Below are 115,343 nucleotides of genomic sequence, written 5' to 3'. Positions count from 1 at the left end.
CGCACCATGTCCCTCACTGAGTCGAAGCATCCTGAATCCGAGACCATGCGCTTCCACCCCGCCGGCGGCGTCGTCACGCCCGAGCAGTGGTTAGCACTGGGCCAGGCCGCCCGTGAACATGGCGATGGCTATGTGTACCTAGAGCAGCACAGTGTTATCAGTGTGCGCGGCGTGAGTAACGAGCAGGCGCTTGGCGACGTCCCCCTCCCCACCGCCGCTGCCCACGTCTTGGCCTCTCCCCTCTCTCTTCAGGCGCGCCGGGTAGCGCAGCGCGTTGCTGATGCCTTATCTGAAGAGGAAGGAACCTCCCCGGCTATCACCCGCGCTGCGGTCTTCGGCGTCGATGGTGGTGCTGGCGATCTCCTCGCACACGGCGTGGCGGCGGGACTCCAACTATCCGGCGGCAGTGCAGGGCAGGTCGAGGAAGCCGACTCCGCACGCCTCATCCGTGAGGGGGCAGCAACTGGACCGGCGCTGGGATTATGCGACGCGATTTCGCAGCTCGTGGACTACGTGGACGAGGTCTCCGCTGAGAATCCAGAGGCCATTGACCGGTTGTCCTCGGCTACACCTGCCGGACTCGCGCAATCGGATGTGCCCATTGGTTGGTTAACCGAACACACTGCGCCCGGCCGCGTCGATCTCGGCGCGGGCCTCCAAGATGGCGTGTTGCCCGCAGAGTACGCAGGGCTCATTGCTCAGCTGGGAGCAGCGATCACCGTTACTCCGTGGCAGGGCTTGGTCATCCACGATTTGGCGGAGGGCGATGCGGACGTCGTGCTCCGAGTCCTTGCTCCGCGCGGCTTCATCTTCGATGCCAATTCCCCCGCGCTCGGACATCGCTAGCGCGGCATGTGCCGCCAGATGGGGCGCGGGACAAGCTTCATGACCCAGGCCAACAGCTGAAGCGTCCGTGGGATCCACAGCGTGCGGGACACCGGCCGCGAACCCGACGAGGATTCGACGGCCTTGACCACAGCTTGTGCGACTACGTCAGGTGTCACCGACAGGGGCGCGGGTTTCATCCCTTGCGTCATGGACCCGATAACGAAACCGGGGCGCGCGGTGATCAGCGCTAGGTCGCTGCCCTGCAGGCGATCCGCCAGACCTTGGCAGAAGGCATCGAGGCCAGCCTTGGTTGAGCCATAGACATAGTTGGCCCGCCGTGCACGCCAGCCCGCAATGGAGGAAAAGGCCACGATGTGGCCTCTTTTCATGACGTCGGCCAGCACGGTGAGCATAGATACCTGCGCGGCATAATCAACCAGAGCGATGTCGAAGGCATGGGCTTCGTCGTGCTCAGCTTGCTCCTGGTCACCCAAGATTCCGAAGGCGACAACCGCCGTCGTGATGTCCTCACCCGCGAGCGCTGCAGCTTGCTCGATAACTGCGCGGTGGGAGGACACATCCGCGGCATCGAAGGAAAGCGTGTGAACGGACGTTGCTCCGTTGCGCAGAAGCTCTGAGGTGAGCTCATCCATGCCGTGCTCACCCCGCGCGGCAAGTACTACCGGGCGGCCTGCGCACAACCGGCGTGCAAGCTCGCCGCCAATATCGCTGCGCCCACCAAGAATTAACAGCGCGCCCATTAACGCAACCCCCTCGGAGCTTGGTTCAAAGACTCGTAGCCGGACTCGGTGGTCACCACGATGTCCTCGAGGCGCATGCCCCACTTTCCGGGTACATAGATACCGGGTTCGATTGAGAAGGCCATGGACTCTGCAAGCTCCAGCTCGTTTCCTTCCATGATGAAGGGCTCCTCGTGCGTCGACAAGCCGATGCCATGTCCGGTGCGGTGCGTGAAGTACTCACCCCAGCCGGCGCTTTCGATCACACTGCGTGTCGCACGGTCGATCTCCTGGGCAGTCGCCCCGGGCCGTGCAGCAGCTCGCCCGGCAGCTTGGGCCTCTTCCAACACCGCATAGGCTTCCTGGAAATCAGCAGGCGCCGCAGAAGGATCCGCGCCTACCACGTAGGTGCGTGTGCAATCAGAGTGATAGCCGGAGGGCAACGTGCCCCCGATATCCACCACCACGGGATCACCAGCGCTGAGTTCGCGCTCCCCATAGTCATAGTGCGGGTTCGCACCATTCGGGCCGGAACCAACGATGATGAAGTCCACCTCTTTGTGCTCGCGCAAGATGAGCTCGCGCAAATCTGCCGCTACGTCGGCCTCAGTGCGGCCAGGCTGCAGGAGACGTGGCACCTCTGCATGGACGGCATCGATAGCCATTGCCGCAGCGCGCAGCTCCGCTACTTCATCTGGGTCCTTGCGGCTAAAGAGCTCAGCCAGCGCCTCGGTAGCAAGCACATACTCCACATGCGGAGCATCCGTTGAAGATAGCGAAGACGGCTCTACGTGGCGGCGAATCGTGGACTGGAAACGCAATACGTGGTCCGCAGTTAGCGAAGAGCCCACAGCCACGGTGGTCGGATGCGTACCGTCTAAGGCCAGTGCATAAGGGTCCTGCCCATCGCTCCATCCCACCAGCTGGGCAGCAACGCCTTGAAGCGATTCGATGTCGGTGCTGGGTGCGACGATGATCGGTTCGGCATCGGGACGGATGACCAGACAGGTCAAACGCTCATGGGAAGAGACCCAGGAGCCCGTAAGATAGGCGAACTCTGCGCCGGTACCCACGAGCAACACATCGATATTCTTGGCAGCGGCAATCGCGCGGGCGCGGCTCAAGCGGGAAGCATAATCAGTCATGGCAGTTAGCCTACCGCTCGCCTTCGTCCAGTTAAGCTGGGCGCCGTGAATTCCTATCCCGCAGCCGTCAAGATACGCACCCGCGGTAGCTATTGCTCGGGTGTGCTCATCGATGCATCCTTAAACCCCCGCACCCAGCAGCGAACCCGGCTGGTTCTGACCTGTGCGCACTTCTTTCGCAATGGCGTGGGCGATGGAGAACACTACAAAGTCAGTGGCGGGTTCAACCGGCGGATCACCGCCGTGCGCACGATTGACGGGACCGATATAGCTGTGTGCCTGCTTGATAAACCAGCACCGCCCCGGGACCTTCCGGGGCTCGCTAAAAGCGCACAGCATTTTCGCGCGCCAGTCAGCACCTGGGGATATGGCGGAAAGTCCCGCCGCGCACAGAAGCGAACGGGGTTGTTTCTACTGCCCTTCTTTCGCACGTGGTCGGTCGATTTCCTCACCACCGTCTCCCCCGCCGGATTCGTCTTCAACACGATTCCGGCAGTCAAGGGTGACTCGGGAGGGCCAGCACTTGTCGACGACTCCGTCATCGGAACCCAAGCCCTCATCCTCAACCCATTGGGGAGAAACCTGAAGCTAGCCACGGTGGCGCTGGTCGCTTCCTACCGCAAGGCCATCGCGGCGGCAGCCACCGCGATGCTGGACTTGGTCGAAGGAAATTAAGCGCCGATGGCGACAACGCCTCGTTGAATCGCGTCAATGGCGCGCCGGGCATTGCGGCGAATCTCTTCTTCGTAGCCTGTCTTGGCTACCTGCTGGAGCAGGTCGATGACCTGGCGGCACCAACGGACGAAGTCACCCGGAGTCAGCTCTGCGCCGGACTCGTTAGCCGCGGCCATGCAATAGGCCAAGGGTGCGCCCGCCGTCCACTGGTGGATGGCTAGCGCGAAGGCAGGCTCCGGTTCACGGGTCTGTGGCAGATTATGGCGCTTCTCATCGCTGACAAGCTCCGCGTAGATGCGCCACGTTGCGTTCATGGCGTCCGCCATTTCGTCGCTAGCCGCACCTGGTTCGCCGCGGGTGGCCTTGCGGTTTTCGAAGACGCACAGGGAGGCAACGCCGGCCAGCTCTGCCGGGTCAAGGTCATTCCAGATACCCCGCTTGAGGCATTGTGCCACCAGTAGGTCGGATTCGGAATGGATCTTGGCCAAGCGCTCGCCTTCGTCCGTGATGACCGGCTCGCGGTCCTCGCCATAGCCTTCAAACTCCACGTAATCCATCTCTGCCAGCAGGTCCACGATGCGCTCGAAAGTGCGGCCGAGGGTATCCGTGGCGCGCTCCACCTTGGCTTCCAACTTGTGGAGCTCGCGCTCGCGTCGGGCGAGCTTTTGGGCCACACCGGCCAGCTGCTCGCGGTCGGTCGCCGGCCAATTGTGCACCGGGTGCTCGCGGAGGGCATCGCGCAGCTGCGAGATCTTCTTGTTGGGACGATTGCGCGGCTCAGTGCGCATCTTCTTAGGCCGCTTGTAGTAGTCGCGCTTGAAGGCATCCTGAACATACTTGGTATGCCGACGCGGATTCTTCTGGGCCGCTCGCGGCAGCTTCATGTGGCCGACCACAATTGGCGGATTATCTATACCGGCTGCATCGATGCGGCCTGACCATCCGGTCTCCGTGGTGACCCAGGGGCGTGGATCGGCGGTCTGGTTTGCCGGGGTGATGACAACTGCCAGGGTTGGTCGCTTCTTCGTTGCGATAGCGATGACCTCACCCACCTGCAAGCGGGCAAGAACCGCCGCGACCTCCTTGCTCCTCTCTTCCCTCTTGGAGGCACGCGCTGACTTTTCTTCCTCAGTCAGCGCGCGGCGCAGCCTCATATAGTCCATGAGGATCTCCGCCGGGTCTTCACCATCAATTGTCGGCGGAGCCAAGTTATCTACGGCCTGATCCAACTGTGCCCGAAGCTCACGGACCCGGTGCTCAGCGCGCTCAATTTCGCGCGTTTCTTCCACGACAGAGCCATCCGCCTGGAACTGCGCAAAGGACTTCTCCAGCAGACGCAGAGAGTCATCGAAGCCGAGCATGCCCAGCAGGTTGATGGCCATGTTGTAGCCGGGTTCGAAGGTAGAGATGAGCGGATAAGTGCGGGTCGATGCGAGCCCCGCCACCGCGGTGGGATCCATGGCGGGTGCCCACTGCACGACGGCATTGCCCAAGGTATCGATGCCACGCCTGCCCGCGCGGCCGGTGAGCTGCGTGTACTGACCCGGTGTCAGGTCCACGTGTGCCTCGCCGTTAAACTTCACGAGCTTCTCAAGGACCACCGTGCGCGCGGGCATATTGATGCCCAGGGCAAGGGTTTCGGTGGCAAAGACCGCACGAACCAGGCCTTTGACGAAGAGCTCCTCCACGATGTGCCTAAAAGCTGGCAGCATACCCGCATGGTGGGCGGCGAAGCCACGCGAAAGCGCCTCGCGCCAGCGCTTGAAATCTAGGACCTTGAGGTCTTCTTCCGGAATGCCTTCCACGCCCTTATCGACGATGGCCTTAATCTCAGATGCCTCCTCTTGGGAGGTCAACACCATGCGGGAGCGCAGGCACTGATACAAAGCGCCATCGCAGCCCGCTCGGGAAAAGATGAAGGTAATCGCCGGCAGCATCTCCATTGCCTGCAGTTCTTTGAGTACCTCTGGACGGCCCAGCGGTCGGTAGCGGTCCTGCGCACGGGGTGCACCGCTGCGCCGATCCTTGTTTCGGTCGTTGCGTCCTCCGCCTTTATGTCGGGCACGTGCACGGAAGCTCGCACGGTTTTGTGCATAGTCTGCGCGACCGTTATCGCTGTCTCCTGCTTCTAGGCGCTGGATACGCCGCGCCAACTCAGTATTGACCTGGCCGCCTGAATCAGGCTCGAAAAGTGGGTAGATCTTGCGCCCCACCATCATCCACTGGTCCAGCGGTACGGGGCGCTTGTCGGTGACGATGACCTTGGTATCTCCGCGCACGGTGGTTAGCCACCGGCCGAACTCCTCGGAATTGGACACCGTTGCCGACAAACCGATGATGGAGACATGTTCCTCGAGGTTGAGGATGACCTCTTCCCATACCGCGCCGCGCGAGGCATCCGCCAGGAAGTGGATCTCATCCATCACCACGTGGGTCAAGCGGTCCAATGCGCCTGAGCCCGCATAAATCATGTTGCGCAGGACCTCGGTGGTCATCACGAGGATGTCCGCGGAAGAATTGATGGAGACATCACCCGTCAGCAGCCCCACGGCATCCTCGCCGTGTGCCTCAACCAGGTCGTGGTACTTCTGGTTACTCAGCGCTTTGATAGGGGTGGTGTAGAAACAGCGGGTCCCCTGGCGCAGCGCCAGGGACACGGCGAACTCACCAACGACCGTTTTGCCCGCGCCGGTGGGAGCACAGACCAAGACTCCGTGGCCCGCTTCAACTGCTTGGCATCCTTCAATCTGGAAATCATCCAGTGAGTACGGCAGTGCTTGAGTGAACTCGTCCAGATGCGTCAGTGTCATAAGTCCCCAGGGTACCTGTCAGGCACCGCGAACTAGCGCGCCGGTCCCCAGCGCCAAGGAAACGTTTGAACAAGTTCCCTAAAAGGCTGACCAGTTTACAGAACGTCGTCGAAAAAGCCGCTCTGCGGGGGCTGAGTATTCCTCTGTTGAGGCTGCGGTGCCGGAGCTTCACCCGTTGAGGCCGGGGGAACAGGCCTGGAAGATACCGGCCGCGAAGACGCAGAAACGCTCATGGATGCGGACACCGGAGTCGGTGCGCCAATGGCACCCGGACCTTCGTCCAAGGACGAGGCTGTTTCATCATCCAGATCCATCCAGTCTGGGCGCTGACGCTTCTGGCGCTTGTCGTTGATTCGACAGAACTGGAAGGCCAATTCCACGAGGAGTACGAGGGCACCGGCCAAGACCAACATCGAAAAAGGTTCTTGGCCGGGTGTAACCACCGCAGCGAAGATCATGATGGCGACAATGATGATGCGGCGCTTGTCCTTGACGTCATCGTATTCCAAGATACCTATCACATTGAGACATACCACGAGTAGTGGGATCTCAAAGCTCACGCCGAAGATGAGGAGCAACGTCAGCAGGAAGTAGAAATAGCGCTCACCGGTTAGTGCCGCGGTCTGGTACTCGGAGCCCATCCCCATGAGGAACTCCAAACCCACGGAAAGGATGAAGTAGGCAAGAAGCGCGCCAAGCACGAAGAGAACTACCGCCGTGGAGACAAAAAAGAAGGTGAAACGGCGCTCGTTCTTATGCAGACCGGGCACAATGAATGCCCATATTTGATAGAGCCACACCGGTGAGGACATTACTGCGCCAGCCAACGCGCCCACTTTGAGGCGCAGCAGCAGCATTTCGAAGGGGCTGGTGGCGAGCAAGCGGCATTCGCCATCCGCGGTGAAAGAGATGCGCTTTTCCTCAGGCAGCGAACAATAGGGCCCACGCAAGATCTCGCCCAGCGGCGCCATATTAAACGGAGCGTTTTGATACCAAATGAATCCGATGATGGTGCCTACCACGAGAGCAAGCAAGGAAATCACGATGCGCCGACGCAGTTCTTGGAGATGTTGGACTAGGGTCATCTCCCCCGTAGGATTCTTGGGCTTGCGGCGCAGCTTTGAGGTCCACTTTTGCTTGCGTGCGCTAGACGCGGGATTCGGCGGTGTACTCGCGGTACTCAATGCAATGCCTCCCTAGAAAGCCCACAGCGGCACACACGCCCTTGGAGTTCCAAGTCCCTTGAGCGTGGTGTGCCTACCGAGAAAGATGATTAGTTCTGATTTCCGTCAACCGGCTTGGATGCGCGCGGCTGCATTTCCGGGCTGTTCCAGAAGTCCTCATCGTTCTTCTTCGATGCAGCAATTTGGGCCTGCTGCTCGGGAGTGTTGTTCTCCTCCTTCATCTCCTTGACTTCGGACTTAAAAATGCGCATGGAGCGGCCCATCGAACGAGCTAGCTCCGGCAGCTTCTTGGCGCCGAACAACAGCACGATGACGAGAACGACAAGGCCGATTTCCAAAGGTCCCACGGTCATTGAGGGTGCCCCTTCTTTCTAGGTTGATGAAGCGTACGGTTCCATGCAGCAGCGCTGTACGGGACGCACGCAGGAGAGCTCTTAGTCTGGCAGTTGAGTATAACGCTCCAGCGCCCGATTTCTATGCTCCGAAATGGCGTCGACAAGCTTTTGCGGCCCCACGACCCGCATTCGGTCGGCTTGGCCGAGGGCGAAGCGGCTAAACCATGCTTCAGAGCCGACGGGCATTGTTGCAGCTATGAGGCCATTTTCCAGTGTTTCTCCGAGGGTGATGTCGTAGTGCTCTGCCAGCCAGGTGAATTCTTGGTTAATCTCCAGCTGTGCAACGAGAGTGTGATCTAGACCAAAGGGGGAATCGGGGTTGAAATCCAGCTTGCGCACGTGCGGGGTGGCACTGGCGTCGAGTACCTCAACATCACTCATGCGGTCCAAGCGGAACGTGCGGTGCTCCCCCACCGAATCATCCCAGGCCACCAAATAGGGTTCGCCATCCACGATGAAGATTCGTGCCGGGTGCACGGTGCGCTCGCTGGTGCGGTTGGAGGACATGCTCCAATAGGTGAAACGGACCTGCCGCCGCTTGTCGACGGCCCCCGCCAACGCCGCTTGCACCTGAGATTCCTCCGGATCCGTTGTGGCCAGGGAATCGTAGATGGCGGCGGTCTTTTCATCCATAATCGCGCGCAGTTTCGCGGCGGCAGAGTGGACCGCGGAGACGTCGACAAGCCCCGGCATTGCCTCAAGAGACTCGAGCGTCAGCAACAATGCGCCGGCCTCCGTTGGGGTCAGACGCAGGGCCTGGGTTAAGCCTTGGTCGTTGTAGATCTCGATGCCGTCGCGGTAGCTGAAGCTTAAGTCAATGAGGTCTTCAGTATTGCGGCCCACCCCGGAGCAGAAGAGCCTATCGACGGCATCCTTAAGCTCAGCGGGGGTCATTCCCAAATCCTCGGCCGCCTCCATCGGGGTCAACCCTGGGTGGTTGCGCAGGTATGGGATGAGGTTGAGGGAGCGAACAAGAGACTGCAGTTTGCGTGGCTGATCAGCCATGGTGTGATTCCTCCCCACTCAAGAGCGCGACGATGTCTGAACGAACTTCTGTCGGTTCAATCACCACGACATCTGGTGCATATCCCGCGGCGGTGCGCACTAGCCAATCGCGGCGCACGCCCGTCAGCGCAAGGAGGCCATCCGCGCGTCTGCGTCCGGCATCGACAAGCTCCGCGGCCTGGCCATCTGGTACCTCAAGGAGGGCATCGACGGTGTCTCCCCGGTCAAGCGCTTCCACGACGAGATCTTGCAGCGGCGCGGTGGGCTCGAGGTGGGTGGCCGCAGCGCGCGAGCGCCTGACGTTGTCCACGCGGGTGGCGCGGAAGGTCCGGGGTGCCTCCCGGTCCACATCCCACCCGACGAGGTAGACGCGATCACGGTGATTGACCAGCCCCCACGGGTCCATGTGGCGGCGAACCGGCTCGGCTGAGGGCGTGGCAAAGTAATCAAAGGAGATGCGCAGCCCCGCACGCACGGCGGTAATCACCCCGGTGACGAGCTCTGGGCTCAGCCTGGTCATGTCGTTGACCGCGGTATATACCGGCGCGCCGCGCAGGTCGCGGGAGGCTCCCGAGGCCGCTAGCTTTGTCCACGCGGACAAGCTGAAATCACTCAAACCGCCCGGGGTGCCAATCCCGCCGGCAACGCCCAACACCATGGCTTCCTCGGGTGTGAAGTCCACGGGAGGCAGCTGGTAGCTCTCAGGATCAAGGCGATACAGCGAGCCTTCCACACCACTGCTGTGCACCACCGGCACTCCGGCGCGTTGCAGCGTCACAATGTCGCGGGAAAGCTGCTTCTGAAAGGCCTCGTCGCTGCGGGATTGATAACCCTCGACGTTGGTGCGAATCCAGGCAGCGCTGCGGTCGGGAACGCCGCCTTGGTGCGCTGCGCCGTGGAGGGCAAAGGTGAGGTTGGTGAGCCTTTCGATGGCTCGATCTCGGACTGGTGTCCGAGCCGCAGTGCGATCTGCTGACGGCATGATGGCAGGTTCCTTGTTGAGGTTCGGGGCCTTAAGCACCTTGGTGCGAACGCATGTAGTCTAACAACCCGTCTAAGCGCGGGTCCTCGGATACGAAGGGGTCGGAGAACTCTTCGGTCATGGGTTCTGGGCGGTTGACTTTCATCCGCGTCCAATCCACCGTCACAGCGGCATTGAGCTCGCGGGCAACGGCGAGGAACTCGCCGCGCAGCTTGGCACGGGTGGTCTGCGGTGCGGTATCGACGGCGGCATTGATTGCTGCATCATCGATCCACTGTTCCACCATGCCGCGCTGCTCCAGCACGCTGTAGAGACCGCGCCCAGGGCGAATGTCGTGGTAGGTCAGGTCAATCTGGGCCAGCTTGGGGTGCGCCCAATCTCCGCCCAGGCGCTCGCGGTAGCGGTTCAGCAGGCCGCGCTTAATCACCCAATCGATCTCGCGGTCGACCGCGGAAAAGTCTTGTGTGTCAATGGCCTGGAGGGTGCGCTTCCAGAGATCGACGACGCGTGCGAGCTCAGCCGTTGGTGTCCCGGTGTCCTCGCGGTGCTCCAGCCAACGCTCTGCGGCGGCACACAGTTCTTGCTGGATTGCGAGCGCGGTGGTGTTGCCGCCTCCCTCGAGCGGAAGCTCGGTGCGGCCGGTGGAATCGAGCGCGATGGTGCGGATGTGCTGAATTGGATCAAGCACCGAAAGCTCCGGTACCTCAAAGCCAGCCTCTAGCATCTCCAGCATGAGCAGCGTGGAGCCTACTTTGAGCGCCATCGTGGGCTCCGCCATGTTGGAGTCGCCGACGATAACGTGCATGCGGCGGAAACGCTTCGAATCACCATGCGGTTCATCGCGGGTGTTGATGATGGGGCGTGAGCGAGTCGTCGCAGAAGACACGCCCTCCCACACTTGGTCGGCGCGCTGTGAAAGCACGAAACGCGCAGGCTCGTCGCCCTTGGCAGGTTTAATCATCCCGGCGCCGCAAATGAGCTGGCGGGTGATCATGAACGGCAGGAGGGCCTTGCCGAGGTCTTTGAGCACCACGTGGCGGCCAATGAGGTAGTTCTCGTGGCAGCCGTAGGAATTGCCCGCAGAATCGACGTTATTCTTGAACAAGTAGACGGCGCGCTTCTCCCCCTCCGCAGCCAAGGCTTCCTCCGCCTGTACGGCCATGCGGTTGACCATGGCATCGCCAGCGCGCTCGTACGCGATGAGCTGGCTCAGGCTATCGCATTCAGCGGTGGCGACCTCCGGGTGGGAGCCGACATCGAGGTAGAGGCGCGAGGCGTTGGGGCTAAAGATGTTCGAGGAGGAGTACTTCGACACGATGGGCCGGAAAAGCACGCGAGCTATCTCATCCGGGGACATGACTCGCTGGCCATGGGAAGCACTCGCCGTGATTCCGTACTCGGTTTCGATGCCCATGATCCGCCGTGCGTAGACAGGGGCGCTACCGGAGCGCTGTTCCACCTTTATTCGCCGCCCTTTTGGACGTAGGAGCGCACGAACTCCTCGGCATTGGATTCCAGGAGCCCATCGATCTCATCGAGGAGATCATCGGTTCCGGCGCTGTTGATGCTGACTTGTCCAGCGTCGAACTCTTGTGAGTCTCCTCCCTCACCGTTGCCGCCGCCGGCATTGATCTGAGACTGCTGTCCGCTCATTGTCAGAGCTCCTTTCGCGAGTGGAGGTTTGCTGCGCTAATACAGTGTAGGGTACTCGATTCGCACCCCGAGCTGGCGCAAACCGTCGACGAAATCGGCGGCGCTGTCTGCAGATTCCAGCAAGGTTCCCACTTCGTCCTGTCCGAGCCGCGTGGTGTCATCGAGCGCCACGCAGGCGGCTCCCGAGTTGGCGCCCTCGGCTTCACCAATTCGGAAGGTTAGTGACTGCCACGATGCGGCCAGGACGTCTTCGCCGAACATGCGGGTGGCGTGTCCGCGCAGATAAGCGCGGGTATCCGTGGGCGGGGTGTCGCCGGCCGCAGCAATCTCCTCCTCACTGACCAAGGTGCGCATCTGGCCCTTGCGCACGAGCGCGTGGTAGAGGGACTTGGCCGGGTCAATATCGGTGTACTGCAGATCGATGAGCGCCAGCTTCGGGTCATCTGCAGCCACGCCACGGTCGAGGTATCCCTTAATCAAGCGGTACTTGGCTACCCAATCCAGCAGATGGGCCGCCTTCAACGGGTTGTCCGCCAAGAGCGACACGACCTCGTCCCAGGCGGCAAGAACCTTCTCATCTGACTCTGAGGTCGCAGTGACCCGCTCCCGGTAGACGGCGAGGATCTCGAGGGCGGTGAGGCGGCGGCCGTCGTGAAGCTCCAGCTGATGAGTCAGGGTGAGGTCGCGGCTAACTCGCTGGACCTCTGCCACGGGGTCCTTCAGGCGCAGGTCACTAAAGTCAACGCCCTCCTCAATGGCGTCCAACACCAGTGACGTCATACCCAGCTTGAGCAGCGTCGAGGTATGGGCCATCGTGGCATCACCGATGATGACGTGCAGGCGGCCAAAGTCCTCTGCCACCGCATGCGGTTCATCACGGGTGTTAATGATGCCGCGGTTGAGCGTGGTCTCCAGGGAAATCTCCTGCTCGATATAGTCCGCGCGCTGCGAGATCTGGAAGCCTGGTTCCTCACCATCAGCGCCCAGGCCCATGCGGCCAGCACCGGTGACCACTTGACGGGTGACGAAGAACGGGATCAGACCTTGGGCGATGTCGTCGAAATCAGTCTCCCGGGAGTACTGGTAGTTTTCGTGGCTGCCATAGGAAGCTCCCTTGCCGTCCACGTTGTTCTTGTAAAACTTCAGCGGCGGGCAGGGATCGTGCGTGGCCAGTACTGACGTGCCCTGGGCAGTCAGAGATGCTACGGCATCTGCAGCGCGGCGCAGGATGAGGTCGCCGGCGGCGTCATAAAGCATCGCATCCCAGGCATTGGTGCACTCCGGAGAGGAATACTCAGGGTGGGCGTGATCGACGTAGAAGCGGGCTCCGTTGGCCGTGACCACGTTGGCCACGCCCAGCGCGTTTGGGTCCACCACGGGCACGGTGTGGTAGCGCTTGAGATCGAAGCCGCGGCTATCGCGCAGCGGGTGCTCCTCCCGAAAGTCCCAGCGGGAGCGCGCACCGGTATGCAGGGCGGCATAGGCCACTACCGCGTGCGTGGACGTCACGATTGGTGACAACGCCGGGTTCGACGGCGTGGAGATTCCGTACTCGGTTTCGGTTCCTAGGACACGGCTCAAGGTTTTACTCCCATCAATTCGACCCCGGTGACATGCGCGCCGGCGGAGGTCCCGGCGACGATCTTGGCCCACTCCTCCGGGTTGGCGGATGTCGGTACGTATTCCGATTCAGCCTGCTCGGCAGCAATGGCCTGGTGCAGGTGCGCGGCGGTGATGCCTGCGGGTTGTTTACCCTCCGCAGCGTTGGTTTCGTCCAAAGCCTCCTTGATAGCCAACTTCTTTGCGCGGGAGACGATGTTGGCGATCATCGCGCCGGAGACGAAGTCCCGGTAGTGCAGCACGCGAGGATCCGCGTTGGAGAAGTGCAGCGTGACGAAGGGGCGCTCCGCGTAGAGATCCTCCACTGCGGTATCGATGAGCTGGGAAAGCTCGCCCTCGTGCGGGACTGATTCCGGGAAGTGGCGCGCAAAGATTTCCCGCGCGCCCTGCTTGGTGGGCCGGTTGACGCGGATCTTGATGTCGAGGCGCCCCGGGCGCATGATGGCGGGGTCGATGAGCTCCTCGCGGTTGGTGGCACCGATGACGATGACATTGCTGAGCTTCTCGACGCCATCCAATTCCGTCAGCAGCTGCGGGACGACGGTGGTTTCCATATCGGAGGACACACCGGAGCCGCGCGTGCGGAAGATGGATTCCATCTCATCGAAGAAGATGATGACCGGCCGCTGGCTACCATCAGCAGTGGGCTCGGAGGCAAGCTCGCGGGCGCGTTCAAAGATGAGGCGGATACGGCGCTCAGTCTCACCCACGAACTTGTTGAGCAGTTCTGGGCCCTTCACGTTGAGGAAGTAGCTGGGGGCAGTAGCGCCCAGGGACGCCGACAGAGAATGCGCGACCGCCTTGGCGATGAGCGTCTTGCCACAGCCAGGTGGGCCATAGAGCAGCACGCCCTTCGGCGGCTGGAGATCGTATTGGCGGTAGAGCTCTGGGTGGAGGAAAGGCAACTCGACCGAATCGCGGATGAGCGAAATCTGCTCGTCCAAACCACCGATGTCCTCGTAGGATACGTCCGGGACTTCCTCCAGCGTGAGCTGCGCTACTTCAGTCTTGTGCACGCGCTCGGTGGCCACGCCTGATTTCGGCTCGACCAGGAGGGTATCGCCGGCACGGACGGTATCGCGCAGCATCGTGCCGAGCAGCACCACCTGCTCTTCGCCCGCGGAATTGATAACCACCGCGCGGTCGGTGCCTAGGCGCTCCTGGAGCGTCGCCAGCGCGCCGGTATTCACCGGGGCACAGCCCTCCACCACCACGAATCCTTCGCCCAAGCGGACCTGCTGCCCGACTTCTAACGAGCCTGGCTCCAGGTTCGGAGAAATCTTCACCCGCATGGCGCGGCCATTGGTGTATACCTCAGCATCGCGGCGCGAATCGTGTGCGCGCCCGGAATAGCCAAGAAAGACGCCGTACGTGGAGGCAGGCTCTGCAAGAGCGTCCACCTCCGCGAGCATCTGCTGAAGCTTCGTGCGCGCATCCTTCAACAGGGCAGCAAGCTTGGCATTGCGCTCAGCCAGTTGCTCTATCTGGCGGCGGTGCTGGCCAAGTTCCTGGGAATGAGTGGCATCGTTCATAGAATCCACCCTAGCGCGCGGTGCGCCACGTTAAGCCTCGGGGCTTATTTTCGGGCGCGGCGCTGCGGGCGGGGCGGGGTGACGCCGTCGGCAAGCCGACGCGTCCAGATCAGGAACGCGGTGTGCGCGTTCATGCGGTGCTCCGGGCGGGTGGCCAAGCCCTCCACCTTCCATTCACGCACGAGGGACTCCCAGGCGCGCGGCTCCGTAAAGCACTTCAGCTCGCGGATTCCCTCCATCACCTTCATCAGCTGCGGCACGGTGGCCACATAAGTCATGAAGACGCCGCCCGGGATGAGGATATCGCGCACCTTCTCGAGGTGCTCCCAGGGTTCGAGCATGTCCAAGATGACGCGATCCACGGGGCCGCCGAGCTCCTCGACGGTCACATCGGCCAAATCGCCAAGCCGCGGGCTCCACCACTCGGGCTGCTCACCGAAGTATTCGGCGACGTTGTTCACGGCGTATTCCAAGTGATCATCGCGCACCTCATAGGAGAAAACGTGGCCTTCTGGCCCCACGGCGCGCAAGAGGGTCATTGAGAGTGCTCCGGAACCGGCGCCGGCTTCCAGCACGCGCGCACCCATGAAGATATCGCCCTCGACCAGGATCTGCGCGGAGTCCTTGGGGTAAATCACCGCGGCGCCGCGCGGCATCGACAAGACGTGATCCACCATGAGGTGGCGGAACAAGAGGAAGGAGCTGCCCAGCGTCGAATCGATGACGGAGCCCTCATCCATGCCGACGATGTCATCGTGGTTGATGATGCCCTTGTGCGAATGGAACTGGCCTCCCTCCTCGAGGACGATGGTGTAATGACGCCGCTTGGCATCCGTGAGCTGCACGCGGTCGCCGTAGCGGAAGGGGCCAGAATAAGCCATAGCGTGAAAAACCTTTCACAAAGTTAGGGGCAAGGATTAACCAACCAAGTATGCCTCAAGGGCGTCACCAAGCCATAGTTGGTCGCGCTCGCCTACCAGCTCACGGATCGAGTGCATCGAGAGCATCGGCACTCCCACATCAACGGTGGGGATGCCCAGACGGGTGGCAGAAATCGGCCCGATGGTGGAGCCACACGGGACATCGTTATTTCCCACGAAGCGCTGGACCGGAACACCCGCACGGCGGCAGGCAGATTCCCACAGGGCCACGGTATTAGCGTCGGAAGCATAGCGCTGGTTGCCGTTAATCTTGGTCACCGGGCCTTGGCCGATGATCGGATGATGCGTGGGATCGTGCTTTTCGGCGTAGTTGGGGTGCACGGAGTGCGCGGCGTCGGCCGAGACACAACTGGAGCGCGCAAACATCTGGAAACGCTGCTCCTCGTTCGCGCCGAGGGCACGGGCGGTGCGGGTCAGGATATCCCCCAGGATCGGGCCACCTGCGCCGTAGCGCGAAGAGGAGCCCACCTCTTCGTGATCAAAGGCCGCCATGACGAGGACGTCCTTGTGCTCGATGGAGTCGGCGTTCTTTGCAGCAGCGAGCAGGGCACGCAGCGAAGCATGAACGGAAGAAAGGTTGTCCATGCGCCCGGCAGCGATGAGCTTTTCGCCGGCGCCAAAGACCTCACCGCGCTGGGCATCCGCGGTAATCAGGTTGAAGGAAGCGATATCCTCTGGGTCTACGCCAAGCTGCTTGCCGACGACCCCCATCACCGACGTCTCCGGAGTACCCACGGAGAGCACCGGCTGCATGTGGCGCTGGCGATCCGGCTTGAACTCATCTTTGCGGTAGAGGTGGATCGCCAAGGAAGGCAAGCGCAGCAAGGGGCCGGTATTGACCAAGTGGCGGCTGCCATCCTTCGTGATGACCTGGCCGCCGACGGTGAGCTCGCGGTCGAACCAGCTGTGGAGAAGCACCCCGCCATAGACCTCGACGGCTACCTGCTGCCACCCTGCGGAATCGAAGTCCGGGGTGGGCTTGAGAGCCAGGCCGGGCGAATCGGTGTGAGAGCCGATAATGCGGAAGCCGGAATCCGGGCCGGCGCCTTCGGGGACGTACCATGCCATGACCGCTCCGCCGCGCACCATGACATGACCGCCTGGTGCAGCTGACCATTCGGCAGACTCATCTTGGCGGCTAAAACCGGCGGCGACGAGCGTGCGCGCCACCTCTTCAGCTGCGTGATAGGACGAGGGGCTGGCTGCGATGAAATCAAGAAAATTTTGCGTAGTGCTCATGCCATCTAGCTTGCCACGGACGGTCGGGAGATGCGGGAAGGTTCGCGGTGGGCTATGCGCTAGGCTGAGGAGCACTATGCCGAAACGACTAGCCCTCTCCCCTTCCCGTGCCTCCGACTACAAACAATGCCCGCTGCTCTATCGCTTCCGGGCTATTGACAAGTTGCCCGAGCCCAAGACGAAGGCCCAGGTGAAGGGAACGCTGGTCCACGCAGTCCTAGAAAAGATGCACCAGCTGCCCCGCGAGCAACGTGAGTACCCGGCCGCGGTGAAAATGATCAAGCCCGAATGGGCGGTGATGCTGGACAAAGACCCCGAGCTGCGTGATTTGGTGCCGGAGCCCGAAGAACTGGACTTCTTCGTCGAGGCGCGCGAGCTGGTTAAGGGCTACTTCCAGATGGAAAACCCCCAAGGCTTCGACGCCCACAAGTGCGAGATGTACGTCGATACAGTTCTGCCCAACGGCGTGCCCGTCCGTGGGTTCATCGACCGCGTTGATGTTGCTCCCACCGGCGAGGTACGCGTGGTGGACTATAAAACCGGTAAGAAGCCGCTCCCCCGCTACTCCCAGGACGCGCAGTTCCAGATGAACTTCTACGCGCTGGTGTACTGGCGGCTGCTCGGCACCATCCCCACGCAGTTGCGGCTGATGTACCTCAAGGTCCTGGATTCGATGTTCCTCACGCCGGGGCCGGAGGAGCTCGAGTACTTCGAGCGCGACCTGGGTGAGCTCTGGGCCAAGATCGAAGGCGATGGCAAGTCCGGTGACTTCAGGCCCAAGACCTCGAAGCTCTGTGGCTGGTGTTCTTTCCAAGACCTATGCCCCGCCTTCGGCGGCACGCCACCCGAGTACCCCGGGTGGCCGGACCGGGCCTCGTAGACGGCGCCCCGAAGAGCGAGCCGCGGCTTAGAACAGGCCAGAGATGGAACCATCCGCAGCAACATCGATGTTGTTGGACGCGGGCTTCTTCGGTAGACCCGGCATGGTCATGACGTCGCCGGTCAGCGCCACAATGAAGCCAGCGCCTGTGCGGGGCTGCAGCTCGCGGACATGAAGGACGTGGCCTTCCGGGGCGCCGAGCTGGCTCGGATCATCCGAGAAGGAATATTGAGTCTTCGAGATCACGACTGGGAACTCCTCCCAACCGTTGTCCTTGATGTACTTCAAATCCTTCAGCGCCTTAGACGAGTACTCCACCCGCTCGGCGCGGTAGATTTCCCTAGCAATGGTGTCGATGGAGGCCTCGATGCCCTCAGCGGGATCATAGAGCTGGTGGGAGTTACCCTCGGAAAGATTCTCCAGAAGGCGCTCAGCCAGCGCTGTTGCTCCCGCTCCGCCCTTGGCCCACACTTCTGCTTCCTCGAGCGCGACGTCGAAATCGGCGGCCCACTGGCGCATGAACTCGCGCTCGGCCTCGGTATCGCTCCAGAAGAGGTTGAGAGCGACCACTGGCTTGAGTCCAAACTTGCGCACGTTCTCAACGTGGCGCTCGAGGTTCACCACGCCCTTCTTTAGCGCCTCCAGGTTCTCGGTAGTGAGCTCCTCGCGCGGCTGTCCGCCGTTATACTTCTGGGAGCGGATAGTCGCAACAACGACGGCGCCGGCGACGTCAAGGTCACCGAAGCGGGACTTGACGTCCATGAATTTCTCGCCGCCGAGATCCGCGCCGAAGCCTGCCTCCGTGAGGACAATGTCACCGAAGCGCATCGCAGTCTGGGTTGCCAGCAGCGTGTTGCAGCCGTGAGCGATATTGGCGAAGGGGCCGCCATGGACGAAGGCAGGGGTGCCGCCCAGGGTCTGGACCAGGTTAGGGTTCAGGGCATCACGCATGAGCGCTGTTAGTGCGCCTTCTGCTCCCAACTCGCGGGCGGTTACTGGCTTTTGGTCGTAGGTGTAGCCCACAGTGATGTCACCGAGACGCTTCTTTAGGTCTGCCAAGTCGGTTGCGAGGCCGAGGATGGCCATGATTTCCGACGCCGCCGTAATGGTGAACCCAGTCTCCCCCGGCACGCCGTGGGCGGGGCCACCGAGCCCGGTAACAACGTGGCGCAGGGCACGGTCATTGACGTCAACGCAGCGCTGCCAGGTAATGCGGCGCGGATCGATGTTGAGCGCATTGCCCTGGTGGATGTGGTTATCGATGATGGCGGCCAAGGTGTTGGTGGCCGCGGCGATAGCGTGGAAGTCACCGGTGAAGTGGAGATTGATGTCCTCCATTGGGACAACCTGAGAGTAGCCGCCACCCGCGGCGCCTCCCTTGATGCCCATGACAGGGCCCTGGGAAGGCTCGCGAAGGGCGACGATAGCCTTCTTGCCCAGCTGCGTGAGGGCGTCGGTCAAGCCGATAAGAACAGTAGATTTACCCTCGCCAGCTGGCGTCGGTGAGACGCCGGTGACGAGGACCAACTTGCCATCTGCGGGAGTATCCCCAACTCGAGTGATATCCACTTTGGCTTTGCTTTGCCCATAAGGAATAAGAGCCGTCTCCGGAATGCCTGCGCGTGCAGCAATATCCGTAATCGGTTCGAGCTGGTGAGCTTGAGCAATATCAACATCAGAAGGTTGCGTAGTCATGCTCTCCAGCTTAGCGCGCTAAAGAAGCGCGCTAAGCAACATCAAATTATTTCTAAATGATGCTAGGTGATGCTAGATAAGGACTGCGCCAAAGGCGTAGCACAGGAGGACCGACAAGACGATGCTCACAGTGCCTGGAATGATGAACGGGTGGTTGAAGACAGCCTTGCCAATGCGAGTCGAGCCAGTGTCATCCATTTCGACGGCCGCCAACAAGGTCGGGTACGTCGGCAGGATGAACAGCGCGGACACTGCTGGGAAGGCAGCCACTGCGGTAAGCGGGTTGACGCCGAGGGCCAGGGCTGCCGGCATGAGAGCCTTAGTGGTTGCGGCCTGCGAGTACAGGAGCGCCGCAGCGAAGAAGAGCACGATGGCCAGCAGCCACGGGGCGGACTCAATGATGGACCCGGAGATGGCCTGGATGTCCTCCATGTAGTGGTTGATCAGCGTGGTACCCAACCATGCGACACCGAGCACGCAGATACAGGCGGACATACCCGACTTGAAGACAGGCGTGTTGAGAACGTCGCCGGCGGGGACCTTGGTGACCATGACGATGAGTGTTGCGGCGGTGAGCATCACTGTCATGATGGCCTCGTTACGCGGCAGCGTCGGTTCCTCGATAAGACCCACCTGGGATGAGGTAAGGGTGGCCCACAGCATCACGATGACGATGGCGACTAGGAAGATGATGACCGAGGTCTTTGCACCTTGTGCCGGAGCGTAGTTCTGGCAACCCTGCGGCAGCTTCACCAAGCCCTGGGCCTTGCGCTCTTGGTAAACGGGGTCATCTTCGAGTTCTGCGCCCGAGCGGTTTGCTACCCAAGCGGCAGGGAAAATGGAGAGGAACGTAGCCGGAATAAGGACCGCGAGGATCTGCAAATAGCCCACGCCCATCGGCTCCAGCAGCGAAGCCAACAGAACAACGGCTGCGGAAATAGGTGAGGCACAGATTGCCATCTGCGAGGCTACGACGGAAATCGAAAGCGGGCGGGAAGGACGAACCTTGCCTTCCTTCGCTACCTCAACGATAACCGGGAGCGTGGAGAACGCCGTGTGGCCGGTGCCTGCCAGAACGGTCATCAACCACGTAACGATAGGTGCGTAGAACGTGATCCTCTTTGGGTTCTTGCGAAGAAACTTTTCGGCAAGGTAGACCAGATAGTCCATACCGCCAGCACGCTGCATGGCAGCAATGGCGGCGATCACGGTCATGATGATGCCAATGACATCAAAGGGGATGTCTTCACGCGTTACGGGGACACCGGTGAGGCCGAGTAGTAGAACGCCCAAGCCGCCGGCCATACCAATACCGATCGAACCAATTCGGGCACCGAGATAAATCGCCGCAAGGACGATAATGATGTGCACAACAACCATTATGTAACTCCAATATGTGCAGGTGAACTGCAGTATGGGTGGTAATTCGCGCTGTGGTCAGTACACGACCTGGGCGCGACAACTGACAGTTCTAATTCTGCCCTATTTATGTGGCTTTGGCGAGAATCCAGGCCCGATTGTGTCCGTTTACACACCGATGCCAACCACTGCACCCCCATCGGGGTATCCAGGGTGTCGGCAGCATCAGTCGGATTGAAAACAGCCAAACGCCCGTACCACCTTCAGCGAGGCAGTACGGGCGTGGACGAAACAGCAGAGCGTATTTACAACACTGGTGCTGACGAAGGTTTATTCATCGATGTAGAGCTGACCGCGGAACTCCGGGTGCATGAGGTTCTCAACGGACAGAACCTTGTTAAGGGTCTCCTCATCGAGCAGGCCCTTCTCCAGAACGAGCTCCTTGACGCCCTTGCCGGTCTTGAGGGACTCCTTAGCAATCATGTCACCGTTGTGGTGACCAATGAACGGGTTCAGGTAGGTGACGATACCGATGGAGTTCTCAACGTACGCGCGGCAAACATCAGCGTTAGCCGTGATGTCCACGACGCACTTCTCACGCAGGGTGTCGACGGCGTTGCCCATGATGCGGATGGACTGGAACAGTGCCTCACCGATAACCGGTTCCATGACGTTGAGCTGCAGCTGACCAGCCTCGGCAGCCATGGTGACTACGTGGTCATTACCGAAGATCTTGAAGCAAACCTGGTTGACAACCTCCGGGATAACCGGGTTGACCTTACCCGGCATGATGGAGGAACCGGCCTGACGCGGTGGCAGGTTGATCTCTGCCAGGCCGGCGCGCGGGCCAGAGGCCAGCAGGCGCAGGTCGTTACAGATCTTGGCCAGCTTCATCGCTGCGCGCTTAATGGTGGAGTGCAGAAGCACGTAGGCGCCACAGTCGGAGGTTGCTTCAATGAGGTCGCGGGCGGTCTTGATCTCAAGGCCCGTCACCTCAGACAGTGCTGCGGTGACCTGGTGGCGGTAGCCAGCCGGGGTGTTCACGCCGGTACCGATGGCGGTTGCGCCGAGGTTGATCTCCAGCAGGCGCTTCTGGGCGTCACGCAGGATGGCCTGCTCTTCGGCCAAGTTGTGAGCGAAGGCCTTGAATTCATCACCCAGGGTCATCGGCACTGCGTCCTGCAGCTGGGTGCGGCCCATCTTCAGGATGTCAACGAACTCATTGCCCTTGGCGTGGAATGCAGCCTGCAGCGCGTCGATACGCTCAATGAGGTCCTCCATCGCGTAGTAGATGCCGAGACGGAAGCCGGTCGGGTACGCGTCGTTGGTGGACTGGGACATGTTGACATCATCGTTCGGGTTGATGATGTCGTAGGCACCCTTTTCCTCACCGAGGTGCTCGAGCGCCAGGTTGGCCACAACCTCGTTGGTGTTCATGTTGAGCGAGGTGCCAGCGCCACCCTGGAAGACATCCAGCGGGAACTGGTCCATGCAGCGGCCTTCTTCCAGAATCTGGTCACAAGCCCAGATAATTGCTTCTGCCTTCTTCTTCGGAAGAACGTGCAGGCGGCGGTTGGCCATAGCGGTGGCCTTCTTGACCTGGACCATGCCGCGGATGAAGTCCGGGATGGTGTTGATGGTCACGTAGGAAATCTGGAAGTTTTCGATAGCGCGGAGCGTGTGAACGCCGTAGTACGCATCGTTCGGAACTTCCAGGGAGCCGAGAAGGTCAGTCTCAGTACGCGTCTTCTTGCTAGAGGCGGACTTCGAAGACTTGTTGGTGGCCTTTTCTTCGACCTGGGACTTTACATCCTTGGTCTCTTTGGCCTCTGCTTGTGCATCCTTCTTAGTTGTCTTTGCCATCGGGGCTGACTCCTTGCATAAAAATCGAAGAACGATGATGGTCAGTCCCCATCGTAGCTAGGAGCCCGAATAAAATGTTTGGAATCTCCCCCTAAAAGCGGGCAATCCGAAGATCCGAGGCAAGAATTGCCTCTGCCCCGAGCTCTTCGAGGCTGTCCATAACTTGGTTGGCCAGTTTGCGGGGAACCATGACGCGCACGGCAACCCACCCTTCACGGGCCAAGGGAGAGATGGTCGGTCCTGTAAGCCCAGGGGTCACTGCCTCGACGTCTGGCAGCTTTTCTTCTGCCACGTTGTAGTCGAGCATGACGTAGTGGCGCGCATTGAGGATTCCTCGAATGCGGCTAAGCACAACGTTTTCATCAGCGGTGACGTCTTCTCCCTCACGCTTTATCACCACGGCCTCCGAGGAGACGATGGGGTCGCCGAAGGGTTCAAGCCCCTGCTGGCGGAGGGTGGCTCCTGTGGAGACAACGTCGGCAATGACGTCCGCGACTCCAAGGTGAATCGAAATCTCTACTGCACCGTCAAGGCGGATAACCTCTGCATCGATTCCATTGGCAGCGAGGTGATCGCGCACCACGTTGGGATAGGACGTGGCGATGCGCTTGCCTTGCAGCTTGGCGACGTCCCACTGCTCCCCTGCTGGTGCGGCGTAACGGAAGGTCGAGCCGCCAAAATTGAGTGCTAGAACTTCATTGAATTTCGCGCGGGAATCGAGCGCTAAGTCTCGACCAGTAATTCCCAGATCCAAGACGCCTTGTGCCACGTAGATAGCGATATCCTTTGGGCGCAGAAAGAAGAACTCGACTCCGTTCTCCTCGTCCACGACGTTGAGCGATTTACTGTGTCCGCGGCCCTTGTAGCCGGCTTCCTTGAGGATTTCAAGGGCTGCCTCGGACAGCGATCCCTTGTTGGGGACGGCGATTTTGATCATCAGTGTGTGGTGCTTTCTACGCTGAATACGGTGAATGGTGGGACGGCTTTATGGCCGATTAAAGGTAGGTGTAAATGTCTTCGAGCTTCAGGCCACGCTTATGGGCCATAACCTGGAGCCAATACAGCAGCTGTGACATCTCCTCAGCGAGCTCTTCATCAGACTGGTATTCCGCGGCGATCCACACTTCGCCAGCCTCTTCGATGATCTTCTTGCCCAGATGGTGGATGCCTTTGTCAAAAGACTCCACGGTGCCGGAGCCCTCAGGGCGTTCGGCGATCTTCTGGGACAGTTCCTCAAATAGGCTCTCAAAATTCTTCACGGTGGTTTATTCTTCCACACCGCTGCATAAAATTCTGCTAGTCGGCCGAAATTCTCAGTTACGCAAAGCCGGCTGACATGATGCGCAACTGAAATCGGTACGTCTAGTCGGCGCGCAACCGGCTAAACCACTCGTGAACATTGGCCGCCGTCGCCCCCTTCAGATGACGGTGAGCAGAGCCCCGGAGGTCAGTAATTTCGGTGGCTTGCTCGGGCACCGCGACGTGGTCTCCCTCCGGCAGTCCGATGACGGTGCACCCGGCGTCGACAGCCGCGCGCATACCTGCCGCAGAGTCTTCAAATACAAGGCAGTCCCGTGGATCGGCACCCACTCGACGCGCCGCCTCGATATACATATCGGGGGCAGGTTTGCCTTGGGGTACTTCGTCACCGCAAATCGTGTCGACGAAGTACTCGCGGCCTAAGGCCGCAATCGCGGAATCAGCCACATATCGTTCCGTGTTTGTGGTCACGATCATCGGCATTCCCAGGCCCTTGAGTTCGTCGAGCAGCTCGGGAATCCCCGGGAAAATCTCCAGGTGTTGGGCAAAAAGGGACCTGACGTAATCGAACATGAGCGCACGATAGCGTTCGTTATCTCCTGGCTGAAGCGTAACGCCTGCTTTGTGCGCACAGATGCTGAGTGTGTCTTCGAAGGTAGCGCCAACCGTGGCCAAGCGCTCCGTGGGTGTTAAGCGGCGCCCCAGTGTTTCAGAGAGATAAAAAGTGGCCTCTTCCCACAGGGGCTCGGAGTTGGTCAGTGTGCCGTCCATATCCCAAAAGATTGCTGCTGGACGGGTAGTGAAAGCGGAAGTTGCGTGGTCAGTCACTTAGAAGTCCAGCTCCGGAAGCTGCGCGAGTGCCTCATCGTCCGCACCGGTTGCCGCAGAGGCGGAGTGAATAAGCTCCGTGAGCTCTTCCTTCTCCTCCGGTTCCAGCACTGCATCTGCGTTTTCTTGGTTGAAGGCCGCGAGCTTGTCCACGGTGGGGCGTACCGCGGCGCTCAGGAGTGACCCTTCAGGGTCATCCGGCAGCTTATCCATATCGTCGAGGAAGGACTCCAAGATAGTGCGAAGGCGTGGGAGTACCGCGGCATCAAACGGGGCTTCCCAGAATTCCTTTTCTTCTTCCTTGAGGTAATCCCCGGTAGCGAAGGACTGTAGGTTGGACATGAACTCATCAACGGTGGGCTGGAATTCTGCACGAATCGTCATGAGCTAAATCATGCCTGAAGTTACCTAGAGGCGCACGCCCAGCAAGGAATTAACTGCGGAGCGCAGCAAATCGGATGCCTCTTCTGTTGCTTCCCCGGATTCTGGAGCCTTCTTCGCCCATTCATCGAGAACCGCAATGGCGCGCGGAGTATCGAGATCATCAGCCAACGCCAACCGCAGGTGCTGAATCACCTCCTTGACTTCCTCCACCGTGCCCGGATGGCTTAAAGCTTCGCGCCATCGCTGGAGTCGCTCCTGCGCAGTGCGCAAAACGTCATCTGACCAGTCACGGTCGGCACGGTAGTGGCCAGCGAAGACGCCCAAGCGAATCGCCGAGGGATCGACGCCCGCCTCCACGAGCTTGTGGACGAACACGAGGTTGCCCAAAGACTTGGACATCTTGGTTCCGTCCAAGCCGATCATGCCGGTGTGTACGTAGGACTGCGCCATGCGCTCCACGCCGAGCGCTGCTTCTGCGTGCGCTGCGGAGAATTCGTGGTGCGGGAACTTCAGGTCCGAACCGCCGCCTTGAATATCGAAGCTGGAGCCAAGCCGGTTGGTTGCGATGGCGGAGCACTCAATATGCCATCCAGGGCGGCCCGGACCAAAAGGCGAATCCCAGGCCGGTTCGCCTTCACGGTGCGCGCGCCAAATCAGAGCGTCAAGAGGATCGCGCTTGCCGGGGCGATCAGGGTCGCCACCGCGCTCGGCAAAGAAGGTCTCCATTTGCTCGCGGGAGTAATTCGACTCGTAGCCGAAGTTCTTCGAGGCCTCAATGGAGGCATAAATATCCGGGTACTCCGGATCGTCGACGACGTAGGCCGCATTGGCGTCGAGAAGCGCCTGCACCATCTCCGTAATCTCGTCGATGGCCTCCATCGCCCCCACAAAGTGATCCGGGGGGAACACGGAGAGCAGCTCCATGTCTGAGCGGAAAAGGTTGATTTGGGAGGTGCCCAACTCGCGCCAATCCACGCCATCGCGCTCCGCGCGCTCGAAGAGCGGATCATCCACATCGGTGATGTTTTGGGCGTAATTCACCTTGTAGCCGTTATCCAGCAGCTGGCGGTAAATCAGATCAAAGGTCAGATAGGTCGCGGCGTGGCCCAGGTGGGTCGAATCATATGGGGTGATGCCACAGACGTACATGGTGGCAGTCTCCCCACTGATGTCGAGCTTCTTTACCGCTTCATCAGCGGAGTCATAGAGGTGAAGCGGCGACGGAGCGCCAGGGACGGAATCGATGTGCGGGACAGGCCAAGATTGCATGCCCACAATCCTAACGTGTGCTGCCTCCGACGCGGGCGCATGGCCGGGCACAGGGCTGTGTATCGCAGGATGCTGCGGGGCTGGGCCTCTTCACCTCCTACGCGGCCAGCACGCCAAGGCCCAGCAAGAGCATGACGATCAGGCCGACGGGGATGCGGTAAGCGGCGAACCACTCGAAGGAGTGGCTGCCCACGAACTTCAGCAGCCAGGCGATAGATGCATAGCCCACAACGAAGGCGATGAGCGTGCCAACGAGTAATTGGGCGCCGGTGGCGGATTGTCCCACGGTGGGACCGAAAGCGTCGCCGAGCGAAAACAGCCCCGAGACCATCACCGCCGGAATAGCCAAAAGAAAGCTAAAGCGCGTGGCCACCTCACGGTCGAGGCCGAGGAAGAGGCCACCGGAGATGGTGCCGCCGGAGCGTGAGACGCCAGGGATGAGTGCTAGGCATTGGCATAGTCCCATAACGATGGCATCGCGCATCGTGAGCTCGTCGAAGCTGCGGGTTTTCTTACCCACGCGCTCTGCCAGGATGAACACAAAGGAAAACAGGACGAGCATGGAAGCAGTAATCCATAGGTTGCGCAGATTATCCCTAATCAGGTCTTTCCCCAGCACTCCCAGGATGCCAATCGGAATTGAGCCAACGATGACCATCCAACCCATTCGATAATCCTGACCACGCTGGTCCTTGTGCACGAGGCCCACGCACCAGCCTTTCAGGATCTGCCAAATCATCCCGGCGAAGTAGACGATCACCGCCAGCTCGGTGCCTAGCTGGATGACAGCGGTGAAGGAAGCACCGGCATCCTGTCCCCAGAAAAGAGTGGAGACGATACGCAAGTGCCCAGACGAGCTCACGGGCAGGAATTCGGTGAGGCCTTGGACAAGAGACAGGACGATGACCTGCAGCCATGTCATGGCTTCAGTTGTAGCTGTTGTAGTCACCCGCGATAGCCTACTCGGGAGTCCCATCGCTTCCTGTTTCCACCACGCTGGCTGCTAGGATGAGGGATCGTGAAAACGCGTCGAGTCCTGCTTTCTTTTGCCCTCCTTTCCAGCGCATGCGCGCTTGCCGCCTGTAATCCCACGGTCGGGGTTGGCGGGGACCCCGACTCGGCGGTCTATGGCAAGGCCGAGCCCGCGTCCTCCCCGGCATCCGAGAAGCCGGTGGGTAACGTCGTGCCATTCGATGCAGCGACAGACCTCGCAGCCGTCGGCGACATCCTCGCCGTGCGCACCGAGGACTCGCTCGCGGTAGGTTCAGCTGCGGACTTTGAAGGCAAAAAGTCCGCGCAGGTTACCGTGGGCGAGAAATGTGGTGACCTCACCGCTTCTGAGAAGCACTTCCTTCTAGCGTGCGGGGATAGCGTTATGCTCATTGATCCGCTCAAGCCGGATTCCCCGCAGGAATTGGCTGTGGAAGAGGAGCAACCGGTGACGGTGGCTGCGGAAGCCTCCAGTGGCGAAGTCTTCGTTGGCTCGAAGGACTCCACCACCATCGGCGTGTACCTAGACGGCGAACGCACTACCGGCATCACTGTGGAAGCAGGCTCGGATCAGCTCATCTCCGTGCCTAATCCGGATGGCGCCGACGGCATCGTCCGTGTCTTGAGGGAAGACTCCACGATTCAATCGCTGGACTGGGAGAAGGAGCGTGCAGGCGGACGCCTTCGCGTGGGCCAAGGTGTAGGTCAGATCGCAGGCGGCGAGGGCGCCGTGGTTGTGGCTTCGGATACCGTCGGCAAGCGCATCGCCATTTACACCGCCAGCGACGTCATCCGCTTGCACCAGTACGGCAATACCGATGGCACGCCGTGGGGTGTGGCTTGGGACGCCGGGCGCAAGCTAGCGTGGGCGACGACTACAGACAACAACCTCCTCCACGCCTACACCATCGCTGCGGGTGTCCCGGAGAACGTCGGCACCATGGATACGGTGGCGGATGCGCGCAATGTTGCCGTGCTTGGCGACGGCACCCTTGTCGCCGCCTCCGCTTCTGGCGACGGGCTCCAATTCATTTCTGATCCACAGCTCGAGAAATCCCCGCGTTAGTATTTCAGTCCCCCCCTTCAGCCTCAACTTTCCAAAGGACAATGCATGCAGTACTCCGCTCTTGACCGCGCCCGCCACGTGGCTTACCAGGCCGCCTTGAAGGGGATGTTTAAGCTCAGCCCGGAAAGAATTCACGGGATCATCAACGGCGGGTTGGCTGTGTTCCAATCGGCCGGCCCCTTCAACCGAGCTCTGGGCAAAGCTTTGCCGGTTACCGATCCCGTCCTTGAACAAGACGTGTTTGGGGTGCACTTTCCGCGCCCGCTGGGTTTAGCAGCAGGCTTTGACAAGAACGCGGCGGCAGCCGACGTCTGGTCCCCCATCGGCTTTGGGTACGCGGAGCTGGGCACCATCACCCCGAAGGCGCAGCCGGGAAACCCGGCTCCCCGGTTGTTCCGGCTCAAAGCAGACAAGGCCATCCTCAACCGCATGGGCTTCAATAACGAAGGGGCGCTGGCGGCCGCACGAAACCTGCGGAAGCGCCGCTACAACGATGTCATCGGCATCAATATCGGAAAGAACAAGGTCACCGAGGCTGAGCACGCGGTGGATGACTACCGTCAGTGCGCATCAGTTCTCGGGGATTTGGCCGACTACGTTGTGGTCAACGTGTCCTCCCCTAATACCCCGGGGCTGCGTGACTTGCAGGCAGTGGAATCGCTGCGCCCCATCATGGAGGCCGTGGTGGAATCGACGTCCTCGCCGGTCTTGGTCAAGATTGCCCCAGACCTCAGCGATGAGGACATTGATGCCGTGGCGGATATGGCCGTTGAAGTGGGGCTGGCGGGAATCGTGGCTACCAACACCACCATTTCTCGCGAGGGTTTGAAGACCCCCTCCGCTGAGGTTGCCGCCATGGGCGCAGGCGGCGTGTCGGGTCCCCCAGTGGCTGCGCGTTCCTTAGAGGTTCTCAAGCGCCTCCATGCCCGCGTAGGAGACGACCTGGTGCTCATTTCCGCGGGCGGAATCTCCACTCCGGAGCAAGCATGGGAGCGCATCACGGCCGGCGCTTCGCTGTTGCAGGGCTACACCGGCTTGATTTACGGCGGCCCGGATTGGATCCGTGACATCCACCGCGGCATTGCCCAGCAGATCCACGCTCACCGCCTCAGCAATATCTCGGAGGCCATTGGTTCTGGTCTGGAATGGATTGACTAGCCCGGCGAAGAGCTTTCGGGCCAGCCGCACGGGGCGCTTCAGCGTTTAGCGCAACGTGCGGCGGATGATAACCGCGCACAGCCCTGCCGCCACTGCGTAGAGGAAGACGACGTACTGGCCCATCGTTGTGAGGACCGTACTAGGCAGCGCGCGGCTGGCGATGATAAGCACTAGCGCGAGAATCAGCGCAAGGATTTGTTCGCGGCTACCACGCTGATCGCGGCGTTGGGTACTGAATGCGCCGACGAGGAGGGCCGCACCAACGATGGCGAGGCGGCGCCACGTCCATTCGAAGGTGGCGCCCCATCCGTCGGTGAAAATGGACACGAGCCCGAATAGTGCTAACACGGCAGCCAACAACATGAAAGCGCCGCCCACTCGCAGGGCGGCGGGGATTTCTACTCCGTCGGATGTGGGAGGGATGTCCGGGTTCTTACTCATTGTGATGAGTGTAATTGGGCCGCTTAGTGGGCCTCGTACCAGCCCCAGGTAATCGCGCGCCCGAGGGCGTGGAAATAAAGGTTGAAGCCGAGGACCGTAGGTGTTGCCTCCGGGTCGATTTCGAGGCGTTCGACGTCGACGGCGTGTACGGCGAAGAGGTAGCGGTGCGGGGCGTGACCTGCAGGCGGCTGGGGGCCATAATAGACGCGCTGGCCGGAGTCACCCCGCAGGCTGATAACGCCTTCGAGTCCGAGATCCTCAGCGGCCCCTGCACCTGTGGGGAGCTCGCGTACGTCGGCCGGGATGTTGAAGGCAGCCCAGTGCCAGAAGCCGGACCCCGTCGGCGCGTCAGGGTCAAAGCACGTGACGGCAAAGGACTTGGTCCCTTCGGGCACGTCCGACCAGGACAGCTGGGGCGAGACATTTTCAGGTGCGCGGAAACGCGCTGCGATCTCTGCTCCCTCCTCGATATCGGACGAGGTCACGGTAAAAGCTGGGACATCCCCCAACGGTGCATAGGGGTCTGGGCCGGGGAAACGGGAGTCGGTGGCGTAGTTCGCAGTGGAATGTGAAGTGTTACTAGTCATAAATCCATTTCTACCGGAAAGCTATCTGCCGCGTTGTCGCTTACTACCCGGCTGTCTCAGGAGGTGGCAGTGGATACGCAACTTTCATCGTTGTGTTTTCCTCGTTTAAGAACCCAGTGAAAACCCGTTCTGAAGTGGCGATTTGTGAAGTTATGCCGGTTCGGGATACAGTATGCGAGTGCCCAGCCGAGAGGCTGAACAAACACCCCAGCCCGGGTGGCGGAATGGCAGACGCGCTAGCTTGAGGTGCTAGTGTCCTATTAACGGACGTGGGGGTTCAAGTCCCCCCTCGGGCACAGACCGAAGCCCCGTGCTTCACACCGTCAGAGATGATGATGTGAGGCGCGGGGCCTTCTTCATGCGTCGAAGGTCTATGCGTGCGATTCCGCAGTAGGTGCCGTCTCCTCTACTACCGTAGCCTTCTTCTTCGACGTGATGTAGCTATGCAGGCCCTTGATGACGATAGGCGCCACCGACAACGCGATGATAAGCAGCATAATCTTCTCAATCGAGTCAGCAATACCCGGAATGTTTCCGAGAAAGACACCAACGAGATTCATGGAGAGCACCCAAGCGACTGCGCCGCTGACATTCCATCCAATGAACTTCTTGTACCGCATTCCCGCCGTGCCGGCGGCTACCGGAATGAAGGTGCGCACGATTGGGACGAATCTTCCGAGCACTAGTGCAAGCGGGCCGTGCTTGTGGAAGAAGTCCTCGGCGGTGTTGAGATACTCCAGTTTGAGAAGCCGAGCGTCCTTCTTAAACAGGCCACGGCCAAAACGGTGCCCAATCCAGTACCCCACCTGGTCACCAGCTATCGCGGCGATCATGCCTACAGCAATGAGTACCCACAGGGAGACCTGGAGCTCATGGCGCAGAATCGCGGCAGTTACGAGTAGTGAATCACCTGGAAGAAATGGGAAGAGCACACCGGACTCGATGAAGACGACAAGGGCTATACCACCGATGACCCAGGGCCCAAAGGCTTCGAGCAAGGTGGCTGCGTCCATATAAGACGTGAGGTTGTGGATAAAGTCCATAATGCTCTCCAAAGAAAAATGCAGGCGCCAGGGCGGGCGCCAAAAGTAGGTAGTGAATCAAGAATTCGCTCCGCAGCTAGGGCGTAGAGACAATAAAGGTGAAACTAGCTAAGACGGTCACAATAGAAGTGGCCCTAGAGATGCTTGCGGATGCGCAGTGCTGTTCAGTATCCCGCGTGCAAGGCAATACTCATGCATCGAATCGCGGCTTAACAGTAAGTTGAGGTGCAGCTCTCAGCTGCTCCCCAGCCAGCCAAGCCGTCTCCTGCCTCCGTCTTTAGCCGTTCTCCCATGCTTTGGACTCAATGCGGGGTTTGGCGTCTTCGGCACTAGACTTCTATCTCTATGAACACAGGTTGGGTGCACAGCGTCGGGGACTTCTTCGCGTCTCTGGGCCGCGCTGCGTGGCAAAGCTGCAAGCGTTGGACGTGGAAACGTTGGACGGCAGTAGTCGCTGCCGGTGCGGCATTGATGCTACTCGCCGTGCTTGTCGACGTCCCCTCACTCGCCGCCCTCCGCACGTGGTCAGACCAACTCGGGCCGTGGTTTGTCGTTGCTTTTACGGGCGCCTACATCTTCTTCACCCAGTTCCCTATTCCCCGGACCGTGTGGACTTTGGCGGCAGGCCTTCTTTTCGGCCCGTGGCTTGGGCTTTCTGTTTCCCTTGTCGCGCTGACTATCTCCGCCACCATTTCTCTCCTCATCGTCCGCGGCTTACTTGGTGAGTGGATTCGCCCGCATCTCACGCACAAAGCGGTATATGCAATCAATGCCCGGCTTGAGCGCCGGGGTTGGCTAGCGGTGGCGTCATTGAGAATGGTCGCCGGAGTTCCGTTTTCCTTACTAAACTATGTTGCAGCGCTCACTCCGATTTCGGTGACTCACTTCGCCATCGCTACACTCATCGGTTCGATTCCCACCACCGCCATCGGGGTCTTCTTTGGGGATGCGCTCACCGGAGCGATGAGCCCCTACACGATCGCCGGCTTCCTTATCGCTGCGGCAGTGGGAATCGCTGGTCTCATCCTAGACACGCGGTTGCCGCTCGGGCCAGGAATGCGTGGTCCAGTCAAGCGCAAAGAGTAGACTGAGCGTTGTTTCTTGCTGGAAGGAGTCTCTCACTGTGCTAGCTGTCCATGCCCGCTACCGCGGACGCTCGGTACGCCGCGCCGATTTGGTCCAACGATCCGCCGCTGCGCTTTCCACCCTGGAGGGAATCGGCGAGTTTGAGGTCCTTGGTGTTGAGGATATTTGCGCTGTGGCCTATTCTTCTCCGGCGGTCTGTGATGTCGTTATGGCGCTTCTTGCGGATGGTGACTGGGCCATTGGCATTGGAATTATCCCTGGCGACGGTGCCGGTGATGCCGAAACACGCGCAGTGGCAACCGCCGCGGTAAAGGGCTCGGCGCGGGCCGGACACGTCTACGCCAAAATTGATCGGCGCGGGCGCGCGGCGGAGGCGCAGGATATTGCAGCGGCATTCGCCCTACTCGGCTTTGTGCTGCACAAGCGCACAATGGAAGGCCGTGAGGCGACATCTCTTGTGCGCGGCGGGTTGAATCAGAACGAAGCTGCGGAAGAGCTGGGCATTTCCAAACAAGCGATGTCCCAGCGCCTCCAAGCGGCGGGGTGGGCGGCAGAGACGGCCGGTTGCCAGCTCGCCATCAACCTCATTGACCGAGCGAATTCGAATTAGAGCAAATCTTCTTTGCTCAATTCCGGTGTTGTGACAAAGTCGACGAGCCGCTCGACGGCGCCGATGAGCGTGGAATCGAGATCCCGGAAAGAATTCACGGCGTTGTACACGCGGCTCCACCCTTCCTTTGGATCAGACCACCCCGCGCGCTTGCAGATGCCCGTCTTCCAGTCTTCCCCATAGGGAACCTCGGGCCAGGCGCGCAGCCCTAGGCGCTCAGGCTTTACAGCCGCCCAGATATCGATGAAGGGGTGACCGGTGACAAGCACGTGCTCGCCCACCGTTTGCGTCAACCGCGTTTCCTTTGATCCTTCGACTAGGTGATCCGCGAGGACGCCCACACGGCGCCCCGGACCGGGCTGAAACTCAACCAGGCGTTCCTCAAGGTTATCGAGTCCTTCGAGGTATTCGACGACCACACCTTCCACCCGCAAATCGTGACCCCAGACCTTTTCAACGATGGCCGCGTCGTGAATGCCTTCAACCCAAATGCGCGAAGGTGCGGCAACTTTCGCCTCAAGATTCTCCACACGGCGCGACCCGGAGTTTGACTTTCGCGGCGCCTGCTTTTCGACGTATCGCGTTAACGTCACTGGCTGCCCCTCCAACAAGAACCCCCCCTTCACGAGTTTGAATACTCGCTCATTTCCATGTCGGTCCTCGAGGCGCACGACTGGGCCCCATACGGTTTTGTCGACGCCCAACACTGCCCCTACGAAGTCATCACCTCGAACCTCGACGACCAAGCCTGGTTCAGCGGGTACCTCGGGGTACTCCGGCTTCTTGTTCCGCGCATGTCCTGCAAAAATATCGCCGCCATAGGGATCTCGGGAATTCAAGCTCATAGGGGTCTACCCTATCGTCTACACTGTCCAGCCATGGATATGCGCGCCGAAGTCTGGTCCCCTGTACAAAACGTTTCTGTTTGGCTTGGTGCATGGCTATGGGGTCACGAATCCACCGATGGCTTTCTTGATGCCCTCAGCGAGCTGGGTGGTGAGCAACAAGGGGTCGACGGAGAGCCGTTTGTTGATGTTATGTCACTCCTCCGGCGTGAAACGGCCTCCGTCATCGAGCGTGGAGAGCGCGAACCGCTGCTTCGGCTAGTTCTCTCCGGCCCTGGCGACGCGCCAGCACTTCCAGCCGGCACGGAATCGGCGCGAGCGGCGGCAGAAAACCCGGCAGGCGCAATCGTGGTGCGTACCAATAATCGGGATCGAAACCTGGTGTTGGTGCCCACCTATGCCGTGGGCGCGACACGGTGGACGGTGATTGAAGAGACTGCCCCGTTACCCTCGCCCGCTTGGCTTAGCCCGGGCGAGGCCGATGAGCTCTTGAGCACTGCGACGAATGAGTCAGCAAACCTCATCGAGGCATTGGGCTATCGCAGCGATGCCCTCCCCAATCCCCGGCTAACAGTAGGCACACTAAGCGATTTCTACGACACCCCCGGATTACCCGCTGCAGTGCCGGGGCGAGCAGCGAAGCTCTTCGCCCGCGCCGACCGCGTGGCGGCCATCATCGAGACGGTGACTGACCGCATTCAAGATCACAGTCTCGATCCGCAGCTTCTGCGCCTGTGGCGCCATATCCGCCAAGCACGCATGGCCGGCGTGGCTTATGCGCTCACCGATTTCGCGCGTTAATGCGGCTTGCGCAGAGACCAGATGTCACAGCAACCTTCAGCGCAGGGTGCGCCATTGACCGTACAGCCCTGAACGGTGACCTCACCGAGTGAAGCAGGTTCAGCGTCATGTTCTAGCTCCTCGATGAGGTCCACGATGAGCGAGGCAAAACGTGCAGATGGGCCGGCGGTTCGGGTGCGATAGACGCTGACGCCCATTTCCTCAGCGGCTTGCTTCAGTTCAGTATCGAGATCCCAGATGACCTCCATGTGATCGGAGATAAATCCAATTGGGCACACGACAACGCTATCGACACCATCTTCCTCGTGGATTCGCGTGGTGTGGTCGACAATGTCCGGTTCCAACCACGGGGTGGCTGGGTTTCCTGAACGGGATTGCCACACTAGGTCATAATTCTGGACCCCGGCAGCCTTGGCTACGAGCCGTGCAGCCTCCGCTACCTGGCGGGAATAGATATGTTTATCGCCTTCTGCTCCCCCAACAGCATCGTGTGCCGATGGCACTGAATGCGCAGTAAAAAGCATGCGGGTGCTAGCCATCTTGTCTTCCGACACCTCCGCATAAGCCTCGCGGACGGCTGCGGCCATCTCCTCAATGAACTTGGGGTGATCGAAGAATTGGCGCAGTTTGGTGAAGTTCATGTCGGGCAGTTGCTCGTCCTCGAGGTGCTTGCGCAATGCAACGATGTCCTCGTTGTACTGGCGGCAAGCACTGTAGCCACCCCAGGCGGAGGTAGCGAATACGGCGACGTTGCGCACACCATCGGCGGCCATCTGCTCGACGGCTTTTGTCCCAAACGGGTACCAGTTACGGTTACCGAAATAAACCGGTAGATTATGTCCGCGTTCCTTCAGCTCTGCGGAAACATTAGAAATAATCTCTCGATTTAGCGCATTAAGCGGACTAATGCCGCCTAGGCGGAAATAGTGTTCTCCGACGACTTCGAGCCGCTCGCGCGGGATGCCTCGTCCACGGGTAACGTTCTCCAAAAATGGGACGACCTCCTCGTTTCCTTCCGGGCCACCGAAGGAAAGAACGAGGAGGGCGTCAAATGAGGAGGGCACCGAATCGGTGCCGCGGGTGTTGCCCTGGGCAGTACGCAGTGTGTCAGTCATGCAGCCCAGTTTAGCAACGGGCTGAACTAGATCAGTCGCACGGCATAGGGTGCCATGCCGGCTTGACGTACTGGGGAGATGCTGACGCTTTGACCGGACTGCGGAGCTTCGACCATGGTGCCGTCACCAAGATAGATTGCCACGTGCTGATTTCCGCTCGGGCCGTAGAAGACAAGGTCGCCTCGCTGCATCTCGCTCGGGGAAATCTTGGTTCCCTTCTGATACTGGTAGCCGGTGTAATGCGGCAGGGAAATGCCGACGCCAGCAAAGGCATAGAGCACCAGCCCAGAACAGTCGAAGCCGACCTTGTTGTAGTCGCCATAAGAGTCAGCGACGCCGCCGTCGCGAATGCCCTGCGTAGGACCGTTGGCATCGCCACCGCCCCAGGCATAAGGAACTCCTACTTGAGACGTCGCACGCTCGATCACGGTCTCGATCTTCGCTTCGCGGGAGGCATCGCCCAGTGAAGCGGATGCCTTCTTCGTCACGCTATCGGTGGTGTCAAGTTCCTCCAGGACACCGGAAACATCGGACTCAAGGGAATCCTCGTCATCAGTTGCGTTCGCTGCATCGCTATCGGACGTCTCCGTGGAATCCGTCGCTTCCCCAGCGCTGTCTTGCCCACCCTGGAGGGCAAAGAGCTTGGAAGAGCCTTCCGCCAGAGCATCGATTTCCTCTTGGCTCAAGCTGTTATTGTGGTCCGGCTGAGATGCGGCCACCATCGAGGCCACTGTTCCCACCGCTTCAATGCCAAGCGCTACGGTTTCCGCATCGATTCCGTTCGGATCGAACGAGCTGGAGCTACCGCCCTGGGAGTTCTCGGCGTGGCCTTCAGAGGAGTTGGCCGTGCTTGTCGACGACAACTCTTGCACGTTCGGATCGGAAGCCACAGTGCTTGCGGCGCTAGAGAGCTCTTCCAATTCGTCTGCAGAGGCAGAAGCCGTCGACGGCTGCGATTGAAGCGTGGGGTTCTGTGCCTCAGAGCCGGAGGGGCCGGCCACGGTGGACGCTGTGGACTCGGCGGTCGGCTCCGTGCTGGCTGGTGTCGAGTGCCCCGCAGCGGGCGGTGAGGATACCGTCGATGGGCCGTCGGCAGGAGTTGCGGCACTAGACTCAGAACGACCCTGTGCAGAATTAGTCCCGGCCCGCTCCTTGACCTTAGATCCAGCTGTTGGGCTTGACACACCTTCTCCGTCCAGACCCTTGGCTTGATTTAGCGCCTTGTGAAGAGATGAGAGTTGGGAAAGCAGATCCTCGCGTTCGGACGTAGATTCCTCAATAGAAGCCTCGGACGCGGAGAGTTGCTCGCGCGCGGCAGCCTCGACATCGGCCGCCCGGTCCGCACGTTCCTCGGCCAGTTGTTGGGTCTTCCGCAGCTGGGATTCCTTGTTCGCCTTTTCCGTGCGCTGCTTCTCCAAGTCGCTAACGACGGCCTGCTGCTTCTCAGACTGCGAGCGAAGGTAGGACTGGCGCTCCAGCATGTCCGAACGCGCGTCTTTTCCTGCCGCATGGGAGACGGCATCGGAAGTATTGGCTCGGCGGTAGGCGGAACGGGAGACCTCATCCAGCTTGGCCTGGGCATCGGCGACATCCGCTTGTGCGGCGTCAAGCTGCTCGCGCGCCGTCGTTGTTCCTTGGCGCGCTTGGTTTGCCTTAGTGCGGGCGTCGTTGAGATCGACCAGCGCACGGTTGACGGTTTCGCGCTGCGCACCTATGGAGGCTTCCGCTTGTGCGATGCGCTCCTCAATCTGGGCGATTGCGCCCGCGAGGTCTGCGATGGATGGGTTGTCGGAGGATAGCAGGGATTTGATGTTGATCTGCTCAGGTTCCGCAGCCACTGCAGGAGTGAGCGCGGAGACAGTAGACAAGGCGGCGGTGGTCGCTATGGCAGCGCACGCTGCCTTAAAGCGCCGAAAACCGAAAGATGATGTGGTGGCCACGAGGGTTATCTCCTAGACACCTACCCCGGAGATGTCACGCATGTTGCGTAGACGAGCTTGCCGGACATTGAGACCTGGAGGTGACGAGTTGGACTAGCAAAAGAAACAGCGGTGTGTACGTAGCTAGTCTCGCCTTCAAGCAGGATGAGGCGGCAATCGATTTCCCAATGGGAATAGTGGGCTTAATAAGGCTTGCACCCGGAATTAACCGGGATACGCGAACGCGGCTTGCCCCTGAAGAGCTTTTTGCTCTCTACGCCACTAAATGCCGAATTGACGGGGCGGCATTTTCTCTCATGGAGGCGGCAGGGAAACCTGCGGGGCGTCTGGCGTGTGCACCAACATCACGTCGAACCGTGCGTCATAGCTATCCACACTGCACTCTCATGGTGCTCGCTGGGCTCACGGTGAGCGGAGCCGAGTGTGGCTGCACGATCCGACGACGAAGGGACACACACCCATATTCAGGCTCGAGGTCCTGCGTCGGTTCCTCCTCGCTCGGCGCCGCGCTCGTGGAGGGCACTTCCGCGGTCCTTAGTGGCGCACGCGTAAGCACTCACAGCTGGCACCCAACCGGAAACCGATGGAACTCATGGCCATCACAGCCCTCGATGAGGGCGTGCGAATGAAGTGTATGAAGCCTCTTCCACTCGGGAGGTAGGTGTTTCGATATCTAAAAGGTTGAACACTGGTACCGACTGCGTCGAGAAAACTGCATTGCTACGCGCATCGCTAGCGCGGTGCGACGGTCATCCACCAGGCGGTGAACCCCAACGGTCCTCTTCGCTCGCGGCGTGCTTCCCCACATACCCGTGCGACAAATCAGTTGAGAGTCAAGGCTTGGTCCATGAACGTATGGAGCAATAGTCAACCCGTGAGTCGATACGTGAACCATACGTCACCGACACGCCATCTCGCACACTTTTCCCATCTTTCACATCAGCCACGGAAAACCACAAGGCGTTACAGGCGCACCTAACCTGCAATGACTTTGTTATCAATGCGTGACTGTGACGTTGCTCACTCTCCCCCGGAGTGCAAACCTCTTCCCCTTGACTATCGCTGTGGATTGCGGCCCTGGGGCTGCCGCAGAAGCTCCGATTGCTCCCAGCGGAACCTGTCTTCTGGGGTGCAGGAAACGCTCCATTTCGGGACTGGAGAGAACCGAAGTATTCGTCGACTTAAGGTGCCTGTGCGGCATCCGATGTGGTCGCTGTGCGAGCCGTATCCCTAGGCCCCTTGCGTACCTCTCAACCACTCCCCCGTTGCAAAAGTCAAGGCTTAGTGGTTGATACTAGCCACTTCCCTACCCCTGCGGTAGGTACGGCGCATGTTTAGTGGAATGCTCGCGGCGGCCTCGATTGCTTAGTTTCTGACCGTGTCAGCCTTCCGTGTGGCGGCTCGAAATCCCGCCCAGCCCGCAACTGCCGCTACGCAGAAAAACAGCGTCAAGATTGTCAGCCATGGCGCTGAAAAATGATCTGCAGTTGCATAGAAATCATTCAGCAAAGTTACCTGATCGAGTCCAGTTGGCAGCGAATCCTCGGCTGCCTCAATGGATGCCCGATCATAAGAATTACTGACTGCGGACACTCGCATTGGCGCCTGGAGAATCACGGTATCGAGTCCCGTTTGTTCTTGAAGGGTTGTCGCCAGGTCGCGCAGATCTGGAATCTTGTCGGGGAAGACATCTACCACTGCGATGCCATGGTTGGGCTGGAGGGAGTCTGCGATGTGGACCTGGAGGTCGTCGTCTAGCGCCAGCTCTGGGTTGGAGAACGCTACACCGTCGGCCGAGAGCTGATCTGCAATGTCGTCTACATCTACGCCCGCCGGGATCATCTGCCACTCCTTAATCTCTATGGCCGTTAATGCTTGGTGGCACAGTCTTCTGCCCAAACACGATTCGGAGGTTCATCCCCCGGATTCCGGATCGAGCCTAAACCTCGGAATGTGGGCAAGGCCGGCGACTCGCCGCTACCCCCGAAATGTAGGAAACAGAACGCTCGTACTGTTATGCTGGTGTCGACCGAGGGTTCTTGCATCTACAATAGATACGGAACATTCGCGTTCTGAGACCGCCGATACACCTGGCTCCATCTGGTCGCTAGGGCATATCGGCAAGTTCGATGAACCTTCGACCAGTGTTCGATAACCCACAAGCGAAAAGCAAGGAATGGAGCTCCTTATGACTGAAAGCCTGAACTCCTTCGGCGCCAAGAAGACTCTTGAGGTCAACGGTAAGTCTTATGACTACTTTGACATCAATGCAGTCGAGGGCCTGGAGAAGCTTCCTTACTCCCTCAAGGTCCTGGCTGAGAACCAGCTGCGCTACGAGGACGGGAAGAACGTAACCAAGGATCACATTAACGCTTTGGCCAACTGGGATCCGTCCGCTGAGCCGGATACCGAGATCCAGTTCACCCCGGCCCGCGTTCTGATGCAGGACTTCACCGGCGTCCCCTGCGTGGTCGACTTGGCAACCATGCGTGAGGCTATCGCCACCCTCGGCGGCAAGCCGGACCAGGTGAACCCGCTCAACCCGGCCGAGATGGTTATTGACCACTCCGTCATCGTCGAGGCTTTCGGCTCCACCGAGGCCCTGGAGAAGAATGTTGAGATCGAGTACGAGCGCAACCAGGAGCGCTACCAGTTCCTGCGCTGGGGTGCCGAGAACTTCTCCAACTTCCGCGTTGTTCCTCCGGGAACCGGAATTGTCCACCAGGTCAACATTGAGTACCTCTCCCGCGTGGTCTTCGACAACGATGGTGTTGCCTACCCGGATACCTGTATTGGTACCGACTCCCACACCACCATGGAAAACGGCCTGGGCATCCTGGGCTGGGGCGTTGGCGGCATCGAGGCCGAGGCTGCAATGCTGGGCCAGCCGGTGTCCATGCTGATCCCGCGCGTCGTGGGCTTCAAGCTCACCGGCGAGATTCCGACCGGTGTGACCGCTACCGACGTGGTGCTGACCATCACCGAGATGCTGCGCCAGCACGGTGTGGTTCAGAAGTTCGTTGAGTTCTACGGCAACGGTGTCAAGTCCGTGCCGCTGGCCAACCGCGCCACCATCGGTAACATGTCCCCCGAGTTCGGTTCCACCGCTGCGATCTTCCCGATCGACGAGGAGACCATCAAGTACCTCGAGCTCACCGGCCGTCCGCAGGAGCAGATCGATCGCGTCGAGGCTTATGCCAAGGCTCAGGGCATGTGGCTCGAGCAGGACGCTCCGGAGGCACAGTACTCCGAGTACCTCGAGCTGGATCTGTCCACTGTTAAGCCGTCCATCGCCGGCCCGAAGCGCCCGCAGGACCGCATTCTCCTCTCCGAGGCAAAGGAGCAGTTCCGTAAGGATCTGCCGACCTACGCTTCCGGCGAGGTTGTTGCAGACGAGTCCACCATCGAGGCAAAGCGCATGACCTCCGAGGGTGGCGACGAGAATGCTCTCGTCGACGTTACCGGTGGCCTGAACAAGTCTCGCGCAGGCGAAGGCGAGTCCGCAGCCAAGGGCGGCTCCGGCCGCCAGTCCAACCCGGTTACCGTCACCTCCCCGAACGGTGGTGAGTACACCCTGGACCACGGCATGGTTGCTATCGCTTCCATTACCTCCTGCACCAACACCTCTAACCCGTCCGTCATGGTTGGCGCTGGCCTCATCGCACGTAAGGCTGCTGAAAAGGGCCTGAAGTCCAAGCCGTGGGTCAAGACCATTTGTGCCCCGGGTTCCCAGGTTGTTGACGGCTACTTCCAGCGCGCAGACCTCTGGAAGGATCTGGAGGCGCTTGGCTTCTACCTCTCCGGCTTCGGCTGCACCACCTGTATCGGTAACTCCGGCCCTCTGCCGGAGGAAATCTCCAACGCCATCAACGAGCATGATCTGGCTGCTACCGCGGTGCTGTCCGGCAACCGTAACTTTGAGGGCCGCATTTCCCCGGACGTCAAGATGAACTACTTGGCCTCCCCCATCATGGTCATTGCATACGCTATTGCTGGCACCATGGACTTCGATTTCGAGACTCAGGCGCTGGGTCAGGATCAGGACGGCAACGATGTCTTCCTCAAGGACATCTGGCCTTCCCCGAAGGAGATCGAGGACACCATCCAGCAGGCCATCTCCCGCGAGCTCTACGAGGCTGACTACGCCGACGTGTTCAAGGGTGACGACGCATGGCGCAACCTGGACGTTCCGGAGGGCGAGACCTTCAAGTGGAACGAGGATTCCACCTACATCCGCAAGGCACCGTACTTCGACGGCATGCCGACTGAGCCGGAGCCCGTTCAGGACATCAAGGGCGCTCGCGTCCTTGCTAAGCTTGGTGACTCCGTGACCACCGACCACATCTCCCCGGCTTCCTCCATTAAGCCGGGTACCCCGGCCGCTCAGTACCTGGATGCCAACGGTGTGGAGCGCCAGGACTACAACTCCCTCGGTTCCCGTCGCGGTAACCACGAGGTCATGATGCGCGGTACCTTCGCCAACATCCGCCTCCAGAACCAGCTGGTCGACGTCGCCGGTGGCTACACCCGTGACTTCACCCAGGAGGGCGCACCGCAAGCCTTCATCTTCGATGCCTGCGAGAACTACAAGGCAGCCGACATTCCGCTGGTTGTCCTTGCTGGTAAGGAGTACGGCACCGGTTCCTCCCGTGACTGGGCTGCTAAGGGCACCAACCTGCTTGGCGTGAAGGCTGTCATCACTGAGTCCTTCGAGCGTATTCACCGCTCGAACCTCATTGGCATGGGCGTCATCCCGCTGCAGTTCCCGGAGGGCGAGTCCCACGAGTCCCTGGGCTTGGATGGCACCGAGACCTTCGATATCGACGGCATCGCAGCCCTCAACGAGGGCGGCATTCCGAAGACGGTCCACGTGACCGCCACCAAGGAGTCCGGCGAGACCGTTGAGTTCGATGCCAAGGTTCGCATCGACACACCTGGTGAGGCCGACTACTACCGCCACGGCGGCATTCTGCAGTTCGTTCTGCGCCAGATGGTCAAGGCCTAAATCAGCCTTGTCCGACATGCGGGGTAGCCAACAATGGGCATCCCCCGCATAGCTAGGCAGGAGGCCAGCTAGCAACAAGGAGTGCTGGCTGGCCTTTCTGTTTCCTAACCATTAACTACTTCTATCCCCCGTCTATCCACCGCCGTGCTTTAAGGAGCGAGATTCCAGCCATGCCAATTATGAGCGACTCTGAACTTCATCGCCGCCGCAATGACATCTTGGTTGGTGCTCGAAAGTGTTTTGCTGAGCACGGCTATGACGGGGCTACAGTTCGCCGCCTTGAAGAAGCCACCGGTAAATCGCGGGGCGCAATCTTTCACCACTTCGGCGATAAGGAGTCCCTCTTCCTTGCCTTGGCACGCGAAGACGCCGCCCGCGAAGCTGAGGTCGTTGCCAACAACGGTCTGGTTGAGGTCATGAGTGAAATGCTGCGCCACCCGGAGCGCCATGACTGGCTGGCCACGCGCCTTGCCGTCACCTCGATGCTGCGCACCGATCCCTCTTTCGCCGCGCGCTGGCACGAAGAACAGCAGGTTCTGGATAAGGCAGTCCGCGCCCGCTTGGAGTCCAACGCCGAAAAGGGGCGGCTGCGCGATGACGTCTCCATCGACACCCTCGTGACATACTTGGAGACCTTCATGGACGGTTTTATCAACCGCCTAGCACTCGGTGACACGAAGAATTTAGAGCAGGTGTTGTCCTTAGTCGAGCAATCGATTCGCGGCTCCCGCGCCGAACACTAAGTGTTTAGCACTCAGAGTCTGAGTGTGATTGGCGCTACACTGTGGCCCATGGACCATACACCTCTACAGCTTCCGCGGACGCAGTGTGGAATTAGTCTGAACGCCACACCCCGGCTTGCTCCGAAAGAACAGCGCGCCCACGATGCTCAGCCGAACCCGAGAATAGATAGTTCAGGGCTCCGCGAGGTCATCGAGGAGGCAGGGCCTCAGCCAGGGCGCATTAAGCTCAGCGACCTGTCGGTCTGGCTCATCATAGGTCTAGTTGGTCTATTTATGTGCAAGATGTCGATCTCTTTCTTCGCTGGTGATTTTGGTCCTCCGCGATTCAGCTTCTCTGACATCGGCATATTTTCGCTAATCCCTATCATTTTTTGTTTCCTCAGCGCGACCTTTGTCGCTGTGAGCCTGTGGCACATCTTTCAGGCAATCGGTCAAGCTCGGCGTCTGCGCACCGCGTGGCGCAATGGATGGGTGGAATACCGTCCCGCTCTCATTGGTGAGTTGGTTTACCTTCGCAGCAAAACCGAAGGTCCGGAAGACCGTGAACGGACCTATTTCTATTACTCGGCGCCCCTTCTCCTCCTTCAGCCAGACGGCACACTGGCGAAGGCCATGTCCGGAGAGTTCCGCGCAAACAACCCGAACTGGTTGAGGTCACGTGGCGCTGCACTGGCGGAGGGCTCCCGGATCGCTACCGTGGATACTGCGAACAACAATGGATGGACTGTGGCTGCTTACCGCACCGACGGAACGAGCTCAGAGGCGGAACTCTCCCTTGGCCTCACTGGCCGGCAGGTTGACGCCGTTCTGAATTTCGCTGAACAGCGCTGGGTGCGCTAAGCCGCTTCGAGGTTAGTTGGCCCGTCGTCCAACACGGGTCCTACTCCCCATTGGGTGTTGAAGCGACGAGAAAGGCGGCTCTAACCCCTTTACACTGTGATCCATGATCCAATCGCCTATCCAACTTCCCCGGTCACCGCTGAAATTCGATGCAGCCAGCGCCGGCTCCCTCGCGCCTAAAGAATTGAAGGAGCACGATCAGCAGCCCAACCCCAACGTGGATCGTAGCGGTATACGCGAAGCTATAGATAGTGTCGGGCGACCGATCGGCCAAGCGAATCTCGGCACGATCATCGTTGGATTCATCCTCATCTCCATGGGTGTCATGGCAATGTTTTTCACTATCACCCATGCAGTATTGCTCTTTGTCCTCTTCCCAGGCGCAGAGGGAACCGTCGGCGGGATACCGATAGCCAGCATTGTCATCGGGCTTGCCGCGCTGGTCTTTATCTTTATCGTGGTGATGCTTGTGCGGGGCCGCTGGGGCGCATCGACGAGGCTGCGCACCGCGTGGACGAATGGATGGATTGAGTACCGCCCCGCGTTGATCGGCGAGCTGACCTATAGGCGCCGCGTTGATTACGACGACAGTACCGACTTTTACTACACCGCCCCGGTTCTCATCCTGCAGCCAGACGGATCATTGACGAAAAGCATGACCGAGGAATTCATTGCTCCAAACCCGAACTGGCTGAAGTTGCGTGGCCGGCTGCTTGCCGACGGGCCCCTCGTCGCCACCGTGGACTTCAACCACAATAACGGATGGGGCGTGGTGGGATATCGGGCAGATGCAGACAACCCGCAGCCAGAACTGCACAATGGTCTGCGCCAAAAGAACATTGAAGCAGCACTGTCTTTTGCAGAGCGGAACTGGGTAAGAAGTTAGTGATAAGAATGTCTGACCACGCTTTAGCACCATTCGACTTCCCGGAACACCACTACTCCGAGAGGCTCATTCCCCGCACTCGGAGTTCTGTGTCCGCCCCGAACTTGAGATCAAGCACATCTAGTATTGTTCGCGCGATCGCCGCGACTGGGCCACTCCCAGGCGGCGCCACACCTGAATGGCGAAGCCTACGGAACAACCTCATCACGGCGGTAGTGGGCCTAGCTATCGCACTATCAGCCTTTATCGGCGAAGATATGTCTATTAGCTCCGGATGGCAGGGATTGGCCGTTTCAGTCTTCGTCCTTGTCCTCATCGTGGCGGCCGGTCGGAACATTCGAGCAATTCGGAGCTCTACGTGGGGTGCTCGCCGCCTACGGACGGCGTCGGAGAATGGGTGGATCGAGTATTATCCCGCGCTGCTCAGTGAGATCTGGCAAACAGGTCGACACGTGCCACACGCTGATCCCACCGAGTACTACTACAAGGCGAAGGTGCGCCTGTTCCTTCCAGATGGCACAGTTCAAGAAATCATCAGCGATGAGTTTGAGTCCCACACTTCTCCCCGCTCCTTCCGGGAGCAGGGTGTGGCCGTGGTACGGTTCCAAAGCCAAGCGACGTTCAAGCACCCCACAGGGTGGTATATCGCGGCCCACCTGTCCACAAAGCCACTTCGTTATGCGAGCCTCCACCACCAACTGAGCAGAGAGCAAGTCATCGCCGCGCTTGACGCGGCGGCGTCCGCTCGATTTTAGATATCCTTCACGCTGCTATCGCCATCGATGAACTCCAGTGGCGAGGCCGGGAAGCTATCGCGGCCAGCGACCTCGGTGACAACCTCAGCGACAAGCTCCCGGGAGGTCGTCAGCTTACCGGTGCGCTCTGCGTCCTTATCTAGCACGGTGATGCCACGCGAAGGCTCTTCCGTCAGGGCCGCCGGGCCAAGGATGAGGTAAGTGAGGTCGGTTGAGTTGAGCTTATTGTCTACGGCCTTCTTGGACTCCACGTAGGCGTACCACTTCTCATCCGCAGGATCAGTCGTGTTCTCCGTAGCGCCCATGTAGGAAATCATGATGTAGGCGGGAGTGTTCTTGCCCTCGGCAGAAAGCTTTTCCAGACCCGCAATAGATGCCAGCGCCGCATCACGGTCGACCGCCCACGTCACCTCCGCACCAGCACGGCCACCATTTCCGGCGCCCCACACGACGACGTCATAGTCAGCCAAAAGCTCTGCCCAGTCCTCAACAGAAAGCTCGGTGAGATCGCGAACCACTGCGGCGGCACCGAGGGCCTTAATATCAGAGACCTGGTCCGGGTTGCGGATGAGGGAATGGACGGTGAGGTTGGCGTCGACAAGCTTGGGCGCCACCAAGAGCCCAACCTTGCCGTGGCCGCCGATGTACAGAACCTTCTTGCGCGTAGTTGTTGTCGTATCAGTCATGTGCGCCACCGTACGCGCCGGCTCGCTATCCTGCATGACCCCAGGGCAGCGTGAAAAACCGACGGGCTACAATCAAATTATGATCGCCATCATGACTGTTACCGGTGTTGATAACACCGGAATTATCTCTGCCGTTTCCACCGCCCTCGCTGAGCTCAAGATCAACATCGTTGACGTCTCTCAGACCCTCATGTCTGGGTACTTCACGATGATCCTGCGCGTCGAATTCGATGAGAATGAGGTCAGCATCCAGCAGATTCAGGAGCGGATGAATACCGTCGGTGAGTCCATCAAACAATCCATTCGCGTGCAGTCGGAAGCACTGTTCACCGCCATGAATGAAATTTAGGAGCGAGAATCAGTCATGCTTAATCGCTTCAACACCGTCAGTATTCTCGACACCATCGAGATGATCGAGAAATACCGCCTCGATATCCGCACCGTTACCATGGGGATCTCGCTGCTCGGCTGCACGCGCTCCACCATGGAAGCTACCGCAGAGGCCGTTTATGATCGCGTGACCACCCGCGCGGCTCAGCTCGTGGAAGTCTGCGAAGGGATCGAGGCCGAGCTCGGCATCCCGATCGTCAACAAACGTATTTCCGTCACTCCGATCTCACTTATCGTGGCTGGCGTAGAAGGACACCCCGTCGACGTCGCCCGTGCACTGGATCGCGCCGCTGAGACGACAGGTGTTAACTTCGTCGGCGGCTACTCCGCATTGGTTGAAAAGGGTGCCACCACTGCGGAAAAGACACTCATCCGCTCTATCCCGGAAGCGCTGGCTGAGACCAACCTGGTGTGTTCCTCAGTAAATATCGCATCCTCGCGCGCCGGCATCAACATGAACGCCGCAGCGCAGATGGGACGCATCATCAAGGAAGCTGCCGAACTCACCAAGGACCGCAGCGCCATCGGCTGTGCCAAGCTCGTGATCTTCTCCAACTCCGTGGGCGATAACCCCTTCATGGCCGGTGCCTTCCACGGTATCGAGGAACCGGACTGCGTTGTCTCCGTCGGTGTGTCTGGGCCGGGTGTTGTCGACCGTGCTCTCGGATCCCTGGAGGGCGCCACCCTTAATGAAGTCGCCGAGGAGGTCAAGAAGGCTGCCTTCAAGGTCACGCGTGCCGGACAGCTCGTTGGTTCGATGGCCTCGGAGCGCCTCGGTGTTCCCTTTGGCATCATCGACCTTTCGCTGGCCCCCACAGCGGAGCTGGGAGATTCCGTCGCGCACATCCTGGAACACATGGGCCTGGATCAGGTGGGCACGCACGGAACGACGGCAGCCCTCGCACTGCTTAACGACGCCGTCAAGAAGGGCGGCATGATGGCCTGCTCACGCGTGGGCGGTCTATCGGGTTCCTTCATCCCGGTTTCGGAAGACAAGGGCATGATCGATGCTGTGCGCACCGGCGCTATTTCCATCGACAAGCTGGAGGCCATGACCTCCATCTGCTCGGTGGGCCTGGACATGATCGCCATTCCGGGCGATACTTCCGCGGAGACTATTGCCGGCATGATCGCTGATGAAGCCGCCATTGGCGTGATGAATCATAAGACGACTGCCGTGCGCGTTATCCCCGCCCCGGGAACCAAGGCTGGCGATGAGGTCAACTTCGGCGGCCTGCTGGGCTACGCTCCGGTCATTCCGGTCAACCAGGTGGGCAACTCCACCTTCATCAACCGCGGTGGCTTCATCCCGGCGCCCGTACACGGTTTCCGAAACTAAGGCCTCAGCAACTCGGATCAGTTTTCACCAAGCACTTGACCCTCACACCGTGTGAGGGTTTAGCTTTGTCCTATGAAGATATCGGACGTCGCCGCGGTCGCTGGATGCTCAGTTCGTTCTGTACGACATTTACACGAGACGGGCGCGGTCCCTGAACCCGCCCGCACCAGCGGGAACTACCGCGACTATTCTGTTTCTGACTTGGCTTCGGTGCTGCGCGCGCGTGCGCTTATCGACGCCGGAGTCCCCGTCGCCGACGTAAATCTGCCGGATGCTATCGATCGTTCATGCGGCGTGCTCGACGATCGCATCGCTCGGCTCAAGAACCAACGTGAACGCTTACGCGCCCTTGCCCAAGCACCCAACGGGACTCCACGAGACATCCGCGAATCACTCAAAGAGGCGATCCATGATCCCGCAATGCTGCAGCTCGAGCTTGATTCTTGGGATCTGATGGCGCTGTGTGGTGTCGCGACGGAAGGAACCTGGCAACAACTGCGCGAGAACCTTGAAGACGCCGAATGTTTGAGAGTTCTCCGCGAGGTTGAATCGCTGTGGCGAAAACTGGGTGCATTGTCCCCGAATGATCGCGAGGTCGCGGTAATCGTCGCCAAGCTGCAGCAATTAGGCGAACGCGGCCTCATGCGGGGAATCTATCCTACGTTGCGCTCAGGTAAGGTCCCGCTGAGTCCCACCGATGCATCGACAACTGGTGCACAGGGCAGAGCGCTCGCGGCACTGGCGGGAGCGCCACATGGATAGGATATGGAGATTCCTGGGAAAACATCCTGGATTCCGATTGGCAAAGTATGAATTTAGCCTCTACCGCGATTTGTGGCTTTGGATACGCGGCGAGACTTTGCTGCCTGCCGGTGCTCAGGCACTTCCCCATCCTCCGGGCAGGCTGCAAATGCTTGGTTTTGTCACCGCGGTGCTGGTGGTTGAAATGGTGGTCGTCCACCTGATTCTCCCTGCAGGCGTGGTGCGGGTTGTGGCGCTACTGCTGTCACTGTGGGCCATCATCTTCGTGTGGGGGTTGATTGCCGCTGAGCGCATTCGCCCCAGTTATATCTGCGACCATGTTACCGTTCTGCGGCGCGGAAGAACTGTCTTCGCTGAGATACCGACTGCCGTTGTGCAGCACAAGAGCGTTGACCGCAGTTTTGCCTCAGCGATTGAAATACGCGATGGCGAGCTTACGGTAGGCGGCCCCGCAGGCACGGACACCCTCCTGCAGCTGAGCTCGCCTGTTATGGCCACCCCGGATCGCTATCCCTGGCAGCGGCCCCAGCCGATGGAGGTTGATAGGGTGCGCTTCTTTAGTGCTGCGCGCGAACATTAAATGGCGCTTTCACTGGTGGAAAGAGAATACTTATGTGCCGGCGTTGCGCAGTTTGTCTTCGAGTTCCGCTATTAACGGTAGCGCTAGTTGCGCGCGGTCGACGTCGATTCCCCACTTCCCGGGTTCGCTACGCACCATGTGTGCTGTGGCAGTGAGAAAGCGGGCGAAGTTTTCCACTACCGCGCGATTACCATTGCGCACTCCCTCGTTGAGGACTGTATTGCTCAGGCGCTCAGTCCATATTTCTAGAATGTGCGGCGAGGTGCTCTTAGCAATCGTCGTGCACGCAGCACGCGCCAAGCGTTCTGCCTCATCGTCGTGCCACACTCCCCCTGGAACGCGCAGGCGGCAAGAAATAATTGCCGCGCCTTCCACGGCAGGAATCATCCCCATGCGCACGCAGGTTTCCACGTAGTCCGCGCCGTAGCCGACCGCCATGACGTGTCCGATGTCCTTGACTACGCCACGCGTGTCTTCTTCAGTGACATACCATGCGCGGAAGGTGAGATAGTCCTCGTAATGAAAGTGGCCAGACTCAGCGAGAACAGTGAGTAAACGCGCGGCCATGACCTTGGTCCACACCTTGTCCGTGCGCAGGTAACCGGTGAGGCGATCCCGGACCTGGTCGATGTGGCCATCCCACTGACCTGACTCAATACCTTCCTTAAGCTCGGCAAAGGCCCAGTCCACACGGACTTCAGGCCGCTTGCTCACCAAACCGGTAAGCAGTGGTTCAATGACAGAATCGAGGGTATCGGTGTGGCTCATGGCTTCAGTCCTCTCCTGCTGCAGCACGGCTGGGGTCGTAGCGCTACTAGACCCTTGTGCGTGGGATGCCGGAAGGACCCAAGAAAAGAGCCTTGAGCGGTGCGTGAGTGTGCCCCCGATTCTAGCGCACTATAGGTTTTATGGAAGGCCACGAAGTACCACGGTGACCAGAAGAACATAGAGCGTTGCCGTTGCCGATTCTGGGGCTAGGAGCTAGCCCCCCTAGGCTAACTCAACGATCTCCATGTATTCGTCGTTCCACAGATCCTCGTCGCCGTCGGGCATGATGATGACACGCTCTGGGTTGAGGGCCTTTACCGCGCCTGGATCGTGGGTTACCAGAACCACGGCTCCGGTATAAGTACCGAGCGCATCGAGAACCTGCTCGCGGGACTGGGGGTCGAGGTTGTTCGTGGGCTCGTCGAGAAGCAGCACGTTTGCGCGCGAGGACACCAGCGTCGCCAGAGAAAGTCGAGTTTTCTCGCCACCGGAGAGCGTGCCGGCGGGCTGCTCCAGCTTGTCCCCGGAGAACATAAAGGCGCCGAGTAGACCGCGCAAATCCTGCTGGCCTGCATCGGGGCAAGCCTCGATGGTGTTTTCCCACACGGTCTTGTCTGGGTCAATGTTGTCGTGTTCCTGGGCAAAGTAGCCGATGCGCAAACCATGGCCGGAGACGATACCGCCCTCACCGTCGGTGCGCTCCACGCCCGCCAGCAGTTTCAGCAGGGTCGTCTTTCCGGCACCGTTATAGCCCAGTACGACGACGCGCGAGCCCTTGTCAATGGCCAAGTCCACGCCCGCGAAGACCTCGAGCGAGCCATACATCTTGGTCAGGCCCTTCGCGTTCATCGGGGTCTTACCGCAGGGAGCCGGCTCCGGGAACTTGATGTGGGCGACCTTGTCAGCCACGCGCACGTCATCGAGCTCGTTCATCATGCGCTCAGCGCGGTGCAGCATCTGCTTTGCTGCCGCGGCTTTCGTCGCCTTAGCGCCGAGCTTTGCGGCCTGCTTGTGCAGGGCGGCCGCCTTCTTCTCCGCGTTAGCGCGCTCACGGCGGCGCCGGGCCTCATCGGTCGCACGGGCATCGAGATACTTTTTAAAGCCCATGTTGTAGACATCCGCCTCGGCGCGCACGGCGTCGAGGAACCAGACCTTGTTGCAGACGGCCTCGAGCAGGTCCACGTCGTGCGAGATCATGATGAGTCCGCCCTCATGCTTGGACAAGAAGCCACGCAGCCAGGTGATGGAATCTGCGTCGAGGTGGTTCGTGGGCTCGTCGAGAAGCAGCGTGGTCTGGGACTTGCCCGAGCCTGTCGACGCCGCGAAAAGAATCTGCGCTAACTCCACGCGGCGGCGCTGGCCACCGGAGAGCGTCTTGAGCTGCTGATCTAGGACGCGCTGCGGGAGGCCAAGGTTGTCACAGATCTGCGCGCACTCGGAATCCGCCTCGTAGCCGCCGAGGGAATGATATTCCTCTTCCAAGCGGGAGAACTTGCGGATGGCCTTATCACGGAACTTGTCGTCCGATGCCGTCTCCATGAGCTCCTGCTGCTTGGCCATGCGCCGCTTGATCTCATCCAAGCCGCGCGCAGAGAGCACGCGCTCACGCGCGGTCTGTTCGATGTTGCCCTCGCGAGAATCCTGCGGCAGGTAACCAATGGGGCCAGAGCGCGTTACCGAACCGCCATAAGGCTCGGTCTCCCCCGCCAAGATGCGCATCGTCGTGGTCTTTCCCGCGCCGTTGCGGCCGACCAGCCCGATGCGGTCACCCGGCTGTACGCGGAGGTGCTGGCCGGGGGCGTCGAGAAGCGTGCGTGCGCCCACGCGCACCTCGAAATCATTGGTCACAATCACGTCGAAACAGTCTAGCAACCAGGGCAGTTAAACCCGAACCAGCGGCAGGGCGCTGATCGACGTAAAGCTAACGGTACGGAGGATAAGTCATCTGGGAATTCGTGGCCCGGATTCGGCGCGCTTGACCTATACAAGATGAAAGATGTGCCTACATTGACTTCATGAGTACATCAGCCACATCGAAACCGCCATTAATCCTCGCGATTACCGCCTGCCCAACTGGTATTGCGCATACCTACATGGCGGCTGAAAACCTCGAGGCCGCTGCCGCGGAACTTGGTTACCGGATCAAAGTTGAGACACACGGCTCAATCGGTGTCGAAGGCCCCTTCAGTGCTCAGGACATCGAAGAAGCCGATGCCATCGTAATTGGCGCCGACACTGTGATTGCCAAGGATCGTTTCCGCGGCAAGCGCTTGGCAGCAACGGGCGTCGATGAAGCTATTAAGCACCCAAAGGAGCTCCTCCGCCGTTCGCTGTCCGCGTCGAAATGGGAAGAAAAGCTTTCTGCCGAAGAGCCGAAGGGATCTCAGCGCGAGGACAGCTCCGGCAGTGCCCATGGCGCGCGCGCCGTGGGACAGACCCTCTATAAAGCGCTGATGAACGGCGTATCCCACATGATCCCGTTCGTGGTGACCGGCGGTCTCCTCATCGCAGTAGCACTGTCAATTGGAGGAACCCCGACGCCCGAAGGCCTTGCAATTCCCGAGGATTCCTTCTGGAATACGCTGAACGAGCTGGGTGGTTTGGCCTTTTCACTCATGGTGCCGATTCTTTCCGGCTATATCGCAGTGGGCATTGCGGACCGTCCTGGGTTGGCGCCTGGTCTGATTACTGGCCTCATCGCTACGACTGGATCACTCTACGGATCTGAAGCCGGTGCCGGGTTCTTAGGAGGTATCGTCACCGGCATCCTGTCCGGCTATGTGGCGCTAGGGATCAAGAAGATTCCGGTGAACAAATACATCGCCCCGATTTGGCCGATCATCGTTATCCCGATTTTCACCACCCTCATTGTGGGTCTTATCTTCATTTACCTGGTCGGCTCACCGATAGCTGGTGCATTTGAAGCCATGACCGAGTACCTCGCAGGAATGCAAGGCTCCTCTGTCGTTGTGCTTGGCCTCGTTATCGGAGCGATGATCGCGTTTGACATGGGCGGCCCCTTCAACAAGACAGCGTTCCTCTTTGGTGGAGGCATGATTGCCGCTGGTAATGCAGCCCCTATGGGAATGGCCGCTACCGCTATCGCTGTACCGCCATTGGCGGTGGGCGCTGCCACCCTTGCCCGCCGTGCCTGGTTTAATAAGGCCGAAAAAGACGCCGGTATCGCCGCGCTTTTCATGGGGCTATTCGGCATTACGGAAGGCGCAATTCCCCTTGCCGCTGCACGCCCTCTGCAGGTCATTCCGGCGAACGTCATCGGCGGTGCGGTTGCCGGTGGTCTAGCAGGCGCATTCGGAGTTAAAGACCATGTCATGCACGGCGGCCCCATCGTCGCAGTGCTCGGTGCTGTCGACAACGTCGCGGGCTTCTTCGTGGCATTGCTTATTGGCGTTGTCGTCTGTGCATCAGTCATGCTCCTATTAATCGCACTTACTCAGCATAAGAAAACGACAGAGAAGAATGAGAGCAAGAGCGACCAGGGCGCTGCGGACAAAGCTTCAGCAAACGCGGCGGAAAGCTCGCATCTGGGACAACCACTGCTGTCTATCGAAACGGTGAGCCTCGACCACAGTATGGGCAGTACTCGCGACGAAACCATCGAAGCACTAGTGCGGCTAGTTTCTCCTCGCCTTGCTGATCCTTCTGCGGTGCTCACAGCGGCTCTTGAGCGCGAGACGAAGCACTCTACCGGCGTGGGCCATGGCGTGGCGATCCCGCATGCCCGTTCAGCTGGCGTGAAGGTTCCTACCTTGGCTTTTGCACGTCTTCCCGAAGCAATCACGTGGGCACAGGGTGAGGAGCCCACAACGATGGTGTTCCTCATTGCCGTGCCAGACGACGCCGGCAAGCAACACCTCAAGCTGCTTTCCAAGCTGGCACGGGCAATCATGAAGGAGGACTTCCGTGTTCGCCTTCAGTCCGCTGCAACCCTAGAAGAAGCCGTCGATATCATCTCCTCGGCGCTGGATCCGGCGTCCTTGCCCACTGTGGGGCAGCGAAACGATTAGACCGCGAAGCCGAGGGCCTGGAGCATCTCGCGGCCCTCTTCGGTGATCATGTTCGGGCCCCACGGCGGCATCCACACCCAATTGAGCTGGACGGCGTCGGCAAGCTTGTTGCCCACCACGACGTCGTCGATCTGCTCACCGATGACGTCAGTCAGCGGGCACGCCGGGGACGTCAGCGTCATGTTGATGACGCAGGTGTTCTTGCCGTCAATGTCCTCGAGCCAGAGGTCGTAGACCAGGCCCAAGTCAACAACGTTGATGCCCAGCTCCGGATCGATGACGTCCCGGAGATATTCGGTGATGTCGAATGCCTTGGCAATCTGCTCTTCGGTCTGTTCAGGCTTTACTCCGCCGCCGGCGAAGGAGGCGTTCTCGTCCTGATACGGGTCGGTCGGCTGGCTATCGTTAGTGGTATCCGCCATCTACTTCTCCAATTCAGTCAGCGCCTGTGCGGTGGCAGCCTGGAAGGCCTTCCACCCCAGCAGCGCGCACTTAACACGGGCAGGGAACTTGGCCACGCCGGCAAAAGCGACGCCATCCCCAATGATCTCGTCGTCTCCCTCAACTTCGCCGCGGGAAGTCACCATGCGGTCAAACTCCTCGAGCTTGGCGTTGGCCTCCTCCAACGGGATGCCTACGATTTCTTCCGCCATGACGGAGGTCGAAGCCTGCGAGATGGAGCAGCCTTCAGCGTCGTAGGACACGTCCTCCACAGTCTTGCCGTCGGCCGACAGCTTCACGCGCAGCGTGATCTCATCGCCGCACGAGGGGTTGACGTGGTGAACCTCAGCCTGGCCATCGCGCAGGCCGGAGAATTTCGGGTTCTTATAGTGGTCCAGAATTACATCCTGGTACATGGAATCTAGGTTCATTCGCTCACTCCAAAGAAAACACGGGCAGCCCGCACCGCCTCTACGAGGGCGTCGACCTCGTCCTCAGTGTTGTACAGGTAAAAGCTAGCGCGTGCGGTCGAATTAGCCTTGCACGCGCGGTGCAGTGGCCACGCGCAGTGGTGACCAGTTCGGATGGACACTCCATGAGCATCAAGCACCTGGCCCAAATCATGCGGGTGGATGCCCTCCACGATGAAGGAGACCGCTCCCCCGCGATCCTCGGTGTTTTCGGGGCCGATGATGCGTAGACCAGGAATCTCGGAAAGCTTGTCCAAAGCCAATGCGGTGAGCTTCTGCTCGTGGGCGTGAATGGCCTCCATGCCAACTTCGCTCAAAAACTTCACCGCGGCCCCCAGACCAACGACCTGGCTGGTCATCTGAGTTCCGGCCTCGAAGCGAGTCGGCGGCTCGGCAAAGGTCGAGCCTTCCATCTTGACCACCTCGATCATGGAACCGCCAGTAAGGAAGGGCGGCAGCTGTGCCAGCAGCTCCGCCTTGCCGTAGAGCACACCGACGCCGGTTGGGCCGCACATCTTGTGCCCAGAGAACGCAGCGAAGTCCACGTCGAGAGCGTGGAAGTCCACCGGCATGTGCGGAACGGACTGGCATGCGTCCAGAACCACCATCGCGCCTACAGCGCGGGCACGACGCACCAGTTCCTCGACGGGGGCCACGGCTCCCGTCACGTTGGACTGGTGGGTAAAAGCCACGACCTTGACGGAGTCATCGAGCTCGAGCGAATCAAGATCAATGCGGCCGTCCTCAGTCATGGAGTACCACTTCAGCGTCGCGCCAGTGCGCTGGCACAGCTCCTGCCATGGCACCAAGTTCGCATGGTGCTCCAATTCGGTGACGACGACGGTATCGCCCTCGCCGACATAAAGCTGACCCGCGCGCTCATCGCTAAGCACGTAGGCGACTTCATTCAACGCCTCAGTGGCGTTCTTGGTGAAGGAAATCTCATCGCGGTCCGCGCCAACGAAAGCGGCAATGGCCTGGCGGGCGGACTCATACGCGTCATCGGCTTCCTCCGCCAACTGGTAGGAGCCGCGGTGCACCGGCGCATTGGTGCCGAGTACGAACTCCTCCTCGGCTTTCCACACCGGGAGGGGACGTTGCGAGGTCGCACCCGAATCCAGGTACACCAGTGGCTTACCGTCGCGCACGGTGCGCGAGAGGATGGGGAATTGCTCCCTAATCGCGTTAACGTCTAGTTCAGACATAAGTCCTTGTGCTCGGTTCTTTATCGATTGCGTACGTGATGTGTGCAGCCTGATGAGTTCTACTTGAGGAACTGCTCGTAGCCGTCCGCCTCAAGCTGATCAGCCAGCTCGGCGCCACCGGTCTTGATGACGTGTCCGTCTGCGAAGACGTGGACAAAGTCTGGGACGACGTAGTTGAGGATGCGCTTGTAGTGCGTGATGAGGAGGATGCCGCCCTTGGTTTCTTCCTGGTAGCGGTTAATCCCCTCGGAAACCACGCGGAGGGCGTCGACGTCCAGGCCGGAGTCGGTCTCATCCATGACTGCGAACTTCGGCTTGAGGATGTCCAGCTGCATGACCTCGTGGCGCTTCTTCTCACCGCCGGAAAAACCTTCGTTCACGGAACGGTGGGCGAAGGACTTGTCGATGGAGAGCTTCTCACGAGCTTCCGTGAGCTCCTTGTTCCACTCGCGCAGCTTCGGGGCCTCGCCACGAATAGCGGTCACGGCAGAGCGCATGAACTGCGACATCTTCACGCCCGGCACCTCGGTCGGGTACTGCATGGCGAGGAAGAGGCCAGCGCGGGCGCGCTCATCAACTTCCATCTCGAGGATGTTTTCGCCGTCGAGGAGCACCTCGCCCTCAGTAACCTCGTACTTGGGGTGACCGGCAATGACGTAGGACAGGGTGGACTTGCCGGAGCCATTGGGCCCCATGACGGCATGGGTCTCACCGGAGTTGATGGTCAGGTTGACGCCCTTGAGGATCTCCTTCGGCTCGCCGTCCTCCTCGTTGGGGAGCACCTGCGCGTGGAGATTCTTAATTTCCAGAGTAGACATTGAGTTGGTACCTGCTTTCGGGGAGTTTTAAGCGTTGATCTTGGCGAGCTCGTCGACGACGCGGGATTCCAGTTCCTCGCGCAGGGACTCGACCGGGATGCGGGAGATGACTTCGGAGAAGAAGCCGCGGATGATGAGGCGGCGTGCCTCGGCGGCCGGAATGCCGCGGGACATGAGGTAGAACAGCTCGAGGTCATCGAAGCGGCCCACAGTTGCGGCATGGCCGGCGCCGACGATCTCACCGGTCTGGATCTCCAGGTTCGGGATGGCGTCTGCACGCGCGCCCTCAGTGAGAATCAGGTTGTTGTTCGTCTCATAGGTGTCCGTGTTGTTCGCGTTCTTGCGGATGAGCACGTCACCGACCCAGCAGGTGCGGGCCTCCGGGGTGCGGGAAGCGGAGCCAGCCTCGGCCTTCTGCGCGGCCGTAGCGCCCTGCAGCGCGCCCTTGTAGAAAACGCGGGAGCGGCAGTTCGGCACATCGTGGTCCACAAGCAGGCGGTTCTCGAAGTATTGGCCAGCGTCGGCGAAGTAGACGCCCAGCAGCTCGGCATCGCCGCCCGGGGCGTCGAAAACCACGCGCGGAACGAGGCGCACAATCTCGCCGCCGAAGATGGCGGTGTTGTGGCGCAGGACGGCGTCGCGGCCCACCTTCGCGATCTGGTGGGACAGGTGGACGGCGTCATCTTCCCAATCGGCGTCAACGACGACGGTGACGTGGGCGCCGTCGCCCAGCACGAACTCAACATTGTCCGCGTGGGTGCCGGAGCCGACGTATTTCAGCACGATGGTGGCTTCGGCGTGGTGTCCCACGTGGATGGAGGTCGCACCAAAGGAGGTCACGCCCTCACCAGCACCGGTAATGGTGATCTCCACCGGCTGGTCCAACTGTGCCTCAGCGCCCACAGTGACAACCTGTGCCTCCGGCATGGAAGTCCAGGCCTGTGCGGCAACGCGGTCAGCAGGGGCGCCAGCGGTGCCGAGGCGGGCGTCGTCAGGCGCAACGGTTTCGGAGGTTACGCCTTCCGGAGCGGTGACGTCGATCTTCTGCGCGGTTGCCGGCGCAAACTCACCGTTGTGCAGGCCCCGCAGGTTGCGCAGGGCAATAAAGCGCCACACCTCATCGCGGCCATGCGGGACCGGGAAGTCCTCCACGTTGAATGATGTGAACTGGTCACCCTTGGTGACGTCAGCAGGATTAAATTCGTTGGAAGCTACCACTTAGCCCACCGATCCTTCCATCTGCAGCTCGATAAGACGGTTGAGCTCCAATGCGTATTCCATGGGGAGCTCCTTTGCAATCGGCTCGACGAAGCCGCGCACGATCATCGCCATGGCCTCTTCCTCGGCGATACCGCGGGACATGAGGTAGAACAACTGCTCCTCAGAAACCTGCGAGACGGTTGCCTCGTGGCCCAAGGAGACGTGGTCGTTGCGGATATCGTTGTACGGATACGTATCCGAACGCGAGTTATTGTCCACCAGCAGCGCGTCACACTCGACGTTGGCCGTGGAGTTGGCAGCGTTGGCGTTGACCTGCACCAAACCACGGTAAGCGGCGCGGCCACCATTGCGGGCCACCGATTTGGACACAATGTTGGAGGAGGTGTTCGGCGCCATGTGGACCATCTTGGAGCCGGTGTCCTGCACCTGGTTGTCCGCCGCGAATGCCAGGGAGAGAACCTCGCCCTTAGCGTGCTCGCCGGTCAGCCAGCAGGAGGGGTACTTCATGGTGACCTTGGAACCGATGTTGCCATCGACCCATTCCATGGTGCCGCCCTCTTCCACCTTGGCGCGCTGGGTCACCAAGTTATAGACGTTGGTGGACCAGTTCTGAATGGTGGTGTAGCGGCAGCGGCCGCCCTTCTTCACGACGATCTCGATGACACCGGTATGCAGTGAGTCCGAGTTGTAGATCGGCGCGGTGCAGCCCTCGATGTAGTGGACGTAGGCGTCCTCTTCCACGATGATGAGGGTGCGCTCGAACTGGCCCATGTTCTCCGTGTTGATGCGGAAGTAAGCCTGCAACGGGATGTCCACGTGGACGCCCTTTGGCACATAGACGAAGGAGCCACCAGACCAGCAGGCATTGTTCAGTGCGGAGAACTTATTGTCACCGGCCGGGATGACCGTACCGAAGTACTCCTGGAGGATCTCCGGGTACTCGCGCACAGCGGTATCGGTATCGACGAAGATAACGCCTTGGGCTTCAAGGTCCTCACGAATCTTGTGGTAGACCACCTCAGACTCGTACTGGGCGGCAACACCGGAGACTAGACGCTTCTTTTCGGCATCCGGGATACCCAGCTTGTCGTAGGTCTCCTTAATGTCTGACGGCAGGTCATCCCAGGTTTGGGCCTGCTTCTCAGTGGAGCGGACAAAGTACTTAATGTTGTCAAAGTCGATGTCGGAGAGATCCGGACCCCACGTGGGCACCGGCTTCTTGTTGAAAACGCGCAGTGCCTTGAGTCGGGACTCAAGCATCCATTCCGGCTCGTTCTTCTTCTCCGAGATATCGCGGACGACGTCTTCGCTCAAACCTCGGTGTGCTGCCTGGCCGGCCGCGTCCGAATCGTGCCAGCCGTAGTCATATCCACCGATGGAGGAGATGATCTCATCATCGCTCATCTTGGTCTCAAGCCCTGGTGCTGGTTGTGCCTGTGTCAAAGCCCGCTCCTTTCTATGTTGATTAGTCTTTTTCCCGTTCCACCGCAGACGGCGGGACAGGTTTTAAGGGGATATTCGTGGTGCAGATTCCGTGGCCATCCGCGATGGAGGCCAAAGGCTGCACGTGTTTGCCTAATAGCGCGGAGAAAACTTCTTGTTCTGCTTCACACAACTCCGGATGCTCAGCAGCCACATGGGCCACCGGGCAATGGTGCTGGCAAATCTGCACTCCATTTCCCACCGATGTCACCGTGGCCGCGTAGCCGTGTGCATCAAGCACAGCGGCCAGCTGGCGTGCCACCTCAGGTACGGATTCTTCCTCCTCTACCAAAGGAGTCACGTCTTCCACGAGCCGCTCGAAGCGGGCCTTAGCAAAGCGCCGGACCGCCTCGGGCCCTCCCGCTTCCCGCAACGCGGTGAGTGCTTCCGCAGCCAGTTGGTCATAGGCATGCCCGAATTGGGCACGGCCTTGATCCGTGAGGCGAAAGTGCTTGGCGGGGCGACCACGGCCTGCCGACTGCCCGGGGCGGGCTGCTGGGCGGCGGTGTACAACCTCGGTGAGTCCTTCCTCCACCAAAATGTCTAAGTGCCGGCGTATGCCGGCTGCAGAGAGACCTAGGCGTTCACCTAAGTACGACGCCGTCACCGGGCCGTCCTTGAGAAGCAACAACATGACGTGGCGGCGAGTATCGCCCTCGGTCGAGCGAGTCTCCCTGGGTAACTCCTTCGTCACGGTGCACACCTCCTTAAGTGAATCATTCCCTGTTTAGACAACACTAGTGTTCCTTAATTCATTCCCAATTTCCACTCTTTCCTTCGTGTCGCGGGCAGCTAGTTCCCGCTCACCACTGAGCCGCTAAGGTAGACAGTCATGAATATGGAACGCGACTACACCCGATCGGGGCGGCTGCCCCGCGTCATCTGGGGCGTGCGCGATGAGCTTCCCCGCATGGGTGTTCCTGGTTCCCGTTCCGCGCTCCTTCACCAAGACTTCCCCGACTCCGCCGAGGGAGCAGATCACGCCGCGCTTGGCGACGCCCACCGCCGCACCATCTCCCAGCTGCGTACACTGTTCACGCTTCGCTGGCTCGGCACGATCGGCGCACTGCTCATTGCACTCGGCGGCTTGGGCGCCGGCGCGCTCCCAGTGGTGGGAAACCCGTATGAGTCCTTGCCTTTCGGTTCACTCATGTCACGAATGCTGCAGTCTTCCTCCGCCATCGTGTTTATCGGTGTCGGCTTCATGGTGACCGCGTGGATTTGTATGGCCCCACTCGTGGGAGCTCCACTGCGCCTGCGCAAGGCCGAACATAATCCAGGGACAACGGGCGACGGGGAAGATACGAGGTTTAGCCACTCCCCCCGAGTGCTGACGCAAAGCCAAATGTGGCGAACCTGGCTGGGATGGGTACTTCCACTACTGGTCACCGCTCCCCTTTTCACCCAAGACATCTACTCCTACCTGGCCAACGGATCCATCGTGCTGCAAGGCCTCGATCCCTATTCCGCAGGCCCCGTCGAACTGCTGGGTGCCGATAACGACCTTGCCCGTTCCGTCCCTTTCATCTGGGCAAACTCCCCCTCCCCGTATGGCCCTGTGGCGTTAGGACTGGCCGCATTGGTCAGCTGGCTCACCCACGACTCCATCATCTGGGGTGTAGTCCTGCACCGAGTGTTTTCCCTCGTCGGCATCATCGCTGCTGGCTGGGCCATTTCACGTCTCGCCACCCGCTGCCGCGTGGCGCCGGAGGCAGCACTCTGGCTCGGCATCCTCAACCCCTTGACCATCCTTCACCTGGTAGGAGGCATTCACAATGAATCCTTCATGCTGGGGCTGGCTCTCGTCGGAGTGGAATTGGGTCTTCGGGCTGTCAACGATTCCCACGCCGCTCGCTGGCGGGCATGGGCACTGTTCATCGCGTCTGGCGTCCTCATTTCGTGCGCCGGCATGGTGAAGGTTACCGGCTTCATTGGACTTGGGTTTGTCGGTATGGCGGCTGCTCGCAGGCTCGTCGACAAGCACGGTGTGCCCGCCGTACGGGCGGTCCTTGGCGCCGGTCTAGCCCAGCTGCTTCTGCTCGCCGTCTCTATTGCGGCAGTCACGATAATTACGGGTATCGATATTGGATGGATCTTTGGTCAAGGCGGCGCGGCTACGATCCGTTCCTGGCTCTCTGCGACGACCTCCGTGGGCGTCGGCGCCGGCTTCCTCGGGATGCTGTTGGGTTTGGGTGATCACACCGAGGCCATTCTCAGCGTCACCCGCACTGTCGGCGTCATCATTGCCGCCGGTTTTATGCTCCGCATGCTGTATGCGACCTTCCGCGGAGCCATCCACCCGGTGGGCGGACTCGGTGTGTCCACCTTCGCGCTCGTGGTTTTCTTCCCAGTCGTCCAGCCCTGGTACATCCTGTGGGCGGTGCTGCCGCTCGCGGCGTGGGCAAACCGGCGCTTCTTCCGTATGGCGGTAATGATTTACTCCGGGTTGATGAGCTTCATCGTCCTACCGCGCGGGCTAGGCCTGCCCCCAGGCACGGTCTTCGTTATCTACTTGGCCGCTGCGGTGACGTTCGTAGCACTGATCGCTGCGGGGTGGGTTGCGTTGCGTCGAGCGGGCGTGCGTGTCTTAAACTAACTGCCCGTGACTAAATCGGCTCTCATCCTAGAAAACGTCATAAAGACCTATGGCGACGTCAACGCGGTAAATGGGCTGAGCTTCCGCGCTAATTACGGCGAGATTCTATGTCTGCTTGGCCCCAATGGTGCGGGCAAGACAACCACCATCGAGATGTGTGAGGGATTTAAGAAACCCACCTCCGGCCACATTGAGGTTCTGGGGCTTGACCCTGCACGCAACCCTGACGCGGTGCGCGCCCGCATTGGCATCATGCTGCAGGGCGGAGGTTCTTATTCCGGAATCAAGGTTAAGGAGATGCTGCAACTTAGCGCCTCCTATAACGACAATCCTTTAGACCCGGAATGGCTACTGGATACCCTAGGGCTGCGCGCGGTGGAAAAGAATAGTTACCGCCGTTTGTCGGGCGGGCAGCAACAGCGACTATCTCTCGCCTTGGCCATCATTGGACGTCCAGAATTGGTCTTCCTCGATGAACCCACGGCAGGTATGGACGCGCAATCGCGCCTTGCCGTGTGGGATCTCATCCATGCGTTGCGTGCAGATGGCGTGACAGTCATCCTCACCACGCACCTCATGGATGAAGCGGAAGCACTCAGCGACCGCGTGGTCATTATTGATCACGGCCGGCTCGTCGCCAGCGGCACCGCAGCGTCGCTGACGAGTTCCGCTGATATCCCTCAGGTGAGTTTTGAGACCGCGACTCCAGTGGATCTTGAGGCGCTGCGTAAGGCAGGCATCTCCGCCGACGCTACCCGCCCCCTCCACTACCGGCTCACCTCTTCGGTCAGCCCGGAGGTCATCGCAGAGCTCGCCGCGTTCTTAGCCGCGCACAACGTTGTCCTCCGCAACCTGCAAACCTCGCACCGTAACCTCGAAGAGGTCTTCCTAGATCTCACCGGCCGCGAGATGCGCAGTTAGCCCGCATCTGACACCTACCACTTTGTTTGATCAAGGAGAAGCTCCATGAGCACCTTCGCACCCGGCACATTCAGCCCGAATCCGCAGCGCGTTGGCGTTGCCGCCATGGCCCGTGCCCAAGGGGCAATCGAGTCAAAGCTGATGCTGCGGCACGGCGAGCAACAGCTACTGAGCATCATCATTCCGCTCGCTATCCTGATCGGCGCCGCCAAGATGCAGGACAGTACGGGCCACGGCGTAGAGGAGATCTTCCCCATGGTCCTGGCCGTCGGCGCTACATCCTCTGGGTTTACCGGCCAAGCTATTTCTCTGGCTTTCGACCGTCGCTATGGCGCGCTCAAACGAACGGGCGCATCAGGAGTTCCGGCCTGGGCCATCGTGGTGGGAAAGATCCTTGGCGTTCTTTCAATGGTGGTACTTCAGGTCCTTGTACTGGGCACAGCAGCTGCCATCCTCGGGCTGCGTATTACTGCCGGCGGTGCCGCCATCGGCGTGGTGGTGTTGGCGTTTGGTGTCGCCACATTTACAGCGCTCGGCTTGCTGCTCGGCGGGACCCTCAGTTCAGAAGCTGTCCTGGCGGTGTCCAACCTCATTTGGTTCATTCTGCTCGGTACCGTCGGCTGGGTGATGTATTCCCAGGGTCTGGGCGATAATGGGGTGCTCACGCTCGTGCCCACTGTGGCGATGGCCGGTGGGCTCGACATCGCTCTTAAAGGAGCATTCCCTGTCTTTGAGATCCTCGTCCTCATCGGTTGGTCAGCGGTAGCGTCGTTTGCAGCGGTGCGTTGGTTCCGCTTCGAGGGCTAAAAGTGATTCTTCTCCCTTGCACGGCGTGACGCACATACTGATTTTGGTTCCGGAGCGGTGCCGAACGGTAGGCTGAGTACCCGTGAGTACTGCCAACATTTCTTCTCAACGCACCCCTGCGCCTGCTACAAGTCCTGCAGGCCCCTCGCTGAAGACACAGCGCATTATCGCACTCGTCCTCTTAATCTGTCAGGCTGGCATTACAGTATCGGGTTCCATCGTCCGCGTGACCGGTTCCGGCCTTGGTTGCGTGACGTGGCCCAACTGCCACCCCGGCTCCCTCGTTCCTATCCAGGGCGCGGCCCCCATGCTGCACCAGGCCATTGAGTTTGGTAACCGCCTGCTGACCTTTGTTGTGGCGGCGGCGGCCATCGCCAGCATTGTGGCCGTTCACAAGGCGCAGCGCCGCAAGGAGCTCAAGGTCTATGCCTGGGCGGGGCTCGCAGGTATCTTCGTGCAGGCACTCATTGGTGCCCTGTCGGTCGTGCTGAAGCTTTCTTGGTGGAGTGTGGCAATTCACTTCCTCCCCTCTATGGCCCTGGTGTGGATTGCGGCCATGCTGTTCTCCCGCATCAACGAACCCGATGACGGAACCCCTACTCGCCTCTTCCCCGCCGCCGTGCGCACGCTCGCGGTCGTTGCTGCGGTAGCGCTCTCCATCGTGCTTCTCACCGGTACCTTTGTCACCGGCTCTGGAACACACTCCGGCGACGCTGGCGTGGGCATGGAGGGACGCCTCGGAGTCGATACCTATGGCATGGCCGTCATCCACGCTATCTGCATGTACGTCTACTTGGCGCTGACCCTCATCGTGGTCTTCCTCCTTCACCGCACTGGTGCGCCCAAGGCGGCCAGGAAGGACGGCTGGGTGCTCATTGCCTGCATCGTCATCCAATGGGCTCTTGGCGTAACGCAGTTCTACCTGCACATTCCACGCTGGACAGTCCCCTTCCACGTGGGCATGTCCTCGGTGGTTACGGCCTTCACCGCCCTACTGTGGGCGCATGGACTGCGCCGCGTCCGCACCACTGAAATTGCTTCCTCCAGCGCTACTCAACCTGGTGTCGAAAGCAGCTCCGCAACCCAAAGCTAGGGCAACCCGGTAGGTGCTCACAGCGCCGTCTTCCCCACCACGCTAGGAGGAAGGCGGCGCTTTTGCTGCGCGGGGGCCGGGATCTCGTTTAGCCTAGACACCATGCATGCTATTCAGGTGACCACGACCGGAGGGCCTGAGGTCCTCACCTACGCCGAGGTAGATTCCCCCACGCCATCGCAGGAGCAGTTGCTTGTCGACGTCTCCGTGGCCGGCGTCAACTACATCGACACCTACTACCGCGAAGGCATCTACAACGCCTCTGTGCCTTTCATCCTCGGCCTCGAAGGCACCGGCCGGGTTGTGCACGATCCCCAGGGGGAGATCGCCCCGGGCACGATGGTTGCCTGGGATCACGCATTCGGTTCCTATGCCGAGCAGGTCTGTGTGCCGCGCGACCGCGTGGTGGCCGTCCCGGATGAGATCCCGTCCGCTGTCGCAGGGTCTATGCTCCTCCAAGGCATGACGGCACACTACCTCACTCACGGTGTATATCAGCTTGGGGAAGGCGCATCGTGCCTGATTACCGCCGGTGCGGGCGGCGTCGGCCTAGTCCTTACGCAGATGGCCAAGTCCCTCGGCGCCACCGTTTACTCAGTGGTCTCCACCGATGAGAAAGAAGAGCTGGCCTATAGCGCAGGTGCTGACTGTGTCTTCCGCTACAGCAGTGGCCTGGCCGAACAGGTACGCCGCCACAACGGTGGGCGTGGGGTTGACGTGGTTTACGACGGCGTCGGCAAGGCGACCTTCGGCGAGTCCCTCGAAGTCGTGCGCCCGCGCGGTACTGTGGCGCTCTTCGGCGCCGCATCGGGACCAGTCCCGCCCATGGATCCGCAGCTGCTGAATAAGCACGGCTCCATCTTCCTCACCCGCCCCTCACTCGGCGCCTGGACCTCCCAAGAAGGCGAGTTCCAGATGCGTGCTCAAGCCGTGGTGCAGGCTGTTATCGACGGCGAGCTTGACTTCCGCGTATCTGCAGAATATCCGCTTGCAGAAGCCGCTCAGGCCCACCGCGACCTCCAAGAGCGCAAGACCACCGGCTCAATTGTTTTGCGCGTGCGGGAGGAAGAATAGCTAGATAAACACTAGCTAATTAAAAGAGCGTGGCTGACCAACCCAGCATGCGCCCGATGGGCTCCCAACCCACGATGGCGTCGATGGACAGGCCGATGAAAAGAACTGACAGATAGTTGTTGGAGTAGATAAACAGGCGCATGGGCTTGACCTTTGCGCCCTTCTTTACTCCTTGGTGCAGGCGGATGGCCATCCACAGGAAGACCGCACCGGAAGCCACCGCGGCCACCAGATAGATCCACGAAGCGGCCGGGATGATGAGGAAGGTTACGATGACCGTTCCGATTGTGTACCAAACGATTTGGCGAGTTACTTCCACTTCTCCGGCAACAACGGGCAACATCGGTACCCCAGCCTTGCGGTAGTCCTCTTTGTACTTCATTGCGAGTGCCCACGTGTGTGGTGGGGTCCAGAAGAAAATGATGAGGAACAACACCACGGCCTGCCACCACTTATCGGGCTCCCCCGCGGGCGCGTTATCCCGAATCACTGCCCAGCCCACCATGGCGGGCATACAGCCAGCGAGACCGCCCCACACGATGTTCTGGGAATTCCGCATCTTGAGGAACTTCGTGTAGACGATGACGTAGAAAAAGTTGGTCAACAGCACGAAGAACGCGCCCAGCCAAGAATGCGCCAGCACGCCCAGCCAAAAGACGGACAACGCCAGCATGACCCAGGCGAAGGCAGCGGCATTGCGGCGCGCAATGGTCTTGCGCACCAGCGGGCGAGCGCGCGTACGTTGCATCTTCTGATCGATTTCATAGTCCACAACGTTGTTGAACGTGTGGGCTGCTGCGGCACCCATCCAGCCACCAAAGATGGTGGATAAGATGAGCCAGAAATTCGACGACACCGCCTCGAATCCACGCTGGGCCTGGAGCATAGCCGGGATTGCTGCCACGAGGAGGAGCTCAATGATCCTCGGTTTCGTTAGCGCAAAATAGGCCTTGATGGTCTCCAAGGAACAGTCCTCCGTAAATCCGGCACGTGGGTGAATGGCTTATTGGTCTGAAGTAGTGGTCGTCTGCTCGTGCTAGAAAGTTCCCAAGGACGTCTAGAACACATCCTGAAAACCTCGTGGCGAGAATCCAGATCATTCTCCGGAGAAAACTCGCCGGCCACTGGCCGATAGCAGGGAGCAACGGCGTCAACCATGCCAGATTACCGTCCGAAACCTGGTTTCTATAATCCCCCGCCGAGGATCGAAAAACCTTTACACTGATAAACGGTATATCTGTTTCCAGAAGCGAAGTGAGGTTTTCGCCGTGTCGCACGATAAGTTGTCCCCGGAACTGCAGGCTATGGTCCAGCGCCGCTACCCTTCGGACTGGAGTGACCTCGATACCCGCGCCGTGGATACTGTGCGCGTGCTAGCTGCCGACGCAGTCCAAAACTGCGGCTCCGGCCACCCGGGTACCGCTATGTCCCTGGCCCCGTTGGCCTACACGCTCTACCAACGCGTGCTAAACCACGATCCAGCAGACGTCCACTGGGCCGGGCGCGACCGCTTCGTCCTTTCCGTCGGACACTCGTCCCTGACGCAATACATTCAGCTCTTCCTCAGTGGCTTCGGCCTCGAGATGGAGGACCTGAAGTCCTTGCGCACCTGGGGCTCGAAGACGCCCGGCCACCCGGAGGTGCACCACACTGACGGCGTAGAAATCACCACCGGCCCGCTGGGCCAGGGCCTGGCCTCCGCGGTTGGTATGGCAATGGCCGCGCGCAAGGAGCGCGGATTGTTCGACGCCTCTGCCCCAGCGGGCGAGTCTCCCTTCGATCACTTCATCTACGTCATCGCCTCGGACGGCGACCTGCAGGAGGGCGTGACTGCTGAGGCTTCGTCCCTGGCGGGTACGCAGAAGCTGGGGAACCTCATCGTCTTCTGGGACGACAACCGCATCTCCATTGAGGACGACACCAACATTGCCTTCAATGAGGATGTGGCCAAGCGCTACGAGGCCTACGGCTGGCATGTGCAGACCGTCGAATCCGGCGAGGACGTTGAAGCCATCGAGGCAGCCGCCGCCGCTGCCCGCGCCGAGACCTCCCGGCCTTCCTTCATCCGTGTGAAGACGGTCATCGGCTACCCGGCACCGAACAAGATGAACACCGGTGGCGTCCACGGCGCCGCCCTCGGTGAGGATGAGGTCGCCGCCACCAAGGAAGTCCTCGGCTTCGATCCTGAGCAGTCCTTCCACATCGACGAGGAAGTCCTCGCTCACACCCGTGAGCTGACTGCCCGCGGTGCACAGAAGCACGCCGAATGGCAGGAGAAGTTCGACGCATGGGCTGCGGCCCACCCGGAGGAAAAGAAGCTCTTCGACCGCCTCCAGGCCCGGGAACTTCCGGCTGACTTCGCCGCTGACCTTCCTACCTGGGAGGCAGGCGAATCTCTGGCCACTCGCAAGGCCTCTGAGGCCGCTATCCAAGCGCTCGCAGCCTCCCTGCCGGAGATGTGGGGCGGCTCCGCCGACCTGGCGGGTTCCAACAACACAGTCATCAAGGGTGCGGATTCCTTCGGCCCGGAGTCCATCACCACGGGCGCCTGGACGGCCACGCCTTACGGCCGCAACCTGCACTTCGGTATTCGTGAGCACGCCATGTCCGCAATCATGAATGGCATCGCGCTGCATGGTAATACCCGCGTTTACGGCGGTACCTTCCTCATCTTCTCCGAGTACCAGTACCCTGCCGTCCGCCTCGGCGCTTTGATGTCCACCGATACTTACTACGTGTGGACCCACGATTCCATTGGTTTGGGTGAAGACGGCCCCACCCACCAGCCGGTGGAGACGCTCTCTGCCCTCCGTGCCATCCCCAACCTCTCCGTCATCCGCCCGGCCGATGCCAATGAGACTGCCCAGGCATGGGCAGCGGCACTCGAATACAAGGCAGCGCCGAAGGGTTTGGCGCTGTCCCGACAGAACCTGCCCGTGCTCGAGGGCACCAAGGAGAAGGCCGCCGAAGGTGTTCGCCGCGGCGCCTACGTCCTCGTTGAAGCATCGAAGGAAACCCCGGACGTCATTCTCCTCGCCACCGGTTCCGAGGTTCAGCTCGCGGTAGAAGCCGCCAAGCAGCTCGAGGCTGAAGGCACGGCAACGCGCGTTGTCTCCGCTCCGTGCCTGGAGTGGTTCGACGAGCAGGACGCCTCCTACCGCCAATCTGTCCTTCCCTCCTCGGTCCGCGCTCGCGTCTCCGTGGAGGCTGGCATCTCGATGCCGTGGCACAAGTACACCGGTACCTTCGGCCGCACTGTATCCCTGGAACACTTCGGTGCCTCCGCACCTGCCGCAGAGCTCTTTGAGAAGTTCGGCTTCACCGCCGACGCTGTTGCCGACGCCGCCCGCGAATCACTGAACGCTGCCAAGGAAAGCTAGTTTCCCGTTCCGAGTTCTCACCACGAAAGGATCTGCACAACACCATGACGCATATTGATGAATTGGCTCGCCTCGGGACGTCGACCTGGCTCGACGATCTTTCCCGCGAGCGCCTAGACTCCGGCAATCTTCGTGAGCTTTTGGACACCAAGTCCATCGTGGGCGTCACCACGAACCCAGCAATCTTTGCCGCGGCAATGTCCTCCGGCACTTCCTATGACACCGAAATCGCAGCGCTGAAGGAAAAGTCCGCTACCGCGGATGAGGCAGTGTACTCGCTGGCAATCGACGATGTCCGCAACGCATGCGATATCTTCATTGAGATTTACGAGAAGTCGGGCGGGCGCGACGGCCGCGTCTCCATCGAGGTTGATCCACGCATCTCCGCCGATGCAGACGCAACCTTGAAGCAGGCGCGCGAATTGTGGACCAAGGTTAACCGCCCCAACCTCATGATCAAGATTCCGGCTACGGAAGGCTCCCTCCCAGCCATCACCGAGGCGCTTGCGGAAGGTATCTCCGTCAACGTCACCCTGATCTTCTCCGTAGAGCGTTATGCCCACGTCATCGCTGCGTACAAGGAGGGAATCAAACGCGCTGCCGAGGCTGGAAAGGACGTCTCCACGATTCATTCCGTGGCATCCTTCTTCATCTCCCGCCTGGATACCGAAGTGGACAAGCGCCTCGAGCTGATCGGCACTGAGGAGGCCCTCGCACTGCGTGGAAAGGCCGGGGTTGCCAACGCCCAGCGTGCCTATGCCCTATTCCTCAAGGAATTCAAGGAGCCAGGCGCACACCTGCCGGCTGGTGCACACCCGCAGCGCCCTCTGTGGGCGTCGACGGGCGTCAAGAACCCCGACTACCCCGCCACGCTGTACGTCTCCGAGCTAGCTGGCCCAGATACCGTCAACACGATGCCGGAAAAAACCATCGATGCTGTTCTCGAACAGGGCAACCTGCACGGCGACGCTCTCAGTGGCTCTGCTGAGCAGGCAGAGAACGTGTGGTCACAACTGAAGGCAGTCGGCATCGACTTCGACGATGTTTTTGCTGTGTTGGAGAAGGAGGGTGTCGACAAGTTCGTCAACGCCTGGGAGGAATTGCTTGCCTCCATGACCGATCGCCTCTCCTAATCGAACGTGAATTCTTGACCGCCTACAATCGCCGCGCGCACCGCAAATGGCCATGCAACTATGGTCGGCGGGGCGCGTGTCGCTATGCTGGGCTGTTGGACTTACCTCACACAGACCGAAAGGACACTTAGTGAGCACTAGCAGCGCGTGGGTCAACCCGTTGCGCAACTCGAAGGATAAGCGCCTGCCACGCATCGCCGGCCCCTCTGGCATGGTGATTTTCGGCGTCACGGGTGACTTGGCGCGCAAGAAGCTCCTCCCCGCCATCTACGACTTGGCCAACCGCGGATTGCTTCCGGCAGGTTTTACTTTGGTCGGCTACGGCCGTCGCGACTGGGACAAGCAGGCATTCTGTGACTATGTCCGCGAGGCCGCCGAAGCAGGTGCGCGAACCACCTTCAACGAGCATGTGTGGGAGCACCTTGCCAAGGGAATCGAGTTTGTGCAGGGCAACTTCGATGACGCCGGCTTTGACAAGCTTTCTGCACGGCTGGCGGAGCTCAATGACTCCCGCGGCACGGGTGGAAACTGGGCCTACTATCTTTCGGTACCTCCGGAGTTTTTCTCCGATATTTGCCACCAGCTTGAGCGCGTCGGTATGGCCGATAGCACGGATAATTCCTGGCGCCGCGTCATCATTGAAAAGCCATTCGGACACGATCAGGCTTCCGCGCGCGAGCTCAACGAGATTGTCAACGCCGTCTTCCCTGAGTCCTCGGTTTTCCGCATCGACCACTACCTGGGCAAGGAAACGGTCCAAAATATCATGGCCCTGCGCTTTGCCAACCAGATTTTCGAGCCAATGTGGAATGCGCATTACATCGATCACGTGCAGATCACGATGGCTGAGGACATCGGGCTGGGCGGGCGTGCCGGCTATTATGACGGCATCGGCGCCGCGCGCGACGTCATCCAAAACCACCTCCTCCAATTGCTTGCTCTCGTAGCAATGGAGGAGCCCTCCTCCTTCGACCCCGAGGCTCTTCAGGCGGAAAAGATTAAGGTGCTGCGAGCCACCAACGCCGTGCATCCGCTGAACAAGACCACTGCGCGTGGCCAATACTCCGCCGGCTGGCAAGGATCGCAATATGTCAAAGGCCTCCGGGAGGAAGAGGGTTTTGATCCGGAATCCACGACGGAAACCTATGCAGCCTGCACTCTTGAGGTCAATTCCCGCCGCTGGGCGGGCGTTCCTTTCTACCTGCGCACTGGCAAGCGTCTCGGCCGCCGCGTGACTGAAATTGCGCTCGTGTTTAAGACAGCTCCCCACCAGCCTTTTGATCAAGGCCAAGCAGAGGCCCTAGGCCAGAATGCCGTGGTAATCCGCGTGCAGCCAGACGAAGGCGTCACCATGCGTTTTGGTTCCAAAGTCCCCGGATCCACGATGGAGGTCCGCGATGTCAACATGGACTTCGCGTATGCCGAGGCCTTTACGGAGGAGTCTCCCGAGGCCTATGAGCGCCTGATTCTCGACGCCCTCCTTGACGAGTCCTCCCTCTTCCCCACTAATGAAGAGGTTGAGTTGTCTTGGTCCATCCTCGATCCCATCATTGAATACTGGTCCAACATTGGTCAGCCGGAGCAATATCGCGCCGGCACGTGGGGACCGGAGTCTGCCGATAGAATGCTGCGCCGCCGGGGACATTCCTGGCGTCGTCCGTAGGTCCCTAGGAGGAATGGCTTAATGATTATCCCCTTGCCCGATACGACTACGCGCAAGATCTCCAAGAAGCTCGTGGAGATGCAGGAGCATTACACGCTCACGACAGGCCGCGTCCTCACCCTCATCGTCATGACTGAGGAAGGCGATGACCTAGACAACCTTCTCGCCTCGGTTCGTGATGCCTCCCACGAGCACCCTTCTCGCGTCATCGTGATTGCCACGGGTTCCTTGGAGGAAGAGACGCGGCTCGACGCCGAACTGCGCGTGGGCGGCGAAGCGGGCGCTTCCGAAATCGTCGTGATGCACCTGCACGGCGCGCTAGCGGACCAAGCGGAGTCCGTGGTTACTCCCCTTCTCCTTCCCGATACCCCAATCGTGGCATGGTGGCCCACCGCGTGCCCACCGTCACCAGCCGCGGTGCCCATCGGCGCACTCGCCCAACGCCGCATTACGAACGTGGCTTTCGGCAGCGGCGTTGACCAGTATGACCTGCACGTGTTGTCTTCGGGCTACACGCCTGGTGATTCCGACATGTCGTGGGGCGCTATTACCCTGTGGCGTGGCATCGTAGCCTCGGCGCTTGACCGTCACCCCCATGAGCCGGTCATTTCCGTCGAAATTTCTGGTGCTGAGCACCACGCTGCAGTCGACTTTGCAGCTGGCTGGCTTCTCGACGCCCTCTCCGTCCCCGTCACCCGCACCGTCTCGGACTGCACCGCGGGTCCTTTCCCGATCTCCTCGGTAGTCTTCCGCCGCCCCACTGCAGATGTCAGCGTGACCGTTGTCGATTCCGAGACGGTCAGGGTCAGCGTTCCCGGCTCCCCAGAGTCCCTCGTAAGCCTCACCGTACGTTCCGAAGCGGAAGTACTCTCAGAGGAACTCCGCCACCTCGACGCAGATAAGACATACGCCCATTCTCTCCGCGCTTTAGCTCGAGTGGACTACAGTGTGTAGTCGTAAACTTTTCTTTTTCACCTAGACCCCTAGACCCCTAGACACAGCATTCACAAGGATCTTTCTGCACTATGGTCACGCTTCGCCGCGTTAGCGACATCGATGAGCTCATATCCTCCGCCGCACTCGCCTTTATTGAGACGGTTGCGGCGGTTCAAGCCCCGGGCGGAGGCCTTCACAAAGACGGAGTAGCCCGCGTAGTCCTCACCGGTGGCGGTGCAGGCATTGGTGTCTTGCGCGAATTGGCTCGCCTTGCTCACGCCGCCCAGCAGCAAGGAACCGACTTCCCTGCCCTCTCGGTGGACTGGACGCGAGTCCATGTCTTCTTCGGCGACGAGCGCAACGTGCCGGTCAGTGATCCTGATTCCAACGAGGGCCAAGCCCGCGAAGCACTCCTGAGCCAGGTCGCCGTTCCCGAGCGCCATATCCACGGCTATGACTTGGGCGCCGTGTCCATGGAACACGCCGCCCAGGCTTACGAAGGCGAGATTCGTGAATTCGCACCTGAGGGTTTTGATCTGCATCTCCTCGGCATGGGACACGAAGGCCATATCAATTCCCTCTTCCCGCATTCGGAGGCAGTCTACGAGGACTCGGACTATGCATTCGCTGTCCACGATTCCCCGAAGCCGCCTTCGGAGCGTGTCACGCTAACCTATCCCGCGATCAACCGCTCCCAGCGCATTTGGTTCCTTGTCTCCGGAGAAGAAAAAGCCGAGGCGGTATCACACCTTGTTGCTGGCGCTGCCGCAGAAGACTGGCCGGCCGCTGGCGCCCAGGGAGCGGAAGAGACCCTGCTTTTCGTGAGCGAAGACGCCGCGCAGAAGCTCTAACAACGCGTGCGCCCGGGCCGAGAAAACCTATAACGCCGCGTGTCCCCCTCGACGTGAGGAGGCACGCGGCGTTAATCGTGTCCGGAGCCGGAGGCTCGTCAGCGGCCTTTAGCTATAAGCCTGCAGCAGGTTCAGGGCTACGATGCAGGCGAGCCAGATGACCACCATGACCACGGTATAGCGGTCGAGGTTCTTTTCCACCACGGTGGAACCAGACAGGTTGGACTGTACGCCGCCGCCAAAGAGGCTGGACAGGCCGCCGCCCTTACCTTTGTGCAGCAGCACGAAGATAGACATCAAGATTGCGGCAATCACGAGGATGATTTCCAGTGCCAAGATCATGAAATAGTTCCTTGTTGTACGCGTTCAAACGGTTAGTGTGGCGCGTGAAGGTGTGCATCACTTTCACGCTGGAAAAGGGGCGCCAGCGAACGGGCGCAATAAACCTTGATGATACACCACGTGGCGGGCCAGAAACCATTCCGACCCGCCACGACAGAGTGGTGCAGATGCGATCAGCTGGAAGAACTAAGCGCCCTGTGCAGCGTTAGCCGCCAACTTGGCAAACTCCTCGCCCTTCAGGGATGCACCGCCGACGAGGCCGCCGTCTACATCAGGCTTGCCCACGATCTCTGCGATGGAGTCGACCTTGACGGAACCACCGTAGAGAATGCGGATGCCTTCGGCCACTTCATCGCCACCCAGCTCGCGAATGAGCTCACGGATAGCGGCGCACACTTCCTGTGCGTCATCAGCGGAGGCAACCTTGCCGGTGCCGATTGCCCACACGGGCTCGTATGCGATGACGGTCTTGGCAAGATCCTCTGCGGCAAGCCCCTGCAGGGAGTTGCGTGTCTGGGTGACCACGTAGTCGACGTGGGTGCCAGCCTCGCGCACGTTGAGGGGTTCGCCGACGCACACAATCGGGCTGATTCCGTTAGCCAGTGCCGCTGCAGCCTTTTCCGCAACGAGCTGGTCGGTCTCGCCATGGTACTGACGGCGCTCGGAGTGGCCTACGACTGCCCACGAGCAGCCCAAGGCGGACAGCATCTTGCCGGATACTTCACCGGTGTAGGCGCCAGACTCGTGCTTGGAAATATCCTGTGCGCCATAGGTGAACTGGAGGTCGTCGCCGTCGACAAGCGTTTGCACAGTGCGGATATCAGTGAACGGGACCATGAAGGCCACGTCGACCTTTTCGTAGTAGTCCTTCGGCAGGGAGAAGGCGAACTTCTGCAGGGAGCTGATGGCTTCCTTGTGGTCGAGGTTCATCTTCCAGTTACCAGCAATTAGCGGGGTACGTGCCATGATTAGCCTTTCTAGATCAGACTGTGTTGACGGTGTATATGACTAGGATTCCAGGACCTTAACGCCCGGCAGCTCCTTGCCCTCCAGGAACTCCAAGGAAGCGCCGCCGCCCGTGGAAATGTGGGAGAAGCCTTCTTCGTCGAGGCCGAGGAGGCGGACGGAGGCTGCGGAGTCGCCACCGCCAACGACGGTGAAGGAGCCGTTCTTCGCGGTGGCGTCGATGATGGACTGAGCGACACCTGCGGTGCCCTTGGAGAAGGCCTCCATCTCGAACACGCCCATCGGGCCGTTCCAGAAGACGGTCTTGGAGGAAGCGATGACCTCGTCGAACTTCTTTACAGACTCCGGTCCAATATCGAGGGACATCCAGCCCTCCGGAATTCCGTCGAGTGCAACGACCTTGTTCTCTGCGTCAGCGTTGAACTCGGTTGCAGCAACGAGGTCGACCGGCAGGACGATCTTGTCGCCGAAGCGCTCGAGCAGCTCCTTGCAGTTGTCGATCTGGTCTTCTTGCAGCAGGGAATTCTGAACGTTGTAGCCCTTTGCAGCCAGGAGCGTGTAGCACATGCCGCCGCCGATGATGACCTTGTCGGCCTTGCCAGCAAGGGCTTCGATCACACCGAGCTTGTCGGAAACCTTAGCGCCGCCGAGTACGACAACATACGGGTGCTCAGGCTTCTCAGCCACTGCTGCGAGGGTCTCCACTTCCTTCTGAACCAGCTTGCCGGCGTAGGCAGGCAGGCGCTTGGCGACGTCATACACCGAAGCCTGTGCGCGGTGGACGACGCCAAAGCCATCAGAAACGAAGGCGCCATTATCCGCAGCGAGTGCAACGAGCTCATCGGCAAAGGCCCCACGCTCGGCCTCGTCCTTGGAGGTTTCGCGAGGATCGAAGCGAACATTCTCGAGCAGCAGGACATCGCCATCATTGAGGCCGTTGGCGCGCTCATGGGCATCCTCACCGCTGACGTCGCCGGCCAGGGCAACGTACTGGCCCAGGGCCTCAGACAGTGCCTCAGCAACCGGTGCCAGGGAGTACTTCGGGTTGACCTCGCCCTTCGGGCGACCCAGATGCGCGGACAGGATGACCTTGGCTCCGCCTTCGATCAATGCCTTGATAGTCGGCAACGAGGCGGTGATACGGCCAGAGTCGGTGATGTTTCCCTCGTCATCGAGCGGAACGTTGAAGTCCGAACGAACAAGGATGTGACGGCCGGAAACGCCTTCTGCGAGCAAGTCGTCCACAGTCTTGAAAGCCATAGTGTTCTCCTTAAAGGTAGGTATTCAAGCTAAAGGTTAATGCTATTCAATTAGAAAGTGTGGTGAACGCCTAGCACGGCGGGTTCGGGGCGCCGTGTGCGTTCTGGATAGACGAATAACGGCCCAGCGCACGCCACGTAATCATGAGGCGTGGCGCATGGGCCGGTTTTCTAACCTGTGGTGCTACCGCAGGCAATCACAGCTTGGTTCACTGTGCTCATTCTAAGAATCGAGTCCTTAGAGCTTGGAGGCAACCAAGGAGGTGGTGCGGACGAGCTGGTTGGTGTAGCCCCACTCGTTGTCGTACCAGCCGAGTACCTTGACCAGGTTGCCGTTGGAGACCTTGGTCATGCCGGCATCGAAGATGCAGCCGTGCGGGTCGGTGATGATGTCAGTGGAGACAATCGGGTCCTCGGTGTAGCCCAGGGTCTCACCGAATTCGCCGGTAGCAGCTTCCTTGATGGCAGCGTTGATCTCCTCGGCGGTAACCTCGCGGGAAGCCTCGAAGGTCAGGTCGGTGGCGGAACCGGTGATGGTCGGAACGCGCATTGCGTAGCCGTCCAGCTTGCCCTCGAGCTCCGGCAGAACCAGAGCGACAGCCTTAGCAGCGCCGGTGGAGGTCGGAACCATGTTCACGGCGGCGGCGCGGGCGCGGCGCAGGTCGCGGTGCGGAGCATCCTGCAGGCGCTGGTCACCGGTGTAGGAGTGAACGGTGGTCATGAGGCCCTTCTCAATGCCGAACTTGTCGTTGAGGACCTTTGCCATCGGAGCCAGGCAGTTGGTGGTGCAGGAAGCAGCGGAGATGACGTTGTGCTTATCAGCATCGTACTTGTCGGAGTTGACGCCGTAGACGAAGGTGCCGTCAACGTTCTTGCCCGGTGCGGAGATGATGACCTTCTTGGCACCGGCCTCGATGTGAGCCTTGGCAGCCTCACCGTCGGTGAAGAAGCCGGTGGACTCGATGACGATGTCAACGTTGTGCTCAGACCACTTCAGGTTCTTCGGGTCACGCTCTGCGGAGACAGCGATGCGGTGACCGTTGACGGTGATGGACTCCTCGTCGTGCTCGATGGTGCCGTCGAAGCGGCCCAGCACGGAGTCGTACTTAAGCAGGTTGGCAAGAGTGCCGTTGTCAGTCAGGTCATTGACGGCTACGACCTCGAGGTCGGTGTTGCCCTGTGCAACTGCACGGAAGAAGTTACGGCCGATACGGCCAAATCCGTTGATACCTACGCGAATGGTCACTGTAATGTCTCCTCAAATAATCGAGTGAAGTTCTGTTGTGGGGCTTCCGAGACTCTGTCTTTAACGGCAGTGCGGTAAACCGCTTCCGCGGAACCGTTGCTCTGCCACTTCCGTGACGTGCTCGGTGGTTTTCCCAACACGGCCGATAGTACCGACCCATTGTGCTTCCCGCAGTGAGCATGTGAGCTCCTGTTGCAAGCTCTCACATGACGGCACAAAGAGGCGTACACTGTTAAGGCTTCTATCGGGGATGGTGGGGGACCAAAGTTCAGACACCTGCGGTAATGCCCGATTATGTGGGATTGTGTTGGGTGTCGGAATTGTAGGGTGGGATATCTCACTTAACCGGAAAAGAGCGGGTTAACCCAAAACAGTACGGGCACCCAAACCGTGAAAAATGCCCCAGACGAGCCTTTCAGTGCCCGAACGGGCACCCACGACTCTGTCTGGGGCAAGGATTGGAGACTACGACGTTTGGATTCTAGGACTCCTCAAAGAGATCCTCAGTCACCGCTTTCGTCGTATCCGGTACACCAAGTTCCTTGGCGCGTTTATCCGCCATGGACAATAGGCGGCGAATACGTCCAGCCACCGCGTCCTTGGTCATCGGCGGATCTGCCAAACGCCCGAGTTCTTCCAAGGAGGCTTCGCGGTGCTGCACACGTAGGCGGCCAGCATCAGCCAAGTGCTCCGGCACGTCATCACCCAAGATCACCATGGCACGCTCGACGCGGGCCGCAGCGGTTACTGCCGCTCGAGCGGAACGGCGCAAGTTGGCATCGTCAAAGTTGTCGAGGCGGCGGGAGGTGTCGTGAGCCTCTCGCTGGATGCGCTTCTTTTCCCACGTCAGGCGAGTCTCCTGAGCGCCCATACGGGTCAGCAACGCGCCAATGGCGTCGCCATCGCGCACCACGACGCGGTCGGCGCCGCGTGTTTCCTTGGTCTTCGCCACCACGCCCAAACGGCGCGCGCAGCCCACGAGGGCGAGAGCCGCCTCCTGGCACGGACACGTCACCTCGAGCGCTGAAGAGCGGCCCGGCTCTGTCAATGATCCTTGAGCCAAGAAGGCTCCACGCCACGCCGCTTCATTATCAGCAACAGAACCTGAAATGACCTGCGGTGGCAGGCCCACCACGGGGTGTCCGGAACGAGTTACCAAACCCAGCCGCCTCGTAAGCTCCTTGGCCCCGGAGGTGATTCGCACTTGCACTCTACTCTTCTTAGAGGATGCAGCGGGACCCGCCACATGGGTGCTCGCCGCGATTGAGTACAGCTCATCGAGCGCAGTGACCAAACGATTGGCCACGCTCTGGGATTCCAATTCGACCTCGTACCTCACTCGATCCCCGGTGATGTGGAGGTCACCGGCAAACCTGAGAATTGCGGCAACCTCCGCCGCACGAGCGGACTGGCGCGGTACGGACACCGCCGTAAGCTCTTCCTTGACCTGCTCGGTCAACGACGCAGACACCTCGTGCCTCCCCTTTCGACTCTTGACACAGTGCACCGCGAACGTCGGCAGTAGCGCAGTACGACGCAACCTGACCTCACTCTGGAAGGCACGCAACGCGTCGCGCCGCGCTTGTGCGCTATGACGTAGCAGTGAACAATGAATGCCCCATAGTCTATCGTGCGCCTAGCCCCGATGAGTGCCCGGGGCACCCGCCGTCGCCCCACGTTCGGCAGCGTACTCGGAATACAGTTCGGTGAGAACTTGCGCTAGCTTGTCTGGACAGTGTTTGTTCAGCGAGTTCCCGTCAGCGTCCGTCTGACAGACATCCCGAAATACTGCGCTGGCGCCGAGCACACTAGCAGCGCGCTGCACAAAGACTCGCTCCGATTCATTGGGGAGACCGGTGCCGTCGACGATGACTTTGTCGACCCGCAGGTTTGGCGCATGCTGCGCTAGCACGTGCAGGTGGCGCTCCGCAGAAAACCCCTGGGTCTCCCCTGGTTCGGCGGAAAGATTGAGCACCACCACGCGAAGGGCATCCGACGACGTTATAGCGTTGACGATGTCTGGAACGAGAACGTGCGGGAGCACGGAGCTAAACCACGAGCCGGGGCCCAAGGTGATCAAATCCGCGTCGTGCAGCGCAGCGATCGTTTCCGGGTTAGCTTCCGGCTTCTCCGGGATGATGCGCACGCGGCGCACCTGCCCCACAGTTGAGGCAACGGCCACCTGGCCGCGCACGGAGCGCATGATACGGGGGTCGTCGTCAAGCCCGGAAACATCCGCCTCAATCTCGAGCGGTAGATTTACGGCCGGCAGCACCCGTCCGGCCGACTCCGTCAAACGCGCAACGGCATCGAGCGCCGCCTGGAAGTCCCCCAACACCTCGTTGAGTCCGGCGATAAGGAGATTGCCCACAGCGTGCCCAGCCATGGCACCAGTGCTCTGGAATCGATGCTGCAAAGTAGAAGCCCACAGCTGTCCTTCTTCCGAATCGCTCGACAGAGCTGCAAGGGCCATGCGCAAATCACCAGGCGGGATTATGTCCATCTCACGGCGCAACCGGCCGGAGGAACCGCCATCATCGGCCACGGTAACAATGGCGGAGATTGTCTCCGCGCCCGTACGGCGTGCGGCCAGCAGAGTTTGATACAGCCCATGGCCGCCGCCCAGGCTAGCCATGTGGATAGGGAGAGTCGTCACGGGAACACTAGCTTTCAACTATTCAGGTAGGGAATGAATATGTATCTTATCGCACCTAATCGCGAGAAATATCTCGGTGCAACGTGCTCACATCGAGGTCACCGCGGTCCCTGAGGCGGCGGGCGATTTCTTCCGTAACGGCCACCGAGCGATGGTGCCCACCGGTACAACCGATGCCCACGGTGATGAAGTTCTTCCCCTCATGGCGGTAGCCGGTGAGCATCGAGTCAAACATGGTGATGAACCGCTCGATAAAGGGCTCAGCCGCCTCTTGAGACAAGACATAATCCGCAACCGGCTCGTCGGTGCCACGGTACCCCCGCAGCTCAGGTACCCAATAGGGATTGGGAAGAAACCGAACATCAACGACAAGGTCCGCGTCACGCGGGGAGCCATGCTTGAAGCCGAAGGACTCAAGCGTGACGTGTTGCTTCTCATGACCCATTTCGCCGAAGGATGCTTCGATAGCGCGCCGCAGATCATGGACGGACAGGTTGGTCGTATCGATGATGATGTCCGCGCGCTCGCGAATTGATTGCACCGCTGCGCGCTCTCGTTGGATGCCTGCTTTGAGGGTTTCACCCTCCTGCATCGGGTGGGTACGCCGCACCGAATCGAAGCGACGGATGAGCACATCATCGCGCGCATCGAGGAAAAGCAAGGTGGGCTTCATGTCCAGCTTTTCGAGTTCCTCCAAGGTTTCCGCTAAAGAACCCGGAAACATTCGGGAACGCACATCGGTCACCGCGGCAATCTTTGTCACCGGGGAATCGGGCCGAGCGCACAGCCTCAGCAGGTCGACGATAGACTTCGGCGGAATGTTGTGGGCTACGTAATAGCCCTTATCCTCCAGCACTTTAGCCGCCGACGTCAGGCCACCGCCTGACATGCCCGTGATCAAAATGGGTGGGGAGTCTAACAGCGTCATGACTTCCATTCTTACCATCTGATCACGAGGCAAGGAGGGAATCCTGCTTAGGAATCCTGGAGATGATCAAATACCGTCTGCGCCAGCTTCGGGCCAAACCCCTTCACCGCAGCAATCTCCTCCACGCTGGCCTCTTTGAGCTTCTTCACTGAGCCGAAGTGCTTCACCAGATCGGTGCGCCGCTGCGGCCCCAATCCCGGTACCGCATCGAGTACGGACGAGCGCATCCGCTTCGACCGCTGCTGTCGGTGATACGTAATAGCTACGCGGTGCGCCTCATCGCGGAGGTGCTGTAGAAGAAATAGCGCCTGCGAATTACGTGGCAGGATCACCGGCTCATCATCGCCTGGGACCCACACTTCTTCCAGGCGCTTAGCCAGGCCGATGAGTGTCACATCGACGATGCCAAGCTCGTCGAACACCGCCTGCGCCGCCGCCACCTGCGGTGCGCCACCGTCGACGATGAACAGTTGCGGCGGATAGGAGCTGCGTTTGGTCTGGCTCGCGGCCTCCTCGCGGACCATTTCTTCAGCGAAGGTGGTGTTCTCCAGCTCCTCGTCCGGAACCGCTCGTTTGTCCTCGTGGTGGTGCTTGAAGCGGCGCCGAGTCACCTCAGCGATAGACCCCACGTCGTTGGAGCGGCCATCGCCCGCCGCCTCCTTGATGCGGTAGCGGCGGTAATCGGACTTGCGCGGTAGCCCATCCTCGAAAACCACCAGGGAGGCCACGACATCGGTGCCCTGAATGTGCGAGATATCCGTGCACTCGATGCGCAGCGGCGCGGAATCCATGTCTAACGCTTCCTGCAGCTCCTGCAGGGCTGCGGATCGGGCAGTAAGGTCTCCGACTCGCTTGAGTTTGTGCTGCCGCAGCTGCTCCTTCGCATTGCGCTCGACGGTCTCCATCAAGGCACGCTTGTCACCGCGTTGCGGAACCCGCAAGTCAATCTGCGCGCCCCGCAGGTCCTCCAGAACTATCTTCACCTCATCGGCTTCGTCCGGCAGCGTTTGGACCAAGATCTCACGAGGGATGGCGTTTCCCCGATGAACCGCGGTATGGGATTCCTGGTCTACTCCCCTGCGCTCCAGCTTGGCGTCTTCCGCGGCCTCCTGGCGCTGGCGCTCCACGGCATCCGAATAGAACTGGATTAAGAAATTCTGGATGAGCGCCGGAAGCCCCGGATCAGGCTGTCCTTCCTCGATTGGCTCCGTGATGGCTTGGTCACCGGAGCGTTCCACCACCCAGCCTCGCTGGCCGCGGATGCGCCCCGCGCGCACGTGAAAGATCTGAACTGCTGCCTCCAACTCGTCGGAGCTAAACGCGATGAGGTCGGCGTCGGTGCCGTCGGAAAGCACCACAGCCTGTTGCTCCATGAGCTTGTCAATCGCGCCGAGATCGTCGCGCAGGCGGGCAGCCAGCTCGAACTCGAGGTTCTCTGAGGCTTCCTCCATTCGCTGGGTTAGTCGCTTGCGCACAGGACCAGTATTGCCGTTCATGAAGCTCAGCAGCTGGTTCACCGTCTCACGGTGTTCCTCGGCGCTCACCCTGCCAATGCAGGGGGCATCGCATTTTCCGATATACCCCAACAAACAAGGCCGCCCCAAGCGCTCATGGCGGTTGAATACCCCTTTGGCACACGTGCGCATAGGGAAAATTCGCGTCAGCAGGTCAAGCGATTCACGCACTGCCCAGGCGTGGGAATAGGGGCCAAAGTAGCGCACACCTTTACGGCGTGGGCCGCGGTAGAAAAACGCTCGCGGGATGGTCTCCCCCACAGATACCGCAAGCATCGGATACGTTTTGTCATCGCGGTACATGACGTTGAAGCGTGGATCGAAGCGCTTAATCCACGTGTACTCCAGCTGCAGCGCTTCCACCTCGCTGGCCACCACGGTCCATTCCACCGAAGCCGCAGTGAGGACCATTTGGCGGGTCCGCGGGTGCAGTTGCGTGATGTCTTGAAAATAGTTCGATAGCCGCGCCCGCAAATTCTTTGCTTTGCCCACATAGATGACGCGGCGATTGTCATCGCGGAACTTATAAACGCCCGGATCCGTGGGGATGCTTCCGGGCGCAGGGCGGTACTCAGAGGGATCAGCCACTAGTCATCCTGCGGCATGTAGCGGGCTTCCAAGTCACGGAAAGAGCGGACCTTGGTGATAATGTCCTGCTTATCGCCCGATTGCAGGGCCCACACCGGAACATATTCAAAGTCAGGAAGTTCGATGCGTGCCATGCGCGAGCCTTCGGGAAAGGACAGGCCATAGATGACCTGCCACGGGTAGAAGCGGGTTCCCACAATGTTGCGGATCTCTACGCCATCGGAGTTCGCGCGCAGCCGCGGACGCGTCAGCGCCAACCAAGACAGAATGGAGATAATCACGCCGACGCCGGGGAAGGCAAACTTATCAATCGTCGTCACAGTCGCGCCGGTAAAGGACAAGCCAACCGTGAAGCCCATAAACAGGTGCGCTGCCATCACAAGGATGATCCAGATGATTGCCACCTTGCGCAGGTAGGGCGAGGTTGTCTCATACTCCCAGGGCTTGGATGAAGTCTGGGCGAAGGGATCGGCGCTGGTATAAGCCCGCACCTGCTCATCGCTCACGCTCGAGGAACCCCCAGACGCAGCGGGCGCCCCCGGCTGCGAGGATTGGGAGGCCTTGCCAGCGCGGGCTGACCGCGCACGCTCTTCGTGCGCCGAAGGCACCTGTGGATCCGTCATCGAGTTTCCTTCTCCTCATCACTCCGCTAAGAAAGGCCACGGGCCTGCGCGGTATGCAGATCGCCGTGGTTGCGCTTGGCAGCCTACTTTAGGGTCGACTCGTTCAGTGTACGCAACGTATGCCCGGTTTCTAAAGCTGCATGCATAGCCTCCGCGCCTTTATCTTCTGAAGAGTTCTCAAATCCGGCGCGATCGACAGCTTGCTCATAGTCGTTCACCGTCAGGACACCATTTCCCACGGGCGTCGACTCGTCGAGAGCAATGCGCGTCAGTCCCTGCGTGACCGAATCACACACGTAGTCAAAGTGCGGAGTGCCGCCGCGGACGACACAGCCCAGCGCCACCACGGCATCGTGGGTGCGCGCTGCAGCCTGGACCACGACGGGCAGCTCAAGGGCCCCGACGACGCGCAACGGAGTGACCTCAGCGCCAGCAGCCTCGGCGGTCTCAAGCGCGCGGCGGTGCAGCTGATCGCAGATCTCGGCGTTCCACGTGGCGGTCACCACGGCGACGCGCAGTCCCTCTCCCGAGACATTGTTCGGGGTTGGCAGGCCTTCCTTGCTCACGGTGTGCTCCTTTGTTTTGTTCCAGTGTTTGGTCTTAATGCTCTAGGAGTGTTTGAGATCCCATTCGGCCACCTGTGGCAGGTCATGGCCCATCCTGTCGCGCTTCGTGCGCAGATAGCTAATGTTTTCCGCCGTGGCGGGTGTAGCCAGGCCGGTGCGGGCGGTGGCGTCAATGCCGAAGCCCTGTAGCCCTTCACCCTTGTGTGGGTTGTTGGTCAAGAGGTTGACGGATTTCACGCCCACATCGCGCAGGATTTGTCCGGCAACGGAGTACTCGCGGGCGTCTTCAGGCAGCCCCTGTTCCACGTTGGCGTCGACGGTGTCCATCCCGTCATCTTGCAAGCGATAGGCCTTGAGCTTGTTTACCAAGCCAATGCCACGCCCTTCCTGTCCGCGCAGGTAGATGACAATGCCACGCCCGGCCGCCTGGACCGCGCGGAGGGATTCCTGCAGCTGCGGGCCGCAGTCACAGCGCTCAGATGCGAAGACATCACCGGTCAGGCACTCAGAGTGCACGCGGACAGGTACGTCTTCCGCACCGGAATAGCTCTCCACGTCACCGACGAAAAGGGCAATGTGCTCGCGCTTGTCGACGCCATTCACATACCCAACTGCGCGAAACTCGCCGTACTCGGTGGGCAGGCGGGTTTCTACCTCGCGGTGAACCTGTTGCTCATTGTGGCGGCGCCACTTGATGAGCTGCTCGATGGAGATCATCGTGAGCCCGTGGACGTCGGCGAAGCGGCGCAGCTCCGGCGAGCGAGCCATATCCGTGGGGTCTTCTTCGGAAACGATCTCACAGAGCACGCCGGCCGGGCGGAGCCCCGCCAACCGTGCCAGATCGATCGCAGCTTCCGTGTGGCCATCACGCTCGAGCACACCATTCGGGCGGGCAGCCAGCGGGACGACATGGCCCGGGCGCGTAAACTGCGACGGCTCGGAGGAGGGATCAGCCAGCTTGCGGATGGTCTCACAGCGCGAGGTAGCGGAGATGCCAGTGGAGCCATTAGCAAGGTCCACGGTGACGGTGTAGGCGGTCTGGCGCACGTCTTGATTGACCGCCATCATCGGTGGCAAGTTCAGGCGCTTGCAGTCCTCTGGGAGCAAAGGTGCACAAATATATCCGGAGCTATAACGCACCATGAAAGCCACGAGTTCCGGGGTGGCGAGCTCGGCGGCGAAGATGAGATCACCTTCGTTTTCCCGATCTTCATTGTCCACGACGACGACGGCCTTGCCGGCCGCAATGTCGGCGATGGCTTGCTCGACGCTATCTAAACTAAAAGCTGAATCTGCAGCGCTCATAAGGACTAACTCTATCCCTCTGCGCCTGCGGCGTGGGCGTTAGGGTGAACCATTTTCTCTACATACTTTGCAACCACGTCTACCTCGAGGTTCACGCGGGCGCCGGGCGCCATGGCACCAAACACGGTATCGCGCAGTGTGGTGGGAATGAGTGAGACCTCAAAAAAGCCATCCGCGCCAGGCTCATCCTTATCAGCAGACACGGCGGACACCGTCAGGGATGTTCCCTGCACGGCAATGGACCCCTTCTCCACGACGTATCGGGCGAGCTCCCGCGGCAAGCTAAAGCGCAACACCTCCCAGTGCTCCGAGGGGGTGCGGGACAGCAGCGTGCCGGTGCCGTCGACGTGGCCTTGCACGATGTGCCCGCCCAAACGAGTCGTAGGGAGCACCGCCCGCTCGAGGTTAACCGCCGACCCCACTTCGAGTTCTCCCAATGAACTACGGTTCAAGGATTCCTTCATGACGTCTGCGATGAAGGTTCCTTCTTCCAGCTCGGCCACGGTCAGGCAGACGCCGTTGACAGCGATGGAATCTCCCAACTGCGCATCACTCAGCACGGTAGATGCCGCGATGCCCAAACGGACTGCATCGCCCTGCGGTTTTACGCTATCGACGCGCCCGATTTCTTCTACGAGTCCGGTAAACATAGTCCGTACTCCCCTTTCCTACTTCTCATTCTTCCGATATTCCACGAGCAGGTCGGCGCCAAGCTCGGTAACCGCCGCGCGCTGCCACCTCGGAGCTAGCGCCAAGTCTGAGGCCACAGCCCGAGTGAGAATTCCCCTGCCCTGGCCAAGGATGACGTTGCCGATGTAGGCCTGAATGCGATCCACGCTGCCTAGTTCCATAAAGCTCGTCGCGAGTCCCGCGCCGCCTTCGACGAGAATGTCGCGCGCGCCGCTGGCGTACAGCTCGGCTAGCGCCTCCTGCGGGGTGGCATAGTGCTCGAAACCTAGCTTTGCCAGATTACTGCTTCCGTCTCGGTACACGTCCCGGGAGCCGATGACGACGCGCCGCGGCTGCGTTTTACGCAAGGAGCCGTCCGGGTAGCGTGCCGTCAACGCCGGGTTATCTGCCAGCGCGGTGCCCGTGCCGATGAGGATGGCATCCCTTTTTGCCCGGTCGCGGTGCACATGCTCGCGAGCCTGCTCCCCGGTAATCCATTGGCTGCTGCCATCCACTGCAGCGGTGAACCCGTCGAGGCTTTGGGCAAACTTGAGCGTAACGTGCGGCCTGCCCAAACGCACCGCACCCAACCACCCTGCGAGTGCATCGCTCACTCCGTCCGGCGCCTCAATCTGCCCCACGGTAATGCCGGCGCCGCGCAATGTAGCCGCGCCGCCGCCGGCCTCCGGGGTGGGGTCTGGGTGGAGGAAGTAAACGGCGGCCACAGAGGCATCGATAAGCGCCTGCGCACAGGGCCCTGTACGTCCGGTGTGGTTACAGGGTTCCAAGGTCACGACCGCGGTGCCGCCGCGCGCCTTGTCGCCCGCATCGCGCAACGCCATAACTTCGGCATGCGGACCACCCGGAGGCTGCGTTGCGCCGACACCGGCGACGCGGCCGGCGGCATCAAGTATGACTGCTCCTACAGGCGGGTTTGGGCTCGTCGTGCCGCGCACCTTATCGCCGGCCTCCATGGCCACACGCAGCGCCCGCGTGAGAACCGCTGAGTCTAGGTGTGGGATCACAGCGTCGCCAAGCTACGCAGCTCGTCGACGGCCGCTGTCTTGTCTGCTTGTTTGTAGATGGCGGAACCTGCGACGAAAGCATCGCAGCCCGCCTCGGCGGCGGAGCGAATCGTTTCAGCGGAAATGCCACCGTCAATCTCGATGAGGACGTCCAGACCGCGCTCGTCGATGGCCGCACGCAAGGCGCGCACCTTGTCCAGCTGATCCGGCATAAAGCTCTGACCGCCAAAGCCCGGCTCAACTGACATAACGAGCACTTCGTCGAAGTGCTCGAGGGCGTCCAGCCAAGGCTCGATCGGCGTGCCCGGCTTAATGGAAAAGCCCGCGCGCACACCTAAATCCCGGATTGTGCGCGCGAGGGCGATGGCCGCGTCCTTGTCGGCGACTGCCTCGACGTGGAAGATGATGCAATCGGCGCCGGCCTTGGCGTAGGTTTCTACCCACTTCTCGGGTTCCTCAATCATGAGGTGAACGTCCAGCGTCTGGGGTGTAATCCCGTCTACCGTCGCGGTGATATCCGGGCCAAAAGACAGGTTCGGGACGAAGTGTCCATCCATGATGTCGACGTGGATCCAATCTGCGTTGGCCACGGCGCGGACCTCTTCGCCCAAGCGGGTGAAGTCGGCGGCCAAGATGGACGGGGAAATAATGGGACCAGACGAGAGTGCAGACATGACCTTCAGCCTAGTCCCTCTCGCAGCCTCAGTCCGCTACTCGGCGCAAGACCGCGAAAAACATCGCATCGGCGCCATGGCGGTGCGGCCACATCTGCGCGGACAGCTCGGCGCCAAGGTCCCCCATCTCCGGCAGCACGTCGCGCGCATCCAGTTCTTCGATGTGAATCGCTGATCCCTCTGCGTGCCGTTGCACGGCGGCATCCACGATGCCCCTGGTCTCACGCAGATCCGGCGAGCAAGTCGAGTACACCACGACGCCACCTGGGCGCACCAGCTCCAACGCGGCTTCCAGGAGCTCGGTTTGCAGCTGGTTAAGCTCCGCAATATCCGATTCGGCTTTGCGCCAGCGAGCTTCCGGGCGCCGGCGGAGCGCGCCTAGGCCGGAGCAGGGGGCGTCGACCAGCACGCGGTCGAAGCCTGGTTTCAGTCCTGGTGCTCGGCCGTCCGCTTGGTGCACGCGCACAGGCAGGTCCCCCACCGTCTTTTCCACCAAGGTGGCGCGATGCGGGGAGACTTCAACGGCATCGACTGTCGCGCCCTCAATTCGGGCGATGGCCCCCATAAGGGCGGCCTTGCCACCAGGTCCGGCGCACAGATCCAGCCAGCGTCCAGTGTCTTCACCACTGAGCTCGGCTTCCGTTACCGCGCGGGCAATGAGCTGCGAACCTTCGTCCTGGACCGCCGCTAGCCGTTGGCGAACCGGCTCTAGCGAACCAGGATCCCCGTGCTCAAGGTAGACCGCATAGGGAGAATAGCGACCTTCCTCGCAACCGGTGATCAGGGCGAGTTCTTCGGCGGAAATCTCACCGGGGCGCGCTACCAAGTGCACAACGGGGCGTTGGGAGTCCGCCTCGAGTGCGCGCTCCAGCTCAAGCGACTGATCGGCGCTGAGCACACCAGCGCCATCGGATTCCAACACACCCAAGGCACGGCCGAAGGAGCAGGCAATCCACTCCGGATGGGCATGGCGGAAGGCCAAAGCAGCCACCTGGCCTTGGGGAGCAAGCTGATCCAACCACGCTTGCGCCGGTGTACGGGTGATGGTGCGCATGATGCCGTTGGCAAAACCTTTAGCCTTGTCCTGGCCAGCTGCCTCTACGAGGCGCACGGTAGTATCGACCGCCGCGTGTGCCTCAACGCGGGTATAGAGCACCTGGTAGGTTCCCATTCGCAGGGCGGTGAGCACGTCGGGGGCGATAGCGTCGAGGCCACGAGAGGCGCACTCGGCGATGACGGCATCGAGCACGCCCTCGGTCCGCAGCGTGCCGTAGGTTAACTCGGTGGCGAAGGCAGCATCGCGGCCACTGAGGTTATTGGCGCTTACGGCTTTCGGCAGCGTGAGGTTGGCAAAGGCATCGTCTGCGTCCACGCGTTGCAATACTTCGAAAGCCACCGCGCGTGGACGATCCACCCCGCAGCGCTGCGCGGCAGAAACCACCGAGGTCGACGGCGCTGGGCGCCGTGTATCGTGACGCTGACCGCCGCGACGCTCCCTGTTGCCTTTGGCAGTGCGTTTCGCACCGCCGCGTTGCTGCTTTCCACGCGGCGCGCGGTCTGCAGGATCGCCTGACTTGCTGCGGGATCTAAAACCTCCGCTCATGAGAACTTCACCTCATCCTCGCCGCCTTCTACTGACTGCGAAGCCTGGTGTGCAAGCCCGCGGCCCCAGTCGGCGGCATTCATCATCTTTTTGCCTGGCGGTTGAATTTTTCCCAAACGAACCGGGGAGCTGCCGGTGCCGACCATCACTTCCTTCTTGGCCACGTGAACTTCACCCGGCTGCAATGCGGAAAGCGCGGAGTGTTCAGTAAGGTCCTCAAGTTCTGTGGGTGGCACAGGTTCTACTGGACCGAGCTTTAAGCGTGACTGCCCCAGCAGGGTCCAAGCACCCGGCCCTGGGGTATGCGCGCGAATGTGGCGATCAACGGCCTCGGCGGGCGCAGTCCAGTCGATGCGGGCATCGTCGGTAGAGATCTTGTGCGCATAAGAGGCTTCACCTACCTGCGGCTGCGGCGCGATGCTGCCGTCTTCCAACCCATCCATGGTCCGCACGAGGAGGTCGCCACCGGCATAGGCCAGCCGCGTCAATAGGTCATCCGCGGTATCGGTGTCTTGGATGTCCTCGTCGATCGTGGCGAGGATGTCCCCAGTGTCCAGGCCTTGGTCGATGCGGAAGGTCGTAGCACCCGTGCGAGTATCCCCAGCCGCAATGGCTGCTTGCACCGGTGCCGCGCCTCGCCACGCCGGGAGCAGGGAGAAGTGAAGGTTCACCCAACCGTGCGTCGGAAGGCTCAGCAAGTCCTCGGTGATCAGGTTTCCGTAGGCAACCACGGGGATAGCCTCGGGAGCAATGTCTGCTAGTCGTGCACGCAGGGCATCACCGTCCTCGGTGCCTGGCTTAAGTGTGGTCGGCGTGAGCACCTCGATACCGTGCTTTTCCGCCAGTGCCTTCACCGGACTTGGATGAACGGTGCGGCCACGGCCCCGGCGGGCGTCAGGCCGAGTAATGACTGCGGCCACCTCATGGGGTGAGTCGATGAGCTTCTCCAAAGCCACAACTGCGGGCTCCGGGGTTCCGGCAAAAACAATACGCACTGCTAGAGCATGCCTTTCTCGTGTGAGAGTTTTTAAATCTAATGTTCAAGAATGAATCTGCTGTACTGCTGATTAAGAAGGACTACGGCTATGTGTTGAACCACTCCGATTGGCGGATGGTTTTCATAGAGTCCTTCCGCAGTTCATCGCTCAGACGCTGCAAGAACAAGATCCCATCCAAGTGGTCCGTCTCGTGTTGGATACAACGCGCCATCAGCCCAGAGGCAAGCATGGATATCGGGCGGCCGTGTGGGTCGAATCCGCGCAGACGTACGGTAGAAAAGCGTTCAGTGGGCTGAGAAATGCCGGGGATGGACAAGCAACCTTCGGTCCCCAACTGCATGTCCTGGCCCACCGCTTTCCATACCGGGTTAATGAAGGCACCGCGCAAACCATGCTGATAATGCGAGCAATCGAAGACAAAGATGCGTTTGGTCACACCGATCTGGTTGGCCGCTAAACCTACTCCACCTGCAGCTTCCATTGTCTCCAGCATGTCCTGAGCTAAGCGTTCCAATGATGGCCCGAACTCGGTGATTTCCTCAGCTCTGGTGGTGAGGACCGGGTCGCCGTAGAGACGAACCTCGCGCACGGTCATAGTGGTACTCCTCGTGGTTGACGGTGTGGCACGTCGTGCGGGGGTTGTCGGCCTAGGCATTCCTTGCCTGCCCAGGACCCTCCGCGCTCCTGCACCGAGAATAGTTCACCTTCCGCGGGAGGCGCTCGACAGGGGTGGAAAGGAGCGCAGCGTTAACCGATGTTTATCGGATCCACGGCGATACGCAGAGGCAAGACATCCTTGCGAGCGCTGCGCAAGGAATTGGCTGTGCGCAAGGCCTGGCCCAGCAGGGACCTCGAGCCCAGCGGGGTTCGAATTAGCAGACGCTGTGGTTCGCCGCCGCGCTCATGATCGTATTCACCCGGCAAGCTCACGCCAGGCGGCAACGGTACGGGCCCGAGAAGCTCCGCATGCTCCGGCAGTTCCGCTAACTCTAGGAATGCATCGAGGGAGGCGTCGGCCCCGTCGATCGCCGCCATATGCACCGCGGGTGGAAAGCGAACCTCGCGGCGCGCCTGCAACTCGGCCGCTGCGGCGCCCACCATGTCCCACCGACTAAAGAAGCCCACAAGCGGCAGCTGTTCATCCGCGGCGACGATAACGACACCACCCTCTTTGGCTGGCGCTACGAGGGTGGCCGCCGCGGCCCATGTGGCCAACGTGTCCTCCGTGGCGCGCAGATCCTGGCGGCCGAGCAACGCCCCGGTTTCCACAAGGAGCGCAGCCCCGTACATCCCGCTTTTCGCTACGCGCGGCTCCGCGCCGGGTGTCGCGATGACGAGCGCCGGTGCGTCTGGGATTTCATCTACGACGGTGGATCCACCGGATTGAATCACGCGTGTATTGGGAAAGGCCCGGCCCATCTCTTCCGCAGTGCGCTCGGAGCCCAACACGATGGCGCGCAACCGCGGTGAGCCGCACTCCGAACAGCGGTAATGCGCGTCAACGCGCCCGCACCACCGACACGTGGGCAGCGCCGCAGAATCGGTCGACTCGTGCTTCGAGCCGCGAGCGGAAGGCAGACCTAAGGGGCCGTTGCAATGACGACACCGCGCAGGAGATGCGCACTGCCCACAGGCGAGGATTGGGGCGTAGCCCTTGCGCGGGACTTGAACAAGGACGGGCTCGCCGCGGTCGAGGGCTGCGCGCGTGGCTTGGAAGGCGGAGCCGCTTACCGACGTCGTGCCTCCCCGCATATGGCGGGCCACGTTGACGCCATACGCACCCACCGCAACAATCTCGGGGCGCCTATCTTCCAGTGTGTTGGCGGCGGGTAGAAGATCGTGGGCCCACCCCGATTCAACGAGCAGTTGGGCTTCCGCGGTGCGGGCGTGGCCGGCGAGGATAAGGCTGCAACCTTCCTGCGCGGAGCGTGTGCTCAGCACTTCCCTGGAGTGAACATAGGGCTTGAGGTTGTCAACCAGGCTATCGTCGCCATCGTTGAGTAGGACGGCCAATTGGAGGCCCTTGACCGGGGCAAAGGCGGCGGAGCGCGTCCCGATGACGATTCGGGCTTGACCTGTCAGCGCCGATAGATAGCGGCGATAGCGTGCCTGGGGGCCGGTGCTGTGCGCGAGCACCGTGATTTGTTTGGCAGAGACGTGGCGGCGAAAAGCCTCCTCGAGCTGATCCAAGTCCTTCTGGTCGGGTACGACCATGAGCACGCCGCCGCCTTGGAGCGCCACACTGGTGCCCAGCGCTGCCAGCGCGCTTGCCCAATCCTCCCCCGGCGCTATCTGCCATGCTGCTCGCGCGATATGGCCCGACAGCACTGAGTCCACGAAGGACTCACCATGCTGGTACCCGGACCACGCAGAAAGATCCGGGTGCTCCGCTGTGCCTAATTCTTCCCACGGTGTATCGACATCCGCTTCCTCAGCCTTCGCATGACGCGCCGGGATAGCGGCGCGAATGATATCGGAGCGCACGCCGCCATAGCGGGCCGCAAGGGATTCGATGAGCGCCGACATTTCCGGCGAGTACACCGCAAAGGGGGAAATGACGCGATCGATAAAGCGAAGTGATCCAGCGAAGTCGGAATCGCTGGCGCGGGAGAGCAGGATGGCGTCGACCAGCCGGCCATTGAAGCGAATACGCACGCGTACGCCTGGCTGGGCGGCCTGCGAATCCGATTCATCGATGAGGTAGTCGAATTCGCGGTCCAGGTGCGCTACCCCCAACAAAGGCAACACCCGCGCGACCGGTTGCTGGGCGGCGGGTGTCTTCTTGGGCATAGCGCCCGATTCTACAGGCCGGCGGCGCGGCGCAAGTCGACAGCCCGCGAGGTGTCCTCCCACGGAAGGTCAACATCGGTACGGCCAAAGTGACCGTAGGCCGCAGTTTGACGGTAGATCGGGCGCTGCAGGTTTAGCTCGCGGATAATGGCGGCGGGGCGCAGATCAAAAACCTTGTCCACCGCAGCCTGAATGTCGGCATCGCTCAAACCGGGTTGAGCAGTGCCGAAGGTTTCGACATAGAGACCAACGGGCTTTGCGCGGCCAATAGCGTATGCAACCTGCACTTCGGCGCGATCGGCCAGCCCGGCGGCCACGATGTTCTTAGCTACCCAACGCATAGCGTAGGCGGCTGAGCGGTCCACCTTGCTCGGGTCTTTGCCGGAGAAGGCACCACCACCGTGGCGAGCCATGCCGCCGTAGGTATCGACGATGATCTTGCGCCCAGTCAGGCCTGCATCACCCATTGGCCCGCCAAGAATGAAGGAACCAGAGGGGTTGATGAGGAGCTCGGTGTCTTCGGTGTAGTACTTGCTCAGGTTCGCATCGTTAACGACCCACTCGACGACATGGGTGCGAAGCTGCTCCGCGAGCCAGTCCTGGGTCACCTCCGGATCATGCTGGGTGGAGATGACAATCGTCTCTAAGCGAGTCGGCACATCGTCCTCGTCATATGCAAAGGTGACCTGGGTCTTGCCATCTGGGCGCAGGGAAGGAACGATGCCTTCCTTGCGGACCTGGGTGAGGCGCCGCGAAAGGTGGTGTGCCGTAGAGATCGGCAGCGGCATGAATTCTGGAGTCTCATTCGTTGCGTAGCCGAACATGAGGCCCTGGTCGCCAGCGCCATATTGATCGTCATCCTCAAACTGGCCCGAGCGAACCTCGGTTGAGGCGTCCACTCCGGCACCAATCTCTTGGGATTGCTCACCAATGGCTACGTTGACTCCACAAGTGTGGCCGTCAAATCCCACGTCGGAGGAGGTAAACCCGATCTCCACGAGGGTCTTGCGTACAATCTGCGGGATCTCCACATACCCGGAGGTACGCACCTCACCCACAACGTGAACTTGACCCGTGGTGACAAGAGTCTCCACGGCGACGTGTGCGTTTGGGTCTTCCTTAAGGAGGGCGTCAAGAATGGCGTCCGAGATAGCGTCACAAATCTTATCCGGGTGACCTTCTGTCACGGATTCGCTGGTAAAAAGACGTACCGCCTGAACAGCTGTTTCAGTCACAAATCTTCCTTAAACTAGTTCTGCGCGCCGTGGGCAAGGCAGCGCCTATCCCACGTCCCGGCTAATAACACCGCCCCATCGTAGACCAAGCGGTCTACAGCTGCAAGAACGAGCGCTACCTTTCCAGAATTTCATTCACCACGTTAAGTATTTGGGCGGCTACAACCTGTTTCGACCCCGGTTCAACCTCCACCGGATCAGCACCCTTCCGAAGGATCCACCCTGCACTCGTTGGCTGTCCGAAGACCTTGCCCTCCCCAACCTCGTTGGCCATGAGTACATCGCACCCCTTCTTCAAGAATTTTTGCTGGGCGTACTCGAGCACGGTCGTGTGTGCATCCCCGGTCTCCGCTGCAAAACCGACGATGATGGCATCGCGCTTCAAGTCCCCATTCTCGCGGCGTTCGACCAACCCCTTGAGGATATCCGGGTTTTCCACCAGCTCGAGATGAGCTAAGTCCTCGTCAGCGGCCCCCTTCTTCATCTTGGAGTCCGCGACGGAAGCCGGCCGATAGTCTGAAACAGCTGCAGCCATGATGACGATATCCGCATCCACTGCTTCAGCGTTGATTGCCTTGTGCATATCGCGCGTAGAAGTCACCCGCACAACGGAGGCGCCTGATGGAATCGGAAGCGCGTCAGTATTCCCGGCAACGATAGTTACATCTGCACCGCGCTGCGCGGCTACTTCTCCCAAGGCAAAGCCCTGTCGACCAGAGGAACGATTGCCCAGATACCGCACCGGATCTAAGTTCTCCTGCGTTCCCCCGGCAGAAATCACGACCTTTAGCCCGTGCCAATCATGATCTACGCGGTGGCCAGCCATAATCGTGCGGGCAAACTCCGCTATCTGCCCCGGTTCCGGCAAGCGGCCTACGCCGGAATCAACGCCGGTGAGCCGCCCATGGGCCGGTCCCATCACGATAACGCCGCGACGACGCAATGTCGCCACGTTGTCTTGCGTCGCGGGATTGAGCCACATCTCCGTGTGCATAGCTGGGGCAATGATGACAGGACACGTAGCAACCAGCACAGAGGCGCTCAGCAGATCATCAGCGCGGCCACAAGCCAGCCGAGCGATCAAGTCAGCGGTAGCTGGGGCGATGACGACGGCATCGGCCTGCTGCCCCAGCGCGACATGCTGCACCTCATCAACAGCATCGAAAACGGTAGTCGAGACCGGATGCCCTGACAGGGCCTCGAAGGTGGCTGCACCGACGAAATTTAACGCGGCTTCTGTAGGAATCACGCGGACATCATCGCCGTGCTCCGTGAAGTCCCGAATCAGATGACACGCTTTATAGGCGGCGATTCCGCCAGCCACACCGACAAGGATGCGACGCGGCTGCGTGGTTCCGCCTGCACCCGGTGAAGCCGCCTCTGCGGGAGCCGAGGCAGTGCTGCTCTCTGGACTATCTGGGGTTTGCTGTACATCCTTCACTCGGACGATAGTACCCAAGACACAACAAACCCACCCAAGCGCCTCAAGCGACACTAGGGTGGGTCTATTTCGGAATACGCGCTAGGCTGCTGCCTTCACGGGGCGAAGGCTAGTTGCCTTCCTCGTGGTCCAGCAGGCCGGCGTCGATCTCGCGCAGTGCGATGGACAGCGGCTTCTCGCCCGGCTCCGGGGTCACCAGCGGTCCGACGAACTCGAAGACGCCTTCGTCCTGTTCCTTGTAGTAGCTGTTGATCTGACGTGCGCGCTTAGCGGCGAAGATCACCAGGGCGTACTTAGACGAGACCTTGCCCAGCAGCTCATCGATAGGCGGGTCAGTGATACCCGTCGGCGGATCGAATACTGGCTCCGGCTTTGCGGCCTCAGAATTGGCAGGTGTGGTCACGTTGGTCACATGCACCTTTACTGTTGGTAGATGGTCAAAATCGTGGTCTATCCACGCAGGATAGCACTAATTGCAGCAACGGCCTCATCGAGATTGTCATTGACAACGATGTGGTCGAACTCTTTTTGCGCGGCAAGTTCCGTTTCTGCGGTGTGCAAACGGCGGTCAATCACATCCTGTGGCTCGGTACCGCGCCCAGTCAGGCGCTCCACCAAAACCTCCCAGGACGGTGGGGCCAGAAACACGGTTTCCGCCTCCGGCATCGCCGCCTTCACGTTGCGGGCGCCTGCAAGATCAACCTCCACCAACACTGGGCGACCAGCCAACATCGCTTCCCTAACGGGTTGAGCCGGCGTACCAGAACGCTGCAAACCACCGTGGATCTCTGCCCATTCGAGCATGTCTCCGGCGTCAATGTGTTCCTGGAAAGCCTCCGGGGAGACAAAGAAGTAGTCCACCCCATCAGACTCGCCGGGGCGGGGTTGGCGCGTCGTCATCGAGACGCTGAAGTAAAGGTTGTCTACATCATCGCGCAGGCGCGAAACCACAGTGGACTTACCCACAGCGGACGGCCCGGCCAGAACGACCAGGCGCCCGCGTGCAGTTTCGTCAGCCATTGCGCTAATTACTCGCCGTAGCCGAAACGCTCGAGCAGGGCGCGGCGCTGACGGTCACCCAGGCCACGCAGGCGGCGGGTCTGAGCAATCTCCAGGTCCTCCATGATTTCCTTAGCCTTGACCTTGCCAACCTTCGGCAGAGCCTCGAGAAGCGCGGAGACCTTGGTCTTACCGATGATCTCATCGGTCTCGGCCTTCTCCAGAACTTCCTGCAGGTTGGTCTCGCCGCGCTTCAGCGCAGCCTTGAGCTCAGCGCGAGCCTTGCGAGCCTCAGCGGCCTTTGCGAGAGCTTCTTTGCGCTGCTCATCTGTCAACTTGGGAAGGGCCACGGGTTTCCTCCGATTTCATTAGTACGAACATTGTCATCTGATGGCTAACACCAGAATCTCGGCTCACGGTGGGGAGATTTCCCCAGCGCGGGGTAGCTTTTGCTACCGCCGCGAACCGACTTCTGGCAATCCTAGCACTGGTCTGTACGCGATGACGTAACCCGGCCCCTTTCTATTAAAGGTTCCTGCACGTCAACGCACATGCCTTAAACAAAATACCAGGTAAACGGCGCGCCTGTTAATCCAGCGCGCCGTTTGAGACCGAGCTCTTTAGTCTCGGAATTCAGCAGCCGTATCAATTACGGCTTTGCGCAGGTCAGCAACGTCTGGACCTGCCGAAAGGATGGCTCGAGAGACGTTGGCAAAGCCCAGCTCGGGTGCCGCGGAGGTGAGTTGCCTAACATCAGCTGGAGTCGCGCCCTGCGCGCCCACGCCCGGAAGAAGAACCGGACCATGTAAAAGGTCTAATACCGGCGGCGCGTCGAGTGTCGCACCGACAACCACTCCGAGCGCTCCCACAGCGTCATCCGTGGCCATTGCCGCGGCATTACGCTGTCCGAGCTCATCAACGACGCGCTGCGCAACGCTGCGGCCATCGACGCTCAGCGATTGCAACGCTACGGCCTCCGGATTGGAGGTCGCCGCAAGGACGAAGACACCAGCACCGGTCTTTTCCGCAATATCGAAGACAGGACTCAACGCTCCCACGCCGAGGTAAGGCGATACCGTCACCGCGTCCGCGCGCAACGGCGAGTCCTCCCCCAGCCAGGCCTCGGCATAACCCGCCATGGTGGAGCCGATATCGCCGCGTTTAGCATCGGCCAGACTCAGGCAGCTTTGCTCGCGCAGTGCTGCCAGAACCTCTTCGAGGACGGCGAATCCGCGCGAACCACAGCGCTCAAAGAACGCCACTTGCGGCTTGACTACAGCTGCCGTGTCGGCGAATGCCTCGACGCAACGCATACTAAAGGTGCGCAGTCCGTCGACATCGACTGACAGGCCCCACGCCTCCAGGAGGTGTGGGTGTGGGTCAATGCCTACGCACAGACGCCCTCGTTGCCTACCCGCGGCGACAAGGCGATCGCCAAAGGTAGGTGCCGTATTAGTTAGCTGGGGCATGCTTAAGCTCCTGCAGCGCGCGAACCTTAAGATCTCCCTGACGCAGTGCCTCGATGCCCTGCACCGCCGCGGTAACGCCCTGGACGGTCGTCACCAGCGGAACCCCGACAGATACTGCCGCGGCGCGAATGTCATAGCCGTCGTGGCGTGCACCGGCGGAACCGGCCGGGGTGTTGAGGATGAGGTCGACCTTGCCGGCCAGGATGGCGTCGACGATGGACTCTTGTCCCTCTTCAGCCTCGGAGACCTTGACTGCCACCTCGCACTCCACGCCATTGCGGCGCAGCATCTGCGCGGTGCCTGCCGTGGCGACGATGGTGTAGCCCATGTAGGCAAGGCGCTGAATCGGGAAGATCAGCGTGCGCTTGTCGCGGTTGGCCACGGACACGAAGACCGTGCCCTCCGTCGGCAGCTCGCCGAAGGCGGCCATCTCACCTTTGGCATAGGCTGCGCCGAAGTTGTCGGCCAAGCCCATGACCTCACCGGTGGACTTCATCTCCGGAGAGAGCAGCGTGTCAAGCAGCTGACCGTCCGGGCGGCGGAAGCGGTTGAACGGCAGCACGGCTTCCTTAACCGCAATCGGGTGCTCAATGGGCAGGGAGCCGCCGTCATAGGTGGACGGGATGATTCCCTCATCCTTGAGCTGCGCGATGGACGCGCCGAGCATGACGCGCGCTGCGGCCTTAGCCATCGGTACACCGGTGGCCTTGGACACGAACGGCACCGTGCGAGACGCGCGCGGGTTGGCCTCAATGACGTAGAGGGTGTCGTCCTTAAGCGCGTACTGGACATTCATCAGGCCCTTGACGCCGATACCGTGCGCTAGACGACGCGTCGACTCCCGCACCTTTTCAATATCCTCCGGGCCGAGGGTCATCGGCGGCAAGGCGCAAGAGGAGTCGCCGGAGTGGATACCCGCCTCCTCGATGTGCTCCATGACTCCGCCGAGGTAGACCTCCTCGCCGTCGCACAGCGCATCGACGTCGATCTCGATGGCGTTGTCGAGGAAGCGGTCCACCAACACCGGGTGATCCGAGGTGATCTCGGTGGCGCGCTCGATGTAGTCACGCAGGGAGTCTTCGTCATAGACAATCTCCATGCCGCGGCCGCCCAGCACGTAGGACGGGCGGACCAGCACTGGGTAGCCGATGCTCGCGGCGACCTCGCGGGCCTCATCGAAGGAGGTGGCGGTACCGAAGTCCGGTGCTGGAAGCTCGGCAGCGGCAAGCACCTTACCGAACTCGCCGCGGTCTTCCGCCAGGTCGATGGCGGCGGCAGAGGTTCCGACGACCGGAACGCCCGCGGCGGTCAGGCGCTCGGCCAAGCCCAACGGAGTCTGCCCGCCCAGCTGGACGATGACACCGGCAACCTCACCACAGGCGGCCTCTGCGTGGTAGACCTCCATGACATCTTCGAAGGTCAAGGGCTCGAAGTAGAGGCGGTCTGCAGTGTCGTAGTCCGTCGATACGGTCTCCGGGTTGCAGTTGACCATGACCGTCTCATAGCCCTCGCGGGAGAGCTCCAGCGCGGCATGCACGCAGGAGTAGTCAAACTCAATGCCTTGACCGATGCGGTTCGGGCCGGAGCCCAAGATGATGACCTTGCCCTTGGTCTTTTCGGAGCTGGCTCGAACCTCGGATTCCGCGTTCGGATCCATCTCGTAGGTGCTGTAGTGGTAAGGGGTTTGAGCCTCGAACTCGCCCGCACAGGTATCAACGGTCTTGTAGACCGGGCGAATACCCAGGGACCAGCGCAGGGAACGCACGCCATCCTCACCGGCGAACTCCGGACGAAGCGCGGCAATCTGGGCATCTGAGAGGCCAAAGACCTTGGCGCGGCGCAACAACTGCGCGTCGAGCACTGGGGCGTTCTCGAGCTCCTCGCGGAACTGCACGAGTGCTTCGAGCTCCGCCAAGAACCACGGGTCCAGGTGGGAGTGCTCGTGGAGCTGCTCAACGGTAGCACCCAAACGCAGCGCCAGCTCGATGTCGTACATACGGCCCTCGGTCGGGCGCTCTAGATCCTTGAGCACGGCGTCGAGGTCGGTGGCGCGCTCACCGGCGAAGTACTCATCCGGCTTGGTCCAGAAGCCAGAAGGCTTGCCTTCCAGCGAGCGCATGACCTTATTGAGGCCGGAGATGTAGTTGCGGCCAATGCCCATGGCCTCGCCCACAGACTTCATCGTGGTGGTCAGGGTGTCATCGGCGCCCGGGAACTTCTCGAAGGCAAAGCGAGGGGCCTTGACGATGACGTAGTCCAGCGTGGGCTCGAAGGCGGCCGGGGTCACGCCGGTGATGTCGTTGCGCACCTCGTCCAGGGTGTAGCCGATAGCCAGCTTGGCGGCCAGCTTGGCAATCGGGAAGCCGGTGGCCTTGGAGGCCAGCGCCGAAGAGCGGGACACACGCGGATTCATCTCGATGGTGATGATGCGGCCGTCATCCGGGTTTACAGCGAACTGGATATTGCAGCCGCCGGTGTCGACGCCGACCTCGCGGATGATGGCGATACCCTGGTCGCGCATCTTCTGGTACTCGCGGTCAGTCAAGGTCAAGGCCGGGGCCACGGTGACGGAGTCACCGGTGTGGACGCCAAGGGCGTCGACGTTCTCGATGGAGGCGATGACCACGACGTTATCGTCACCATCGCGCATGAGCTCGAGCTCGAACTCCTTCCAGCCCAGGATGGACTCCTCGATGAGGACGTTCGCTTCCGGCGAGGCGGCCAGGCCGCCGCCGGCGATACGGTCGAGGTCCTCCTCGTTGAAGGCCAGACCAGAGCCCAGACCGCCCATCGTAAACGATGGGCGTACAACGACCGGGAGGCCGAGCTCGGCGACGGTCTCGTGGACCTCTTCCATGGTGTGGCACACGCGGGAGCGCGCGGATTCGCCGCCGATGGAGGCCACGATGTCCTTGAACTTCTGGCGGTCCTCGCCGCGCTCGATGGCGTCGATATCGGCACCGATGAGCTCGATATCGTACTTCTTCAGGATGCCCAGGCGGTCCAGCTGTACGGCGGCGTTGAGGGCGGTCTGGCCACCGAGGGTTGCCAGGACGGCGTCGATAGGATTGCCCTCTTCTTTTTCCTTCTGGAAGATCTTCTCGATGAACTCGGGTTCGATGGGTTCCACGTAGGTGTGGTCTGCGAACTCCGGGTCGGTCATAATCGTTGCCGGGTTGGAATTGACCAGCGTGACGCGCAGGCCTTCCTCCTTGAGCACGCGGCAGGCCTGGGTGCCGGAGTAATCGAACTCACAGGCCTGGCCAATAACGATCGGGCCGGAGCCGATAACCAGGACGTGATTGATGTCGTTGCGCTTTGGCATTAGTTTCTTCTTCCTCTTCCTGGTTGCGTTCTACTTGTTCGGGGACTTCTCAGTCATGAGCTCGATGAACTGGTCAAAGAGCGGGTTAGCATCGTGCGGACCGGCGGCGGACTCGGGGTGGTACTGCACGGAGTAGGCCATGCCGTTCTTGAGCGCTACGCCCTCGATGGTGTTGTCGTTGAGGCAGGTGTGGGACACAACTGCCGGGCCGAAGTCAGTATCGAACTCCTCGCCCGCCGGGTTCTCCTTGCCCGAAGGGCTGGCCAGGGCGAAGCCGTGGTTCTGGGAGGTGATGTCGATCTTGCCGGTGAGCTGGTTGCGCACCGGGACGTTGATGCCGCGGTGGCCGAACTTCAGCTTGTAGGTGTCCATACCCAGCGCGCGGCCGAGGATTTGGTTGCCAAAGCAGATGCCAAAGAAGGGGTACTTGGCAGCAAGGATATCGCGCACGATGCCCACCATGGTATCGGCGGTAGCCGGGTCGCCCGGACCGTTGGAGACAAACACGCCATCCGGGTTGTACTGCTTGATCTTCTCGAAGGGGGTGTTGGCTGGAACCACGATGGTCTCGATGCCGCGCTCGGCGAAATTCTTCGGGGTTGCGGTCTTAACACCCATGTCATAGGCCACGACGGTGAAGCGCTTCTCCCCTACAGCTGGGAAGGTGTAGACCTCATCGGTCGAGACTTCTTCGGACAGGTCAAGACCTGCCATGGATGGCTGATTCTTGACCTCAGCGATGAGCTCCTCGACGTCCCGCTCAGCTGCCTCGCCGGAGAAGATACCGGCCTTGATGGAACCGTGGTTACGCAGGTGACGCACCAGGGTACGGGTATCAATTCCGCCGATGCCGATGATTCCCTGCTTCTCCATCTCCTCCGGCAGGGAACGGGCGGCGCGCCAGTTGGAAACACGGCGGGCAAGGTCACGGATAACCAGGCCGGCAACCCAAATCTGGTCGCCGTGGGACTCGCTGTCCTCATCGTTCCAGCCGGTGTTACCAATCTGGGGCGCGGAGGCCACGACGATCTGACGGTGATAAGACGGGTCAGTCATGGTCTCTTGGTAGCCAGTCATGGCGGTAGTAAAGACGGCCTCGCCCAGGGTTGTGCCCGTGGCACCGAAGCCGAAGCCACGGAAAGTGCGGCCATCGGCGAGGACCAAGATGGCGGGAGTGGTGCTAGTGGAAGTCACTGTGCGTTAAACCTTTCAGTGAATTTGTCGGTGAAGGGTTGGTTGTGTTGGCTATGAGCGTTGGGTACTCGGGTTGAGCAACTCTGACTCTCGATTATCCCGATTATTCGTCTGCCTCGTCACCACTTTCAGCAGAGAGGTCGTAGGTCACCGCGCCGCGCAGGATGGTGTAGGTAACGCGCGCGCCAAACTCCTCCCCCTCATAGGGGTTGTTCTCCGACTTCGAGGCCAGGCGAGTGGAATCTGATACCCACTCATGTTCCGGATCAACGATGGTGAGGTTGGCCGGCTCGCCGACCGCAATCGGGCGACCATGGCCGGGCAGGCGGGTAATCTCCGCCGGACGCTCCGACATGACGCGAGCAACGAAGCGCCAATCCGCCAGACCGGTGGCGACAAAGAGCTTGGCGATGACCGCCAGGGAGGATTCAAGTCCCAACATGCCCGGCTTGGCGTGCTCGAACTCGACACACTTGTCTTCGCTGCCGTGCGGGGCGTGGTCCGTTGCCACGACGTCGATAAGCCCGTCGAGCAATGCCTGGCGCAGGGCCAGGGTGTCGGATTCCTCGCGCAGCGGTGGGTTGACGCGGAAGACGCCGTCGTAGGTCACCAGCTTGTCATCGGTCAGCAAAAGGTGGTGCGGGGTCACCTCAGCAGTCAGCGGAATCCCCTGTTCCTTGGCCCACTTGAGCAGCTCGACTGTGCCCTTCGTCGAAGCGTGGCAGATGTGCATGCGGTTGCCGTAGTCACGCGCGAGCAGTGCGTCGCGCGCCACGATCGATTCCTCAGCCACGCGCGGCCAGCCGCGCAGACCGAGGCGGGCGGCAACCTCGCCCTCATGGGCACTCGCGCCTTCGGTCATCCGGTGATCCTCCGCGTGCTGGGCCAGCAGGACGTCGAGCCCCTTGGCGTATTCCAAGGCACGGCGCATGAGCTGCGGGTCTTGGACACACTTGCCGTCGTCGGAGAACATGCGCACCTTGGCATCCGAGCGGGCCATCATGCCGAACTCGGTCAGCGTTTTACCCTCCAAGCCCTTCGTGATGGAGCCAACCGGATGGACGTCGCACAAACCGCGCGCCTGTCCCTTGGCCCAAACGGACTCCGCGATGATCGGCTGGTCCGTGACCGGGGAGGTATTCGCCATGGTGAACACGGCAGTAAACCCTCCCTTGGCGGCGGCCCGCGAGCCGGTCTCGATGGTTTCTGTGTCCTCGCGGCCTGGCTCACGCAGGTGGACGTGCATGTCCACCAGGCCCGGCAGCAGCACGTTGCCGCCCCCGTCGATGGTGCGGTCGACGCCTTCCGCTGGGGTGATGTCGGCGGCGCCGATCGCCTCGATGACGCCATCCTTGATCAGGATGTTAGTGGGTTCCCCTTCCCCATAGGGGCGAACATTGGTGATGAGCAAGGTGCCCGCCGCGGGAGCAGAGAGCACGCCGGTGTCTGGATAAGTAGTCATGGTTTCTGAAAAGCTCTCCTCGTTGATTTATGAGATAACTCGTTTTAGATACCGGCGTTCTCGCCGTTGGTGAGCAGCGTAAAGAGGGTGGCCATGCGCACGTGGACACCGTTGTGGACCTGCTGGAGCACCGCGGTGTTGTCATAGTCAGCCACCGCGTAGTTGATTTCCATGCCGCGGACCATGGGGCCCGGGTGCATGATGATGGCGTCCTTCTTCATGGCAGCAGCGCGGTCCTTGGACATCCCGTAAAGAGCTGCATACTCGCGGTGCGAGGGGAAGAAGCCGCCGTTCATACGCTCTGCTTGGACGCGCAGCATCATGACGACATCAGCCTTGGCCACCTCGGAGTCGAAGTCATGGGAGACGCGCACCGGCCAGGTGTCGACGCCAAAGGGCAGCAGCGTCGGCGGAGCGACAAACGTAACCTCAGCGCCCAACGTCGACAGCAGGTCCACGTTGGAGCGCACGACGCGGGAGTGCAGGCAGTCACCGACGATGGTGACGTTCAGGCCCTCGAAGCCGGTGCCAGAGGCGGAGCGATCCGTACCAAGGTGTAGGCGCTGGCGCATCGTGACGGCGTCGAGAAGCGCCTGCGTGGGGTGCTGGTGGGCACCATCGCCGGCGTTAATCACGCTCGGTCCCTGTCCTCCCGGTGCTACCCAACCGGCCAGCTGCTGCGCCGCGCCGGAGGAAGGATGGCGGATGATGATGGCATCGGCGCCGATGGAGGTCAGCGTCAGCCCAGTGTCCTTGAGGGACTCGCCCTTCTTCACCGAGGACGTCGAGGCAGACAGGTTGATGACATCCGCCGACATCCACTTTCCCGCCGTTTCAAAGGAAGAGCGAGTACGGGTGGAGTTCTCATAGAACAACGTAAACACGGTTCGCCCGCGCAGAGTCGGCAGCTTCTTAACTTCGCGGCCGTCCAAGGCTTCCCGGAAACGGTCGGCCTCATCCATGAGCCCGAGGATTTCCTCGGCGCTGTGGTCGGCGATATTGATGAGGTGCTTCATTTATGCCTCCTTGCCGGGCTGTGCAGTGAAGCGGGTAAGAATGACGGCATCCCGGCCGTCGATGTCGGCGTTGTAGACGGTGACGTCCTCGTCGCGCGCAGTGGGGATATTCTTGCCCACGTAATCGGCGCGGATAGGCACCTGGCGGTGTCCGCGGTCCACGAGGACGGCAAGTTGGATGATGTCGGGGCGCCCGATATCTGCCAGGGCATCTAACGCAGCGCGGATGGTGCGGCCGGAATACAGCACATCATCAACAAGGATGACCGTGGCGCCGTTGATACCACCGGCTGGGACTGTGGTGGGCTGCAATGCCCGGTGCGGGCGGGCATATAGATCGTCGCGATACAACGTGATGTCAAGGGAGCCCCAGGGAACCTCCACCCCGGAGAATTCCTCAATCTTTTCGGCAAGGCGCTGCGCTAAAGGCACGCCACCAGAGGGAATGCCTAAGAGCAGGACCCGAGGAGATTCACTCGAATCAAGCGCCGTTTTCTCAATGATCTGGTGCGCGATGCGTGCGACAGTACGCGCGACGTCTTTCGAGCTCAGCAGCTCGTTGGACTCCGCGTGGGTGCCGGTTTCACTCATCGTGACCTCCTTCCCCGCCTCACGGTGCGGTCTTTAAAGGATGTCGGACAATGGTTAATAGGACTTGTCTATGCTTGAAAGCCAGCACCAACCATAGCACTCTTCATCCGTGCTGTATACGCCCTCGCACCCCCGAATTTTCTCAGGCAGGTCCATAGACAGTGAGTTTTACTACCCAGCACGTTGTTCCAGCCCCGCGCGAAGAGGTATGGCAATGGCACACCCGCCCCGGGGCGCTCGCCCGCCTCACCGCGCCATTTGGATTCATGTCTCCCCTGCAGCAGGCAGAGTCACTGGCAGACGGAACATCGGTCTTGAGCTTGCCTGGCGGCCTGAAATGGGTTGCCCGGCATGATTTGAGTAGGTACCAGCCGCGGCGTTCCTTTGCGGATGTGTGCATCAACGCCCCCTTCCGTTCGCTGGCCAACTGGCGCCATGAACGCCTCTTTGAGGATCACCCGGAAGGCACACTCATCACCGACAAGGTGGACACACGCATTCCCACGGGTGCGGTGGAGTCGGTCTTTGCCTACCGCCAGCAACAGCTCATCGAAGACTTTCGCTTTGCCCAACGGCTCGGTGAGCTCAACGCCGAGCCCCGCACAATAGCGATTACGGGAACGCACGGGACGGTTGGCGCTGCTGTGGCCGCCCAACTTGGCACCTTGGGCCATACCGTCGTTCCTTTAGTGCGCTCCTCCCCGGGCGCCGGCGAGCGCTTGTGGCGCCCAAACATTCCCGCCAAGGATTTGTTAGAGGGAATCGATGTTCTCATCCACCTAGCCGGGGAGCCAATCTTCGGTCGTTTTAATTCCGCTCACAAGGAGGCGATCCGGGATTCGCGCGTGGGCCCCACTCACCTGTTGGCCCAGCTTGTAGCCCAGACACCGTCCGTGTCAGCGATGGTCTGCGCCTCCGCCATCGGCATCTACGGTCCGGACCGGGGCGACGAGGATCTCACCGAAGAATCGGAGCGTGGGGATGGTTTCCTCGCCGACGTCGTGGGGGCGTGGGAGGAGGCCTGCGCGCCGGCGCGCGAGGCGGGAAAGCGCGTGGTGAACCTGCGCACCGGCATAGTGCAATCAGCCAACGCGGGTATCCTCCCGCTGCTGCGTGCATTGTTTTCTACCGGACTCGGCGGCGCGTTTGGCAAGGGCACCATGTGGAATAGCTGGGTTGCACAGGACGATCTTTCAGACATATTTGTCCGCGCCGCGCTCGACCCAGAGTGGCAGGGCGCGATCAACGCGGTCTCCCCGCAGCCGGTGCTCAACCGAGACTACGTCGACGCCCTCGGCGCACTGCTCCACCGCCCCACTTTTATGCCCATTCCCAGCATCGGGCCCGCCCTTCTGCTGGGTAAGGAAGGCGCACGCGAGCTCGCACTGGCTAACCAGAAGGTGGTGCCCAGCCGGCTGGAGAATCTGGGCCACGTCTTCCGCTACCCAAAGCTAAAACCAGCACTTGCCCACGAACTCGGCGGCGAACAGCTCGTCGATGCCCCCACCTGCGCACCCGAGGCGGACGGCTCCGGTAGTGTCGGGGCCGGAAAAGATTAAGAAATAAGTAGCAAGTAGCAAAGTGAGTAGAAGAATTGACGGACACCACTAATCACGACGACGCGCAGCAGCGCCAGCTGCAGCCCGACACCCCCATCGAGGAGGTCACCCTCGAGCGCATCGCGGAGATCTTTGAGTCAGAGAACTTGGAGTACCGCATCGAAGAGCAAAAGACCCAGGACGGCCAGACGGTCAACCTTCTGCGCACCGGTTTCTCCAACGCCGCCATTGCCTTCCAGCTCGTTGGCTCCTCCCTCATCGTCGATTCCGTGTGGCGCGGCTCGGTCCCCGCCTCCGAGGGGCCTGCGCTCCTCATGCACATCAACGCTTGGAACCAGGACCATTTCACCCCGACCTTCCGCTTCTTCGAGGCACCCGATAACGCCTTGGCGGTGTCTGGTGCGCGTGATCTCGACGTGACACATGGTGCCTCCCGCAACCAGCTTGGCGCGTTCGTCATGTCTACCTTGGATGCCGTGTTGCAGTCCTTCGAGTGGATTGAACAGCAGTACCCGCAGCTCGTGACCTGGAAGGAGCACAACCATGACTAATCCGACAACCACCGCCGCCGAAGACCCGCACGCACTGCCGGAGGTCACCCTCGACCGCATCATCGAGGCGATGAAGACCTTCGACATCGAACTCGAGCCGGTCACCGGCCGCGACGATGCCGCCACTGCAAACCTCAACGGTCTACCCTGCATGTTCGCCGTGTTGGAGAGCGTTGCCATCGTGCGTTGCGATGTACCGACGGACGTCAACTATGCCAAGGCTGATGCGGGACTCTTCCTCGCAGCCAACCAGATCAACTCCGTGGCTATGGGGGCCCGCGCCGTCATTGCTGACTTCGACGGCATGCTCCTCGTGCGCACTGAGGCCGACCTTCCGTGCGCGGCCGGGATGACCGACGAACAGTTGGCAGCCGCACTGCGCGCCTCCGTGGACGGCGTCATCAACGCCCAGAACGCTATGGTCGCCGCCGCCGAGGAAATGGCCAAGCTCGGTTCGGAATCCGCCGCGCAGGCGGGCGAAGGATCCGAAACCGCCCAGGGTGAACAGCAGTGACCGATCTCCACGTGGTTGAGCCGGTTACCATCGACCGGCTGGCGCAGTTGTGCGAGCTTATCGACGCCGACTATGCCCTCATCGAGGCAGCACCAGAAGCCGCCGAGGACGCGGCTGCTGACAACTCCCCGGCCGCGCGGCGCGTGCTGCAGACCGGTGTCCCCCATATCGCTGTGCACTGTGACCTCGACGCCGAGGGCGACGTGTTGAGCGCCTTCGCTTCCTGGGAAGGCACGCTTCCCGCGCACTTGGAGCAGGACGTGGCTGCCGCCGTGGCGGAGCTGAACTGGGCTAGCGTTGCACCGACGTTGAGTTACCTCATGGAAGAGGATGCAAAGGGAAACGAGGAAATCCACCTAGGCGCCAACCGCGCGATGGCTGTGGGCGAAGGCCTCTCCTTGGCCCAGCTGGGCCACTTCCTGCTGAGCTCGCTCGCCAGCTTCGCGGAAATCTTCGATATCGTGGCGCAGCGCTTCCCGCAGGCAGTCACCTGGGATAAGGAGGAGCAAGCATGAGCCACAACTCGACAACGAACCAGAATGCATCCGTAGGTTCCGATCCCTTCGATATCATGTCCGGCTCACCACTGCCCGCCGTGAGCCGGGATCGCGTGCTCACCGCGCTGAACAGCACCGAACTGGACATGGCGGCCACTGCGCACCCGGAGGATGCGACTGCCGCAGTTGCCCGCCTCAACGATCTGGACTGGGTCATCACCGTGGAAGAGGGCCTCGTGCGCATCGAGTGCGTACTCTCCACGCAGCTCAACGCCGACATGCTCCCCATCTTCCACGTCCTGTGCAATGAGTTCAATGCAGGCGCATTCGATGGGCGCGCGCTCGTCGGGCTGGTCGAGGATGAGGTGGAGCTGCGCGGTGACGCCTGCTTCGTCACCACTGCCGGACTGAACGAAGACCAGCTCTTCCACGCGCTTAACGTGGGCGTCATCAATGCCCAAGAAGCTCTGCTCTCTGTTCTCGATACCTTCAACGCCGCGGCCCGTGAACTTGCCCGCGACGTCGATGACGCAGAAAGCGACTAGCTCTTAGTCGGCGTCCTTAATGCGCTGGCGCTCTACTTCCGGATCAAAGTCGGGCGCTGGCCATTCCAGGTCCAGGTGGCGTAGGAGATCCACGATGAGGAACTTCAGCGCCATCCGGGCATACTTTTTATTATCGGTGGGGATGACGTACCAGGGTGCGTAGTTTTCATCTGTGCGCCGAATGGCATCCTGATAGGCCGCCATGTAGTCATCCCAATAGGCCCGCTCTTCCACATCGGAAGGGTCATATTTCCAGAACTTGTCCTCCCGTTCCGTGCGCTCCAGTAGGTTCTTCTTCTGCGCGTCCTTGGACAGATGCAAGAAAACCTTGATGACCTTGACGCCCTTCGCCGTCAGATCCAGCTCATAGTCGCGGATGGCTTCGATGCGTCGGTCCACTTCTTCTTCATCGACCCACTCGTGTACGCGTTGGATGAGGACATCTTCGTAGTGCGAGCGATCAAAGGCCACGATTTGCCCCGGCTGTGGGTCATGCTTGCGGATGCGCCACAAGAAGTCGTGTTCTAATTCCTCCTCGGTGGGCTTACCAAAGCTCACGGTCGTGGTTCCCTGAGGGTCAAAGGTGTTCAACACGTGGCGGATAGCCCCGCCCTTGCCCGAGGTATCCATGCCCTGCAAGACAATGAGTACCGCCGGGGCGTCCTCACCATAGCTGCGACCATTGGCAAAAAGCCGCTCTTGGAATTCATACAGCTCATCATCGTACTTGGAGAAGCGAGCGGCGAGCTCCTCCTTATCGCCGTCAAAACCGGGGGTTGCCGAAGCATCGACCGAATCAATCTGAAAATTCTTGCCAGCGCGCAGGGACAGTGCGTCCTCAATCTTGAATTTCGCCATGGGTCCCACCCTACCCAGGCGCTGTCTAAGCACCCAGAGTGAACAAGCCTCGCAGCAATGCGCTGAGCGCCCCCAAGCTTGCCAGCGATAGCGAGAGCTTATGCGCCTTGTCCCGTGAGACCCGTCCTGCAATCTTCTTACCTAGGAAGATGCCAATGCACATGCCAACGACGCCGCAGGGCCACACCAGCCAGTGCAAGCCCTCAAAACCGCCGGATCCCAAGAAGAATTTGGTCAACACCGACGACAGGCCGCCAATGAAGAAGCAGGGCTGTAGGGTTGGCGCGAGGACCTCCTTGGGCCACCGCGCAGCCTGCGCATACACAGTGATGACCGGGCCGGCCACGCCCGCAAGCGTGTTGGTGAACCCACCCAAGATGCCCGCGGAAATGGCTGGGCCCGTACCGCGCATCTCCGGGACGAACTTTCGCCCGAAGACCACCACACCCAACGCGATCAACAAGGCCGCGCCAACGAGTACCAACAATGCTGCGGTATCAATACGCGCGATGAGCAGGGCTGCCGGGATTGAGCCGAGGATCATGAAGGGGCCGATGCGCAGCCACTTTCCCCAATCCACGTTCTCACGCATCGAATAGGTCGTGAGAACAGCGTTAAGGCAGGCCAAAACATTGATGACCATGATGCCTTCCACCGGGCCGAGGAAGAGGGTCAGGATTGGTCCACCAATGAGGCCAAGGCCCATGCCGGACACTCGTTGCAGGCAGGAGCCAGCTAGAACTGTGAAGAGAACAACGAGCGGTATTGCCAGTACAGACATGTCCCCTTAGCCTCGGTACCGTTCCATGACAGCAGCAGCCACATGCTCCGGGAACATACCCGTGACGTCGCCTCCGTAGTGTGCCACCTGCTTGCACAGCGAGGAGGAAATGTAGCCGTACTTCTCATCTGTTAGCAAGAAGACCGTATCGATTCCGGAAAGGCGCCGGTTCATCTGCGCCATGGGCAGCTCGTATTCATAGTCCAAGGAGGAGCGAAGGCCCTTCACAATCGTGTCTATGCCATGCGCGCTGGTGTAGTCCACGAGCAGACCGCCCCACCAGTCCACCTCGATTTCCGGGGCGACGGTACGGCGAATCAAATCCACGCGCTCCTCCACGCTGAACAACCCGGAAGGCTTGTCTGGGTTGCCCGTCACCAGCACCGTGACCTTGTCAAAGAGCTCGCTCGCACGGTTAAACACGTCAACGTGCCCTAGCGTGATGGGATCGAAAGAGCCGGGGCATACGGCGTGGGTCGGCATGGCTAGTCCTCCTGGTTGTCGGTGTGATTGGTGTCCGAGGTCTCCGCGTCGCGGTGATAAATCGCCATATCAAAACGCGCGATACCGAAGGTCCGCTTCTTGAGCTTCTGACCGGTGGGCTCGAAACCTTCCGGCCATTGTGTCTGTGGGGAATCTACATGGCGCTCGATGACAACAATCGCGGCATCATCCAGCACCGGCTCGATCGCCGCGAGAAGTCCGTCGACGTCATCGAAGCTATACGGCGGATCCGCGAGCACCATGTCGAAGTAGCTGCGCGGTGCGGTGGCCAGGTAGGTGGAGGCATTCATTTCTCGTACCTCTACGCGCGGGTGCTTGACCACCCCAATGTTGTGGCGGATGACCTTTACGGCCGCGGCGTTGTTCTCCACGAGGACGACTTCTTCGGCACCGCGGCTGGCCGCCTCCAGCCCCAGCGCACCGGAACCCGCAAACAGATCCAGCACGCGGGCATCAATGAAACCCCAACGCACGTTCAGTGATGAGAAAAGGCCCTCACGGGCACGGTCGGACGTGGGCCTCGTCCCGGCTTCGGGCACCTTAATGGTGCGCCCGCGGGCCTCCCCGGCGATGATTCTGGTCATGGCTTCTACCCTATCTCCCCTGTCCCAGCCGCGGAGACTCCCCTAGTTCTTCTCCAAAAACCCCTGCTCATCGGCGCTCAGGTTGTGCGTCAACTGCTCCGCCAGGTCAGGATTGCGCTCAACCAATGCGGCGGCATCGGCATGCGTGCGCTCGATGATGTCCCTGTCATAAACAAGGTCGAGCAATTTGAGCGTGCGCTTCGTGCCGGATTGGAGGGTCCCCAAGATGTCGCCTTCGTGGCGTTGCGTGAGATCCAATTCGGCAAGGTCAAAGCCGGACGGCGTATCCGCGATGGCTTTGATGCGTCGAAAGGACTTGCTGTCTGGCTCAGCCAGCGTATGCAGCAAACACACGGACTCGTTTCCGCCGCGGCCCACGCGCCCGCGCAGCTGATGCAACTGCGAGACTCCAAAATTCTCCGATTCACGGATGAGCATGACGGTGGCGTTGGGCACATCGACGCCGACCTCGATGACCGTGGTGGCCACGAGGACGTCAATCTCCCCGCGGGCGAATCGCTCCATCACCTCATCCTTATCGGGCATCTTGCCGTGGAGCATCTCCACTCGAAGCCCGCGAAAAGGCAGGTTGCGCAATTGCACAGACATGGTTTCCACCCCGCCCTCGCCTTCGATTCGCGGGCAGACGATATAGGCCTGGTGGCCTTTGCTCACCTCTTCACGGATGCGCTCGATGGCGCGGCGCACCCATTCCGGTTTCCATTCAGGCACCACCGCCGAGAGGATGGGTTTGCGCCCACCAGGAAGCTCCTTGAGCGTCGAGACTGCCAGGTCACCGAAGACGGTCATGGCAATGGTGCGCGGAATGGGGGTTGCTGTCATCACCAACACGTGTGGGCTGATGCCCTCACGCGTCTTGGTGCGCAGACTATCGCGCTGCTCCACGCCGAAGCGGTGTTGCTCATCCACGATGACCAGGCCAAGATCGAAAAACTCCACGCTGTCCTGGATGATTGCGTGGGTGCCGATGACGATATCGGCCTCACCAGAAACAATCTCCAGTAGCGCCTTGCGCTTCTCCGCCGTCTTCATCGACCCTGTCAAGACCGTAACGGTGACACCATCCGGAACGCTGGCGCTTATCGACGCCCCATGCTGCGCCGCCAGCACCTCCGTCGGCGCCAGGAGCGCGGCCTGCTTGCCGGCGTCTACCGCTTGCAGCATGGCGCACGTGGCAACGAGCGTTTTTCCCGAACCCACCTCGCCTTGCAGCAGTCGCATCATGGGCGCGGTGCCGCAGAGATCAGCATCGATTTCGGCGATGACGCGGCGTTGGCCGTCGGTTAGCGCAAAGGGCAGCTCAGAAAGCAGCTCATCGCGGTAGCCCTCCAGAATGGCTGGCATTGGGGTTGCCGTGCGCGCCTTGACGTCGCGCTGACGAAGGGCCATGACCAACCCGATCGACAAGGCCTCGTTGTATTTCAGACGCTGGATGGCGCGTTCCGGCCCGCTGTCTCCCGGTTCGTGGATTTCGCGCACGGCTTGATCCAGGGTCACCATCATCCGATAGTCCAGCGGCTCCGGAATAGGCGGGGTGTGTTCGAGCACCTTGTGGATGGCACCCATGATGTACCACGACGTCACCTTCCCGCTGGCCGGGTAG

107 protein-coding genes and 1 tRNA gene (1 of these 108 cut by a window edge) are annotated in these 115,343 nt (G+C 60.6%); 34 read left to right on the top strand and 74 right to left on the bottom strand.

Annotation, left to right across the window (positions count from 1 at the left end):
• The first annotated feature begins 6 nt into the window (after positions 1–6).
• Entirely contained in the window at positions 7–846 is an 840-nt protein-coding gene (locus ACUY3D_RS03770) for a ferredoxin-like domain-containing protein (RefSeq protein ID WP_070520490.1), read from the top strand.
• On the opposite strand, the gene ACUY3D_RS03765 is transcribed toward ACUY3D_RS03770, so the two are convergent.
• Together ACUY3D_RS03765 and ACUY3D_RS03760 are read right to left on the bottom strand one after the other, a co-directional pair.
• The gene (locus tag ACUY3D_RS03765) at positions 843–1,589 is read right to left on the bottom strand and encodes an SDR family oxidoreductase (RefSeq protein WP_070520492.1); all 747 of its coding nucleotides are present in this window, start codon (positions 1,587–1,589) and stop codon (positions 843–845) included. The two genes, ACUY3D_RS03770 and ACUY3D_RS03765, sit on opposite strands and share 4 nt — an antisense overlap.
• Positions 1,589–2,713, bottom strand: a complete 1,125-nt coding sequence (locus ACUY3D_RS03760; protein WP_448240363.1) for a M24 family metallopeptidase — start codon at positions 2,711–2,713, stop codon at positions 1,589–1,591. The genes ACUY3D_RS03765 and ACUY3D_RS03760 overlap by 1 nt, the downstream gene beginning before the upstream one ends.
• Positions 2,714–2,758: 45 nt before the next feature.
• Between ACUY3D_RS03760 and ACUY3D_RS03755 the strand changes: the two genes are divergently transcribed.
• A complete protein-coding gene (locus ACUY3D_RS03755) occupies positions 2,759–3,388 on the top strand; it encodes a trypsin-like serine protease (RefSeq protein WP_448240362.1) in 630 nt (209 codons plus the stop codon).
• On the opposite strand, the gene ACUY3D_RS03750 is transcribed toward ACUY3D_RS03755, so the two are convergent.
• The 11 genes from ACUY3D_RS03750 to ACUY3D_RS03700 all read right to left on the bottom strand — a co-directional run bounded on the left by ACUY3D_RS03750 (position 3,385) and on the right by ACUY3D_RS03700 (position 16,749).
• Positions 3,385–6,198: a DEAD/DEAH box helicase gene (locus ACUY3D_RS03750; RefSeq protein WP_448240361.1), complete on the bottom strand. Its 2,814-nt coding sequence runs from the start codon at positions 6,196–6,198 to the stop codon at positions 3,385–3,387. The genes ACUY3D_RS03755 and ACUY3D_RS03750 overlap by 4 nt on opposite strands.
• Before the next feature lie 95 nt (positions 6,199–6,293).
• Positions 6,294–7,283 (bottom strand): twin-arginine translocase subunit TatC, encoded by a 990-nt coding sequence (gene tatC, locus ACUY3D_RS03745; protein WP_143335216.1) that lies wholly within the window; start codon positions 7,281–7,283, stop codon positions 6,294–6,296.
• Positions 7,284–7,471: 188 nt separating this feature from the next.
• Positions 7,472–7,735, bottom strand: coding sequence for a Sec-independent protein translocase subunit TatA (tatA, locus tag ACUY3D_RS03740; RefSeq protein WP_070520503.1), 264 nt, complete (start codon positions 7,733–7,735; stop codon positions 7,472–7,474).
• Between the two features lie 81 nt (positions 7,736–7,816).
• A complete protein-coding gene (locus ACUY3D_RS03735) occupies positions 7,817–8,782 on the bottom strand; it encodes a helix-turn-helix transcriptional regulator (protein ID WP_143335217.1) in 966 nt (321 codons plus the stop codon).
• The gene (locus ACUY3D_RS03730) at positions 8,775–9,764 is read right to left on the bottom strand and encodes a helix-turn-helix transcriptional regulator (protein ID WP_448240360.1); all 990 of its coding nucleotides are present in this window, start codon (positions 9,762–9,764) and stop codon (positions 8,775–8,777) included. The genes ACUY3D_RS03735 and ACUY3D_RS03730 overlap by 8 nt, the downstream gene beginning before the upstream one ends.
• Before the next feature lie 31 nt (positions 9,765–9,795).
• Complete coding sequence (gene pafA / locus ACUY3D_RS03725) at positions 9,796–11,178, bottom strand: Pup--protein ligase (protein ID WP_070520512.1); 1,383 nt, start codon at positions 11,176–11,178, stop codon at positions 9,796–9,798.
• A 47-nt stretch (positions 11,179–11,225) separates the two neighbouring features.
• A complete protein-coding gene (locus tag ACUY3D_RS03720) occupies positions 11,226–11,417 on the bottom strand; it encodes a ubiquitin-like protein Pup (protein ID WP_070520514.1) in 192 nt (63 codons plus the stop codon).
• A 36-nt stretch (positions 11,418–11,453) separates the two neighbouring features.
• Complete coding sequence (gene dop / locus ACUY3D_RS03715; RefSeq protein WP_070520517.1) at positions 11,454–12,998, bottom strand: depupylase/deamidase Dop; 1,545 nt, start codon at positions 12,996–12,998, stop codon at positions 11,454–11,456.
• Positions 12,995–14,569, bottom strand: a complete 1,575-nt coding sequence (gene arc / locus ACUY3D_RS03710) for a proteasome ATPase (RefSeq protein WP_070520520.1) — start codon at positions 14,567–14,569, stop codon at positions 12,995–12,997. The genes dop and arc overlap by 4 nt, the downstream gene beginning before the upstream one ends.
• A 44-nt stretch (positions 14,570–14,613) precedes the next feature.
• The gene (locus ACUY3D_RS03705; RefSeq protein WP_070520523.1) at positions 14,614–15,450 is read right to left on the bottom strand and encodes a tRNA (adenine-N1)-methyltransferase; all 837 of its coding nucleotides are present in this window, start codon (positions 15,448–15,450) and stop codon (positions 14,614–14,616) included.
• A gap of 36 nt (positions 15,451–15,486) precedes the next feature.
• Entirely contained in the window at positions 15,487–16,749 is a 1,263-nt protein-coding gene (locus ACUY3D_RS03700; protein WP_448240359.1) for a M18 family aminopeptidase, read from the bottom strand.
• 76 nt (positions 16,750–16,825) lie between these two features.
• Between ACUY3D_RS03700 and ACUY3D_RS03695 the strand changes: the two genes are divergently transcribed.
• Positions 16,826–17,629, top strand: a complete 804-nt coding sequence (locus tag ACUY3D_RS03695; protein ID WP_250223870.1) for a RecB family exonuclease — start codon at positions 16,826–16,828, stop codon at positions 17,627–17,629.
• Positions 17,630–17,656: 27 nt separating this feature from the next.
• Here ACUY3D_RS03695 and ACUY3D_RS03690 read toward each other — a convergent pair whose 3' ends face one another.
• The 9 genes from ACUY3D_RS03690 to ACUY3D_RS03650 all read right to left on the bottom strand — a co-directional run bounded on the left by ACUY3D_RS03690 (position 17,657) and on the right by ACUY3D_RS03650 (position 27,236).
• Entirely contained in the window at positions 17,657–19,324 is a 1,668-nt protein-coding gene (locus ACUY3D_RS03690; protein WP_448240358.1) for a formate--tetrahydrofolate ligase, read from the bottom strand.
• A gap of 72 nt (positions 19,325–19,396) precedes the next feature.
• Complete coding sequence (locus tag ACUY3D_RS03685) at positions 19,397–20,704, bottom strand: anaerobic C4-dicarboxylate transporter (protein ID WP_448240357.1); 1,308 nt, start codon at positions 20,702–20,704, stop codon at positions 19,397–19,399.
• A gap of 309 nt (positions 20,705–21,013) precedes the next feature.
• On the bottom strand, positions 21,014–22,546 hold the full coding sequence (gene aspA, locus ACUY3D_RS03680; RefSeq protein ID WP_070520535.1) for an aspartate ammonia-lyase: 1,533 nt from the start codon (positions 22,544–22,546) through the stop codon (positions 21,014–21,016).
• A 91-nt stretch (positions 22,547–22,637) separates the two neighbouring features.
• Entirely contained in the window at positions 22,638–23,483 is an 846-nt protein-coding gene (gene hisG / locus ACUY3D_RS03675) for an ATP phosphoribosyltransferase (RefSeq protein WP_070520538.1), read from the bottom strand.
• A gap of 58 nt (positions 23,484–23,541) precedes the next feature.
• A complete protein-coding gene (locus tag ACUY3D_RS03670; RefSeq protein WP_070520541.1) occupies positions 23,542–23,805 on the bottom strand; it encodes a phosphoribosyl-ATP diphosphatase in 264 nt (87 codons plus the stop codon).
• 103 nt (positions 23,806–23,908) lie between these two features.
• On the bottom strand, positions 23,909–24,634 hold the full coding sequence (locus ACUY3D_RS03665) for an HAD family hydrolase (protein WP_070520544.1): 726 nt from the start codon (positions 24,632–24,634) through the stop codon (positions 23,909–23,911).
• Entirely contained in the window at positions 24,635–25,018 is a 384-nt protein-coding gene (locus tag ACUY3D_RS03660) for a hypothetical protein (RefSeq protein WP_070520547.1), read from the bottom strand.
• 24 nt (positions 25,019–25,042) lie between these two features.
• A complete protein-coding gene (mshC, locus tag ACUY3D_RS03655) occupies positions 25,043–26,287 on the bottom strand; it encodes a cysteine--1-D-myo-inosityl 2-amino-2-deoxy-alpha-D-glucopyranoside ligase (RefSeq protein WP_448240356.1) in 1,245 nt (414 codons plus the stop codon).
• A 97-nt stretch (positions 26,288–26,384) separates the two neighbouring features.
• Positions 26,385–27,236 carry an undecaprenyl-diphosphate phosphatase gene (locus ACUY3D_RS03650; RefSeq protein WP_448240355.1) on the bottom strand — a complete coding sequence of 284 codons (852 nt, stop codon included), beginning with the start codon at positions 27,234–27,236 and terminating at the stop codon, positions 26,385–26,387.
• A gap of 69 nt (positions 27,237–27,305) precedes the next feature.
• Here ACUY3D_RS03650 and ACUY3D_RS03645 point away from each other — a divergent pair, with 69 nt between their 5' ends.
• Together ACUY3D_RS03645 and ACUY3D_RS03640 are read left to right on the top strand one after the other, a co-directional pair.
• On the top strand, positions 27,306–28,343 hold the full coding sequence (locus tag ACUY3D_RS03645; RefSeq protein ID WP_193629898.1) for an NHL repeat-containing protein: 1,038 nt from the start codon (positions 27,306–27,308) through the stop codon (positions 28,341–28,343).
• Between the two features lie 45 nt (positions 28,344–28,388).
• A complete protein-coding gene (locus ACUY3D_RS03640) occupies positions 28,389–29,501 on the top strand; it encodes a quinone-dependent dihydroorotate dehydrogenase (RefSeq protein ID WP_070565299.1) in 1,113 nt (370 codons plus the stop codon).
• Between the two features lie 45 nt (positions 29,502–29,546).
• Here ACUY3D_RS03640 and ACUY3D_RS03635 read toward each other — a convergent pair whose 3' ends face one another.
• Positions 29,547–29,942: a hypothetical protein gene (locus ACUY3D_RS03635; protein ID WP_193629896.1), complete on the bottom strand. Its 396-nt coding sequence runs from the start codon at positions 29,940–29,942 to the stop codon at positions 29,547–29,549.
• A 23-nt stretch (positions 29,943–29,965) separates the two neighbouring features.
• Positions 29,966–30,529, bottom strand: a complete 564-nt coding sequence (locus tag ACUY3D_RS03630) for a YbhB/YbcL family Raf kinase inhibitor-like protein (RefSeq protein ID WP_448240354.1) — start codon at positions 30,527–30,529, stop codon at positions 29,966–29,968.
• A gap of 210 nt (positions 30,530–30,739) precedes the next feature.
• Between ACUY3D_RS03630 and ACUY3D_RS03625 the strand changes: the two genes are divergently transcribed.
• Positions 30,740–30,825, top strand: a tRNA-Leu gene (locus ACUY3D_RS03625).
• Between the two features lie 75 nt (positions 30,826–30,900).
• On the opposite strand, the gene ACUY3D_RS03620 is transcribed toward ACUY3D_RS03625, so the two are convergent.
• Positions 30,901–31,572 carry a VTT domain-containing protein gene (locus ACUY3D_RS03620; RefSeq protein WP_180952116.1) on the bottom strand — a complete coding sequence of 224 codons (672 nt, stop codon included), beginning with the start codon at positions 31,570–31,572 and terminating at the stop codon, positions 30,901–30,903.
• Positions 31,573–31,917: 345 nt separating this feature from the next.
• On the opposite strand from ACUY3D_RS03620, the gene ACUY3D_RS03615 reads away from it, so the two are divergent.
• Together ACUY3D_RS03615 and ACUY3D_RS03610 are read left to right on the top strand one after the other, a co-directional pair.
• On the top strand, positions 31,918–32,658 hold the full coding sequence (locus ACUY3D_RS03615; RefSeq protein ID WP_070520569.1) for a TVP38/TMEM64 family protein: 741 nt from the start codon (positions 31,918–31,920) through the stop codon (positions 32,656–32,658).
• 37 nt (positions 32,659–32,695) lie between these two features.
• Positions 32,696–33,268, top strand: coding sequence for a MarR family transcriptional regulator (locus ACUY3D_RS03610; RefSeq protein ID WP_070623435.1), 573 nt, complete (start codon positions 32,696–32,698; stop codon positions 33,266–33,268).
• Here the strand turns inward: ACUY3D_RS03610 and ACUY3D_RS03605 are convergent.
• Entirely contained in the window at positions 33,265–34,113 is an 849-nt protein-coding gene (locus tag ACUY3D_RS03605) for a DUF3097 domain-containing protein (RefSeq protein WP_448240353.1), read from the bottom strand. The genes ACUY3D_RS03610 and ACUY3D_RS03605 overlap by 4 nt on opposite strands.
• 33 nt (positions 34,114–34,146) lie before the next feature.
• Here ACUY3D_RS03605 and ACUY3D_RS03600 point away from each other — a divergent pair, with 33 nt between their 5' ends.
• On the top strand, positions 34,147–34,914 hold the full coding sequence (locus ACUY3D_RS03600; protein WP_193634306.1) for an Rv1486c family protein: 768 nt from the start codon (positions 34,147–34,149) through the stop codon (positions 34,912–34,914).
• On the opposite strand, the gene ACUY3D_RS03595 is transcribed toward ACUY3D_RS03600, so the two are convergent.
• From ACUY3D_RS03595 to ACUY3D_RS03585, 3 genes are all read right to left on the bottom strand, one after another.
• The gene (locus ACUY3D_RS03595; protein WP_070532875.1) at positions 34,911–36,029 is read right to left on the bottom strand and encodes a ferrochelatase; all 1,119 of its coding nucleotides are present in this window, start codon (positions 36,027–36,029) and stop codon (positions 34,911–34,913) included. The genes ACUY3D_RS03600 and ACUY3D_RS03595 overlap by 4 nt on opposite strands.
• 26 nt (positions 36,030–36,055) lie before the next feature.
• On the bottom strand, positions 36,056–37,969 hold the full coding sequence (locus ACUY3D_RS03590; RefSeq protein WP_448240352.1) for a DIP1281 family NlpC/P60 protein: 1,914 nt from the start codon (positions 37,967–37,969) through the stop codon (positions 36,056–36,058).
• Positions 37,970–39,334: 1,365 nt separating this feature from the next.
• Entirely contained in the window at positions 39,335–39,811 is a 477-nt protein-coding gene (locus tag ACUY3D_RS03585) for an Rv1476 family membrane protein (protein WP_448240351.1), read from the bottom strand.
• A 346-nt stretch (positions 39,812–40,157) separates the two neighbouring features.
• On the opposite strand from ACUY3D_RS03585, the gene can reads away from it, so the two are divergent.
• From can to ACUY3D_RS03560, 5 genes are all read left to right on the top strand, one after another.
• Complete coding sequence (gene can, locus ACUY3D_RS03580; RefSeq protein ID WP_210386600.1) at positions 40,158–42,974, top strand: aconitate hydratase; 2,817 nt, start codon at positions 40,158–40,160, stop codon at positions 42,972–42,974.
• A 170-nt stretch (positions 42,975–43,144) separates the two neighbouring features.
• Entirely contained in the window at positions 43,145–43,717 is a 573-nt protein-coding gene (locus tag ACUY3D_RS03575; protein WP_070520589.1) for a TetR/AcrR family transcriptional regulator, read from the top strand.
• 399 nt (positions 43,718–44,116) lie between these two features.
• Positions 44,117–44,557 carry a hypothetical protein gene (locus tag ACUY3D_RS03570; protein WP_232755554.1) on the top strand — a complete coding sequence of 147 codons (441 nt, stop codon included), beginning with the start codon at positions 44,117–44,119 and terminating at the stop codon, positions 44,555–44,557.
• A 103-nt stretch (positions 44,558–44,660) separates the two neighbouring features.
• Entirely contained in the window at positions 44,661–45,443 is a 783-nt protein-coding gene (locus ACUY3D_RS03565) for a hypothetical protein (protein ID WP_269948240.1), read from the top strand.
• A gap of 257 nt (positions 45,444–45,700) precedes the next feature.
• On the top strand, positions 45,701–46,198 hold the full coding sequence (locus tag ACUY3D_RS03560; RefSeq protein ID WP_232755673.1) for a hypothetical protein: 498 nt from the start codon (positions 45,701–45,703) through the stop codon (positions 46,196–46,198).
• On the opposite strand, the gene ACUY3D_RS03555 is transcribed toward ACUY3D_RS03560, so the two are convergent.
• The gene (locus ACUY3D_RS03555; protein ID WP_269948239.1) at positions 46,195–46,884 is read right to left on the bottom strand and encodes an SDR family oxidoreductase; all 690 of its coding nucleotides are present in this window, start codon (positions 46,882–46,884) and stop codon (positions 46,195–46,197) included. The two genes, ACUY3D_RS03560 and ACUY3D_RS03555, sit on opposite strands and share 4 nt — an antisense overlap.
• 79 nt (positions 46,885–46,963) lie before the next feature.
• Here ACUY3D_RS03555 and ACUY3D_RS03550 point away from each other — a divergent pair, with 79 nt between their 5' ends.
• From ACUY3D_RS03550 to ACUY3D_RS03535, 4 genes are all read left to right on the top strand, one after another.
• On the top strand, positions 46,964–47,233 hold the full coding sequence (locus ACUY3D_RS03550; protein ID WP_070524521.1) for an ACT domain-containing protein: 270 nt from the start codon (positions 46,964–46,966) through the stop codon (positions 47,231–47,233).
• A gap of 15 nt (positions 47,234–47,248) precedes the next feature.
• Positions 47,249–48,613 carry a PFL family protein gene (locus ACUY3D_RS03545; protein ID WP_269948238.1) on the top strand — a complete coding sequence of 455 codons (1,365 nt, stop codon included), beginning with the start codon at positions 47,249–47,251 and terminating at the stop codon, positions 48,611–48,613.
• Between the two features lie 72 nt (positions 48,614–48,685).
• Positions 48,686–49,375 carry a MerR family transcriptional regulator gene (locus tag ACUY3D_RS03540; RefSeq protein WP_269948237.1) on the top strand — a complete coding sequence of 230 codons (690 nt, stop codon included), beginning with the start codon at positions 48,686–48,688 and terminating at the stop codon, positions 49,373–49,375.
• A gap of 148 nt (positions 49,376–49,523) precedes the next feature.
• Complete coding sequence (locus tag ACUY3D_RS03535) at positions 49,524–49,955, top strand: hypothetical protein (protein WP_448240350.1); 432 nt, start codon at positions 49,524–49,526, stop codon at positions 49,953–49,955.
• Positions 49,956–49,985: 30 nt separating this feature from the next.
• Here the strand turns inward: ACUY3D_RS03535 and ACUY3D_RS03530 are convergent, their stop codons facing one another.
• Both ACUY3D_RS03530 and ACUY3D_RS03525 read right to left on the bottom strand, forming a co-directional pair.
• Positions 49,986–50,723: a DUF2785 domain-containing protein gene (locus tag ACUY3D_RS03530; protein WP_269948235.1), complete on the bottom strand. Its 738-nt coding sequence runs from the start codon at positions 50,721–50,723 to the stop codon at positions 49,986–49,988.
• 222 nt (positions 50,724–50,945) lie between these two features.
• Positions 50,946–52,577 (bottom strand): ABC-F family ATP-binding cassette domain-containing protein, encoded by a 1,632-nt coding sequence (locus tag ACUY3D_RS03525; protein WP_348520980.1) that lies wholly within the window; start codon positions 52,575–52,577, stop codon positions 50,946–50,948.
• 161 nt (positions 52,578–52,738) lie between these two features.
• Between ACUY3D_RS03525 and ACUY3D_RS03520 the strand changes: the two genes are divergently transcribed.
• Positions 52,739–54,751, top strand: coding sequence for a fructose-specific PTS transporter subunit EIIC (locus ACUY3D_RS03520; RefSeq protein ID WP_448240349.1), 2,013 nt, complete (start codon positions 52,739–52,741; stop codon positions 54,749–54,751).
• On the opposite strand, the gene ACUY3D_RS03515 is transcribed toward ACUY3D_RS03520, so the two are convergent.
• From ACUY3D_RS03515 to ACUY3D_RS03485, 7 genes are read right to left on the bottom strand one after another with little or no spacing between them, the layout of a single operon-like run.
• The gene (locus ACUY3D_RS03515) at positions 54,748–55,173 is read right to left on the bottom strand and encodes a metal-sulfur cluster assembly factor (protein WP_070524254.1); all 426 of its coding nucleotides are present in this window, start codon (positions 55,171–55,173) and stop codon (positions 54,748–54,750) included. The genes ACUY3D_RS03520 and ACUY3D_RS03515 overlap by 4 nt on opposite strands.
• Positions 55,174–55,623 carry a Fe-S cluster assembly sulfur transfer protein SufU gene (gene sufU, locus ACUY3D_RS03510; protein WP_070564486.1) on the bottom strand — a complete coding sequence of 150 codons (450 nt, stop codon included), beginning with the start codon at positions 55,621–55,623 and terminating at the stop codon, positions 55,174–55,176.
• Entirely contained in the window at positions 55,620–56,867 is a 1,248-nt protein-coding gene (locus ACUY3D_RS03505; protein WP_448240348.1) for a cysteine desulfurase, read from the bottom strand. Before ACUY3D_RS03505 ends, sufU begins: the two co-directional genes overlap by 4 nt.
• A 59-nt stretch (positions 56,868–56,926) precedes the next feature.
• The gene (gene sufC, locus ACUY3D_RS03500) at positions 56,927–57,685 is read right to left on the bottom strand and encodes a Fe-S cluster assembly ATPase SufC (protein ID WP_070524257.1); all 759 of its coding nucleotides are present in this window, start codon (positions 57,683–57,685) and stop codon (positions 56,927–56,929) included.
• A gap of 27 nt (positions 57,686–57,712) precedes the next feature.
• Complete coding sequence (gene sufD / locus ACUY3D_RS03495) at positions 57,713–58,903, bottom strand: Fe-S cluster assembly protein SufD (RefSeq protein ID WP_448240347.1); 1,191 nt, start codon at positions 58,901–58,903, stop codon at positions 57,713–57,715.
• Entirely contained in the window at positions 58,904–60,349 is a 1,446-nt protein-coding gene (gene sufB / locus ACUY3D_RS03490) for a Fe-S cluster assembly protein SufB (protein WP_448240346.1), read from the bottom strand. It lies immediately after the preceding gene.
• A gap of 22 nt (positions 60,350–60,371) precedes the next feature.
• The gene (locus ACUY3D_RS03485; RefSeq protein WP_154736555.1) at positions 60,372–61,022 is read right to left on the bottom strand and encodes a helix-turn-helix transcriptional regulator; all 651 of its coding nucleotides are present in this window, start codon (positions 61,020–61,022) and stop codon (positions 60,372–60,374) included.
• A gap of 198 nt (positions 61,023–61,220) precedes the next feature.
• Here ACUY3D_RS03485 and mptB point away from each other — a divergent pair, with 198 nt between their 5' ends.
• The 5 genes from mptB (at position 61,221) to ACUY3D_RS03460 (ending at position 66,879) form a co-directional block, all read left to right on the top strand.
• Positions 61,221–62,984: a polyprenol phosphomannose-dependent alpha 1,6 mannosyltransferase MptB gene (mptB, locus tag ACUY3D_RS03480; protein WP_250223856.1), complete on the top strand. Its 1,764-nt coding sequence runs from the start codon at positions 61,221–61,223 to the stop codon at positions 62,982–62,984.
• A 6-nt stretch (positions 62,985–62,990) separates the two neighbouring features.
• Positions 62,991–63,905 (top strand): ABC transporter ATP-binding protein, encoded by a 915-nt coding sequence (locus ACUY3D_RS03475; protein WP_448240345.1) that lies wholly within the window; start codon positions 62,991–62,993, stop codon positions 63,903–63,905.
• A gap of 45 nt (positions 63,906–63,950) precedes the next feature.
• Positions 63,951–64,712, top strand: coding sequence for an ABC transporter permease (locus ACUY3D_RS03470; RefSeq protein WP_070524271.1), 762 nt, complete (start codon positions 63,951–63,953; stop codon positions 64,710–64,712).
• 82 nt (positions 64,713–64,794) lie between these two features.
• A complete protein-coding gene (locus tag ACUY3D_RS03465) occupies positions 64,795–65,805 on the top strand; it encodes a COX15/CtaA family protein (protein ID WP_448240344.1) in 1,011 nt (336 codons plus the stop codon).
• Positions 65,806–65,907: 102 nt separating this feature from the next.
• Positions 65,908–66,879: a quinone oxidoreductase family protein gene (locus tag ACUY3D_RS03460; RefSeq protein ID WP_070596572.1), complete on the top strand. Its 972-nt coding sequence runs from the start codon at positions 65,908–65,910 to the stop codon at positions 66,877–66,879.
• Between the two features lie 19 nt (positions 66,880–66,898).
• Here ACUY3D_RS03460 and ACUY3D_RS03455 read toward each other — a convergent pair whose 3' ends face one another.
• Positions 66,899–67,843 carry a heme o synthase gene (locus tag ACUY3D_RS03455; protein ID WP_269948232.1) on the bottom strand — a complete coding sequence of 315 codons (945 nt, stop codon included), beginning with the start codon at positions 67,841–67,843 and terminating at the stop codon, positions 66,899–66,901.
• 340 nt (positions 67,844–68,183) lie between these two features.
• On the opposite strand from ACUY3D_RS03455, the gene tkt reads away from it, so the two are divergent.
• The 5 genes from tkt (at position 68,184) to pgl (ending at position 74,842) form a co-directional block, all read left to right on the top strand.
• A complete protein-coding gene (gene tkt / locus ACUY3D_RS03450) occupies positions 68,184–70,259 on the top strand; it encodes a transketolase (RefSeq protein WP_448240382.1) in 2,076 nt (691 codons plus the stop codon).
• A gap of 44 nt (positions 70,260–70,303) precedes the next feature.
• Positions 70,304–71,392, top strand: coding sequence for a transaldolase (gene tal / locus ACUY3D_RS03445; protein ID WP_070532929.1), 1,089 nt, complete (start codon positions 70,304–70,306; stop codon positions 71,390–71,392).
• 130 nt (positions 71,393–71,522) lie between these two features.
• Positions 71,523–73,055, top strand: coding sequence for a glucose-6-phosphate dehydrogenase (gene zwf / locus ACUY3D_RS03440; RefSeq protein ID WP_269948231.1), 1,533 nt, complete (start codon positions 71,523–71,525; stop codon positions 73,053–73,055).
• Positions 73,056–73,076: 21 nt separating this feature from the next.
• Entirely contained in the window at positions 73,077–74,009 is a 933-nt protein-coding gene (locus ACUY3D_RS03435; RefSeq protein WP_070532931.1) for a glucose-6-phosphate dehydrogenase assembly protein OpcA, read from the top strand.
• A 71-nt stretch (positions 74,010–74,080) separates the two neighbouring features.
• Positions 74,081–74,842, top strand: a complete 762-nt coding sequence (pgl, locus tag ACUY3D_RS03430) for a 6-phosphogluconolactonase (protein WP_070524285.1) — start codon at positions 74,081–74,083, stop codon at positions 74,840–74,842.
• Between the two features lie 108 nt (positions 74,843–74,950).
• Here the strand turns inward: pgl and secG are convergent, their stop codons facing one another.
• From secG to pyrR, 29 genes are all read right to left on the bottom strand, one after another.
• Positions 74,951–75,184: a preprotein translocase subunit SecG gene (secG, locus tag ACUY3D_RS03425; RefSeq protein ID WP_070524288.1), complete on the bottom strand. Its 234-nt coding sequence runs from the start codon at positions 75,182–75,184 to the stop codon at positions 74,951–74,953.
• A 186-nt stretch (positions 75,185–75,370) separates the two neighbouring features.
• Complete coding sequence (gene tpiA, locus ACUY3D_RS03420) at positions 75,371–76,150, bottom strand: triose-phosphate isomerase (protein WP_070532934.1); 780 nt, start codon at positions 76,148–76,150, stop codon at positions 75,371–75,373.
• Between the two features lie 42 nt (positions 76,151–76,192).
• Entirely contained in the window at positions 76,193–77,410 is a 1,218-nt protein-coding gene (locus ACUY3D_RS03415) for a phosphoglycerate kinase (protein WP_070524292.1), read from the bottom strand.
• A gap of 237 nt (positions 77,411–77,647) precedes the next feature.
• On the bottom strand, positions 77,648–78,655 hold the full coding sequence (gene gap / locus ACUY3D_RS03410; RefSeq protein ID WP_070532937.1) for a type I glyceraldehyde-3-phosphate dehydrogenase: 1,008 nt from the start codon (positions 78,653–78,655) through the stop codon (positions 77,648–77,650).
• Between the two features lie 481 nt (positions 78,656–79,136).
• Positions 79,137–80,126, bottom strand: a complete 990-nt coding sequence (gene whiA / locus ACUY3D_RS03405) for a DNA-binding protein WhiA (protein ID WP_070524296.1) — start codon at positions 80,124–80,126, stop codon at positions 79,137–79,139.
• Between the two features lie 165 nt (positions 80,127–80,291).
• Positions 80,292–81,290, bottom strand: a complete 999-nt coding sequence (locus ACUY3D_RS03400) for a gluconeogenesis factor YvcK family protein (protein ID WP_070524298.1) — start codon at positions 81,288–81,290, stop codon at positions 80,292–80,294.
• Positions 81,291–81,366: 76 nt separating this feature from the next.
• Positions 81,367–82,248, bottom strand: a complete 882-nt coding sequence (gene rapZ / locus ACUY3D_RS03395; protein ID WP_070524299.1) for an RNase adapter RapZ — start codon at positions 82,246–82,248, stop codon at positions 81,367–81,369.
• Positions 82,249–82,286: 38 nt separating this feature from the next.
• On the bottom strand, positions 82,287–84,341 hold the full coding sequence (uvrC, locus tag ACUY3D_RS03390) for an excinuclease ABC subunit UvrC (protein ID WP_269948230.1): 2,055 nt from the start codon (positions 84,339–84,341) through the stop codon (positions 82,287–82,289).
• Positions 84,341–84,964, bottom strand: coding sequence for a PH domain-containing protein (locus tag ACUY3D_RS03385; RefSeq protein WP_070532952.1), 624 nt, complete (start codon positions 84,962–84,964; stop codon positions 84,341–84,343). The genes uvrC and ACUY3D_RS03385 overlap by 1 nt, the downstream gene beginning before the upstream one ends.
• 83 nt (positions 84,965–85,047) lie before the next feature.
• Positions 85,048–85,530 carry a 6,7-dimethyl-8-ribityllumazine synthase gene (ribH, locus tag ACUY3D_RS03380; protein WP_269948229.1) on the bottom strand — a complete coding sequence of 161 codons (483 nt, stop codon included), beginning with the start codon at positions 85,528–85,530 and terminating at the stop codon, positions 85,048–85,050.
• Between the two features lie 42 nt (positions 85,531–85,572).
• Entirely contained in the window at positions 85,573–86,835 is a 1,263-nt protein-coding gene (locus ACUY3D_RS03375; RefSeq protein ID WP_269948228.1) for a bifunctional 3,4-dihydroxy-2-butanone-4-phosphate synthase/GTP cyclohydrolase II, read from the bottom strand.
• An 11-nt stretch (positions 86,836–86,846) separates the two neighbouring features.
• Positions 86,847–87,485 (bottom strand): riboflavin synthase, encoded by a 639-nt coding sequence (locus tag ACUY3D_RS03370; RefSeq protein ID WP_269948227.1) that lies wholly within the window; start codon positions 87,483–87,485, stop codon positions 86,847–86,849.
• An 18-nt stretch (positions 87,486–87,503) separates the two neighbouring features.
• Entirely contained in the window at positions 87,504–88,529 is a 1,026-nt protein-coding gene (gene ribD / locus ACUY3D_RS03365) for a bifunctional diaminohydroxyphosphoribosylaminopyrimidine deaminase/5-amino-6-(5-phosphoribosylamino)uracil reductase RibD (RefSeq protein WP_269948226.1), read from the bottom strand.
• Positions 88,526–89,203 (bottom strand): ribulose-phosphate 3-epimerase, encoded by a 678-nt coding sequence (gene rpe / locus ACUY3D_RS03360; RefSeq protein ID WP_269948225.1) that lies wholly within the window; start codon positions 89,201–89,203, stop codon positions 88,526–88,528. The genes ribD and rpe overlap by 4 nt, the downstream gene beginning before the upstream one ends.
• A gap of 28 nt (positions 89,204–89,231) precedes the next feature.
• Complete coding sequence (locus ACUY3D_RS03355) at positions 89,232–90,806, bottom strand: RsmB/NOP family class I SAM-dependent RNA methyltransferase (RefSeq protein ID WP_448240343.1); 1,575 nt, start codon at positions 90,804–90,806, stop codon at positions 89,232–89,234.
• Positions 90,803–91,801: a methionyl-tRNA formyltransferase gene (gene fmt, locus ACUY3D_RS03350; RefSeq protein ID WP_239248659.1), complete on the bottom strand. Its 999-nt coding sequence runs from the start codon at positions 91,799–91,801 to the stop codon at positions 90,803–90,805. The genes ACUY3D_RS03355 and fmt overlap by 4 nt, the downstream gene beginning before the upstream one ends.
• 88 nt (positions 91,802–91,889) lie before the next feature.
• On the bottom strand, positions 91,890–92,399 hold the full coding sequence (gene def / locus ACUY3D_RS03345) for a peptide deformylase (protein ID WP_101736382.1): 510 nt from the start codon (positions 92,397–92,399) through the stop codon (positions 91,890–91,892).
• 152 nt (positions 92,400–92,551) lie between these two features.
• Positions 92,552–94,594, bottom strand: coding sequence for a primosomal protein N' (locus ACUY3D_RS03340; RefSeq protein WP_269948223.1), 2,043 nt, complete (start codon positions 94,592–94,594; stop codon positions 92,552–92,554).
• A gap of 11 nt (positions 94,595–94,605) precedes the next feature.
• Positions 94,606–95,829: a methionine adenosyltransferase gene (gene metK / locus ACUY3D_RS03335; protein WP_070532969.1), complete on the bottom strand. Its 1,224-nt coding sequence runs from the start codon at positions 95,827–95,829 to the stop codon at positions 94,606–94,608.
• 115 nt (positions 95,830–95,944) lie between these two features.
• Positions 95,945–97,165, bottom strand: a complete 1,221-nt coding sequence (gene coaBC / locus ACUY3D_RS03330) for a bifunctional phosphopantothenoylcysteine decarboxylase/phosphopantothenate--cysteine ligase CoaBC (RefSeq protein ID WP_269948281.1) — start codon at positions 97,163–97,165, stop codon at positions 95,945–95,947.
• A gap of 214 nt (positions 97,166–97,379) precedes the next feature.
• Complete coding sequence (gene rpoZ / locus ACUY3D_RS03325) at positions 97,380–97,682, bottom strand: DNA-directed RNA polymerase subunit omega (RefSeq protein ID WP_070524322.1); 303 nt, start codon at positions 97,680–97,682, stop codon at positions 97,380–97,382.
• Between the two features lie 38 nt (positions 97,683–97,720).
• A complete protein-coding gene (gene gmk, locus ACUY3D_RS03320; RefSeq protein WP_070524324.1) occupies positions 97,721–98,290 on the bottom strand; it encodes a guanylate kinase in 570 nt (189 codons plus the stop codon).
• Positions 98,291–98,298: 8 nt separating this feature from the next.
• Positions 98,299–98,619 (bottom strand): integration host factor, actinobacterial type, encoded by a 321-nt coding sequence (mihF, locus tag ACUY3D_RS03315; RefSeq protein WP_010186801.1) that lies wholly within the window; start codon positions 98,617–98,619, stop codon positions 98,299–98,301.
• A 270-nt stretch (positions 98,620–98,889) separates the two neighbouring features.
• The gene (pyrF, locus tag ACUY3D_RS03310) at positions 98,890–99,738 is read right to left on the bottom strand and encodes an orotidine-5'-phosphate decarboxylase (RefSeq protein WP_070532971.1); all 849 of its coding nucleotides are present in this window, start codon (positions 99,736–99,738) and stop codon (positions 98,890–98,892) included.
• Positions 99,722–103,063, bottom strand: a complete 3,342-nt coding sequence (gene carB / locus ACUY3D_RS03305) for a carbamoyl-phosphate synthase large subunit (RefSeq protein WP_070532973.1) — start codon at positions 103,061–103,063, stop codon at positions 99,722–99,724. The genes pyrF and carB overlap by 17 nt, the downstream gene beginning before the upstream one ends.
• Positions 103,064–103,093: 30 nt before the next feature.
• Positions 103,094–104,257, bottom strand: a complete 1,164-nt coding sequence (gene carA / locus ACUY3D_RS03300) for a glutamine-hydrolyzing carbamoyl-phosphate synthase small subunit (RefSeq protein ID WP_070524331.1) — start codon at positions 104,255–104,257, stop codon at positions 103,094–103,096.
• Positions 104,258–104,360: 103 nt separating this feature from the next.
• Complete coding sequence (locus ACUY3D_RS03295) at positions 104,361–105,719, bottom strand: dihydroorotase (protein ID WP_070564400.1); 1,359 nt, start codon at positions 105,717–105,719, stop codon at positions 104,361–104,363.
• A gap of 44 nt (positions 105,720–105,763) precedes the next feature.
• Positions 105,764–106,735, bottom strand: coding sequence for an aspartate carbamoyltransferase catalytic subunit (locus tag ACUY3D_RS03290; protein ID WP_269948222.1), 972 nt, complete (start codon positions 106,733–106,735; stop codon positions 105,764–105,766).
• The gene (pyrR, locus tag ACUY3D_RS03285) at positions 106,736–107,326 is read right to left on the bottom strand and encodes a bifunctional pyr operon transcriptional regulator/uracil phosphoribosyltransferase PyrR (RefSeq protein WP_070524339.1); all 591 of its coding nucleotides are present in this window, start codon (positions 107,324–107,326) and stop codon (positions 106,736–106,738) included. It abuts the gene before it with no gap.
• Positions 107,327–107,487: 161 nt separating this feature from the next.
• Between pyrR and ACUY3D_RS03280 the strand changes: the two genes are divergently transcribed.
• From ACUY3D_RS03280 to ACUY3D_RS03260, 5 genes are read left to right on the top strand one after another with little or no spacing between them, the layout of a single operon-like run.
• Positions 107,488–108,885 (top strand): TIGR01777 family oxidoreductase, encoded by a 1,398-nt coding sequence (locus tag ACUY3D_RS03280; RefSeq protein WP_269948221.1) that lies wholly within the window; start codon positions 107,488–107,490, stop codon positions 108,883–108,885.
• Positions 108,886–108,920: 35 nt separating this feature from the next.
• Positions 108,921–109,436, top strand: a complete 516-nt coding sequence (locus ACUY3D_RS03275) for a YbjN domain-containing protein (RefSeq protein ID WP_070532981.1) — start codon at positions 108,921–108,923, stop codon at positions 109,434–109,436.
• On the top strand, positions 109,429–109,950 hold the full coding sequence (locus tag ACUY3D_RS03270; RefSeq protein WP_143335040.1) for a YbjN domain-containing protein: 522 nt from the start codon (positions 109,429–109,431) through the stop codon (positions 109,948–109,950). Before ACUY3D_RS03275 ends, ACUY3D_RS03270 begins: the two co-directional genes overlap by 8 nt.
• Complete coding sequence (locus ACUY3D_RS03265; RefSeq protein ID WP_269948220.1) at positions 109,947–110,465, top strand: hypothetical protein; 519 nt, start codon at positions 109,947–109,949, stop codon at positions 110,463–110,465. Before ACUY3D_RS03270 ends, ACUY3D_RS03265 begins: the two co-directional genes overlap by 4 nt.
• Entirely contained in the window at positions 110,462–110,992 is a 531-nt protein-coding gene (locus ACUY3D_RS03260) for a hypothetical protein (protein WP_070524349.1), read from the top strand. Before ACUY3D_RS03265 ends, ACUY3D_RS03260 begins: the two co-directional genes overlap by 4 nt.
• Positions 110,993–110,995: 3 nt before the next feature.
• On the opposite strand, the gene ACUY3D_RS03255 is transcribed toward ACUY3D_RS03260, so the two are convergent.
• The 5 genes in view from ACUY3D_RS03255 to ACUY3D_RS03235 are tightly spaced (at most 42 nt apart) and all read right to left on the bottom strand, a layout consistent with a single transcriptional unit that may run on beyond the window.
• Positions 110,996–111,850 (bottom strand): PPK2 family polyphosphate kinase, encoded by an 855-nt coding sequence (locus tag ACUY3D_RS03255; protein WP_070564382.1) that lies wholly within the window; start codon positions 111,848–111,850, stop codon positions 110,996–110,998.
• A gap of 25 nt (positions 111,851–111,875) precedes the next feature.
• Positions 111,876–112,631, bottom strand: coding sequence for a sulfite exporter TauE/SafE family protein (locus ACUY3D_RS03250; RefSeq protein WP_269948219.1), 756 nt, complete (start codon positions 112,629–112,631; stop codon positions 111,876–111,878).
• A gap of 6 nt (positions 112,632–112,637) precedes the next feature.
• Positions 112,638–113,114: a pantetheine-phosphate adenylyltransferase gene (gene coaD, locus ACUY3D_RS03245; RefSeq protein WP_070596563.1), complete on the bottom strand. Its 477-nt coding sequence runs from the start codon at positions 113,112–113,114 to the stop codon at positions 112,638–112,640.
• 2 nt (positions 113,115–113,116) lie between these two features.
• Positions 113,117–113,719 (bottom strand): 16S rRNA (guanine(966)-N(2))-methyltransferase RsmD, encoded by a 603-nt coding sequence (gene rsmD, locus ACUY3D_RS03240; protein ID WP_448240342.1) that lies wholly within the window; start codon positions 113,717–113,719, stop codon positions 113,117–113,119.
• A 42-nt stretch (positions 113,720–113,761) separates the two neighbouring features.
• A protein-coding gene (locus tag ACUY3D_RS03235; protein ID WP_269948217.1) for an ATP-dependent DNA helicase RecG crosses the window boundary here: on the bottom strand, positions 113,762–115,343 show its 3' portion. It continues 515 nt past the right edge of the window; the window shows 1,582 of its 2,097 coding nt (coding positions 516–2,097); its start codon lies off the right edge, out of view; it ends in the stop codon at positions 113,762–113,764.

This window comes from Corynebacterium guaraldiae, from assembly GCF_053480195.1.
The sequence above is the reverse complement of the archived record's forward strand: the minus strand, read 5'-3'. Positions and strand labels throughout refer to the sequence as shown.

Coding starts and splice junctions, on each gene's coding strand:
- ACUY3D_RS03760 (WP_448240363.1), bottom strand. CDS start 2,713: ATGACTGATTATGCTTCCCGCTTGAGCCGCGCCCGCGCGATTGCCGCT.
- ACUY3D_RS03585 (WP_448240351.1), bottom strand. CDS start 39,811: ATGATCCCGGCGGGCGTAGATGTAGACGACATTGCAGATCAGCTCTCG.
- ACUY3D_RS03720 (WP_070520514.1), bottom strand. CDS start 11,417: ATGAGCGGACAGCAGTCTCAGATCAATGCCGGCGGCGGCAACGGTGAG.
- ACUY3D_RS03290 (WP_269948222.1), bottom strand. CDS start 106,735: ATGAAGCACCTCATCAATATCGCCGACCACAGCGCCGAGGAAATCCTC.
- ACUY3D_RS03530 (WP_269948235.1), bottom strand. CDS start 50,723: ATGAGCCACACCGATACCCTCGATTCTGTCATTGAACCACTGCTTACC.
- ACUY3D_RS03605 (WP_448240353.1), bottom strand. CDS start 34,113: ATGAGCTTGAATTCCCGAGATCCCTATGGCGGCGATATTTTTGCAGGA.
- pyrF (WP_070532971.1), bottom strand. CDS start 99,738: ATGCCCCAGCTAACTAATACGGCACCTACCTTTGGCGATCGCCTTGTC.
- tkt (WP_448240382.1), top strand. CDS start 68,184: ATGGTCCAGCGCCGCTACCCTTCGGACTGGAGTGACCTCGATACCCGC.
- ACUY3D_RS03355 (WP_448240343.1), bottom strand. CDS start 90,806: ATGAGCGGAGGTTTTAGATCCCGCAGCAAGTCAGGCGATCCTGCAGAC.
- ACUY3D_RS03255 (WP_070564382.1), bottom strand. CDS start 111,850: ATGGCGAAATTCAAGATTGAGGACGCACTGTCCCTGCGCGCTGGCAAG.
- rpe (WP_269948225.1), bottom strand. CDS start 89,203: ATGTCTGCACTCTCGTCTGGTCCCATTATTTCCCCGTCCATCTTGGCC.
- ACUY3D_RS03270 (WP_143335040.1), top strand. CDS start 109,429: ATGACTAATCCGACAACCACCGCCGCCGAAGACCCGCACGCACTGCCG.
- ACUY3D_RS03685 (WP_448240357.1), bottom strand. CDS start 20,704: ATGGTTGTTGTGCACATCATTATCGTCCTTGCGGCGATTTATCTCGGT.
- ACUY3D_RS03470 (WP_070524271.1), top strand. CDS start 63,951: ATGAGCACCTTCGCACCCGGCACATTCAGCCCGAATCCGCAGCGCGTT.
- ACUY3D_RS03660 (WP_070520547.1), bottom strand. CDS start 25,018: ATGACGATTCGTGCAGAATTCCAGCCCACCGTTGATGAGTTCATGTCC.
- ACUY3D_RS03555 (WP_269948239.1), bottom strand. CDS start 46,884: ATGACTGATACGACAACAACTACGCGCAAGAAGGTTCTGTACATCGGC.
- ACUY3D_RS03485 (WP_154736555.1), bottom strand. CDS start 61,022: ATGTTGTTGCTTCTCAAGGACGGCCCGGTGACGGCGTCGTACTTAGGT.
- coaD (WP_070596563.1), bottom strand. CDS start 113,114: ATGCCGACCCACGCCGTATGCCCCGGCTCTTTCGATCCCATCACGCTA.
- ACUY3D_RS03545 (WP_269948238.1), top strand. CDS start 47,249: ATGCTTAATCGCTTCAACACCGTCAGTATTCTCGACACCATCGAGATG.
- can (WP_210386600.1), top strand. CDS start 40,158: ATGACTGAAAGCCTGAACTCCTTCGGCGCCAAGAAGACTCTTGAGGTC.
- ACUY3D_RS03695 (WP_250223870.1), top strand. CDS start 16,826: ATGCCGAAACGACTAGCCCTCTCCCCTTCCCGTGCCTCCGACTACAAA.
- ACUY3D_RS03750 (WP_448240361.1), bottom strand. CDS start 6,198: ATGACACTGACGCATCTGGACGAGTTCACTCAAGCACTGCCGTACTCA.
- ACUY3D_RS03385 (WP_070532952.1), bottom strand. CDS start 84,964: ATGACGGATCCACAGGTGCCTTCGGCGCACGAAGAGCGTGCGCGGTCA.
- tatC (WP_143335216.1), bottom strand. CDS start 7,283: ATGACCCTAGTCCAACATCTCCAAGAACTGCGTCGGCGCATCGTGATT.
- ACUY3D_RS03600 (WP_193634306.1), top strand. CDS start 34,147: ATGGATATGCGCGCCGAAGTCTGGTCCCCTGTACAAAACGTTTCTGTT.
- ACUY3D_RS03295 (WP_070564400.1), bottom strand. CDS start 105,719: ATGACTACTTATCCAGACACCGGCGTGCTCTCTGCTCCCGCGGCGGGC.
- ACUY3D_RS03550 (WP_070524521.1), top strand. CDS start 46,964: ATGATCGCCATCATGACTGTTACCGGTGTTGATAACACCGGAATTATC.
- ACUY3D_RS03640 (WP_070565299.1), top strand. CDS start 28,389: ATGCAGTACTCCGCTCTTGACCGCGCCCGCCACGTGGCTTACCAGGCC.
- ACUY3D_RS03250 (WP_269948219.1), bottom strand. CDS start 112,631: ATGTCTGTACTGGCAATACCGCTCGTTGTTCTCTTCACAGTTCTAGCT.
- ACUY3D_RS03730 (WP_448240360.1), bottom strand. CDS start 9,764: ATGCCGTCAGCAGATCGCACTGCGGCTCGGACACCAGTCCGAGATCGA.
- ACUY3D_RS03435 (WP_070532931.1), top strand. CDS start 73,077: ATGATTATCCCCTTGCCCGATACGACTACGCGCAAGATCTCCAAGAAG.
- ACUY3D_RS03520 (WP_448240349.1), top strand. CDS start 52,739: ATGAGTACATCAGCCACATCGAAACCGCCATTAATCCTCGCGATTACC.
- ACUY3D_RS03415 (WP_070524292.1), bottom strand. CDS start 77,410: ATGGCTTTCAAGACTGTGGACGACTTGCTCGCAGAAGGCGTTTCCGGC.
- ACUY3D_RS03460 (WP_070596572.1), top strand. CDS start 65,908: ATGCATGCTATTCAGGTGACCACGACCGGAGGGCCTGAGGTCCTCACC.
- def (WP_101736382.1), bottom strand. CDS start 92,399: ATGACCGTGCGCGAGGTTCGTCTCTACGGCGACCCGGTCCTCACCACC.
- ACUY3D_RS03690 (WP_448240358.1), bottom strand. CDS start 19,324: ATGACTACGCAACCTTCTGATGTTGATATTGCTCAAGCTCACCAGCTC.
- ACUY3D_RS03615 (WP_070520569.1), top strand. CDS start 31,918: ATGAACACAGGTTGGGTGCACAGCGTCGGGGACTTCTTCGCGTCTCTG.
- ACUY3D_RS03565 (WP_269948240.1), top strand. CDS start 44,661: ATGATCCAATCGCCTATCCAACTTCCCCGGTCACCGCTGAAATTCGAT.
- arc (WP_070520520.1), bottom strand. CDS start 14,569: ATGAACGATGCCACTCATTCCCAGGAACTTGGCCAGCACCGCCGCCAG.
- ACUY3D_RS03770 (WP_070520490.1), top strand. CDS start 7: ATGTCCCTCACTGAGTCGAAGCATCCTGAATCCGAGACCATGCGCTTC.
- hisG (WP_070520538.1), bottom strand. CDS start 23,483: ATGATCAAAATCGCCGTCCCCAACAAGGGATCGCTGTCCGAGGCAGCC.
- secG (WP_070524288.1), bottom strand. CDS start 75,184: ATGATCTTGGCACTGGAAATCATCCTCGTGATTGCCGCAATCTTGATG.
- pgl (WP_070524285.1), top strand. CDS start 74,081: ATGGTCACGCTTCGCCGCGTTAGCGACATCGATGAGCTCATATCCTCC.
- pyrR (WP_070524339.1), bottom strand. CDS start 107,326: ATGAGTGAAACCGGCACCCACGCGGAGTCCAACGAGCTGCTGAGCTCG.
- pafA (WP_070520512.1), bottom strand. CDS start 11,178: ATGGGCATCGAAACCGAGTACGGAATCACGGCGAGTGCTTCCCATGGC.
- aspA (WP_070520535.1), bottom strand. CDS start 22,546: ATGGCAAAGACAACTAAGAAGGATGCACAAGCAGAGGCCAAAGAGACC.
- rsmD (WP_448240342.1), bottom strand. CDS start 113,719: ATGACCAGAATCATCGCCGGGGAGGCCCGCGGGCGCACCATTAAGGTG.
- ACUY3D_RS03620 (WP_180952116.1), bottom strand. CDS start 31,572: ATGGACTTTATCCACAACCTCACGTCTTATATGGACGCAGCCACCTTG.
- ACUY3D_RS03735 (WP_143335217.1), bottom strand. CDS start 8,782: ATGGCTGATCAGCCACGCAAACTGCAGTCTCTTGTTCGCTCCCTCAAC.
- ACUY3D_RS03400 (WP_070524298.1), bottom strand. CDS start 81,290: ATGGCTAGCCTGGGCGGCGGCCATGGGCTGTATCAAACTCTGCTGGCC.
- ACUY3D_RS03705 (WP_070520523.1), bottom strand. CDS start 15,450: ATGGCTTATTCTGGCCCCTTCCGCTACGGCGACCGCGTGCAGCTCACG.
- ACUY3D_RS03375 (WP_269948228.1), bottom strand. CDS start 86,835: ATGAGCGCTGCAGATTCAGCTTTTAGTTTAGATAGCGTCGAGCAAGCC.
- carB (WP_070532973.1), bottom strand. CDS start 103,063: ATGCCAAAGCGCAACGACATCAATCACGTCCTGGTTATCGGCTCCGGC.
- ACUY3D_RS03595 (WP_070532875.1), bottom strand. CDS start 36,029: ATGACTGACACACTGCGTACTGCCCAGGGCAACACCCGCGGCACCGAT.
- ACUY3D_RS03340 (WP_269948223.1), bottom strand. CDS start 94,594: ATGCCCAAGAAGACACCCGCCGCCCAGCAACCGGTCGCGCGGGTGTTG.
- ACUY3D_RS03505 (WP_448240348.1), bottom strand. CDS start 56,867: ATGTCTGAACTAGACGTTAACGCGATTAGGGAGCAATTCCCCATCCTC.
- sufU (WP_070564486.1), bottom strand. CDS start 55,623: ATGAACCTAGATTCCATGTACCAGGATGTAATTCTGGACCACTATAAG.
- rapZ (WP_070524299.1), bottom strand. CDS start 82,248: ATGGAAGTCATGACGCTGTTAGACTCCCCACCCATTTTGATCACGGGC.
- ACUY3D_RS03635 (WP_193629896.1), bottom strand. CDS start 29,942: ATGAGTAAGAACCCGGACATCCCTCCCACATCCGACGGAGTAGAAATC.
- ACUY3D_RS03560 (WP_232755673.1), top strand. CDS start 45,701: ATGTCTATTAGCTCCGGATGGCAGGGATTGGCCGTTTCAGTCTTCGTC.
- ACUY3D_RS03535 (WP_448240350.1), top strand. CDS start 49,524: ATGCTTGGTTTTGTCACCGCGGTGCTGGTGGTTGAAATGGTGGTCGTC.
- ACUY3D_RS03260 (WP_070524349.1), top strand. CDS start 110,462: ATGAGCCACAACTCGACAACGAACCAGAATGCATCCGTAGGTTCCGAT.
- sufC (WP_070524257.1), bottom strand. CDS start 57,685: ATGTCTACTCTGGAAATTAAGAATCTCCACGCGCAGGTGCTCCCCAAC.
- ACUY3D_RS03765 (WP_070520492.1), bottom strand. CDS start 1,589: ATGGGCGCGCTGTTAATTCTTGGTGGGCGCAGCGATATTGGCGGCGAG.
- tal (WP_070532929.1), top strand. CDS start 70,304: ATGACGCATATTGATGAATTGGCTCGCCTCGGGACGTCGACCTGGCTC.
- tpiA (WP_070532934.1), bottom strand. CDS start 76,150: ATGGCACGTACCCCGCTAATTGCTGGTAACTGGAAGATGAACCTCGAC.
- mshC (WP_448240356.1), bottom strand. CDS start 26,287: ATGCAATCTTGGCCTGTCCCGCACATCGATTCCGTCCCTGGCGCTCCG.
- ACUY3D_RS03575 (WP_070520589.1), top strand. CDS start 43,145: ATGCCAATTATGAGCGACTCTGAACTTCATCGCCGCCGCAATGACATC.
- ACUY3D_RS03370 (WP_269948227.1), bottom strand. CDS start 87,485: ATGTTTACCGGACTCGTAGAAGAAATCGGGCGCGTCGATAGCGTAAAA.
- ACUY3D_RS03700 (WP_448240359.1), bottom strand. CDS start 16,749: ATGAGCACTACGCAAAATTTTCTTGATTTCATCGCAGCCAGCCCCTCG.
- ACUY3D_RS03540 (WP_269948237.1), top strand. CDS start 48,686: ATGAAGATATCGGACGTCGCCGCGGTCGCTGGATGCTCAGTTCGTTCT.
- mptB (WP_250223856.1), top strand. CDS start 61,221: ATGAATATGGAACGCGACTACACCCGATCGGGGCGGCTGCCCCGCGTC.
- ACUY3D_RS03630 (WP_448240354.1), bottom strand. CDS start 30,529: ATGACTAGTAACACTTCACATTCCACTGCGAACTACGCCACCGACTCC.
- tatA (WP_070520503.1), bottom strand. CDS start 7,735: ATGACCGTGGGACCTTTGGAAATCGGCCTTGTCGTTCTCGTCATCGTG.
- ACUY3D_RS03515 (WP_070524254.1), bottom strand. CDS start 55,173: ATGGCGGATACCACTAACGATAGCCAGCCGACCGACCCGTATCAGGAC.
- gmk (WP_070524324.1), bottom strand. CDS start 98,290: ATGGCTGACGAAACTGCACGCGGGCGCCTGGTCGTTCTGGCCGGGCCG.